At 72.0% G+C, this 114,585-nt stretch carries 105 protein-coding genes, 2 tRNA genes and 2 pseudogenes (2 of these 109 only partly in view); 63 read left to right on the top strand and 46 right to left on the bottom strand.

Annotation, left to right across the window (positions count from 1 at the left end; genetic code table 11):
* The 4 genes from V1L54_RS09235 to V1L54_RS09220 all read left to right on the top strand — a co-directional run.
* Nucleotides 1-66, top strand: partial view of a PadR family transcriptional regulator gene (locus V1L54_RS09235; RefSeq protein WP_100203027.1) — the end only. It extends 288 nt beyond the left edge of the window; the window shows 66 of its 354 coding nt (coding positions 289-354); its start codon lies beyond the left edge, outside the window; the stop codon is at nt 64-66.
* A gap of 39 nt (nt 67-105) precedes the next feature.
* Nucleotides 106-855 carry a hypothetical protein gene (locus tag V1L54_RS09230; protein ID WP_330117413.1) on the top strand — a complete coding sequence of 250 codons (750 nt, stop codon included), beginning with the start codon at nt 106-108 and terminating at the stop codon, nt 853-855.
* Nucleotides 856-940: 85 nt separating this feature from the next.
* Nucleotides 941-1,807, top strand: coding sequence for a M23 family metallopeptidase (locus V1L54_RS09225; RefSeq protein ID WP_330117412.1), 867 nt, complete (start codon nt 941-943; stop codon nt 1,805-1,807).
* 126 nt (nt 1,808-1,933) lie between these two features.
* On the top strand, nt 1,934-2,827 hold the full coding sequence (locus V1L54_RS09220) for an SCO4651 family lipoprotein (protein ID WP_330117411.1): 894 nt from the start codon (nt 1,934-1,936) through the stop codon (nt 2,825-2,827).
* Nucleotides 2,828-2,864: 37 nt separating this feature from the next.
* Here the strand turns inward: V1L54_RS09220 and V1L54_RS09215 are convergent, their stop codons facing one another.
* A complete protein-coding gene (locus V1L54_RS09215) occupies nt 2,865-4,274 on the bottom strand; it encodes a VWA domain-containing protein (protein ID WP_443076566.1) in 1,410 nt (469 codons plus the stop codon).
* Nucleotides 4,275-4,597: 323 nt separating this feature from the next.
* Between V1L54_RS09215 and V1L54_RS09210 the strand changes: the two genes are divergently transcribed.
* Entirely contained in the window at nt 4,598-5,041 is a 444-nt protein-coding gene (locus V1L54_RS09210; RefSeq protein WP_330117409.1) for a peptidoglycan-binding domain-containing protein, read from the top strand.
* Between the two features lie 169 nt (nt 5,042-5,210).
* Here the strand turns inward: V1L54_RS09210 and V1L54_RS09205 are convergent.
* Nucleotides 5,211-5,778, bottom strand: a pseudogene (locus V1L54_RS09205) (dihydrofolate reductase family protein).
* Between the two features lie 234 nt (nt 5,779-6,012).
* Between V1L54_RS09205 and V1L54_RS09200 the strand changes: the two are divergent.
* Together V1L54_RS09200 and V1L54_RS09195 are read left to right on the top strand one after the other, a co-directional pair.
* A complete protein-coding gene (locus tag V1L54_RS09200) occupies nt 6,013-7,290 on the top strand; it encodes a serine hydrolase domain-containing protein (RefSeq protein WP_330117408.1) in 1,278 nt (425 codons plus the stop codon).
* 87 nt (nt 7,291-7,377) lie between these two features.
* Nucleotides 7,378-7,887, top strand: a complete 510-nt coding sequence (locus tag V1L54_RS09195) for a tetratricopeptide repeat protein (RefSeq protein ID WP_330117407.1) — start codon at nt 7,378-7,380, stop codon at nt 7,885-7,887.
* A 72-nt stretch (nt 7,888-7,959) separates the two neighbouring features.
* Here V1L54_RS09195 and V1L54_RS09190 read toward each other — a convergent pair whose 3' ends face one another.
* Nucleotides 7,960-8,448: a hypothetical protein gene (locus V1L54_RS09190; RefSeq protein ID WP_330117406.1), complete on the bottom strand. Its 489-nt coding sequence runs from the start codon at nt 8,446-8,448 to the stop codon at nt 7,960-7,962.
* A gap of 8 nt (nt 8,449-8,456) precedes the next feature.
* Nucleotides 8,457-8,900 carry an ATP-binding protein gene (locus V1L54_RS09185; RefSeq protein ID WP_330117405.1) on the bottom strand — a complete coding sequence of 148 codons (444 nt, stop codon included), beginning with the start codon at nt 8,898-8,900 and terminating at the stop codon, nt 8,457-8,459.
* A 254-nt stretch (nt 8,901-9,154) separates the two neighbouring features.
* On the opposite strand from V1L54_RS09185, the gene V1L54_RS09180 reads away from it, so the two are divergent.
* Genes V1L54_RS09180 through V1L54_RS09170 form a run of 3 tightly spaced genes read left to right on the top strand, consistent with a single transcriptional unit; the run spans nt 9,155 to nt 10,430 of the window.
* Entirely contained in the window at nt 9,155-9,991 is an 837-nt protein-coding gene (locus tag V1L54_RS09180) for a helix-turn-helix domain-containing protein (RefSeq protein WP_330117404.1), read from the top strand.
* Nucleotides 9,988-10,200, top strand: a complete 213-nt coding sequence (locus V1L54_RS09175) for a DUF397 domain-containing protein (protein ID WP_330117403.1) — start codon at nt 9,988-9,990, stop codon at nt 10,198-10,200. The genes V1L54_RS09180 and V1L54_RS09175 overlap by 4 nt, the downstream gene beginning before the upstream one ends.
* A gap of 29 nt (nt 10,201-10,229) precedes the next feature.
* The gene (locus V1L54_RS09170) at nt 10,230-10,430 is read left to right on the top strand and encodes a DUF397 domain-containing protein (protein ID WP_330117402.1); all 201 of its coding nucleotides are present in this window, start codon (nt 10,230-10,232) and stop codon (nt 10,428-10,430) included.
* Between the two features lie 67 nt (nt 10,431-10,497).
* Here the strand turns inward: V1L54_RS09170 and V1L54_RS09165 are convergent, their stop codons facing one another.
* A complete protein-coding gene (locus V1L54_RS09165) occupies nt 10,498-12,204 on the bottom strand; it encodes a WD40 repeat domain-containing protein (protein ID WP_330117401.1) in 1,707 nt (568 codons plus the stop codon).
* A 1,016-nt stretch (nt 12,205-13,220) separates the two neighbouring features.
* Between V1L54_RS09165 and V1L54_RS09160 the strand changes: the two genes are divergently transcribed.
* The 6 genes from V1L54_RS09160 (at nt 13,221) to V1L54_RS09135 (ending at nt 20,131) form a co-directional block, all read left to right on the top strand.
* Nucleotides 13,221-13,904, top strand: coding sequence for a GTP cyclohydrolase II (locus V1L54_RS09160; RefSeq protein WP_330117533.1), 684 nt, complete (start codon nt 13,221-13,223; stop codon nt 13,902-13,904).
* A complete protein-coding gene (locus tag V1L54_RS09155; protein WP_330117400.1) occupies nt 13,901-15,295 on the top strand; it encodes an FAD-binding oxidoreductase in 1,395 nt (464 codons plus the stop codon). Before V1L54_RS09160 ends, V1L54_RS09155 begins: the two co-directional genes overlap by 4 nt.
* Before the next feature lie 48 nt (nt 15,296-15,343).
* A complete protein-coding gene (locus tag V1L54_RS09150; protein WP_330117399.1) occupies nt 15,344-16,696 on the top strand; it encodes a glycosyltransferase in 1,353 nt (450 codons plus the stop codon).
* Entirely contained in the window at nt 16,693-18,063 is a 1,371-nt protein-coding gene (locus V1L54_RS09145; protein WP_330117398.1) for an MFS transporter, read from the top strand. Before V1L54_RS09150 ends, V1L54_RS09145 begins: the two co-directional genes overlap by 4 nt.
* Entirely contained in the window at nt 18,060-19,448 is a 1,389-nt protein-coding gene (locus tag V1L54_RS09140) for a glycosyltransferase (RefSeq protein WP_330117397.1), read from the top strand. The genes V1L54_RS09145 and V1L54_RS09140 overlap by 4 nt, the downstream gene beginning before the upstream one ends.
* A 101-nt stretch (nt 19,449-19,549) precedes the next feature.
* A complete protein-coding gene (locus tag V1L54_RS09135) occupies nt 19,550-20,131 on the top strand; it encodes a mycothiol-dependent nitroreductase Rv2466c family protein (RefSeq protein ID WP_330117396.1) in 582 nt (193 codons plus the stop codon).
* A 58-nt stretch (nt 20,132-20,189) separates the two neighbouring features.
* Here the strand turns inward: V1L54_RS09135 and V1L54_RS09130 are convergent, their stop codons facing one another.
* The 3 genes from V1L54_RS09130 to V1L54_RS09120 form a co-directional block, all read right to left on the bottom strand.
* A complete protein-coding gene (locus V1L54_RS09130) occupies nt 20,190-20,699 on the bottom strand; it encodes a cytidine/deoxycytidylate deaminase family protein (protein WP_330117395.1) in 510 nt (169 codons plus the stop codon).
* A gap of 73 nt (nt 20,700-20,772) precedes the next feature.
* A complete protein-coding gene (locus tag V1L54_RS09125; RefSeq protein WP_330117394.1) occupies nt 20,773-21,468 on the bottom strand; it encodes a RibD family protein in 696 nt (231 codons plus the stop codon).
* Between the two features lie 128 nt (nt 21,469-21,596).
* Nucleotides 21,597-22,340: a hypothetical protein gene (locus V1L54_RS09120; protein WP_330117393.1), complete on the bottom strand. Its 744-nt coding sequence runs from the start codon at nt 22,338-22,340 to the stop codon at nt 21,597-21,599.
* A 170-nt stretch (nt 22,341-22,510) separates the two neighbouring features.
* Between V1L54_RS09120 and V1L54_RS09115 the strand changes: the two genes are divergently transcribed.
* Entirely contained in the window at nt 22,511-23,050 is a 540-nt protein-coding gene (locus V1L54_RS09115; RefSeq protein ID WP_443076565.1) for a TetR/AcrR family transcriptional regulator, read from the top strand.
* Nucleotides 23,051-23,117: 67 nt separating this feature from the next.
* Here V1L54_RS09115 and thiC read toward each other — a convergent pair whose 3' ends face one another.
* Nucleotides 23,118-24,929 carry a phosphomethylpyrimidine synthase ThiC gene (gene thiC / locus V1L54_RS09110; protein ID WP_330117391.1) on the bottom strand — a complete coding sequence of 604 codons (1,812 nt, stop codon included), beginning with the start codon at nt 24,927-24,929 and terminating at the stop codon, nt 23,118-23,120.
* A gap of 204 nt (nt 24,930-25,133) precedes the next feature.
* On the opposite strand from thiC, the gene V1L54_RS09105 reads away from it, so the two are divergent.
* Nucleotides 25,134-26,627, top strand: coding sequence for a YibE/F family protein (locus V1L54_RS09105; RefSeq protein ID WP_443076551.1), 1,494 nt, complete (start codon nt 25,134-25,136; stop codon nt 26,625-26,627).
* Nucleotides 26,628-26,678: 51 nt separating this feature from the next.
* On the opposite strand, the gene V1L54_RS09100 is transcribed toward V1L54_RS09105, so the two are convergent.
* Both V1L54_RS09100 and V1L54_RS09095 read right to left on the bottom strand, forming a co-directional pair.
* Complete coding sequence (locus tag V1L54_RS09100; protein WP_330117531.1) at nt 26,679-26,882, bottom strand: DUF5326 family protein; 204 nt, start codon at nt 26,880-26,882, stop codon at nt 26,679-26,681.
* A gap of 179 nt (nt 26,883-27,061) precedes the next feature.
* On the bottom strand, nt 27,062-27,379 hold the full coding sequence (locus tag V1L54_RS09095; RefSeq protein WP_100200878.1) for a cupin domain-containing protein: 318 nt from the start codon (nt 27,377-27,379) through the stop codon (nt 27,062-27,064).
* Between the two features lie 57 nt (nt 27,380-27,436).
* On the opposite strand from V1L54_RS09095, the gene V1L54_RS09090 reads away from it, so the two are divergent.
* From V1L54_RS09090 to V1L54_RS09065, 6 genes are all read left to right on the top strand, one after another.
* Complete coding sequence (locus tag V1L54_RS09090) at nt 27,437-27,814, top strand: phage holin family protein (RefSeq protein WP_330117390.1); 378 nt, start codon at nt 27,437-27,439, stop codon at nt 27,812-27,814.
* Nucleotides 27,815-27,870: 56 nt separating this feature from the next.
* A complete protein-coding gene (locus tag V1L54_RS09085; protein WP_330117389.1) occupies nt 27,871-28,455 on the top strand; it encodes a low molecular weight protein-tyrosine-phosphatase in 585 nt (194 codons plus the stop codon).
* A complete protein-coding gene (locus tag V1L54_RS09080; RefSeq protein ID WP_330117388.1) occupies nt 28,452-29,369 on the top strand; it encodes a fructosamine kinase family protein in 918 nt (305 codons plus the stop codon). Before V1L54_RS09085 ends, V1L54_RS09080 begins: the two co-directional genes overlap by 4 nt.
* A 52-nt stretch (nt 29,370-29,421) precedes the next feature.
* Entirely contained in the window at nt 29,422-30,627 is a 1,206-nt protein-coding gene (locus V1L54_RS09075) for a cystathionine gamma-lyase (protein ID WP_330117387.1), read from the top strand.
* 318 nt (nt 30,628-30,945) lie between these two features.
* On the top strand, nt 30,946-31,854 hold the full coding sequence (locus V1L54_RS09070; RefSeq protein WP_330117386.1) for a LysR family transcriptional regulator: 909 nt from the start codon (nt 30,946-30,948) through the stop codon (nt 31,852-31,854).
* Between the two features lie 62 nt (nt 31,855-31,916).
* Nucleotides 31,917-32,426, top strand: coding sequence for an NUDIX domain-containing protein (locus tag V1L54_RS09065; RefSeq protein ID WP_330117385.1), 510 nt, complete (start codon nt 31,917-31,919; stop codon nt 32,424-32,426).
* 22 nt (nt 32,427-32,448) lie between these two features.
* Here V1L54_RS09065 and V1L54_RS09060 read toward each other — a convergent pair whose 3' ends face one another.
* Entirely contained in the window at nt 32,449-33,501 is a 1,053-nt protein-coding gene (locus V1L54_RS09060) for a pyridoxamine 5'-phosphate oxidase family protein (protein ID WP_443076550.1), read from the bottom strand.
* Between the two features lie 43 nt (nt 33,502-33,544).
* Nucleotides 33,545-34,906: a globin domain-containing protein gene (locus V1L54_RS09055; protein WP_330117384.1), complete on the bottom strand. Its 1,362-nt coding sequence runs from the start codon at nt 34,904-34,906 to the stop codon at nt 33,545-33,547.
* A 744-nt stretch (nt 34,907-35,650) separates the two neighbouring features.
* Here V1L54_RS09055 and V1L54_RS09050 point away from each other — a divergent pair.
* A complete protein-coding gene (locus tag V1L54_RS09050) occupies nt 35,651-36,685 on the top strand; it encodes a GNAT family N-acetyltransferase (protein WP_443076549.1) in 1,035 nt (344 codons plus the stop codon).
* Here the strand turns inward: V1L54_RS09050 and V1L54_RS09045 are convergent.
* Nucleotides 36,674-38,167, bottom strand: coding sequence for a serine hydrolase domain-containing protein (locus V1L54_RS09045; RefSeq protein ID WP_330117383.1), 1,494 nt, complete (start codon nt 38,165-38,167; stop codon nt 36,674-36,676). The two genes, V1L54_RS09050 and V1L54_RS09045, sit on opposite strands and share 12 nt — an antisense overlap.
* Before the next feature lie 332 nt (nt 38,168-38,499).
* Here V1L54_RS09045 and V1L54_RS09040 point away from each other — a divergent pair, with 332 nt between their 5' ends.
* Nucleotides 38,500-39,516 carry a restriction endonuclease gene (locus tag V1L54_RS09040; RefSeq protein ID WP_330117382.1) on the top strand — a complete coding sequence of 339 codons (1,017 nt, stop codon included), beginning with the start codon at nt 38,500-38,502 and terminating at the stop codon, nt 39,514-39,516.
* Nucleotides 39,517-39,663: 147 nt separating this feature from the next.
* Here V1L54_RS09040 and V1L54_RS09035 read toward each other — a convergent pair whose 3' ends face one another.
* Nucleotides 39,664-40,122 (bottom strand): GNAT family N-acetyltransferase, encoded by a 459-nt coding sequence (locus V1L54_RS09035; protein WP_330117381.1) that lies wholly within the window; start codon nt 40,120-40,122, stop codon nt 39,664-39,666.
* A 37-nt stretch (nt 40,123-40,159) separates the two neighbouring features.
* The gene (locus tag V1L54_RS09030) at nt 40,160-40,438 is read right to left on the bottom strand and encodes a cupin domain-containing protein (protein ID WP_330117380.1); all 279 of its coding nucleotides are present in this window, start codon (nt 40,436-40,438) and stop codon (nt 40,160-40,162) included.
* Nucleotides 40,439-40,658: 220 nt separating this feature from the next.
* On the opposite strand from V1L54_RS09030, the gene V1L54_RS09025 reads away from it, so the two are divergent.
* On the top strand, nt 40,659-41,150 hold the full coding sequence (locus V1L54_RS09025; protein ID WP_330117379.1) for a MarR family winged helix-turn-helix transcriptional regulator: 492 nt from the start codon (nt 40,659-40,661) through the stop codon (nt 41,148-41,150).
* A gap of 62 nt (nt 41,151-41,212) precedes the next feature.
* Entirely contained in the window at nt 41,213-41,722 is a 510-nt protein-coding gene (locus V1L54_RS09020) for a VOC family protein (protein ID WP_330117378.1), read from the top strand.
* Here the strand turns inward: V1L54_RS09020 and V1L54_RS09015 are convergent.
* From V1L54_RS09015 to V1L54_RS08995, 4 genes and pseudogenes are all read right to left on the bottom strand, one after another.
* Entirely contained in the window at nt 41,695-42,384 is a 690-nt protein-coding gene (locus tag V1L54_RS09015; RefSeq protein WP_443076564.1) for a helix-turn-helix domain-containing protein, read from the bottom strand. The two genes, V1L54_RS09020 and V1L54_RS09015, sit on opposite strands and share 28 nt — an antisense overlap.
* A 40-nt stretch (nt 42,385-42,424) precedes the next feature.
* Complete coding sequence (locus V1L54_RS09010; protein ID WP_330117376.1) at nt 42,425-42,871, bottom strand: YunG family protein; 447 nt, start codon at nt 42,869-42,871, stop codon at nt 42,425-42,427.
* 277 nt (nt 42,872-43,148) lie between these two features.
* Nucleotides 43,149-43,633: pseudogene (locus V1L54_RS09000) on the bottom strand (DJ-1/PfpI family protein); the annotation flags it as partial.
* 234 nt (nt 43,634-43,867) lie between these two features.
* A complete protein-coding gene (locus tag V1L54_RS08995) occupies nt 43,868-44,263 on the bottom strand; it encodes a RidA family protein (RefSeq protein ID WP_330117374.1) in 396 nt (131 codons plus the stop codon).
* Between the two features lie 136 nt (nt 44,264-44,399).
* Between V1L54_RS08995 and V1L54_RS08990 the strand changes: the two genes are divergently transcribed.
* A complete protein-coding gene (locus tag V1L54_RS08990; protein WP_330117373.1) occupies nt 44,400-45,374 on the top strand; it encodes a helix-turn-helix transcriptional regulator in 975 nt (324 codons plus the stop codon).
* 636 nt (nt 45,375-46,010) lie between these two features.
* Here the strand turns inward: V1L54_RS08990 and V1L54_RS08985 are convergent.
* Entirely contained in the window at nt 46,011-46,586 is a 576-nt protein-coding gene (locus V1L54_RS08985) for a CGNR zinc finger domain-containing protein (protein WP_330117372.1), read from the bottom strand.
* Nucleotides 46,587-46,689: 103 nt separating this feature from the next.
* Here V1L54_RS08985 and V1L54_RS08980 point away from each other — a divergent pair, with 103 nt between their 5' ends.
* Nucleotides 46,690-47,862, top strand: a complete 1,173-nt coding sequence (locus V1L54_RS08980) for an epoxide hydrolase family protein (protein ID WP_330117371.1) — start codon at nt 46,690-46,692, stop codon at nt 47,860-47,862.
* A gap of 141 nt (nt 47,863-48,003) precedes the next feature.
* On the opposite strand, the gene dnaB is transcribed toward V1L54_RS08980, so the two are convergent.
* A complete protein-coding gene (gene dnaB, locus V1L54_RS08975) occupies nt 48,004-50,841 on the bottom strand; it encodes a replicative DNA helicase (RefSeq protein ID WP_330117370.1) in 2,838 nt (945 codons plus the stop codon).
* Between the two features lie 482 nt (nt 50,842-51,323).
* On the opposite strand from dnaB, the gene V1L54_RS08970 reads away from it, so the two are divergent.
* Complete coding sequence (locus V1L54_RS08970; protein ID WP_330117369.1) at nt 51,324-52,670, top strand: MATE family efflux transporter; 1,347 nt, start codon at nt 51,324-51,326, stop codon at nt 52,668-52,670.
* Between the two features lie 160 nt (nt 52,671-52,830).
* Here V1L54_RS08970 and rplI read toward each other — a convergent pair whose 3' ends face one another.
* From rplI to rpsF, 4 genes are all read right to left on the bottom strand, one after another.
* Complete coding sequence (gene rplI / locus V1L54_RS08965; protein WP_330117368.1) at nt 52,831-53,277, bottom strand: 50S ribosomal protein L9; 447 nt, start codon at nt 53,275-53,277, stop codon at nt 52,831-52,833.
* Between the two features lie 18 nt (nt 53,278-53,295).
* Complete coding sequence (gene rpsR / locus V1L54_RS08960) at nt 53,296-53,532, bottom strand: 30S ribosomal protein S18 (RefSeq protein WP_027765513.1); 237 nt, start codon at nt 53,530-53,532, stop codon at nt 53,296-53,298.
* Nucleotides 53,533-53,612: 80 nt separating this feature from the next.
* On the bottom strand, nt 53,613-54,185 hold the full coding sequence (locus V1L54_RS08955; RefSeq protein ID WP_330117367.1) for a single-stranded DNA-binding protein: 573 nt from the start codon (nt 54,183-54,185) through the stop codon (nt 53,613-53,615).
* Between the two features lie 128 nt (nt 54,186-54,313).
* On the bottom strand, nt 54,314-54,604 hold the full coding sequence (rpsF, locus tag V1L54_RS08950; protein WP_100200859.1) for a 30S ribosomal protein S6: 291 nt from the start codon (nt 54,602-54,604) through the stop codon (nt 54,314-54,316).
* 312 nt (nt 54,605-54,916) lie between these two features.
* Here rpsF and V1L54_RS08945 point away from each other — a divergent pair, with 312 nt between their 5' ends.
* The 3 genes from V1L54_RS08945 to V1L54_RS08935 all read left to right on the top strand — a co-directional run bounded on the left by V1L54_RS08945 (nt 54,917) and on the right by V1L54_RS08935 (nt 57,617).
* Nucleotides 54,917-55,234 carry a hypothetical protein gene (locus V1L54_RS08945; RefSeq protein WP_330117366.1) on the top strand — a complete coding sequence of 106 codons (318 nt, stop codon included), beginning with the start codon at nt 54,917-54,919 and terminating at the stop codon, nt 55,232-55,234.
* A gap of 155 nt (nt 55,235-55,389) precedes the next feature.
* The gene (locus V1L54_RS08940; RefSeq protein WP_330117365.1) at nt 55,390-56,508 is read left to right on the top strand and encodes a lipid II:glycine glycyltransferase FemX; all 1,119 of its coding nucleotides are present in this window, start codon (nt 55,390-55,392) and stop codon (nt 56,506-56,508) included.
* Nucleotides 56,509-56,585: 77 nt separating this feature from the next.
* Entirely contained in the window at nt 56,586-57,617 is a 1,032-nt protein-coding gene (locus V1L54_RS08935; protein ID WP_330117364.1) for an alanine racemase, read from the top strand.
* A gap of 158 nt (nt 57,618-57,775) precedes the next feature.
* Here the strand turns inward: V1L54_RS08935 and V1L54_RS08930 are convergent, their stop codons facing one another.
* Complete coding sequence (locus V1L54_RS08930) at nt 57,776-58,858, bottom strand: inositol-3-phosphate synthase (RefSeq protein ID WP_330117363.1); 1,083 nt, start codon at nt 58,856-58,858, stop codon at nt 57,776-57,778.
* A 62-nt stretch (nt 58,859-58,920) separates the two neighbouring features.
* A complete protein-coding gene (locus V1L54_RS08925) occupies nt 58,921-59,532 on the bottom strand; it encodes a PadR family transcriptional regulator (protein WP_100200854.1) in 612 nt (203 codons plus the stop codon).
* A gap of 464 nt (nt 59,533-59,996) precedes the next feature.
* Between V1L54_RS08925 and V1L54_RS08920 the strand changes: the two genes are divergently transcribed.
* The 3 genes from V1L54_RS08920 to V1L54_RS08910 all read left to right on the top strand — a co-directional run bounded on the left by V1L54_RS08920 (nt 59,997) and on the right by V1L54_RS08910 (nt 65,918).
* Nucleotides 59,997-62,648: a transglycosylase domain-containing protein gene (locus tag V1L54_RS08920; protein ID WP_330117362.1), complete on the top strand. Its 2,652-nt coding sequence runs from the start codon at nt 59,997-59,999 to the stop codon at nt 62,646-62,648.
* A 129-nt stretch (nt 62,649-62,777) separates the two neighbouring features.
* The gene (locus tag V1L54_RS08915; protein ID WP_330117361.1) at nt 62,778-64,334 is read left to right on the top strand and encodes a glycosyltransferase family 87 protein; all 1,557 of its coding nucleotides are present in this window, start codon (nt 62,778-62,780) and stop codon (nt 64,332-64,334) included.
* 219 nt (nt 64,335-64,553) lie between these two features.
* Nucleotides 64,554-65,918: an MFS transporter gene (locus V1L54_RS08910; protein WP_330117360.1), complete on the top strand. Its 1,365-nt coding sequence runs from the start codon at nt 64,554-64,556 to the stop codon at nt 65,916-65,918.
* Here V1L54_RS08910 and V1L54_RS08905 read toward each other — a convergent pair.
* On the bottom strand, nt 65,890-67,374 hold the full coding sequence (locus V1L54_RS08905) for a CCA tRNA nucleotidyltransferase (protein WP_443076548.1): 1,485 nt from the start codon (nt 67,372-67,374) through the stop codon (nt 65,890-65,892). The two genes, V1L54_RS08910 and V1L54_RS08905, sit on opposite strands and share 29 nt — an antisense overlap.
* A 233-nt stretch (nt 67,375-67,607) precedes the next feature.
* Here V1L54_RS08905 and V1L54_RS08900 point away from each other — a divergent pair, with 233 nt between their 5' ends.
* The 7 genes from V1L54_RS08900 to trxA all read left to right on the top strand — a co-directional run bounded on the left by V1L54_RS08900 (nt 67,608) and on the right by trxA (nt 77,794).
* Entirely contained in the window at nt 67,608-70,067 is a 2,460-nt protein-coding gene (locus V1L54_RS08900) for a DUF6049 family protein (protein WP_330117359.1), read from the top strand.
* Between the two features lie 55 nt (nt 70,068-70,122).
* A complete protein-coding gene (gene murJ / locus V1L54_RS08895; RefSeq protein ID WP_330117358.1) occupies nt 70,123-72,525 on the top strand; it encodes a murein biosynthesis integral membrane protein MurJ in 2,403 nt (800 codons plus the stop codon).
* Between the two features lie 142 nt (nt 72,526-72,667).
* The gene (locus V1L54_RS08890) at nt 72,668-74,488 is read left to right on the top strand and encodes a protein kinase family protein (protein WP_330117357.1); all 1,821 of its coding nucleotides are present in this window, start codon (nt 72,668-72,670) and stop codon (nt 74,486-74,488) included.
* A 46-nt stretch (nt 74,489-74,534) separates the two neighbouring features.
* A complete protein-coding gene (gene sigM, locus V1L54_RS08885) occupies nt 74,535-75,308 on the top strand; it encodes an RNA polymerase sigma factor SigM (RefSeq protein ID WP_330117356.1) in 774 nt (257 codons plus the stop codon).
* Complete coding sequence (locus V1L54_RS08880) at nt 75,305-76,273, top strand: RsmA family anti-sigma factor (RefSeq protein ID WP_330117355.1); 969 nt, start codon at nt 75,305-75,307, stop codon at nt 76,271-76,273. Before sigM ends, V1L54_RS08880 begins: the two co-directional genes overlap by 4 nt.
* Before the next feature lie 130 nt (nt 76,274-76,403).
* On the top strand, nt 76,404-77,405 hold the full coding sequence (trxB, locus tag V1L54_RS08875; protein WP_330117354.1) for a thioredoxin-disulfide reductase: 1,002 nt from the start codon (nt 76,404-76,406) through the stop codon (nt 77,403-77,405).
* 59 nt (nt 77,406-77,464) lie between these two features.
* The gene (gene trxA, locus V1L54_RS08870; protein ID WP_330117527.1) at nt 77,465-77,794 is read left to right on the top strand and encodes a thioredoxin; all 330 of its coding nucleotides are present in this window, start codon (nt 77,465-77,467) and stop codon (nt 77,792-77,794) included.
* Between the two features lie 116 nt (nt 77,795-77,910).
* Here the strand turns inward: trxA and V1L54_RS08865 are convergent, their stop codons facing one another.
* From V1L54_RS08865 to rpmH, 9 genes are all read right to left on the bottom strand, one after another.
* A complete protein-coding gene (locus V1L54_RS08865; protein WP_330117353.1) occupies nt 77,911-78,528 on the bottom strand; it encodes a GNAT family N-acetyltransferase in 618 nt (205 codons plus the stop codon).
* 45 nt (nt 78,529-78,573) lie between these two features.
* Complete coding sequence (locus V1L54_RS08860) at nt 78,574-79,674, bottom strand: ParB/RepB/Spo0J family partition protein (protein WP_330117352.1); 1,101 nt, start codon at nt 79,672-79,674, stop codon at nt 78,574-78,576.
* Nucleotides 79,671-80,744, bottom strand: a complete 1,074-nt coding sequence (locus V1L54_RS08855; RefSeq protein WP_330117526.1) for a ParA family protein — start codon at nt 80,742-80,744, stop codon at nt 79,671-79,673. The genes V1L54_RS08860 and V1L54_RS08855 overlap by 4 nt, the downstream gene beginning before the upstream one ends.
* A gap of 240 nt (nt 80,745-80,984) precedes the next feature.
* Nucleotides 80,985-81,716: a 16S rRNA (guanine(527)-N(7))-methyltransferase RsmG gene (rsmG, locus tag V1L54_RS08850; protein WP_330117351.1), complete on the bottom strand. Its 732-nt coding sequence runs from the start codon at nt 81,714-81,716 to the stop codon at nt 80,985-80,987.
* The gene (locus V1L54_RS08845; RefSeq protein ID WP_330117350.1) at nt 81,713-82,210 is read right to left on the bottom strand and encodes a Jag family protein; all 498 of its coding nucleotides are present in this window, start codon (nt 82,208-82,210) and stop codon (nt 81,713-81,715) included. Before V1L54_RS08845 ends, rsmG begins: the two co-directional genes overlap by 4 nt.
* 15 nt (nt 82,211-82,225) lie before the next feature.
* Nucleotides 82,226-83,347 carry a membrane protein insertase YidC gene (gene yidC, locus V1L54_RS08840; RefSeq protein WP_330117525.1) on the bottom strand — a complete coding sequence of 374 codons (1,122 nt, stop codon included), beginning with the start codon at nt 83,345-83,347 and terminating at the stop codon, nt 82,226-82,228.
* Nucleotides 83,348-83,359: 12 nt separating this feature from the next.
* Entirely contained in the window at nt 83,360-83,647 is a 288-nt protein-coding gene (gene yidD / locus V1L54_RS08835) for a membrane protein insertion efficiency factor YidD (protein WP_100200440.1), read from the bottom strand.
* Nucleotides 83,644-84,036 (bottom strand): ribonuclease P protein component, encoded by a 393-nt coding sequence (gene rnpA / locus V1L54_RS08830; protein WP_330117349.1) that lies wholly within the window; start codon nt 84,034-84,036, stop codon nt 83,644-83,646. Before rnpA ends, yidD begins: the two co-directional genes overlap by 4 nt.
* Nucleotides 84,037-84,061: 25 nt before the next feature.
* Nucleotides 84,062-84,199: a 50S ribosomal protein L34 gene (gene rpmH, locus V1L54_RS08825; protein WP_100200438.1), complete on the bottom strand. Its 138-nt coding sequence runs from the start codon at nt 84,197-84,199 to the stop codon at nt 84,062-84,064.
* 409 nt (nt 84,200-84,608) lie between these two features.
* Here rpmH and dnaA point away from each other — a divergent pair, with 409 nt between their 5' ends.
* The 11 genes from dnaA to V1L54_RS08770 all read left to right on the top strand — a co-directional run bounded on the left by dnaA (nt 84,609) and on the right by V1L54_RS08770 (nt 99,435).
* Nucleotides 84,609-86,405 carry a chromosomal replication initiator protein DnaA gene (dnaA, locus tag V1L54_RS08820; protein ID WP_330117348.1) on the top strand — a complete coding sequence of 599 codons (1,797 nt, stop codon included), beginning with the start codon at nt 84,609-84,611 and terminating at the stop codon, nt 86,403-86,405.
* A 910-nt stretch (nt 86,406-87,315) separates the two neighbouring features.
* Nucleotides 87,316-88,446 carry a DNA polymerase III subunit beta gene (gene dnaN / locus V1L54_RS08815; protein WP_330117347.1) on the top strand — a complete coding sequence of 377 codons (1,131 nt, stop codon included), beginning with the start codon at nt 87,316-87,318 and terminating at the stop codon, nt 88,444-88,446.
* A gap of 184 nt (nt 88,447-88,630) precedes the next feature.
* The gene (gene gnd, locus V1L54_RS08810) at nt 88,631-89,566 is read left to right on the top strand and encodes a phosphogluconate dehydrogenase (NAD(+)-dependent, decarboxylating) (RefSeq protein WP_330117346.1); all 936 of its coding nucleotides are present in this window, start codon (nt 88,631-88,633) and stop codon (nt 89,564-89,566) included.
* A gap of 23 nt (nt 89,567-89,589) precedes the next feature.
* Nucleotides 89,590-90,729, top strand: coding sequence for a DNA replication/repair protein RecF (recF, locus tag V1L54_RS08805; protein ID WP_330117345.1), 1,140 nt, complete (start codon nt 89,590-89,592; stop codon nt 90,727-90,729).
* Nucleotides 90,730-90,764: 35 nt separating this feature from the next.
* A complete protein-coding gene (locus V1L54_RS08800; protein ID WP_443076563.1) occupies nt 90,765-91,331 on the top strand; it encodes a DciA family protein in 567 nt (188 codons plus the stop codon).
* 397 nt (nt 91,332-91,728) lie between these two features.
* Complete coding sequence (gene gyrB / locus V1L54_RS08795) at nt 91,729-93,825, top strand: DNA topoisomerase (ATP-hydrolyzing) subunit B (RefSeq protein ID WP_330117344.1); 2,097 nt, start codon at nt 91,729-91,731, stop codon at nt 93,823-93,825.
* A gap of 49 nt (nt 93,826-93,874) precedes the next feature.
* Nucleotides 93,875-96,529 (top strand): DNA gyrase subunit A, encoded by a 2,655-nt coding sequence (gyrA, locus tag V1L54_RS08790; RefSeq protein WP_330117343.1) that lies wholly within the window; start codon nt 93,875-93,877, stop codon nt 96,527-96,529.
* A gap of 7 nt (nt 96,530-96,536) precedes the next feature.
* Entirely contained in the window at nt 96,537-97,268 is a 732-nt protein-coding gene (locus V1L54_RS08785; RefSeq protein ID WP_330117342.1) for a DUF3566 domain-containing protein, read from the top strand.
* 97 nt (nt 97,269-97,365) lie between these two features.
* A tRNA-Ile gene (locus tag V1L54_RS08780) sits at nt 97,366-97,439 on the top strand.
* Nucleotides 97,440-97,614: 175 nt separating this feature from the next.
* Nucleotides 97,615-97,749, top strand: a complete 135-nt coding sequence (locus V1L54_RS08775) for a DLW-39 family protein (RefSeq protein ID WP_233221147.1) — start codon at nt 97,615-97,617, stop codon at nt 97,747-97,749.
* Nucleotides 97,750-98,094: 345 nt separating this feature from the next.
* Nucleotides 98,095-99,435: a hypothetical protein gene (locus V1L54_RS08770; protein WP_330117341.1), complete on the top strand. Its 1,341-nt coding sequence runs from the start codon at nt 98,095-98,097 to the stop codon at nt 99,433-99,435.
* Between the two features lie 49 nt (nt 99,436-99,484).
* Here the strand turns inward: V1L54_RS08770 and V1L54_RS08765 are convergent, their stop codons facing one another.
* On the bottom strand, nt 99,485-100,894 hold the full coding sequence (locus V1L54_RS08765; RefSeq protein ID WP_330117340.1) for a serine/threonine-protein kinase: 1,410 nt from the start codon (nt 100,892-100,894) through the stop codon (nt 99,485-99,487).
* Between the two features lie 65 nt (nt 100,895-100,959).
* Entirely contained in the window at nt 100,960-101,511 is a 552-nt protein-coding gene (locus V1L54_RS08760; protein ID WP_330117339.1) for a helix-turn-helix domain-containing protein, read from the bottom strand.
* A gap of 128 nt (nt 101,512-101,639) precedes the next feature.
* Between V1L54_RS08760 and V1L54_RS08755 the strand changes: the two genes are divergently transcribed.
* Nucleotides 101,640-101,712, top strand: a tRNA-Ala gene (locus V1L54_RS08755).
* 155 nt (nt 101,713-101,867) lie between these two features.
* On the opposite strand, the gene V1L54_RS08750 is transcribed toward V1L54_RS08755, so the two are convergent.
* Complete coding sequence (locus V1L54_RS08750; protein WP_443076562.1) at nt 101,868-102,551, bottom strand: DUF5324 family protein; 684 nt, start codon at nt 102,549-102,551, stop codon at nt 101,868-101,870.
* 260 nt (nt 102,552-102,811) lie between these two features.
* On the opposite strand from V1L54_RS08750, the gene V1L54_RS08745 reads away from it, so the two are divergent.
* Both V1L54_RS08745 and V1L54_RS08740 read left to right on the top strand, forming a co-directional pair.
* A complete protein-coding gene (locus V1L54_RS08745; protein ID WP_330117337.1) occupies nt 102,812-103,339 on the top strand; it encodes a peptidylprolyl isomerase in 528 nt (175 codons plus the stop codon).
* Between the two features lie 179 nt (nt 103,340-103,518).
* A complete protein-coding gene (locus tag V1L54_RS08740; protein ID WP_330117336.1) occupies nt 103,519-104,409 on the top strand; it encodes a rhomboid family intramembrane serine protease in 891 nt (296 codons plus the stop codon).
* Between the two features lie 264 nt (nt 104,410-104,673).
* Here the strand turns inward: V1L54_RS08740 and crgA are convergent, their stop codons facing one another.
* Nucleotides 104,674-104,934, bottom strand: coding sequence for a cell division protein CrgA (crgA, locus tag V1L54_RS08735; RefSeq protein WP_330117335.1), 261 nt, complete (start codon nt 104,932-104,934; stop codon nt 104,674-104,676).
* A 148-nt stretch (nt 104,935-105,082) separates the two neighbouring features.
* Here crgA and V1L54_RS08730 point away from each other — a divergent pair, with 148 nt between their 5' ends.
* From V1L54_RS08730 to V1L54_RS08710, 5 genes are all read left to right on the top strand, one after another.
* On the top strand, nt 105,083-105,823 hold the full coding sequence (locus V1L54_RS08730) for a DUF881 domain-containing protein (RefSeq protein WP_330117334.1): 741 nt from the start codon (nt 105,083-105,085) through the stop codon (nt 105,821-105,823).
* Nucleotides 105,824-106,007: 184 nt separating this feature from the next.
* Nucleotides 106,008-106,205, top strand: a complete 198-nt coding sequence (locus V1L54_RS08725; protein ID WP_330117333.1) for a hypothetical protein — start codon at nt 106,008-106,010, stop codon at nt 106,203-106,205.
* Nucleotides 106,202-106,852, top strand: a complete 651-nt coding sequence (locus V1L54_RS08720; protein ID WP_330117332.1) for an aminodeoxychorismate/anthranilate synthase component II — start codon at nt 106,202-106,204, stop codon at nt 106,850-106,852. The genes V1L54_RS08725 and V1L54_RS08720 overlap by 4 nt, the downstream gene beginning before the upstream one ends.
* Entirely contained in the window at nt 106,849-108,150 is a 1,302-nt protein-coding gene (locus V1L54_RS08715; RefSeq protein ID WP_330117331.1) for a class E sortase, read from the top strand. The genes V1L54_RS08720 and V1L54_RS08715 overlap by 4 nt, the downstream gene beginning before the upstream one ends.
* A 43-nt stretch (nt 108,151-108,193) precedes the next feature.
* Nucleotides 108,194-108,961, top strand: coding sequence for a class E sortase (locus V1L54_RS08710; RefSeq protein ID WP_330117523.1), 768 nt, complete (start codon nt 108,194-108,196; stop codon nt 108,959-108,961).
* A 219-nt stretch (nt 108,962-109,180) separates the two neighbouring features.
* Here the strand turns inward: V1L54_RS08710 and pknB are convergent, their stop codons facing one another.
* The 4 genes from pknB to V1L54_RS08690 form a co-directional block, all read right to left on the bottom strand.
* A complete protein-coding gene (gene pknB / locus V1L54_RS08705) occupies nt 109,181-111,199 on the bottom strand; it encodes a Stk1 family PASTA domain-containing Ser/Thr kinase (RefSeq protein ID WP_330117330.1) in 2,019 nt (672 codons plus the stop codon).
* A 123-nt stretch (nt 111,200-111,322) separates the two neighbouring features.
* Nucleotides 111,323-112,786: a peptidoglycan D,D-transpeptidase FtsI family protein gene (locus tag V1L54_RS08700; RefSeq protein ID WP_330117329.1), complete on the bottom strand. Its 1,464-nt coding sequence runs from the start codon at nt 112,784-112,786 to the stop codon at nt 111,323-111,325.
* Complete coding sequence (locus V1L54_RS08695) at nt 112,783-114,186, bottom strand: FtsW/RodA/SpoVE family cell cycle protein (protein ID WP_330117328.1); 1,404 nt, start codon at nt 114,184-114,186, stop codon at nt 112,783-112,785. The genes V1L54_RS08700 and V1L54_RS08695 overlap by 4 nt, the downstream gene beginning before the upstream one ends.
* A 13-nt stretch (nt 114,187-114,199) precedes the next feature.
* Nucleotides 114,200-114,585, bottom strand: the final stretch of a protein-coding gene (locus tag V1L54_RS08690; RefSeq protein ID WP_330117327.1) for a Stp1/IreP family PP2C-type Ser/Thr phosphatase. It continues 1,300 nt past the right edge of the window; only the last 386 of its 1,686 coding nucleotides appear in the window; its start codon lies off the right edge, out of view; it ends in the stop codon at nt 114,200-114,202.

Here is a 114,585-nt window from a genome sequence, read left to right as displayed (position 1 = left end):
GCGTTCCACCGCACGGTGAGCACCGCGCTGACCGGCGGACCGGCCGCCGCGGCGGCACAGGGCTGAGCGTCCCGCGCACGAGGGCCCGCAAACGAGGGAGAGACCATGGACGCGTACTTCACGGATCTGGCGGAGCGGCTCCGCGCCCGGGGCGTCACCGAGGAGCGGGTGACCGTCACCCTCACCGAGCTGCACGACCACCTGCTGGACGCCGACAGCACGCCGGAGGCGGAGTTCGGCCCGGTGGCCGAGTTCGCCGAACAGCTCGCCCGCGGCGCCGGCGCGTCCGCCCCCGAGGCCGCCGGGGAGCCCGGTTCCCGCGCCCAGGAGTGGCGCTGGACCGCCGACATCTACACCGACCGGGAACTGCTGAACCGCTACGGCGACCAGGGCTGGGAGGTCGAGCGCGTGGACCGGCTGGGCCGGTTCGTCTGCCGCCGCGACCCCGGGAACGCCATGCGCTGGGAGTACCGGCGCGAGAGCGCGCTCCGCGGGGAGCACGACGAGCTGGCCGCCCGGCTCGCCCCGGACGGCTGGGAACCGTGCGGCCGGTGGACGTACCTGGCGTACTTCAAGCGCCCGCGTGCCGCCACCGCCGGTCCGGCCGCCCGACTGGCCGCCGCGCCGGAGGTCCCGGAGCGCCGGGTGTTCCTCAGCCGGAAGTACCGCGCCCTGCTGGTGGCCGTCCTGGCCCTGGTGGTGGCCGAGGCCGTCTTCCTCGGCAGCTCGGACACCTCCCTCGGCGACCCCGCCACCCTCGCGGGCATGGTGGTCGGCGCGCTGGCGGGAGGCGTCGGGGCCGCGTACGGCCTCCGCCGCCATCTGCGGAAGGAGCGGTCGGCCGTGCGGCCGTGACGGCCGGCGCCGGGTTACCGCCCGGGCCGGGCCGGGCAGAACGCCTGGAGGGCCACGGCACGAAGAGGCCCGGGAGGAGCAGCCGTTGACCACGACCCACCGCCCCGTCCGCCCCGCCCGCACCGTCCGCGCCGCCGCCCTGGTCGGGCGGCTGCGCCCCGCGCTGTACGCGCTGGTGGTGGTGCTCGTCCTGGCCGACCTCGGCGCCGAGGCGGCCGACCTCGGCGACGGAAGGGGCCTGTCCGGCTGGGCGCTGCTCACGGCGGCCGGACTCGCGCTGGCCGCCGAGGCGCTGCGCGCGTACCTCACCCGGGCCGTCCACCGGGGGCCCGAACCCGCCGCGGTGGAGGTCGCACCGCCGGTCACCGGCCGCTGGAGCGCGCTCAACAGCCCGGCCGACAAGGTGCCCAGCCATGGCGTCCGGGCCTACGGCCAGGCGTACGCGATCGACATCGTGCGGGAGCCGGAGCCGCCGGAGGAGCCCCGCCCGGCGTTCGGCTGGTGGCCGCCCGTCCGCCGCAACCGCGACTTCCCCGCCTTCGGCGAGCCGGTGCTGGCGGTGGCCGACGCCACGGTCGTACGGGCCCGGGACGGCCGCCGCGACCATCTCAGCCGCAGCTCCTACCCGGCCCTGCTCCCCTTCTTCGTCGAGGCGTCCATCCGCGACCTGGCCGGATTCGGCGCCCTCGTCGGCAACCACCTGGTGCTCGACCTCGGCGGCGGCACGTACGCCCTCTACGCCCATCTGAGGCGCGGCTCGGTCACGGTGCGGGAGGGCGAACGGGTGCGGACGGGCCAGGTGGTGGCCCGGGTCGGCAACACCGGCAACTCCACCGAGCCGCACCTGCACTTCCAGCTGATGGACGCCGCCGGCCCGTACACCGCGCGCGGCGTGCCGTTCCGCTGGCGCGGGGTGGGCGTACCGCGGAACGAGGAGACGTTCACCGTGTGATCGCGGACAGCGAATCCTCCGAGCGTTCACGCCAATTGGCCGATTTACGCCCCTTACCGGCGGTTCCACCGGAAACGCGGATCACGGTACGGGAAGTGCCTTCACCCGACACCGGAGGAGAGTGCGATGGCGCGCGTGTCACGCAGGAACAGGACCGCCGTGGTGACGGCTGCCGGGCTGCTGGCCGGTACGGCCGTACTGACCGGCTGCGGCGACGACGGGAACGGCGGTGCCTCCGAACCGGGCGGCGAGGAGACCCGGGACGCCGCCGAGGTCGTCCGGGCCGCCCACGAGGAGACCCTGGAGGCCGAGACGGCGAAGCTGGACCTGCGAGTACGCGCCGCCGCCGGCGGCGGGCAGCAGCAGTCGGTCACCGGGAACGGCGTCATCGACCTGGTCGACGGCACGAGCGAGCTGACGATCGAGGCGGGCGGCCAGGAGATCGAGCAGCGGGTGGTGGAGCAGGACCTCTACCAGCGGCTCCCCGAGTCCCTGCGCGGGCAGCTCGGCGAGGGCAAGCCGTGGATCAAGATCGATCTGGGCGAGATCGCCCTGGCCGCCGGCGGCACCGGTGAACTGCAGATCACCGACCCGGCCCAGGCCATGGACTACGCCGGCGCCCTGACGGACGGCGACGCCGAACGCGTCGGCACCGAGGAGATCGGCGGCGTGGAGACCACGAAGTACCGGGTGGAGGTGGACGTCGACGAACTCGCCCGGGGCGACAACCCCCATGCCCAGCAGCTCCGCGAGCAGCTCGGCGACACCCTCCCGATGCACCTGTGGCTCGACGACGAGGACCGCATCCGCCGCCAGCAGTTCGACATCGACCTGGGCGCGGCGAACTCCACCCAGGACCCGCAGGGCTCGAAGAACCCGCAGAGCACCGAGCTCCGGACCACGCTCGAGTTCAGCGACTTCGGCACCGAGGTCGACGTCTCCCCGCCGCCCGCCGAGGACACCACGGACGTGACCGACAAGATCACCCAGCGCGGCGAGCGGTCCGCCACGAACGGCTGACGGCGCACCGACCGCCCGGCAGGCGGCCCGCCCCCGCTCAGGCGCGGAGGACGCCCGCCTGCCGGGCGGCCCGGATCCACTGCGGGAACTCCGACAGCAGCCGGTCGTACAGCTCCGGGTCCGAGACCTTGTCGATGTCGTCCACGGCGAAGAAGCCGACGTTGTCGACCCGGCGGCCCGACAGGGTGTCGAACCGTTCCAGCACCCCGTAGTTCGCCCTGCCCAGCCCCACGAACTGCCAGAAGACCGGCTCCTCGACCGCCTCCCGCAGCTCCTTCTCGATCTGGTCGTTGCGGTAGACCCCGCCGTCGGAGAAGAACAGCACCAGGGTCGGGTCCGGGGCCGGGTGCTCGCGGACGTACGCGCGGACCTCGGCGATGACCTTCTGCTCCTCGTTCTGGATGCCGATCGTCCGCATGTCGACCTGCTCGGGCGCCAGCCCGCGCCTGCGCTTCCTCGGCCGCCCGAAGAGGCTCAGCTCCCCCACCCGTACGTGCAGCCCGATCCACTCGGGCAGCTCGCCCAGCCGCAGGTCCGGCAGCCGGGCCGGGAACGAGGCGAACGTCCACGCCTGCATCTCGCCGTCGTCGTCGAGCTGCGCGGCCACCGCCGCCACGCGCTCGACGACCCCGGCGACGACGCCCTTGCTGTAGAGGAACGACATCGAGCCGGAGGCGTCCAGGACGAGGATCACCCGCGCCCGCGCCCCCTCCGCGCCGTGCTTGCGGAGGCTGACGGCGACCTGCTCCTTGCGGAGGGAGAGGCGCTTGCGCATGTCGACGGGGAGGTGTTCCTCACCCTTGGTCAACCGCGGGGCCGCGGCGGGGGGAGCAGCCGGGGCGGCCGGGGGCTCCGGGGGCTGCGCGGGCTGCGGCCGTACGGGCTGCGGCTGCGGCTGCGGCTGCGGCTGCGGTTGGGACTGGGACTGCGGCTCGTCCACGCTGATGCCGTAGTCGGTGGCCAGCCCGGCCAGCCCCGAGGCGTACCCCTGCCCGACCGCCCGGAACTTCCACTGCCCGCCGCGCAGGTACAGCTCGCCGCCGACGAACGCCGTCTCGGCCGTCGCGTCCATCTCGAACCGCACCAGCCCGGCGCCGGTCACGGCGTCCTCCAGCGTCAGCCGCAGCCCGGTGAGCTGCCCGAACGTCCCGCCGTCGGCCGAGGCGCACAGCAGCACCCGCTCGACGCCCGCCTCCAGCCGGGCCGTGTCCACCTCGACGGTGTCCATGACCGCGCCGCCCTCGTGCCGTTTGCCGAGATGGCGCACGGCGCCGGAGGCGTGGCGGGGCTGGTTGTAGAAGACGAGGTCGGTGTCGTCCCGCACCCGCCCGGCGGCGGTCAGCAGCAGCGCCGACGCGTCGGCGTCCGGCGCGCCGGGTGCGTCCGCCCAGCTCAGTACGGCCCGGACCGCGGGTACGGACAGCGGCACGTTGGCGCCCTTGCGCAGGGATGCGGTACTCACGCCGCCAGTCTGCCCCGGCTCCCGCCCGGACGGACCCGGCGGGGGCGGCCGGTCCACGTGGGGCGCCGGGCGCGGAACGCGCTCTTCCCTGCGGGAGGCGGGTCCCGGATCCCCCGGTTCCCGCGCCGTTCCGGGAGATCCCCGTCCCGCCCCGCCGACCCGCTGGGCGGCGTCTCAGCAGGTCGGCGCGTGGGACGTCCCACGTGTACGTCAACTTCCCCGGGATTGCGGCGGCCACCGGCCACTGTCCCGCAGCCTTGTCGGCAAGCCGGCCGGTGCGGTCGGCTCCACCCGTTCGAAGGAAGTGCATGCGAGCCACGAAGAGAACGTTCGTCAGCGCCGTCGCCGTCGCCGGGATCGCCGCGACGACCCTGACCACCGCGGGCACCAGCTTCGCCGCGTCCGCCCCGGACACCAGGCCGGCGGCGGTCACCGCCGAGGCCGCCGCCCCGCTCGCGGTGGTCAACCTCGGGCTGACCACCACGCAGGCCAAGAACCTCCAGGCGTACCTGCGGACCTTCTACGGCTACACCGGCGCGATCGACGGACAGCTGGGCACCGGCAGCTGGAAGGCGATGCAGCGCAGCCTCAGGAACTTCGGCTACACCGGCGCGATCGACGGGGTCGTCGGCGGCGGAACGGTGAAGGCACTCCAGCGCCTGCTGCGGGGCTACGGCTACGACGGCCCTCTCGACGGGATCATCGGGCCGAAGACCAAGGCCGCGTTCAAGACGTACGCGATCTCTCGCTGAGCCCGCCGAGTAACTGATCACGGGTAGTCGCGGGTACCGGAGGACCGGCCTCAGCGCCGCCCCCGGTACCCGCGCCCGCGGCCCGGCCACCGGGGAGGCGGACACGGGCGAGCGGTGAGTCCAGACCGCTGACCGGCCCGTTCTTCCCGGGGACCGGCGGGCGGGCCGGCTAGCGCGCCACGCGGTGGCGGAGATGGACGACTTTCGAGTTGAAGGTGCGGGTCTCGACGAGTTCGAGGTCCACCCGGCGCTCGCACTGGGGAAAGAACGGGGTGCCGCCGCCGACCAGCACCGGGTGGACCATGGCCCGGTACTCGTCGATCAGGTCCAGCGCGGCCGCTTCGGCGGCGAGAGTCGCGCCGCCGATCGCGATTTCGCCGCCCTCCCCCGGCTCGGCCCGCAACCGCTCGATTTCCTCCGCAAGGCCGCCGGAGGCCAGCCGGGCCTGGCCCCGCACCGCCGACAGCGTGGTGGAGAACACCACCTTCGGGAGCGGCTTCCAGAGCGCGGCCCACTCCAGCTCGGCGTCGTCGAGGGACTGATCCTGGTCGGCGGTCTCCCAGTACAGCATCGTCTCGTACAGCCGTCGCCCCAGCAGATGGACGCCGACCTCCCGGATCTCGTCGATCCAGAAGCGGAAGACATCCTTGTCGGGCTCCGTCCAGTCGAATCCGCCGTCCGGCCCGACGATGTAACCCGTCGAGTGAGACGTTCATCGAATAGGTCACGCTGCGCATCAGGAGCCCTCCTCGGCGACGGTTCCGACAGTACGACCGCCGGACGCCGCAGAACTCATCGCGCTCGCGGGATCCCCTGGACGAAGTCACCCCACGGGATCACTTCACCGGGGCGAGGCGGTGCGGTGGGCGGTGGGGCGGTGTGCCGGAGGGCCAGGAGTAGCGCAGCCTGTACCCCCGTTTCACCGCTCAGCCGGTTATCCCGCGCAGCCGCCGGTCCGTAGCGTTTCCACCATGACGACGACACCGCGGAAGACGCGGAAGAACACCAGGTGGAGCCGGGCGGCGAGCGTGCGGGCGGGACTCGCCCTGGCGGGCGTCGGCGCGATCGGCGCCACGACGCTCACCGGTCTGAGCACCGACGCCATGGCAACCGGGGAGCGTACGGCGAAGGCGGGTGCCGCCGCACACCACGGTGAGCGGGCACAGCTGCGGAAGGACGCACGGGCCGTCCTGGACACCGGAGTCACCGGCCTGACCGTCCGGGTCCAGGACGAGCGGCGCCGCTCCACCGCCGTCCGGGCCGGGGTCGCCGACCTGCGCGGCGGCCGGCCGGTGCCGTACGACGCGCACTACCGCATCGGCAGCGACACCAAGACGTTCACCGCCGTCCTCGTCCTCCAGCTCGTCGCCGAGGGGAGGCTGGGGCTCGACGACACCGTCGAGCAGTGGCTGCCCGGCCTGGTGAAGGGCAACGGCAACGACGGCGGCCGCGTCACCGTCCGCAACCTCCTCCAGCACACCAGCGGACTGGCCAACTACACCAACCTCCAGTTCCAGAGCGTGGAGACCATGAAGCGGGACTTCCTCGCGAACCGCTACACCTCGCTCGCCCCCGCCGAGCGCGTGAAGCTCGCCATGACCGTCGCGCCCGAGTGGCTGCCGGACGCCGCCGGCCCCGGGTCGGAGACCCGGTGGAGCTACTCCAACACCAACTACATCCTGGCCGGGATGATCGTCGAGAAGGTCACCGGCAACTCCTGGGAGCGGGAAGTCCACGACCGCATCGTCAAGCCGCTGCGGCTCAAGGACACCTTCGCCCCCGGTACCTCCGCCCGCGTTCCGCGGCCGACCGCCACCGCCTACACGAGGTTCCCGGGCGAGAAGAGGCTCACCGAGACCACCGAGCAGGCGAACGCCTGGTCCGACGGCGCCGTCATCAGCACCACCGCCGACATGAACACCTTCCTGCGCGCCCTGCTGGGCGGCCGGCTCCTCCCGGCCGAGCAGCTCGCCGAGATGAAGCGGACCGTGCCCGCCGAGGGCTTCACCAGCACGCCGGGTACGGCCTACGGGCTCGGCATCGCCTGGCGCCCGGCCGAGGGTTGCGACGGGGGCGTGTGGTCCCACGGCGGGAAGTCGTTCGGCACGGTCTCCGAGACGGCCGTGACCGACGACGGCCGCCGCTCCGGCGCCTCGGCCGCCTTCACCATCGACTTCGCCGACACCGAGAACCACGTCGCCCAGGACGACACCACCCAGCGGATGCTCGTCCGCGCCCTGTGCGACTGACACCCGAGGCCGGACTCCCCCCCCGGGCCGTGCCCCGGCCGCCGACGCGGCCGGGGCCGGTACCCGTCCGGCTGGGACGCTGGGACCATGACGACATCCGAGCACGACTGGGAGCGGCGGATCGAGGCGCTGTGGGCCTCCTTCGACGAGCACGAGCCGGACGGCTTCCTCCGAAGGGCCGAGGTGCTGGCCGCCGAGCGTCCGGTGGGTGACGCGGCCGCCCTGTTCGAGCTGGCGTCGGCCCATGACGCCACCGACCACGAGGAGGAGGCCGCCGCCCTCTACCGCCGGGCGCTGGCCGCCGGTCTGCCCGCCGGACGGCGGCGCCGCGCCGTGGTCCAGCTCGCCAGCACGCTGCGCAACCTCGGCCGGGCCGGGGAGAGCGTCGCCCTGCTGACGGCCGATCGGGAGGCGGCGTCCGACGAACTGGACGACGCGGTCGTCGCGTTCCTCGCCCTGGCACTCGCCGACACCGGGCGGGAACGGGAGGGGCTGGCCCTGACGCTTGCCGCGCTCGCCCCTCACCTGCCGGAGTACGGCCGCTCACTGACCCACTACGCGCGCTCCCTCACCGAGGATCCCGCGGCACCGCGGTGACCGCGCCGGCGTCCGCCGCCCGCCGCGCGGCCTCGGCCGGGCCCGGTACGGCGGGGCGCCCTCCTGCCGGGCTTATCCGCCCGGCGGTGTCCGGGAGCCGGGTTTCCGGCCATCGCACGGTCGGCGTCGAGGAGCTGCGCGGACAGGCGGTACCGCAGCCCGTCCCCGTCGGGAACGGCCACGGTGTGGCGCCCGCAGGGCGGCGCGGTGGGCGGCGGTGTCGTGCCGCCACTCCCGCAGGACGGCGGCGGCGTCCGGGCGGCCGGTGCCGCTGTCCTGGTGGGGGCGGAGGGTGCCGGGCGCGGCCCAGGGGGCGTGCGGGGGCGGGTCGATGCGGTCGGCCAGGTACGGCGCCTGCGCCCGCAGCCAGCGCAGCGCCCGCTCCGGGTCACGGGCACGGTGGCCGCCGAGGAACCACTCGCGACAGGTGTGCTCCTCCACGACCGAGACCTCGCACCACACCCCGTGGGGTGGGCGGTTGGCGGCGGCCAGGGTGAAGCCGGTCAGGGCGGCGCTGACGGTCATGATCAGCGCGCCGAGGCAGACGGCGGTGAAGTCCATACGGCGCCTCACGTCCCGTCGCCACGCGGGGCGGCATGCAGTTCGAACCAGACCCGCTTCCCGGCCGGTTCCACCCCGCCGGTCCAGGTCACGCCCCAGGTGTGGCCGAGCGCTTCCACCAGGCGCAGCCCCCGTCCGCTCCCCTCGTCGTGCGCGCACCTCTCGCGCGGGCGCGGGATGCCGCGCTGGTCGCCGTCCCAGACGCGGACCCGCACACCCGCGTCCGTGATCTCGGCCTCCAGCGTCAGCCGGGGCGCGGCCGTGTGGACGGCCGTGTTCGTCACCACCTCGCTGACCAGCACCCGGGCGTCCTCCCGCAGCGCGTCGCCGTGCCCGGCGGCCCGCAGCCATGCCGTGACCGCCTCGCGGGCGACTCTCGGGGTGGTCACCATGGCGGGCGCGGTCAGCCGGTAGACGGCGGTCGCGGGTCTGTCCACTGCGGTCACGGTCATCTGCGTCTCCCAACGCGCTCCGGTTGCCGGGCACGCGCGCCCACCACCGTGGCTCGGCCGCCCGCTCCCAGCCCGCACCGATACGCGGGCAGGGGAGGGCAACTGCACTGCGGGTTCACTGGTGTTCACGTCACACCCGCCAGATCACTGGTGATCTGGTATCTATGTAGCTACCAGAACATGAGGAACAAGGTAGATACTCGTGGACCAACTTCACCCGTAAGGGGCAGACTTACGCCATGCCACCGAGGACTGTGACGACCGCTCGTCAGCGGCGACTTGGCGCGGAGCTGCGCAAGATGCGAGAGGCTGCCGGGTACAACGCCCGTGAGGCCGCCGCGGTCCTCGGCATAGACCACACGAAGATCAGCCACATGGAGACCGCGCGCTTCGGTGTCAGCGCGGAACGGGTGCGCACTCTCGCCGGCGCCTACAAGTGTGACGACCAGGCGTACGTCGAAGCACTCGCAGCCATGGCCACGGATCGAACGAAGGGCTGGTGGGAGGAGTACCGGGGCATCCTGCCTGCCGGTTTCCTCGACGTGACGGAGTTGGAGCATCACTCCACCTACCTGCGCACCTACCAGATCGCGCATATTCCGGGAATCGCCCAGACAGAAGACTACGCACGCGCCGTATTCGAGCTGACCTTTCCGCGTCCGCCCAAGCGAGATGCGGAAATCATGATCGAGCACCGGTCACGGCGTGCGAAAATTCTGGAGCGCGAGGAGGATTTCGAGTACATGGCCCTGATCCATGAAGCAGCCCTACGCGTGCGGTTCGGCGGCCCCGATGTAACTCGTACACAACTCCACCATTTGCTGGGCATGTTCGACCACCCGAGGTTCACAGCACGGATCATCCCTTTCGAAGCCGACGGCATCGCCGGTGCTGGCCAGGCTGTCCTGTATGCCGGAGGGCCTGTGCCGCAACTCGACACCGTCCAACTCGATTCAGCACACGGCGCGGTCTTCCTGGACGCCGAAGCCCAGCTCAACGCCTACCGGCAGCTTCTTTTCGCAATGGAGAAACGCGCACTTGGTGTCAAGAAGTCGCGAGATCTCATCAGAGACATCGCCAACCAGCTATGAAAGGACAGGAATTGTCGACAGCCGAGTGGCACACATCTTCTTTCTGCGGCGGAGGTGGAAACAACTGCATAGAGGTCCGCTCCGGTGCCGGAGCAGTGCAGCTACGGGAGAGCGAGCGGCCCGAGCAGATCGTCACCGCCGCCCCGGACGCGCTCCGGGCACTGATCCTGGGCGCCAAGGCGGGCGAGTTCGACCACCTCACGCGCTGACCACACCACCCACGAACCGGGAGGGCCACATGTCCGAGCCCATCGAGTGGCACAGGGCGTCCTGCGGCGGGAACGGCGGCAACAACTGCATCGAGATCGCCCGGGACGGCGACCGCATCCTCATGCGGGAGAGCAACAACCCCGACAAGGTCGTCGTCACCACTCCCGCCAAGCTCGAAGCGTTCCTCCTCGGCGTCAAGGCGGGCGAGTTCGACCACTTCGCCGGGTGAGCGGAGCGGGAAGAGCACGCCGGTGCGGGGCGCCGGGACACCGCCGGTCCCGGCGCCCCGCGCCGTGTCACTGCGGGACGACCGGGCCGTCCGGGCGGATCTCGTACACCGAGCCGTCGTAGGACGAGGCCAGGAACAGGCCGCGCCCGGGGTCGTGGGTCAGCGAGGAGATCCCGGAGGGCGTCGGCCGTACGTCGGTTGACCACCGCCCGGTCTCCCGGTCGTACACCGTGACCCGCCCGTTGTACGCGCCGACGGCGATGTGGCGCCCGGTGTCGTCGGCGCTGACGCACTTGAGCGAGTGGCGGTGCGGGGTGGCGATCTCCTCGGCGGAGAAGTCCGGGGACCACACGCGCAGCCGCAGATCGCGGGAGACGCTGGCGAACCAGCCGCCGCCCAGCCCGGCGCAGCTGTTGGCGATCTTGGTGTGGGCGTCGGGCAGGACATGGCGGGTCTCCAGGGTGCGGATGTCCTGCCAGGCCGCGCCGCCGTCCGCGGAGACCGAGAAGAGCAGGTCGCCGGAGACCGCCACGCTCTTGACGGCGTTGTCGTGCAGCCGCAGGTCCGTCAGGTGCTCCAGGGCGCCGCCCGCCCCCTCGCGCAGCACGATGCCCTCGCCGGTGTACGCGCCGATCACCACGTGCCGCCGGCCCTCCCGCTCGAAGGCGGCGCCGCAGTTGAGGGGCGAGCGGTGCTGGTGGACGGGCTTGCCCGTCAGCGCGTCGAAGACGGTGCCGAGCTGGCCGCCGGTGACGACGGTGTCGCCGACGGGGGTGAGGAAGTTGCACAGGCTGCCGGGCTCGGCGTGCACCGTGCCGTCGCGCCACAGGATGCCCGCGTCGCCGATGGTGAGGACGGAACCGCCGTGCACGGCCACGGCGTTGAGGCCGTAGGTGGGCGCTATGGGCTCCTCGGACCAGGCGCGGCGCTCGAAGTCGTAGCGGTGGTAGCTGTCCCCGAAGCTGCCGAAGACGATGCCCGACTCCCCGGCGAACGCGCAGGTGCGCGGCCAGACCACGGGGGGCAGGCCGACGCTGTCGCGCAGTTGCGGGGTGTCCCCCGACACGTCCCACAGCCGCATCGTCCGGTCGTAGCTCAGGGTGATCAGGAGCTGCCGGGCGGCGCCCAGCACCACGCGTTTGATGCCGGCGTCGTGGGCGGGCACCCGGCGGCGGTCCGCGCCGCGGACGATGATCAGCTCGCCCTCGTCGTTGCCCGCGTAGACGGTGCCGTCGGCGCCGATGGCGACGGTGTCGGTCTCCACGCCGCCCATGTCGAGGTCCTCGACCATGCCCCCGGTCTCCAGGGACCAGCGCTTGATGGTGCCGTCGTCACTGGAGCTGATCAGTTCCCGGCCGTCGTGGCTCCACTCCACCGAGATCACGTCGGCGCGGTGGCCCTCGAAGCGGTGGAGCAGCCGTCCGGAGAAGTCGAAGACCCGCACCCGGTGGTCGCGCGAGGCGGTGGCGATCTTCTCCTCGGCGGGGTGGAAGACCGACATCTCCACGTCGTCCTCGTGGTCGCCCAGGACGGCCAGCAGCCGCAGCCGGGGCACCGACCACAGCCGGGCGGTGTAGTCGCTGGAGGAGGTCACCAGGTAGCGGCCGTCGGGGCTGAAGGCGCACTGGTTGGCCAGGTGGTCGTGGAGCACCCGGGTCAGCGGGGTGCGGGTGCGCTGGTCCCACAGGACGACCCGGTTGTCGTATCCGGCGGTGGCCACGTACGAGTCGCCGTGCGCGGCGACTCCGCTGATGGGGCTGGAGTGACGGATCACGTGCCTTCCTCTCGTGTCGTGTGGTGCCGGTGATCCGGCGGGTCCCGTCCGGTGCGGTCCGGCGCCGGGCGGCGCGCGGACGGTACGGGTGGCACCGGGCGGGATCCGAGATGAGCGGGCAGGCGGGTCGGGCGGCCGGCGGACCGGTCGGCGGAAGAGCCGGGGACACGGCGATCCCCGGTGCGCGGCACGCCGGCGGGTCCGGCTCCCGGGCGGCGGGCCGGCCGGGAACCGGGAGCACCCAAGGGGAGAATGAATCACGGAGGATTTGGTTCCGCCATCTGTTTTCAGCCGTAGAGGGCTGGTTTTCGACGCTTATTTTTCGGCCCGGCTGTTTACGGGAGCGTTCCCGTGTGGACATGCCGCCATCCCCGGCAATCGCCCCGAAGTCCTCTTCGCGGACCATCGGAGCAAAACACGGAAACCCTTTGGATGTTCTGCGCATAAGGTACGGAAGGCTCATACGTGAAGTCGGTTGACGGGCCCGGAAGGGCATGCCATCTTCTTGGAAGCGCTCCCGCCCAGCGGTGGGAACGGCGACCATCACATGGCTGACGGCTATTCCGGGACGGCTGACCAACCGTCTCCGGACGCAAACGGGGGAAAGCACTGCCATGAATTCACTCGGGTTCTGTGAACCATGCCGCCTGCGCGGCGTCCCGGCTTTCGCCATGCTCCGGATAAGACCGTCTTCCGGGCGGTTCCGTGCCGCCTCGGCCGGACGGCCGCGGCACGGATCCTGAGCGCGGGGACCCACCCGTCCACCGGCCCGCGGGCCGGCTCCGGACCGGACGCCCGTTTCCGCTCCCGGTCCGGTGGCCCCGCCGCGGGCCGGGGCGGCATCCGGCCCCGCCACCCCCACCCCTCCCAACCGCATCCGCGCTCCGCCGTCATGCCCGGCGAGCGGGACGGCCCGGACGTGCCTGTGCCCGGAGCCGCTTCCGTCTGCCCGCGCCTCCGTGCGCCCACCGGGCGCGGATCCCCACACAGCAGAGGAGACACAGTTGACCCAGGAGATGCTGATCCCGGACACCGGCCGGGAGCGGCCGCGGCTGAGCGTCCGGACCTCGGTGAGCGTGCCCGTCAGACTCCGGGACGGACGCGAGGCCACCCCCTCCGTCGTCTCCTTCCACGGGCTGCCGGCCGGCTGGCCCGTGGACAAGGAGCCGCTGGCCCTGGTGTTCGGCAGCCCCGGCCCCGTGCCGCTGGTCCGCGTGCACTCCGAGTGCCTCACCGGCGACGTCTTCGGCTCGCTGCGCTGCGACTGCGGCCCGCAGCTCGCGGAGGCGATGGCCAGGTTCGCCGACGAGGGCGGGATCCTCCTCTACCTCCGTCAGGAGGGCCGGGGCATCGGCCTGTACAACAAGCTGGACGCCTACGCCCTCCAGGACACCGGCGCCGACACCTTCGAGGCCAACCGGATGCTCGACCTGCCCGACGACGCGCGGGACTACTGGGTCGCGGCGGCGGCCCTGCAGGCGCTGGGCCACACCGAGGTCGCCCTGGTGTCGAACAACCCCGACAAGCAGCGGCAGCTGACCGAGCACGGCATCACGGTGGTGGAGGCCGTGCCGACCGGTTGTCACCTCAACCCCTTCAACGACCGGTACCTTCGGGCGAAGGTCGACCAGGCCGGGCACCGGATCGCCGTCGAGGCAGCCGGAGCCGTCGAAGCAGTCGGGGAGGGAACGCTGTCGTGACCACCGCACTGCGGAAACGTCTGGAGTCCCTGGCTCCCGAACGGGTCGTCACCCCCGGCCATCCCCGCTACGACACGCTCCGGTCCCTGTTCAACGGCGCGCACGACCGCCGGCCGGCGGTGATCTTCATGCCGCTGGACGGCCGTGAGATCGCCGCCGCCGTCGACGCCGGCCGCGACGCGGGCTTACGCGTCACGGTCCGGGGCGGCGGGCACAACGTCGCGGGGTCGGCCTCGAACGACGACGGGCTGGTGATCGACCTGCGGCTGATGCGCCGGGTGACGGTCGACCCGGGCCTGCGCCTGGCCCGCGTCCAGGGCGGCGCCACCTGGAACGACGTCGACAACGCCACCGCCCGGTACGGTCTGGCCACCACCGGCGGCACCGTGGGCTCCACCGGGGTGGCCGGGCTCACCCTGGGCGGCGGGCTGGGCTACCTGTCCCGCTCCCTCGGTCTGACCTGCGACCTGGTGCGCTCCTACCGCCTGGTCACCGGCGACGGGCAGCGGCGCGAGGTCGACGCCGAACGCGATCCGGAGCTGAACCGGCTGCTGCGCGGCGCGGGCCACGGACTCGGCGCCGTCGAGGAGTTCACCTTCCGCCTCGCGCCCGTGACCCGGGTGCACGGTGGCCGGTTCGTCTACCCGCTGCGGTACGCCTCCCGGGTCACGGCCGCCTTCACCGAGCTGATGGCCGACGCCCCGCCGGAACTCACCTGCCTGCTCCTGCTCGAGCCCTGGGGCGACCCGCCCGTCCGGTCCGTCGTCGCCAACGTCTGCTACACGGGTGACGATCCGGCCGTCGTGGACCGCGTCCGGCGCGTCATGTCCTGCGCTCCCCCGACCGCGCGGGAGTTCGCGCCCCGCTCCTACCTGTCCATGCAGGCGTCGCTGGGCGAGACCGACTTCGGTCTGCGGCACTACTGGAGCACCTGCTCCGTCACCGCCTTCCCCGAGGAGCTGGCCGGGGAGCTCGCGGAGCGCTACGCGGCAGGCGGCTGCGGAGGTGCCGGGGAGGCCGGGGACGACGAGAACATCGTCATCGTCACCCCGCTCGGCGGGGCGGTGGCCACCCCGGAGGAGCCGGGCGCCATCGCCTTCCGCGACGCCGCGTACACCGTGCTGGCCATGGGCATCTGGCGCGATCCCGCCCGGGACGAGGCCGGCCGGGAGTGGGCGCGCGGTATCGTCCGGGCCGCCCGTCCCTGGTCGCTCGACGGGGACCAGCACGTCGACTACGTCAACTACGCCAGCGATCCGGCCGAACGCGGCCGTCCCGGCCGGGCGCCGGGGGAGACGCACCGGGCCCTCCAGGCCGTCAGACGGCGGCTGGACCCCGACGGGGTCTTCGGACCGGTGCTGCCCGACACCCCGGTCCCGGTACCGGCCTGATCCCCGGCCGATCCCCAGCCCCCCACCCGTCCGACACGGAGGAATCCGATGGCACACTCGTCCGACCCGCAGGTCTGTGTGGTGATACCCACCTACAACCGGGCGGAGTTGCTGCGGCGGCAACTGACGGAGCTGACCCGGCAGCGGCTCGCGCCGGAGCGGTTCGAGGTGGTCGTCGCCGACGACGGGTCGTCGGACCACACCGCCGAGGTGGTCAGGTCGTTCTCCGGCCGGCTGCGGATCGGCTACCACTTCCAGGAGGACCTGGGCTTCCGGGCCGCCGCCGCCCGCAACGGCGGCGCCCGGATGGCCACGGCCCCGCTGCTGGTCTTCCTGGACACCGGTGTCCTGATCGGCCCGGACTTCCTCGCCGAGCACCTGGCCGAGCACCGGCAGGACGGGCAGGAGCACGGGCCGGCCGCCGGCCGGGGCGGCCGGCTCGTGCTGGGCTACACCTACGGCTACAACCCGTACCAGCCGTTCCCGGGGCTCGCCGAGGCGCTGGCCGCCTCCGAGCCCGAGGACGTGGTCCGCGCCCACGGCCACGAGCCGGGCTTCCAGGACCTGCGCGCCCGGGAGCTGGCCGGCTTCGGCGAGGACCTCGACCTCGGCCGGCTCGCCGCCCCGTGGATGGCGGTGTGGGCGCTGAACATGTCCCTGCCGACGGACGCCTTCCACTCGGTCGGCGGCTTCGACGAGGACTACCGCTCCTGGGGCGGCGAGGACCTCGAGTTCGGCTACCGCGTGCACCGGCACGGCATGCCGATCACCCTGTCCCGGCGGGCCTGGGCCGTGGAGAGCCCCCACGAGCGCGACCTGGACGCCAACCGCGCCAGCAACTGCGCCAACGCCTGGCGGCTGTGGGAGCGGCACCCCGAGCCGGTCATGGAGCTCTACGGCGCGATGTACTCGCGCAACCACTACGACCCGCCGCTGGAGTACGAGTACCGGCGGCTGCTGGAGTGGACGGAGAAGGCGCGCGGCACCGACGTGCGCGAGGAGGTGGCCGCGCTGGTGGCCGAGCCGCTGCCGGACGGCCGGCGGCCCGCCCGGGTGGTGGTCGTGGGCGCGGGCGGCGCCCACCCCGGCCTGCCCGGGGGGCCGTCGTACACGCTGGTCGACTTCGACGAGCGGCTGCTGGCGGACGTACCCGCCGCGGACGGCACCGCCACCGTGCACGCGGTCGGCCTGCGCACCGTGCTGGAGTCCGGCTCCGCCGACCTGGTCGTGCTGACCTCCCGGCTGCGCGGGCTGTGGGAGCGCTGGTCCGGCGACCTGCTGGCGGAGGCCGGGCGGCTCGGCGGCACGGTGCGGGTGGCCTTCGACGGGGACGCCGAGAACACAGGGAACACCGGGAACACCGCCGGAGCGGCGGCGGCAGTGGACGGCGGGCGGCCGTGACCGGAACCGTGCCGCCCGTCCGGCGGGCCTCGCTGGTGGCCACCCCGCAGCGGAAGATCATGCTCGCGGTCCTGCTGGTCGACACGGTCGCCGCCGGGGCCTTCTACCCGCTCACCTTCCTCTACCTCAAGCTCAGCACCGAGCTGCCGGTCGGGCAGATCGGCCTCATCCTCACCGGGGGCGGCGTCGTCGCCCTGGCCCTGAATCCGCTGGCGGGCAGCGCGGCCGACCGCTGGGGCGCCCAGCGCACCATCGTGCTGGCCAACCTCCTGTGCGGGCTGGGCTATCTGGGGCTGGTCGACATCCACGGCTGGCCGCAACTGGTCCTGGCGGTCTCCCTCATCTCGCTGTCCCAGCGGCTGTACTGGGTCGGCTGGCCGGTGTTCGTCTCCGAGCAGGTCGCCGAGGGGGAGACCCTGGACCGCTGGTTCGCGGTCGTCAACGCCTTCAAGAGCGCCGCGCTCGGCATCGGCGCGGGGGCCGCGGCCGTCATCCTGGCGGTCGGCGACACCGGCACGATGCGGATGTTCCTGATCGCCGCCGTCCTCGCCTCCTTCCTGTCGGCCGCGGTGTTCTTCAAGCTGCGGATGAACCCGCGGAACGGTGCGGCGGGCGGCGGGACGGACGCCGCCGCGGCCGGACCCGTCGGCCCCGGCGGCACGGAGCACACCGGCGGCGGGGACCTCGAGAGCGGCACGGACGGCAAGGACGGCGGGGACCTCAGGAGCGGCGCGGACGGCGGGTGGCGCGCCGTGCTGCGGGACCGCCCGTACGTCGCGATGACCGCCGCTCACACCGCCCTGACCTTCGCCTGGCTGCTGCCCAGCGTCGTCCTGCCGGTGTACTTCGTCGAAACCCTCGACCTGCCGCCGTGGCTGCCCTCGGTGTCCTTCGCGCTGAACACCGCCATGATCGTGCTGCTGCAGACCGCGGTCACCCGCTCCCTCGGCACCCTGCGCCGCACCCGGGCGGTGCTCGCCGGGGCCTGCGCCTTCCTGCTGGCGTTCGCCGTCTTCGCGAGCGCCGACGCCGTGCCCCGGGCGGTCGCGGTGGTACTGGCGCTGGCCGGCATCGTGCTGTTCTCCCTCGGCGAGATGTCCGCCGGGCCGCCCGCGCAGTCCCTGTCGATCGAGGCCGCACCGGTGCCCCTGCGCGGCCGGTACTCATCGGTCTTCCAGACCTCGTGGACCGTCTCCAACGTCGGCGGCCCGGCCGTCGTCGGCGCGCTCCTGCAGTGGCACAGCCTGGGGCTGTGGCTGGTGCTGGGCGCGCTCGTCGGCCTGGGCGGACTGGGCTTCCTGGCCTGCGAGAGACGGTTCCCGGCACACGTCCTGCACTCCGAGGCCAAGAAAGGCGAACCACGATGAACCGGGACCCCGCCCCGGGCGGACCGCGCATCCTCCACATCAGCCCCACCACCAAGCTCGGCGGTGTCAGCGAGGTCATCCGCAGCGAACTGCCCCATCTGGCGGAGCTGGGCTGGCGGGCCCGCTGGATCGCGGCGAACGACCTGGACGAGGCGCACGACGCCGCCTTCGTCCTGCACAACGCCCTGTACGGGGTGCCGGTGGGCGACTTCCCGGCGGCGGCGGTGCGCCAGGGCGTCGAGCGGTTCCTGGCCGCCAACGCCGAACGGGCCGTGGCCGCCGCCCGGGAGGCCGACGTGGTCGTCCTGCACGACGCGATGATGCTCAACCTGGCGACCGCCGTCCGGAGCGCCCTCGGGCCCGCGGCCCCGGTGCTCGTCTGGCGCTGCCATGTCGGCTCCGAGCACCTGGAGACGATCGACCGCGCCGCGGTCGACTTCCTCCGGCCGCAGCTCGACGCCGTGGACCACCTGGTGTTCTCGCACCGCGACCTGGTCTGGTCGGGCTGGGAGGACGACCCGCGCATCACCGTCGTGCCGCCGGGCATCGACCCGGGGTCGTGGAAGAACCGCGAGCTGTCCGAGGAGGTGCGCGCCGCGGTCTGGCCGTATCTGCACGCGGCCCGCGGGGTGTCCGTGGCGGAGCTCACCGGCGAGGAGGACGCCGTCGTCGAGGTGCACGACTTCGGCACCGGCGGGCTGCGGGCGCCCGACTCCCCCTTCGTCCTCCAGGTGTCCCGCTGGGATCCCCTCAAGGGGCAGCTGGGGGTGGTCCGGGCCTTCGAGCACCTCGCCCACCGGGACGCGGACGTGGAACTCGTCCTCGTCGGCCCCCACATCGACGACCGGGAGAACTACCCGGCGAACCGCCGGGTGTGGCAGGGCCTGATGGACGCCCGCGCGGAACTCCCCACCCCGGTGCGCGAGCGGGTGCACATCTGGCGCTTCGGCCCCGTACGGCGCACCGGCGAGGACATAGCCCTCAACCTGCTGCGGCGCAGGGCCCGCACCGTGGTGCAGAACAGCAGCCGGGAGAGCTTCGGCCTGACCGTCACCGAGGCGATGTGGCAGGGCGCGGTGGTCGTCGGCGCGGACGTCGACGGCATCCGCGGGCAGATCCGGCACGAGGCCAACGGGCTCCTCACCCCCTTCACCGAGGGCCGCCCCGGAGGTTCCGCCGGGGACGCCGGGCCCTGGGCCGAGACGGTGCTGCGCTCGCTGACCGACGGCCCCGGACGCGCCCGCTGGGGCGCGGCCGCACGCGCCTCGGTGGAGGAGCACCACCTGTCCCGCGCCGGGGTCGAACGGCAGGTGGCCGCCTTCACCGGCGGTCCGGTGGGCACCCCGGCCGGGGCGGAGTCCCCCGTCCGGGCGGGTTTCCGGTAGAGGACGGCGAGCACCCCGGAACAGACGGGACCGACAGGTCCGTTACGACCCGCGGGACCCGTGAGACCCGTGAGAGAACGAAGGAACGAGAGAGGCCCGGCATGAGTGTGACGATGTGGTTCGACCCCGCCTGCCCCTTCACCTGGCGCACCTCGCGCTGGCTGCGGTCCCAGGCGGAGTCCCGCGGCGAGCAGGTGACCTGGCGGCTGATGAGCCTCGCCGTCCTCAACGAGGGCCGGGAGGTCCCCGAGCAGTTCCGCGAGGGCCACCGGCAGGGGGCCCGGGCGCTGCGCGTCCTGGCCGCCGCGCAGGAGCACGGCGGCAGCCGGGCGGTCGGCGACCTCTACACCGAACTGGGCACCCGCCGCCACGACGAGGGCGGCCAGTACGACGGGAAGACCATCGCCGAGGCGCTGGCCGCCGCCGGGCTGCCCGCCGAACTGGCCGCCGCGGCCGACGACGAGAGCCGCGACCAGGCCGTACGGGCCTCGCACGAGGAGGGGCAGGCCCGCGTCGGCCAGGAGTCGGGGACTCCGGTGGTGGCCTTCGGCGACCACCCCGGCTTCTTCGGACCGATCCTCAGCGCCGTCCCCACCGGGGAGGACGCGGCGCGTCTGTACGACGGGGTGGCGGCGCTGGCCGGCGTCACCGTCTTCAGCGAGCTCAAGCGGGCCAGGGCCTGACACCCGCCGCGGCCGTGCCCGGGCCGGTCCGCCGTCGGCGGACCGGCCCGGGCACGGCTCATTCCGTCCGCAGGATGTGGGCGTTGACCTCGGCCACCTCGCCGGCCAGCTCCGGCAGCTCCACCACCTCGACCCCGGCCGAGGACAGCAGTGCCGCCCCCTCGCACCGGGCCAGCAGCGGCGGCTCCCGGTAGGCGAACACCACCCGGCCGATCCCCGCGTCCAGGATCAGCTCGGTGCAGCTGCGCGGCCGTGACCTGCGGCTGGAGCAGGGCTCCAGACTGGAGTAGACGGTGGCGCCCCGCAGTTCCCGCGCCGTGCCGCCACCCGGCACATCACCGGGGGCACCGTCCGCCGCGGCCAGCCGGGCGAGCGCCGACTCCTCCGCGTGGACCGTGTCGTCCACGTCCCGCGAGTACCCCTCGGCCAGCACCCGGCCGTCCGCCGACACGACGACGGCGCCGACGCTGTACGCGGACGGCACCGCGGGGCAGCGGCGCGAGAGCTCGATCGCCCGGCGCAGCCACCTCGTGTCGTCCGCTCGGCCCGTTCCCGCCGTTTCCACCATCTCCGCCGTCTCCCCCGTCCGTTTCCGGTGTCTCCGCCGCCCGGGTACCCGCTGCCCGTCGCCGCTGCCGCGCCTACTCCCGCTCCCGGAACCTGTCGGTGAGGGCGTACCGCAGATACGCGCAGTCGCCGTACCGCGAGACCTCCGCCAGCCGCATCCGCCGCCCCGGGCCGAACGGGAAGTCCCCGTCCCCCACGAAGCGCGGCGCGGCGCCGTCCCCGACGAGGAACGGCGCGACGCACACCTGCGCCTCGTCCGCCAGCCCCCGTTCCAGGAACTGGGTGTGGACGCTGCCGCCGCCCTCGACCATCAGCCGCCGTACGCCCCGGGCGTGCAGGTCCGCCAGGACCGCGGGCAGCGCCACCGGATCACCGGCTCCGCACACCCGCGCCACCCCGGACAGCCGCTCGCGCGTCTTGTCCAGCGCCGAGTCGGCGGTGTAGACGAGCTTCTCCGTCTCCCCGGTGGTGAAGAACGGCACCGACGGGTCCAGGTCCCCGCTGCCGCTGATCGTCACCTTGGCGGGCGTCGGGGGCATCCCCCGGGCCACCCGCGCGGCCCGCGCCTCGGGGGAGCGCACCATCAGCCGCGGGTTGTCCCGCCGGACGGTGGTGGCGCCGACGAGGATCGCGTCCACGGTGGCGCGCTCGGCGTCGACCCGTGCGGCGTCCTGCGGACTGGACAGGATCAGCCGCTCGGCGCCGGCGTCGTCCAGATAGCCGTCCAGCGACATGGCCCAGGTCAGCAGAACGTACGGGCGCGCGGTCAACTCGGCCTCCCCTTGCGCGGGCACCCCCGTGTCGGCCCGCTCACGGCAACCACGCTACCGGCCCGGCGCCCCGTCCAGAAGATCGTTCCCAGCCACCTGGGCCACCTGAGTGACTCGGGTCACTCCGGTCACCCCGGCAGGCGGCGGTAGACGACGGGCTGGGCGGCCACCCCGTTCGCCCTGAAGTTGGCCAGCACGAAACGGCGGAAGTCCGGGCGCAGGACGAGGGCCGGCAGGAAGGAGCGGAGGGCGGGCCAGCTCGCGTGGTTGATCACACCGTAGTCGGCGGGCTCCCCGTCGAGGGGCCGCAGGAGGACGGAGTCGGACAGCCCGGTCGCGGCCTGGAACCAGCCCGCGGTGTACCTCCAGACCCGCAGCAGGGTGCCGGTGTCCTCGGCGTGGAAGTAGTTGAACAGGAAGCGGTGGTCGGGCCGGTGGTCGACGTCGTCGATACGGGCCGCCACCCGGGCGGCGACACGGTGGACGCGGCGGGCCGCGGCGGCCAGGGCCGCGCCGAGCTCCCCGTCGCCGGCCTCCTCCCGCAGCGCGGCGGCGGCACCGGGACCGGTGGTGCGGACCAGGACGGCGACGTCGTAGCGGGCGGGCCGGACGCCGCGCCGGCGGAGCAGTCCCGTGCCCTCCCCCGGCGGGCGCAGGACGGCGCGGAACACGGTCACCTCCTCGACGCCGCCCCGGGCGGCGAGCCGGCCGGCCGCGGCGGTGAGCCGGCCGAGCAGGCTCCGCCGGGTGCGGCTGGGCAGCGGGAGGGGACCGCACCACGTGCCGACCTCGGCGGCCAGCAGGAGGTATCCGCTGTCGCCGGGAGGCACCAGACGGGCCTCGACGGCGAGGTGGTCGTTGACGAGTTCCACGGTCGTCCACCTTCCTGTGCCGGGCCGGCGCGCGGCGCCCGGACGACGCCAACGCGCGTTGGCCAACGCTTGTTGGCATAACGGTAGCCAGTCCCGCCCGGCAGGTCAACGTGCGTTGGCCTACACTCGTTGACGTGCGGAGATCATCACAGGAGACGAAGTCGGCCATCATGGCCGCCGCCCGTGAGCGGTTCGCCGCCGACGGATACGACCGGACCACGATCCGGGCCGTCGCGGCCGACGCCGCCATCGACCCGTCCATGGTCATGCGGTACTTCGGCTCCAAGGAGAAGCTGTTCGCGGCCGCCGCCGAGTTCGACCTGGAGCTCCCCGACCTGTCCGGCGTCCCCCGCGAGCAGGCCGGGACCACGCTGGCCGCCCACTTCCTGGACCGCTGGGAGGACGACGAGGCACTCGCCGTCCTGCTGCGGGCCGGGGCCACCAACCGGGCCGCCGCCGAGCGCATGCGGGCGATCTTCACCGACCAGCTCGTTCCGGTCGTGGCCCGGCTGTCCGGCGACCCCTCGGCCGCGCCCGCCCGGGCCGGACTGGCCGCCGCCCAGGTACTCGGCATGGCCCTGTGCCGGTACGTACTGGCCTTCCCGCCCCTGGCCGCCATGAGCCGCCGGGAGGTCGTCGAGTGGATCGGCCCGGTCCTGCAGCGGTACCTCGCCGGGGACGGGCCGGGCCGCCCGGACGGGCCGGACTGACGGGAAACGGCGGTGCCCCCGCCCCGCCGTGCGGCGGGGCGGGGGCACCAGGGCGGGGCAGGGGGAGTCAGTCGGCGATCGGGAGGTAGACCCGGTTGCCCGCCGCCGCGAACTCCTCGGACTTGCGGCGCATGCCCTCCTCCGGGTCCAGGGACTCCGCCGACAGCTCGCCACCGTGCTCCCGGCGGATGTCCTGGGAGATCTTCATCGAACAGAATTTCGGACCGCACATCGAGCAGAAGTGCGCCGTCTTCGCCGGTTCGGCCGGAAGCGTCTCGTCGTGGAAGGCGCGGGCCGTGTCCGGGTCGAGGGCCAGGTTGAACTGGTCCTCCCAGCGGAACTCGAAACGGGCGTCGGACAGTGCGTCGTCCCACTCCTGGGCCCCGGGATGGCCCTTGGCCAGGTCGGCGGCGTGGGCGGCGATCTTGTACGTGATGACGCCGGTCTTGACGTCGTCCCGGTTCGGCAGGCCCAGATGCTCCTTGGGCGTGACGTAGCAGAGCATCGCCGTGCCCCACCAGGCGATCATCGCGGCGCCGATGCCGGAGGTGATGTGGTCGTACCCCGGGGCGACATCGGTGGTGAGCGGGCCCAGGGTGTAGAACGGCGCCTCCTCGCAGATCTCCTGCTGGAGGTCGATGTTCTCCTTGATCCTGTGCATCGGGACATGGCCCGGGCCCTCGATCATCGTCTGCACGTCGTGCGCCTTGGCGATCCGGTTCAGCTCGCCCAGCGTGCGCAGTTCGGCGAACTGCGCCTCGTCGTTGGCGTCCGCGATCGAGCCGGGCCGCAGTCCGTCACCGAGGGAGAAGGTGACGTCGTAGGTGCGCAGGATCTCGCAGAGCTCCTCGAAGTGGGTGTAGAGGAAGCTCTCCTTGTGGTGGGCCAGGCACCAGGCCGCCATGATCGAGCCGCCGCGCGAGACGATGCCCGTCTTGCGGCGCGCGGTCAGCGGGACGTAGCGCAGCAGGACGCCGGCGTGGACGGTCATGTAGTCCACGCCCTGCTCGCACTGCTCGATGACGGTGTCCTTGTAGATCTCCCAGGTCAGCTCCTCGGCCCGGCCGTCGACCTTCTCCAGCGCCTGGTAGAGGGGGACGGTGCCGATGGGCACGGGGGAGTTGCGCAGCACCCACTCGCGGGTGGTGTGGATGTTGCGGCCGGTGGAGAGGTCCATCACCGTGTCGGCGCCCCAGCGGGTCGCCCAGGTCATCTTCTCCACCTCCTCCTCGATGGAGGAGGTGACGGCTGAGTTGCCGATGTTGGCGTTGACCTTCACCAGGAAGTTCTTGCCGATGATCATCGGCTCGGACTCCGGGTGGTTGACGTTCGCCGGGAGCACGGCGCGGCCCGCGGCGATCTCGTCGCGGACGAACTCCGGCGCACGGCCCTCGCGGACGGCCACGTACTCCATCTCGGGCGTGATCTCCCCGCGCCGGGCGTACGCGAGCTGGGTGACGGACGTGGTGCCGCCCCGGCCGCGGCGCGGGGCGCGCGCGCCGCCGGGGAAGACGGCGTCCAGATTGCGCAGACCCCCCGCAGTGGGCTTGAGGCCGTCGTCCTCGGGCCGCACCGCGCGGCCCGCGTACTCCTCGGTGTCGCCCCTGGCGGTGATCCAGTCCGCGCGCAGCGGTGGCAGACCGCGGCGGACGTCGGTGTCGACGTTCGGATCGGTGTACGGGCCGGACGTGTCGTACAGCGTCACGTCGCGGCCGTTGGTGAGGTGCACCCGGCGGACGGGCACCCGGACATCGGGGCGCGAACCGCTCAGATAACCCTTGTGCCAGCCGATCTCGCGCCGGCCGGCCGTGTCTCCGGTGGTCCCGGTGGTCCCGGCGGCCCCGGTGGTTTCGGGCGTACGTGCATCCTGCGTGGTCATGAGACCCAACTCCCTACGCCGGCATTACCCGGTAACAGGTTCGGCGGTCGACGCAGCGTGCTTCCGTGGTCGGCCACGGAAGGTCAGCGCCCTCTCAGCCCCGTGCTCGGAGCTCCCGCGATGTGCAAAAGCGCCCCCACGCTAGTGGCTGACCGCATCCGCGCGCCAGAGCGCCCGGCGTGGCGGGGCTGGGATGATCGGAGAGTGGAACCCACTTCCCGGCCGCCGGTCCCCCGTCCGCCGCACGAACCGCCGCGCGTGCCGCCGCCCCCCGCGGCCCCGCCCGCCGGTCCCGATCCCGGTCGTGCGCACGCGCACGGCCACAGCCACGCGCACGGCCACGGTCCCGTCGCGCCCGTCTCGGCGCGGCTGCGCCGGGTCATCGCGGCGGTGCTGGTGCCGTTCGCCGTGGCGGTGCTCGCCGGGCTGGTCGCGCTGTGGCCCGGCGGTGCTCCCGAGGGGGAGAAGGGGGAGAGCGGCGTCGGCTTCGACCGGCAGACGTTCGGCGCCCGCGTCACCGCGGTGGAGGAGGTGAGCTGCGAGGACGTGAACGCCGCCGTACGGCCGCCCGGCGGCCAGGACGGGACGGGCGGCGGCCCCGGGGAGCCCGGCGCGGAGAGCGGGGGCGGGGCGGGCGGAGCGGACGGCGGCGCCTGTCTGCGGGCGACCGTCGAGATCACCGAGGGCAAGGACGCCGGCCACACCTTCACCGAGATCGTCACCCCGGACGCCACCCGCCGGCTGAGCACCGGTCAGGAGGTGGTGGCCGCGTACGCGCCGCAGGCCCCGCGGGAGTTGCAGTACAGCGTGGTGGACGTGCAGCGCGGCGTCCCCATGGTGGTGCTGGCCGCGCTCTTCGCGCTGGCGGTGGTGGTCGTCGGACGGCTGCGCGGGGTGCTGGCGCTGGTCGGACTGGCGGTCAGCTTCGGGGTGCTGACGCTGTTCATCCTGCCCGCGATCCTCCAGGGCTCCAACCCGCTGCTGGTGGCGGTGGTCGGCGGCAGCGCGATCATGCTGGCGACGCTGTACCTGTGCCACGGCGTCAACGCCCGCACCTCCGTGGCCGTGCTGGGCACCCTGGTGTCGCTGCTGCTGATCGGGCTGCTGGGCTCGGCCTTCATCGGCTGGGCGCATCTGACGGGCAACACCGACGACCAGACCGGTCTGGTGCACGGCCTCTACCCGGACATCGAGATCCAGGGCCTGCTGCTGGCCGGGGTGCTGATCGGTTCGCTGGGCGTCCTGGACGACGTGACGGTGACCCAGACCTCGGCGGTGTGGGAACTGCGGCAGGCCGATCCGGCGGCGGGCTGGCGGCGGCTGTACGGCGCGGCCATGCGCATCGGGCGCGACCACATCGCGTCGGTGGTCAACACCCTGGTGCTGGCGTACGCCGGTGCCGCGCTGCCGCTGCTGCTGCTGTTCTCGATAGCGGAGAGCGGGGTCGGCCAGGTGGCCACCAGCGAACTGGTGGCCCAGGAGATCGTGCGGACGCTGATCGGCTCGATCGGGCTGGTCGCCTCGGTGCCGGTGACGACGGCGCTCGCGGCGCTGGTGGCGGTCGCGGACCGGGCGGGTCCGGGGGCCCCCGCCGGGCGGGCGCTGGAACCGGACCGGGTGCCGGAGCAGGCTCCGGACCGGAAGCCCCCGGGCCGGATGCCGGGCCGGGGGCGGGGGCGGCGGCGGGCGCCGCGCTGAGCGGCGGGCCCGCCGTGCCCGCCGGGTGGCCGGATGCCGGCCGCCCGGCGCTCAGGTGCCCGACGAGGTGAACTTCCGCACCACGTAGACCAGGCCGCCGACCAGCGCGGCGAAGAGCAGCAGCTTGAACAGCAGTCCGACCAGGAAGCCCACCACGTTCATGATCAGGCCGCCGAAGACGAGGAGCGCGATGACCGGGATCGCGACCCACGTCACCCACCAGGGCAGTGCCGCGAAGGTCCCCTTGACGTCCATCCCGCTCACCCGTCTCCTTCTGCCCGGCGCGGCGCGCCGGGGCTCGCTTCCCACTGCCGGAATCCCGTACCGGAATTCCTACCGCACTCATGATGCTAGGCGCGCCCGCCCCGCGGCGGGAGGCCGTCCGGCCCCGGTCCTTCCCTGAACGGTCCCCTACGGAACCCCGAACCCGGCCCTCAGCCCTCCGGGGGAGCGAAGACCACCAGGACCCGCAGGTCCTCGGAGATGTGGTGGAACCGGTGCGGCACCCCGGCCGGCACGTAGACCACACTGCCCCGCGCCACCTGGGTGGTCTCGTCCCCGACGGTGATCAGCGCCCGGCCGCTGGCGACGAAGTACACCTCGTCCTGGCGGTGCGGCTGCTGCGGGTCGAGCTGGCCCCGGTCCAGGGCGTACAGGCCCACCGACATGTGCCGTTCGCGCAGGAACTGCAGATAGGCACCCTCGTTGGCGGCCCGCTCCGCCTCCAGTTCCTCCAGCCGGAACGCCTTCACACGCCCTCATCCCCTCACCGGTAGGCGGCCGCGCCCGTTTCTGGGACGATCACGGCCATGGTGACCTTTCTCGTCAAGACGATCGCCAATGCCGTGGCCCTGGCCGCCGCCGTCTGGCTGCTGGACGACATCACACTCACCGGGGACGACACCGGCGACAAGACTCTCACGCTGATTCTCGTCGCGCTGATCTTCGGGCTGGTGAACCTCGTGGTCAAGCCGATCGCGACGCTGCTCTCCTTCCCGGTGCTGATCCTCACGCTCGGCCTGTTCACCCTGGTGATCAACGCGCTGATGCTGATGCTGACCTCCTGGCTGGCCGACAAGTTCGACCTGGCCTTCCACGTGGACGGCTTCTGGACGGCGGTGCTCGGCGGCCTGATCATCGCAGTCGTGTCCTGGGCGGTGAACATGGCGCTGCCCGAAGGGGACTGACCCGGTACGGCGGCCGGCGGGGACGGCGGACCGGCCCGTCGCCGAAGATGGGACCCATGAGCAACGAACCGTCCGGCACCACCCGTACGCCCTACCGCGTCTGTTTCGTCTGCACCGGCAACATCTGCCGCTCCCCCATGGCCGAGGCCGTCCTCCGCGCCCGGGTCGCGGAGGAGGGGCTGGCGGACCGGGTGGAGGTGAGCAGCGCGGGGACCGGCGGCTGGCACGTCGGTGACGACGCCGACTCCCGCACCCTCGCCGTGCTCACCGCGGCCGGATATCCCCTGGAGCACGCCGCGCGGCAGTTCCGGCACGACTGGTTCGCGCGGCTGGACCTGGTGATCGCCCTGGACGAGGGGCATCTGCGGGAGCTGCGGGCGATGGCCCCCACCGCCGGGGACCGGGCGAAGATCCGGCTGCTGCGCTCGTACGCCCCCGGCGGGGGCACCGACGGCACCGACGGCGACTGCGACCTGGACGTGCCCGACCCGTACTACGGCGGCCCGGAGGGCTTCGAGGAGTGCCTGGCCCTGGTGGAGGAGGCCGTGCCGGGGCTGCTGGCCGAGGTGCGGGCGGCCCTGGCGTCCGGGGAGTCCGCGGACTCCCCGGACGGCGGCGGCGAGCGGGCGGCGCACCGGTGACCGGGACGGCACCGGAGAACCGGGTGGCGGCCCGGGTGGCCGCCCTGACCGGAGTGGCGGCCGACCGCGTGCGGCCGGTGGGCGGCGGTGACATCTGCGACGCCCACCGGATCGGGTCGGCGGACGGCCGCACCGTCTTCGCCAAGACCCTCCGGCCCGCGCCCGAGGGCTTCTTCGCCGCCGAGGCCGCCGGTCTGGAACTGCTGGCCGCCACCGGGGCGGTGGCCGTGCCCCGGGTGCTGGCCGCCGAGCCGGACGTCCTGGTGCTGGAGTGGATCGAGCCGGGCCCGGCGGGCCCGGCGCAGGCCGAGCGCCTCGGCCGCGAGCTGGCCGCCCTGCACTCGGTACGGGCCCCCGCCTGGGGCAACCCCGACCCCGGCCGTCCGGCCTACCTCGGTTCCCTGCCGCTGCCCAACCCCGCGGAACCGCCGGCGCGGGCCGCGGACTGGCCCGCCTTCCACGCCGAGTGGCGGCTGCTGCCCCTGCTGCGGCGGGCCGTGGACGGCGGCGGCATCGGCGGGGACGACGCCCGCGCGGTGGCCCGGCTGTGCGAGCGGCTGGCCGGCGGCGGTACGGACGCGGCGGAGCTCGCCGGACCGCCGCAACCGCCCGCCGTGATCCACGGCGACCTGTGGTCCGGCAACGTCCTGTGGTCGGCCGGCGGCCGCGCGCACCTGATCGACCCGGCCGTGCAGGGCGGGCACCCGGAGGCCGACCTGGCCATGCTGGAGCTGTTCGGCTGCCCGCACCTGGAGCGGCTGCTGGCCGCGTACGAGGAGGTGCGGCCCGTCCCAGGCCGCCGCGCCCGCGTCCCCCTGCACCAGCTCCTGCCGCTGCTGGTGCACGCCGTGCTGTTCGGTTCCGGCTACGGCGCCCGGTGCGGCGCGGCGGCCCGGGCGGCACTGGCGGCCTGACCGGGCCCGCGTACCCTCGTAAGCCGGTCACCTGCGAGAACGGGAGCGGCACATGACTGACGGGGGCACCGGCGGCATCGGGGACATCGGCGGCATCGGCGCAGGCGCCGGGAACGGCGACGGCAACGGTGACGGTGACGGCGACGGGACCCGGGTGGTGCGGGCCGGGCTGCCCGCGGAGGAGCCGTACGCGCCGCCGCTGCCGGGCCCGGTCCTGACCGCGCACTACCACCTGCCCGGCGACGTGGCCGGGGCACCCTACGCCTACGGCCGCGACGCCAACCCCACCTGGACCGCCCTGGAGCGGGCCGTCGCCGAGCTGGAGGCGCCCGGCGACCCGGCGGCGACCGCCACCGTCTTCGCCTCCGGCATGGCGGCGATCTCCGCGGTGCTGCTGTCCCGGGTCGGGCCCGGCGACGCGGTGGTGCTGCCCGCGGACGGCTACAACCTGCTGGCCTCGGTCGGCGAACGGCTGCGCGGCTGGGGGGTGGAGGTCCGTACCGCCCCCACCGCGGGCGACGCGCAGCTCGGCGTGCTGGACGGCGCGGCGCTGCTGTGGCTGGAGACGCCCTCCAACCCGGGCCTGGACGTGTGCGACATCCGGCGGCTGGCCGACGCCGCCCACGAGCGGGGCGCGCTGGTGGCCGTGGACAACACCCTGGCCACCCCGCTGGGCCAGCGCCCCCTGGAGCTGGGCGCCGACTACGCGGTGGCCAGCGGCACCAAGGCGCTCACCGGCCACGGCGACGTGCTGCTGGGCTACGTGGTCTGCCGGGACGAGGAGCTGGCGGAGCCGGTGCGGCTGTGGCGCAAGACCGTCGGGGCGATCCCCGGGCCGATGGAGGCCTGGCTGGCGCACCGCTCCCTGGCCACCCTGGAGCTGCGCACCGCCCGGCAGGCGGCGAACGCGCTGGCCGTCGCCGAGGCGCTGCGCGCGCACCCCGCGGTGCGCGACGTACGGCACCCGGGGTTGCCGGACGACCCGGCGCACGAGGCGGCGGCGCGGCAGATGCGGCGCTTCGGCTGCGTGGTCTCCTTCACCCTGCCGGACAAGGGGTTCGCCGAGCGCTTCCTGGCCGCGCTGCGGCTGGTGGGCGAGGCGACGAGCTTCGGCGGGGTGCGCTCCACGGCGGAGCGGCGCGGCCGGTGGGGCGGGGACGCGGTGCCGGAGGGCTTCGTACGGCTGTCGGTGGGGGTGGAGGACGCGGCGGACCTCGTCGCCGACCTCCGGGCGGCGCTGGAGCGGGCCGCGGGATGAGAAGGCCCGCCGGGTGGGAGGAGAGGGAGAGGAGGGGCGGCGCTCCGCACGGGAGGCTTGAAGCTCCCCCCTCCTGCCTCAAGCCGTCCCGCGCGGCGGCCTGCCGTCCGTGCGACGCGCGTGGACAGCTCACAGTCAAGGTTAGTTGACTGAGTGTCATTGTCCAATCACCATATCGACACCCTTCCATCGGGATGCTTATCGTTCCTTCACGGCCCGTGCCCGCCGCGTCACACGGCAGCGGGCGACGGGGCGGGGACGGCCGGGGAACAGACGGGGAAACGGGCGGGGAGCAGACGGGAGGAGACGGAGGACCTCATGGACCTGTCCCTGCTGCGCACGTTCCTCGCCGTGCACCGGGCCGGCTCCCTCACCGGTGCCGCCGCGCTGCTCGGTCTCTCCCAGCCCGCCGTCACCGGGCAGATCCGCGCCCTCGAACAGCAGGTGGGCCGCCCGCTGTTCCTGCGCGGTGCCCGCGGCGTCACCCCCACCGGCTTCGGCGACGAACTGGCCCACCGGATCGCCCCGCACCTGGACGCCCTCCAGGAGATCACCCGCGACGGGCCGGACGGCTCCGCGGCGGGCCGCGCCCTCCACCTCACCGGGCCACCGGAGTTCGTCTCCCGGCGGGTCATGCCCGCCCTCGTCCCGCTGGTCCGCCGGGGCCTGACCGTCCGCGTCTCCTTCGGCGACGGCGAGGAGAGCCTGCGCTCCCTGGCCGCCGGCCACCACGACCTGGCCGTCGTCGCCTCCCGTCCGCGCGGCTCCCCGCCGACCCCGCTGACCGCCACCCCGCTGTGCGACGAGGAGGACGTGCTGGTCGCCGCGCCGCGCTGGGCCGCCCGCACCGGCGGCCCGGCCGTGGTGCGGGCCAGGGGCGCGGCCGCGCTGGAGGGCGTGCCCGCGCTGTGCGTCCACGAGAGCCTGCCGCTGCTGACCCACTACTGGACCACCGTCTTCGGCGAGACCCCCGCGCGGCGCTCCGGCACCGTCGTCGTCCCCGACCCGCGGGCCGTGCTGGAGTGCGTCGTCGCGGGCGCCGGACTGGCCGTGCTGCCGCGCCAGTTGTGCCAGGACGCGCTGGAGAGCGGTCAGCTCACCACCCTGCTCGACCCGCCGGTGCCGCCGCTGCGCACCTACTTCCTCGCCGTACGGGCCGGCACGCTGACCCAGCCGCACATCGCACGGGCGCACGAGTGGCTGCTGCGGGCGGCCACCGGCTGGTGAACCGCCGGGCGGGAGGGGCGCCACGAGGTTTCGCGCTCCCGGTGCCGGGCCAGATCTTCCCCATGACCGCCGACGCGCGCCCCGTGGTCAAGCGCACCGCACGGGCCATCCTGTTCGATGACGACCGGCTGATCCTGATCAAGCGCACCAAGCCCGGCCGCGAACCGTACTGGATCACCCCTGGCGGCGGCGTCGAGCCGGGGGACGCGACCGTCGTCGACGCCCTCCACCGGGAGATGGACGAGGAGCTCGGGGCGAAGGTGACCGACGTGGTCCCGGCCTTCGTGGACACCGTCCCCTACGACCCGGCCGAGGACCCCGACGCCGCCGATCCGCACGGCGCGCCGGGCGTGAAGGTCCAGCACTTCTTCGTCTGCCGGCTGGCCTCGATGGACCTCGCGCGCCGCCACGGCCCGGAGGTGGACGAGCCGCGCGGCGAGTACGAGGTCGTCCGCGTCCCCTTCACCCGCGCGGGCATCGCCTCGGTGGGGGTGGTGCCGCCCTCGCTCCGCGCCTATCTGGACGCCAACATCGAGGGCGTACGGGCTCTGCTGGCACCCGATCTGGGGTAGCTCGCCGCCCCCGGGCGCCCGCTCAGCCGAACCAGCCGGTGAAGGGCGTCCTCTCCCCCCGCTGCTCCATGCGGCGGCTGCGGGCCCGGGCCAGCAGTTGTTCGGCGTGGGCGCGCCAGGCGGCCGGGTCGTCGATGGACGGCACCGGTTCGGGGGCCGGTTCCCGTGCCGGGACCAGGGGTGCCGGGGGCGCCGCGTCCGCCCGTACCGGCTCCGGGGCGTGCTCGCGCGGCGGACGCTCGGTGGGCCCGCGGTCGCGCGCCGCACGCGCCGCCCCGAAGAAGTCGCCGCCCTTGCGTCGCTGGTCGTCCGTGCCCCAGTCGCGCGGGGTGCCCTTGGGCGCCTTCTGCAGATGCGGGATGTGCTTGGCGCAGTGGATGTACGCCTCCTCCACCGTCACCCGCACCCACACCTGTGCCCGCCGCCCGGGCACCGGATCCGTCGGCAGCCCGGGAAGGGTCCGGCGGATCTCGGCGTCCTCGACGATCTCGGCGCGGCCGTTGATGTGCAGGCCGATCCGGGCGCGGAGGAAGTCGATCAGCAGGATGCCCAGATGCGGGTTCTCCTGGATGTTGCCCAGGCTGGCGTGCACCCCGTTGCCCCGGTACTCGGGGTAGACCAGGGTGCGCTCGTCCACCACGTGCAGGAAGCCGGGCGGCCCGGCCCGGAAGGTGTTGTCGCACTCGCCGTGCCGGTCGGCCGTGGCCAGGAAGAACATCTCCTGCTGTGCGACGAACTCCCGCATCCGCTCGTTGAGATGGTCCAGCAGCTGCTCGTCGTAGAAGCGGTCCGCGCGCTCGACCGTGCCCAGCCGCCGCTGCACCGCGTGCTCGCCGTCACTGCCCGGCCGTGCCGGCACCGCCGGGACCGCCCGCCGGTGCTCGGCCGCCGTGTCCGCACCGCTCATGCCGTTCATGCTGTTCATGCCGTTCGCGCCGTTCATGTCGTCCGTGCCGTCCGGCTGCCGGGGCAGTCTGATCATCATGGTCGTCTCGGCCGCCCCGACCGCCTCGCCCGGGCCCGCCGAATCGATTCGCCCCGCCGCGTCCACGCCCCGCTCCCCATGGTGGTTCACGTCCTGTTCCACTGTTCCGCCGCCGTCGTCCCCGCCACCGCGCTCAGTCCCGCGCGGCCCCCGCCGCACCGAGGGCGTCGAGGGAGTCGTGCCGTATGCGGTGGGCGGGGACCCCGGCCGCCACCAACGCCTCCACCCCGCTGCGGACCATCCCGGGCGGACCGGACAGATAACCGTCGTATCCCTGCCACGGTCCGTGCTCCCGGACCACGTCCGGCAGCCGCCCGGTGAGCCCGCCCCCGTCCGGCAGCCCCTCGGTGACCACCGGGCGGACCGTCAGCCACGAGTGGCGCCGGTCCAGTTCCCGCATGGCCTCCAGGTCGTACAGGTCGGGGCCGCTGCGGGCACCGTAGAAGACCTCCACCGGGCGGGCCCGGCCCCCTCTGGCGACCTCCTCGACCAGCGCCTTGACCGGCGCGATGCCGGTGCCGCCGCCCAGGCACAGCAGCCCGGTGTCCGAGGAGTGGTCCACCGCCATCGACCCGGCCGCGGCGCCCAGCCGCAGCACGTCGCCGGGCCGGGCGCGGTGGACGAGCGCGGTGGAGACCCAGCCCGCGGGCACCACCTTGACGTGGAGGACCAGCAGACCGTCCGGGCGCGGGGCACAGGCCAGTGAGTAGTGCCGCCACACCTTCGGCCACCAGGGCGTCTCCACGCTGGCGTACTGCCCGGCCCGGAAGGGGTAGGGCTGGTCGGGGCGCAGGGTGAGGACGGCGATGTCCGGGGTGCGCCGCTCGTGCGCGACCACCTCGGCCTGCCACCAGGCCGGGGCGCGCCGCTCGTCCTCGGCCGCCGCGTCGATCATGATCTGGGAGATGGCGGTGTAGGCGCGCACCCAGGCCGCCTCGGTCTCCGCGTCCCAGGTGCGGGTGGCATAACGGGTGAGCGCGGCGACCAGGCACTCGCCGACCGCCGGGTAGTGCTCGGGCCGGGTGCCGTACTTGCGGTGCCCGCGGCCCAGATGGGAGAGGAACTCCACCAGGACGCGCCGCTCGTCGACCAGCTTGGCGGCGGTGAGCAGCGCCTTGAACAGCCGGTCGCGCTGGCTGTCCATGGCGGCCGGGAAGAGCTCGCGCAGCCCGGGGTGCTGGAGGAAGAGCAGCGCGTAGAAGTACGAGGTGACGGCCTGGGCGATCGGTTCTATCTCCTCCAGGGTGCGGCGTATCAGCTCCGCGTCGCGGGACGGCTCGAACCTGCCGTAACCGGGATTCGCGGGGTACGCCGGCTCGGCGCTCTGGGCGTTCTCGGCGTCCGGGCCGGGCCGGGCCGACTGTTCCGCCGTCCGCTCACCGCCCGCCGGGGCGAACCAGCCCCGCTCCCCGCCGCCGTCACCGCCGCGGCCGGCGGCGGGGGGCCCGCCTGCCGCGCTCTGAGGGATTCCGTTGTCCGCCGACGTGGTGGCCATGGTATGTCTCGCCTCGAACATCTTCCGATCGGTCCGGTCGCTTACAAAGGCGGAATCACTCGTATTTGAGACCCCGAGTCAGCTGTCGCGGATTGTGGGCGCACTGCGGTCCCGACCATACCGGCGCACCGGCGATATACAAGCACCGTCATCGTTCCCGGCTAATTCCGCGGCTTCGCCGCCCACCGCGGACAGCCCGGCGGCCACACCCGGAAGATCCTCCTCCGCGCACCACCGGCCCTCTCGACCACCGCCTCCCAACAGGCCGGGCGGGCAAGGAACTCGGCCTACCACATCCGCCTTCCCGTGACTGCCGGACAGGCCGGGAGCCCCGGCCCGGTCACACTTCCCGTGCGTTATCTTCACCTTTCCACCACTCGGCGGGAAATCCGGAGTGAACGGTCTGTCCGCACTTTTCCATTACGGGCCACTCCCTTTTGCCGTCGCATACCGCCGCTTCACCGACCGCCTGCGACCGGCCACCCGGAATGCGGGCGAAGCACCGGGGACGCACTTCCCGGCGATATCCGGCGGCGCCCCTCCGGCACATCTTCGCCGCATTTCCGGCATACCAGGAAAACCAGTCGAAAGCGCTGGAAACTCGCCGTACCGGGCGACGGACCCGCGAAGGCACCCCGCCCTCGGGGCTTCGGCCGCACACGGCACCCGGAGGGGCGGACCGTACGGATGCGAGAACGTAAACCCCTGGCCATCCCGCCATCCGATCGGCCAGGCTGACCGTCCGTGACCTCCTCCTCACCACCCTCGCACCCTTCGTCCCCCTTCCGCTCCTCCCCCGGACCGGTCATCCGCCGCCTCACCCTCGGCGACCTGCCCGCCTGCCTCGACCTCGCCGCCGACCGCGGCTGGGTGCGCCGGGAGCACAAGTGGCGGCTGCTGCTCACCGCCGGACAGGGCTACGGCATCGACGCCCCGGCGGACGACAGCTCTCCTCCGGCGGCCCCGGGCGCCCCGGGCGCCCCGGAACCGCCGGGGCCGCCGGAGCCCTCCGAGCCCGCGGACCGCGTCCGCCGGAAGCTGATCGGCGTCTGCGTCCTGACTCCGTACGGCCCGCCGCCGCATGTCCCGCGGGGCCGCCCCAGCGCCTCCGTCAGCATGGTGCTCGTCGCCGGCCGCCACGCCCGCCGGGGCCTGGGACGCCTGCTGGTCCGGCACGCGCTGGCCGAGGCCGGGGACGCCACGGTCTTCCTGACCGCCAACGACAGCGGCAGACCGCTCTACGAGAAGCTCGGCTTCACCGCCGTCGGCACCGTCGTCCGGCTCACCGGCGAGTTCACCGGCGCCCACGCCGCCGACCACCGCGCCGGTCCCCGGCCGGACCTCCGCGTACGCGACGCCACCGCCGCCGACCTGCCCGCCGTACTCGCCCTGGACGCACCGGTCTTCGGCGCCGACCGCACCCACCTCATCGTCCGGCTGCCCTCCCTCGCCGACCGCTTCGCCGTCGCGGCCCCCGGCGCCCCCGGCGCGGAGCTCACCGGTTACGCCGCCCGCTGGCCGGGCGGGGACGCCGCCGTCATCGGCCCCGTCGTCGCCGAGGACGAGTCCACCGCCCGGGCCCTGATCACCGAGCTCGCCGCCCACGCCGGCGGCCCCGTCCGTATCGACGCCGATGCCCGGCACTCCGGGCTGCGGTCCTGGCTGCGCGACCGCGGCCTGACCGAACGCACCGCCCATACCCTGATGGTCCACGGCGCGCCCGACCTCCCCGGCGATCCCGGCCGCCGCTTCGCGCCGTACCTGGGATCACTGGGCTGACACCACCCCGGCGGCGCCCTCCCCTCTCCGCGCTCGCTCCGCTTCCGCGCGCCAGCCCTCGGGCGCCACCCCGCCCGGCACCGGGGCCGCCGGGTCGTACGGGCGGCGGGTGAAGACGAACGTGCCCAGGTCGAGATGGCTCACCGAGCCGTCCGTGCCGCGCACCACGCGCAGCGTCTCGCCCGCGTAGTAGCCGTCCAGGCCCGTCCAGGCGTCCTCGCCGTCACCGTCGCCGCCGGTCGCCGGGCGGAAGCGGGAGCCCCGGCCCGCGCCGCCGACCGGCGCCAACTCCAGCGCCCGCCCCTCGCACAACCGCAGCACGAACGCCGCCGGACCCCAGTACCAGGGGCCGGTCAGCGCCAGCAGTTCCGGATCGGCCGCCGAACGCGCCCGCCACGGTTCGGGGAGGGGCGGCTCGTGCTCGGCCACGATCCCCAGGAGCCCGGCGGCCGAGGCCGGCGGCAGGCCGGAGGTCGCGTTGGCCAGCACCACACCCGCCAGCCGCTCCCCGGGAGCCGTCCACAGGTCGGCGAGGAAGCCCGGCATGGAACCGCTGTGCCCGGCCAGCAGCCGTCCGCCGGAGCGCAGCAGCTGCGTCCCCAGCCCGTACGACCGCTCCCAGGAGGCCGCCTCCGGCGCCACCGCCGGGGCCCGCATCTCGACGAGGCTCTCCGTCCCGAGCACCCGCGTGTCACCCGCCGACAGGAACGCCGCGAAACGGCACAGGTCCCCGGCCGTGGACCACAACTGCCCGGCGGGCGCCATCCGTCCGGTGTCGGCGAGCGGCTCGGGCAGCACCGCGTCCGCCCAGGGGTGCACGGCCCAGCCGCGGGCGTACGGCTCCACCGGACGGAGCGTGGTGCGGCGCATGCCCAGCGGCTCGAGCACCTCGGCGCGCAGTACCGCGTCCCAGGGCGCGCCGCGCAGCCGCGCCACCAGAGCGCCCAGCAGGGCGTAGCCGAGATTGGAGTAGTGGTGCCGCCGCCCGGCGGGGTGCCGCAGCGGCCGCTCGCCGAAGAGGTCCGCCGGTTCGGGCCGCAGCTCGCCGGGGGTCCGCTCCCACCAGGGGCCGCGCGGCTCGGCGGCCAGGCCGGTGGAGTGGGACAGCAGTTGGGCGACAGTCAGGCTCCTGGCCTCGACGGGGATGTCGGCGGGGACGTCCAGATGGGCGCCGAGCGGGTCGGCGAGGTCCAGCAGCCCCTCGTCGCGCAGCCGCATCACCAGCACGGCGACGAACGTCTTGGTGATCGACCCGATGCGGTACTGGGTGTCGGCGGTGGGCGCACCGGCCGCCGCGCCGCCGCCGTCGCTGTCGCCGAGGGTGCCGCGCGCCCCGGTCCACACCGTCCGCCCGTCCCGCACCACCGCGCCGACCACCGAGGGCAGCCGTCCCCCGGACTGGACGGTGGCCAGCCGGTGCAGGAGCGCACGGCGGGTGGTGGGCAGCAGTTCTCCGTCCGGTTCTCCACTGGTTGTGACCATGCGGCCACTCCTACCCGGCCCCGGTGCCGGAGCACCACCGCTTTCCACGGGCCGCCCCGGACGGCGCGGCAGGCCGGTCACCGCCTGTGGACGGAACCGCGCGAGGACGCCCACTGCCCTCCCGCGAGGAGGGCTGTGGAGGCCTGTCGGTGGCCGGCCCACCACTGAGGCCCCGGAGGGACCGCTGTGGATTCCGCTCACCGGTGGTGCTCTCCACGGCGCTCCGCACGGGACGTCTTCACATCCTCCGATCGTGTCTTCACACTTTCTCCCTCGTTTTCCCGGCGAAGAGGCGGCGCCACCGGGGCGACGCCCGACCGGAGGAGAAGGCGATGCTGAACGAGAGCGTCCTGCTGGAGTCGAGGTCGCTGCGTGAGAGCGTGGTGGACCGCACGGAGGCGCTGGACAAGGTCAAGGTGCTCTCCGTCCTGCCGGACGGATTCCATGTCACCACCCAGATGGTGGCCGACTACTTCGAGGTGGGGCTCAAGGCCGTCACGTCCCTGGTGGTGGACAACAGGGAGGAACTGGAGAGCAACGGCTACCGGGTTTTGACAGGTACAGAACTGAACTCCTTCAAGGAGTTCTGTCAGGTCCAGTCGCGCACAAGGTCACAGGCGGTCTTCTCCCGGCGCACCGTCCTCAACGTCGCGATGCTGCTGCGCGACAGCATCGTCGCACGTCAGGTGCGTGCCTACCTGCTGGACGCGGAGCGGGGAAACAATCCACAGCCTGTGGACAACCTGGTTCGCGTCCACGCCGACATCGACCTCGCCGCTCTGGACGAGCGCATCACCCGCATCAGCGCGGAGACCACGGGCCGGATCATCGGCCGGACGGTCGTCCCCATGCTGAACCACCTCATCGACGCCTTCGGCGAGCAGCGCCGCGAACTGGCCGGGATCCGCGAGGACCTCGACGACGTCAGGCGCACCCTGCGCGGACGGCGGCCGGTGGCCGCGGCGGCGGCCCTGGACGCGATGGACCGGCGGGAGTTCACGGACCAGGTGGCCGGGCTGTGCCGCCGTGACGGCTGCACCGTGCTCGGTGCCGACGGCGACAGCGACAGCCGCCTGGGCGCGGACCTCGTCGGCCACACCGCCGGCGGGCGGCGGCTGGCGGTGCGGTACGAGCGCCCCGCTCCGCACCGGGCGGTGGGAGGCGAGGAGATGCGGAAGTTCGCCGAAGCGGCGAAGGCGCGGTACGGGGCGGAGGTCCGCCTGTCCGTCACGACCTCCGCCTTCACCCCCGCCGCACTGGAGCTGGCCGGCCGCCACGGGATCACCACCGTGCACCGCGAGCTGCTGGAGGCGTGGAGCGCCGGAGCGACGCTCCGGGTGCTGCGCTGACGGCCCGCCGGCCGCACCACCGCCGCAGCGCCGCACGAAAGCCCGAAGTCGCAAGTAGAGGTTGCGGCTTCGGGCTCGTGCAGCCTAGTGGCTGTCAAACGTCCGGCACACCCGGAACGCGCAGAACGCCCAGGACGCTCAGGACGCTCAGAACACAAGCTTGAACCCGACGTGCGAGGCGGTGAACCCCAGTCGCTCGTAGAAGCGGTGGGCGTCGGCGCGGGTGGCGTCGGAGGTGAGCTGGACCATGGCACAGCCCTGCCGGCGAGCCTCCTCGACGGCCCACCCGACCAGCCGGGTGCCCAGTCCTGAACCGCGCTCGCCGGCGTGGACACGGACGGCCTCGACGAGGGCGCGGCTCGCCCCGCACCGCGACAGTCCGGGGATGACGGTGAGCTGGAGCGTACCGACGACCCGGCCGTCACCGGCACGCTCCGCGACGACCAGGTGCTGCTGCGGGTCGGCGGCGATGCGCTTCCAGGCGGCGCGGTACGGGGCCAGGTCGCCGGGCGACTCCCGCCGGGCACCCAGTGGGTCGTCGGCGAGCATGTCCACGATGGCGCGCAGATCGTCCGCCGCGGCGGGCCGTATGCCGATGTCGCTCATGACCGGCACCCTACGTCCAACCCTCCCGCGGCAAACGTCATTCGGCCCAGGGCAGCCGGACGCGCTCCCCGCTCCCCGCCACTTCGACGGTGGCCCCGCAGGCCATGGCCACCAGGGCCTCGGCCTCCGTACCGGCGTCCCCGGCCCCGGCCGCGCCTCCGGCCGCGCGGATCCGCCGTACGGCACCGGCCGGTACGGTCACCGCCTGCCCGGCGGCGGCGGTCCCGGTGCGCTCGCCGACGGTGAACTCCAGGACCCCGGAGGTCACCGTCCACACCTGCTCGCGGTCGACGGTGAACTCCAGGACCCCGGGCACCGGGCGTCATCCGCACCCGCCGGACGCTCAGCTCGCCGCTGCCCGGGCTGGGGGCGGCGAGTCTCGTCATGGTGGCGTTGGGGGTGGTGACGTCCAGCCCGGGGGAGGGAGTGGTGATGTGCACGGCTGCTCCTCGGTTCCTGTGTTCGGCGACATGTGAGTCAAGCTGCTTTACTCGGACTGCAAGGAGAGTAAAGCAACTTGACTCACATGTGTCACCATGTCTCCCGTGGACAACAGCGACGACCCCCTCGCCCGAGCGGAACTGCTCTACCTGTTCGGCATGGCCTTCCAGCTCCTGCTGGCCGAGTTCAACCAGCAGCTGGCCGAGGCGGGGTACGCCGACCTCCGCCCCGTTCACGGCCTCGCCTTCCAGGCGCTGGGCCGGCGCGGCGCCACCAGCAGCGAGCTGGCCGAACGGCTGGGAGTGTCCAAACAGGCCGCGGGCCAGCTCGTCGACGACCTGGAACGGCGCGGTTATCTGCGCCGCGAACCCCACCCGGCGGGCGGGCGGCGGAAGCTGGTGACGCTGACCGACCGGGCCCAGGAACACCTGGCCGTCGCCGGACGCGTCCTCCACCGGCTGGAAGCCGAACTGGCCGGCCGGATGGGCGCGCGGGACGGTGAGCTGACCGCCGTGCGCGGGTACCTGGCCCGGCTGATCCGCGAGATGGCCCCGGAGGGGCCGCCGCCACTGCGCCCGGTGTGGTGACCCCGGCCCGAGCCCGCCGAACCGACCGAGCCCACCCGGTCCGCCGAACCCGATTCCGCCGGATGTCCGATTCCTTCAAGACCCCAGGCCGCCCCGGCGTCCACCATGGCGGCATGGCACCTCGATTCGATCTCATCGGCCTGGTCACCGCCGACCTGGCCGCCTCGCTGGCGTTCTACCGCCGCCTCGGCCTGGACATCCCCGCCGACGCCGACGACCTGCCCCATGTGGAGGTCGCACTGCCCGGCGGACCGCGCATCGCCTGGGACACCGAGGAGACCGTCCGCTCCTTCGACCCCGGCTGGACCCCGCCCCGCGGCGGCGGCCGCGTCGAACTGGCCTTCCGCTGCGACGACCCGGCCGACGTCGACGAGCAGTACGCCGAACTGGTCCGGGCCGGGCACCCCGGACACCTGGCGCCCTGGGACGCCGTGTGGGGGCAGCGCTACGCCGTCGTCCTCGATCCCGACGGCAACGCCGTCTCCCTCTTCGCGCCCCTGCCCGAGGACCGGTCCGGCACCCGGCCCGACGCTCAGTCCGGTACTCAGTCCGCCAGCAGCGCCGAGAGCTGAACCCCGGCCAGCGCCCTGACCTCGCGTGACAGATGCGCCTGGTCGGCGTACCCGGCCCGGGCCGCGACCGACGCCGCCGGCACCCCGGCGCGGGCCAGGCGCAGCGCACCGTCCAGCCGCAGCACCCGGGCCAGCGTCTTGGGCCCGTACCCGAAGGCCGCCAGCGAGCGGCGGTACAGCTGCCGCTCGCTCAGGCCGACCGCGTCCGCCACCGCCGCGACGCCCGCCCCGGTGCGCAGCCGCTCCACCACCGCCCGCACCGGCGGGTCGTCCGGCGTCCGGCGCAGCCGTCCCACGGCCACCTCCTCCAGCACCCGGGCCGGATCCGGCGCCCCGGCCACCCGTTCGGCCAGCTCCCGCACCTCGCGCTCCGGCCAGAGGGCGTCCAGCGGCACCCGCGCGTCACGCAGCTCGTTCGCCGGTACGCCCAGCACCCGCGGCCCGGTGCCGGGCGCGAAGCGCAGGCCCACATAGCCGGTGCCGGGGGACTCGCCTGTCAGCTGGGCCCGGGTGTCGGGGCCGGCCACCAGCAGCCCGCCGACGGTCCAGATCAGATCCGTGCACCCGTCCGGCAGCACCCGCACCCGGCGGGCGTCCGGCAGCGCCTCCCGGCGCCACACCACCGCGCCGGCCACCCGCCGCGAGCACCACTCCTCGTACACCCCGCCGGCAACTCCCTTCACGCCCCGTACGGCGGCCCGCTCACCCGGCCGACGGCACCGACGGTATCTCCGGCACCCCCGGCAGCGGGCCGAGCCGCTCCGCGACCCGGCCGCGCAGCAGCAGGTACTCCGCCCGGCGGCGGTGCGACGACCCCACGGGCCGCTCGACGCCCCGCGCCCCGGTCACCGTCTCGCCCCGGCGGAACTGCTCACGGGTCAGATCGAGCTCCACACCGCTCGGCAGCCGGTTCCACCAGTGGTGGCCCTCCTGCCGGCCCTCGTGGAACACCTCCCCGACCACCAGCTCACCGCCGAACAGGTCGTGGACGACCAGGGCGGTGATGTCGCAGTGGCCCCAGGCCGGGTTGTCCGGACTCCACTCGATACGGGTGACGTCCGAGGAGCAGCAGGTGTCGGCGGCCCAGCTGCCGCGCAGGGCACGGTCGAGATCGGCGAGAGTCCACGGAGCCCCCGGGTGCGATGTCATGCCGGCAGCATGACACCGGCCACTGACACTCCCCCGCCCACCGGCCTCAAGGCCGCGCCCCCGTGCCGCCGGGGCCGGTGGGGTACAGCACCTGCGGGGCGCCCCACTCCGTGAAGGCCGCCACCGCACCGGCCGGTGCCGCGGCGCCCGGCACCGGGCCGGACTACCGGAGAACGAGCCGGCTCTCGGCCCGGAGCCTGCCGACGAGCGCGGCGGGGGCCTTCTGCGGCGAGCCCGCGTCGTACGGCGGCCGGGGGTCGTACTCGGTCATCAGCTGGACGGCCTGCGCGTGCTCGTCGCCGGCGATCCTGCCGACCAGGGCGAGGCCCATGTCGATCCCGGCGGAGACCCCGGCCGCGGTGATGAACCCGCCGTCCACGACGACGCGTTCGCCGGTCGGCTCGGCGCCGAACGCGGCGAGTTCGCCGAGGGTCAGCCAGTGCGAGGTGGCGCGGCGGCCCTTGAGCAGCCCGGCGGCCGCGAGCAGTCGACCAGCCGGGGGTCGGGGCGGCGGGTGCCGCTGCCGCCCGGGACGAGCAGGGTGTGCGGCGCCCCGGCCCCGGAAGCCCCGGACAGCGCGCCGTCCGGGACGAGGGTGAGACCGCTCGAGGTACGGACGGGGGCGCCGTCGGGCGAGGCGGTGCGGAGCTCGTAGGGATCCCCGCTGTGGCGCCCGGCACCCGTGAACACCTCCACGGGGCCGGTCACATCGAGACTCTGCACGCCGTCGAAGAGGACGACCAGCACGGATTTCCGCGTCATGGCAGCCATCCTTCGCCCCGGCCGCGGTGGCCGCAATGACGAGCACCCCACCCTTCCTGCCATCCCGGGCCCGCCTGCCCGGGCCGCGGCCGGCCCCGCTCGGGACCGCCGCGGCCGGGGCGTACTCGGGTCCACGGACACCGCGGCGCTGACGTACGCCGAGCAGCAGGCGGGCCTCTGCCCACTGCTCGTGCAGGTCCGGCCGGCACCGGCAGCAGAGGCGGCGAGGTCACCTCACGCGACGGCGGTCCCCTCGAACTCGACCAGCTGGCCGGGGATCGCCAGCCGCGTCACCCCGAGCAGCGTGCTGGTCGGCGCCACCCCGGCGGCGCCCAACCGCGCCGCCAGTGCGCCGTAGTGCCGCAGGAGCAGATCGACGTCGGTCGTGTAGACGTTGAGCCGGACGAGGTTCGCGAGAGACATGCCGGCCTTGCCGAGCACGGCCTCCAGGTTGTCGGTGCTCAGCGCCAACTGCGCCGCCATGTCACCGTCGTGCCGGGGTCTGCCGTCCTCGCTCATCGCGGTCTGTCCCGAGATGTACAGGGACCGGGTGTGCCCGGAGACGACCTCGCCCTGGTTGAGTCCCCTCTCCACCGACCACGTCACCGGGTTGACCGCGGTTCGCTCCATTGCCGCATCAGCTCCATTCGGTTCACTGGGAGTACGTACGTCCACCGGCTCGGCAGCCGCCGGCCTCGGCGTCGTGTCGACGAGCCTCCCAACAAACCAGGACATCCCTGGTCACGTATTCCGATAAAGTCCTCGCATGCGCGCCGACCGGTTGGTCTCGCTGGTGCTGCTGCGTCAGCGCGGCCGGCTGACGGCGGACACGCTGGCCCGCGAGCTGGAGGTGTCCACCCGCACCGTGCTGCGCGACATCGACGCGCTGTCCACGGCCGGCGTCCCGGTCTACGCCGAACGCGGCCGGCACGGCGGTTTCGCGTTGTCGCCCGGTTTCCGGACCGAGCTCACCGGTCTGAACCACGACGAGGTCCTTGCCCTGCTGGCCGCCGGACCAGGACGCGGCGAGCGGGTGTTCGGCCTCGGCTCGGCGTTCGCCTCGGCCATGCGGAAGGTCGTCGACGCGCTGCCCGAAAGCCACCGGACCACCGCGAGCGACGCGGTCCAGCGTTTTCTCGTCGACCCGGAGACCGACCTGCTCTCGCGTCGGCTGGTCACCGAGGAGGTGCCCGGCACCACGATGACCGAGGTCCGGCGCGCGGTGCTCGCCGGACACAAGCTGCGCATCCACTACGCGGCCGCAGGCCGGACACCGCAGTGGCGCACGGTGGACCCGATCGGCCTGGTCACCGTACGCGGCCGGGGCTACCTGCTGGCCACGAGATCCGGTGAGGACCGCACCCATCGGCTGTCGCGGGTGCTGGCCGCCGAGGAGCTCCCCGAAACGGCACAGCGGCCGGACCGGGTCGATCTGGACCGGATCTGGCGGGAACGCTCCGCACGGTTTCTCTCCGGCGACCGCATCACCGTGCTGGTACGGGTGGACCCGGTGCGGCGGGAGGACCTGCTGGACACCGCGCTGGCCGTCCGCACGGAGGAGCCCGACCCCGACGCGGACGGCCGGCTGCGGCTGGAGGTGACCTTCCAGGACCCACGGCACGCCGAATGGGCGCTGTGGCAGCTCGGCACGGACGCGGAGGCCCTGGCCCCGCAGTCGTTGCGCACCTCCCTGCGCAATCGCGCCGCCGCGGTCGCCGCCCGCTACAAGGACTCCCCCTGAGAGCGAGATGCCGTCCCGCTCCGGACGACCGGGCGGTAGTTCGTCTCACCCCCCTCGTCCCCTGGGCCGGAAGAAGGCCACCGCAGACGGGAGGGACACCGGAGACGCGAGCCTGCAAAGGGTTGTGGGTTCTCGGCTTCGCTGTCAGGTGGAATCTCTGTGACCTGCGGTTCTTCTCGCTGTCTCAGGCCATGTCGCCGAGTTGCTGTCTCAGGAACGCGTCACTTCCTCAGCCCCGAGTTCGAGGAACATGAGGACCTCGTCGCGGCCGTCACCCGGTCCGAGTCGAAGCGCTCCCGGCCGGCGCCGGATCTCCTTCCAGCCGAGCCGTCCGTGGAAGGTCTCCAGTCCAACCACGGCGTGTGCTGCCAGGGGCAGCCGTTCAAGCCCCATCTCGTCACGAGCGACAGCGTGGGCTTCCTTCGTCAGGGCGATGCCGATGCCCTGCCCACGCCTGCCGGTGCGAGTTCGGACGTGGTGGAGGGTTCCCCAGTGGGTGATGAGGGCGAAGGTGTCACGACGTACGTATCCAGCCCACCGGGTCGTCTCCGTCCAGGACCATCAGGAGGCGGCAGGTTCGAGGGGCGGGGTTTTCGCCGCAGGCGTGGGGACCACTCGGATGTACCGAGGTAACGGTCACTCCGCTGATCTGGAGTTTTTGCGCCGGTTGGCATTGAAGCGCGCCTTCTTCTGACGATTCCCGCATGTGTTCATGTCGCACCATTTGCGGGTGCGGCTCTGACTGGTGTCGAAGAAGGCAGCTCGGCAGGTTGGCGATGCGCACAAGGCCAGTCTTCCGTCTCGTTCGCCTGCGATGATGCTGATCGCGTCGGCGGCGATCACACTGAGGGCGTCTTCCACACGGGAAGCCGAGCTGAGCCGCCATCGCCGCTTGCCCTCGGGCGTCAGGATCGCCGCCGCCCGACCCTGAGCGCTGCAGTCATTGATGACCTGGACAGCGGACGCAGGGAGAGCGTCCTGGGTCGCGGCCGCTGTCGCGGCGGCGTGGATCGACTCCCTCAGCTCTCGAGCCAGTTCGAGCTGGGCGGTAGTGCAGGAGTCCACGGCGAGGCCGTACACCGCCAGCCAGTCGACGAGTCGGTGCGGCGTGGGAATGCGCTCCACAGCGTCGCCATGACGCTCCGACAGAGTCCCCGTGAAGCTGGTCGCCAGCACGGTACCGAGGCGAAAGTCAGGGAAGTCAGCACGCATGGAACCACCTTAGCCGGTTGCGCTCAGACGTGAAGGCATAGTAGAACCGTCATAGCCGGTTCACTGCAGGCCGTAGCCGGTTCCGCGATGGCCAGGAGGTCTCATGCCCCGTCCAACCAGCGACGTGCAAGCATTTGAAGCCCACGCAACTGACGCCGACCTCGACGACCTGCGCGCGCGACTGGCCGCGGCGCGGCTGCCGGAGGCCGAGACGGTCCATCGCGCCGCGCCCGGCCCCCGCCGATGGGAACAGGGCGTTCCGCTCGCCGACCTCGTTGATGTCGTGAACTACTGGCGCACCGGGTACGACTGGCGGTCGTTCGAGGAGCGCATCAACCGAATCGGCCAGTTCCGCACGACCATTGACGACCTGGGAATCCACTTCCTGCACCGCCGATCCGCGCGTGCGGACGCCACTCCTCTGATCATGACTCACGGCTGGCCAGGCAGCATTGCCGAGTTCATCGATGTGGTGGACGAGCTGGCAGATCCGGAGGATGCGGACGCGCCGGCGTTCCACGTCGTTGCCCCGTCGCTGCCAGGCTTTGGTTACAGCGACAAGCCGGCCACCACCGGATGGGGGACCGAAAAGATCGCGGCCGCATGGGTGGACCTGATGGGAAGGCTCGGCTACAGCAAGTTCGTAGCCCACGGCGGCGACTGGGGAGGGAATATCACCACGGTTCTCGGCGGCAGGTTCCCCGCGCACGTTCTCGGCATCCACACATTGTTCGCGGAGGCGCCTCCCGGATTGACAACGGACGGGCTGACGGCAGTCGAGCGCAGGTGGACCGAGGAAACCCGCGATTTCTGGCGTCACCGCGCGGCGTACGCGAAGCAGCAGGCGACCCGACCGCAGACCATCGGCTACTCGCTCGTCGACTCACCGGTCGGGCTTCTTGCCTGGATCCTCGACAAGTTCGCCGAGTGGTCGGACACCGAGGACAGCCCGTTCGAGACGATTTCCAGAGACCGCGTTCTCGACGACGTCACCCTGTACTGGCTGACGCGGACCGGCGCATCGGCGGCCCGCATTTACTACGAAAGCCACAACTCGCTGGACCCCGAACTACGGGTCGACGTCCCGTCAGCAATCACAATGTACCCCCGCGACATCGAGAAGTGTCCGCGCTCCTGGGCACAGGAGCGGTACCGACAGATCGTCCGATGGAGGTCACCCGAAAACGGGGGACACTTCCCGTCGCTGGAAGTTCCCGAGTTTTTCGTCAAGGACCTGCAAGAAGGCCTCGCGGCAGTGCTGGCCGCTAATCGGTGAACGCGACGGGGTTCCGGCACTCGAGCACCGCCTGATCCGGCTCAAGGCGTTGCCCAACGGCTTCCAGACCGAGCTCACCGAGACGGCAGAACGTGGTCAGACAGGACGCGGCGAAGATTCTGAGGCCCTACGGGACGCCGGTCAGGTCTGGGCCATGTCCACGAAGCGCGAGTAGTGCCCCTGGAACGCCACCGTGATCGTCGCTGTCGGACCGTTGCGGTGCTTGGCCACGATCAGGTCCGCCTCGCCCGCCCGCGGGGACTCCTTCTCGTAGGCGTCCTCACGGTGCAAGAGAATGACCATATCGGCATCTTGCTCGATCGAACCGGATTCACGAAGATCCGAGACCATCGGCTTCTTGTCCGTGCGCTGCTCCGGGCCGCGGTTGAGCTGGGAGAGCGCGATCACCGGCACCTCCAGCTCCTTGGCCAGCAGCTTGAGATTCCGGGACATCTCCGAGACCTCCTGCTGCCGGCTCTCGGGACGGCGCGAGCCGCCCGACTGCATCAGCTGGAGGTAGTCGATGACGACCAGCCGCAGGTCGTTCCGCTGCTTCAGCCGGCGGCACTTGGCGCGGATCTCCATCATCGTCAGGTTGGGCGAGTCGTCGATGTACAGCGGCGCGCCCGTGACCTCCGGCATCTGGCGCGCCAGCCGGTTCCAGTCCTCGTCCGTCATGCTGCCCGACCGCATGTGGTGCAGCGCCACCCGCGCCTCGGCCGACAGCAGACGCATCGCGATCTCGTTGCGCCCCATCTCCAGCGAGAAGATCACACTGGGCAGGTTGTTCCTGATGGAACAGGCCCGGGCGAAGTCCAGGGCGAGGGTGGAGTTGTGGACGACGATGCCGTCCGCGACGAAGTTGTGTGTGCCGTCGACCGTCAGGTCGTAGACCTCGGCCTCGCCGTCCGGCACCACGGACACCACTTCGTCCCACCAGACGTCCGAATCGGCGATGTCGAGCAGCACCCGGGACTCCAGGGCCTTGCCGAGCTCCGTCAGCCGGGAGCGGCTGACCCGCTGCCCCACACGCCAGTTGTGGTTGCGCGGACGCCCCGCACGGGTGCTGACCTCGGCCCAGCTCATCCCGCCCTTCTCCGCCTTGATCACGTCCCAGACCTCGCCCGGGACCAGATCGAGGTTCGGCCGGGAGGCGCGCTCCCCGGAACTCTCCAGGACCTCGGCGAGCTGCCGCTCCTTGGAGAAGATGCCGACCCGGGCGGCGAAGGCCCGGATCTGGTCCAGGTCGTGGATGAGTACCTGGAAGACCGGCCGCCGCTCACCCCGGTACCCGACGGTCCGGCGAACCACCTGTGCCACGACGCCCAGCCGCAGCAGAAGCTGCGCCACATCGTGCGCCAGCCGCTCGCTGACGGTGCCGTAGCCGATCTGGGGCTGGTTCCCGGGCTTCGAGACGCATGCCCAGCCGTCCGTGGCGTAGAGACGGGAGAGGAAGAGCGCGATCTGCCGTTCGGGAAGCCGGAAGAACACCTCGGGGACGAACTTGTCGTGGCTTCCCCGACCCGTCAGCCCCCACTCGTCCAGCCGGGCGGTGAGCTGGTTGCCGCCCAAAGCGGCGGCGGCGAAGGTCAGCCGTGAGGGGTGCTCGTGAGCTCCTGTCCCACGGTCGGCGCAGTCACGGTCACCGCATGCCCGGGGAACACCGTGGGCCACCCGCAGCAGCAACTGCCGGGCCCAGACACCGGCGTCCGCGCGCACGGCCGCCGAACAGGCGGTGAGCCGGGGCGTGGGGCCCTCGAGGCTGCCGTCGCCCAGCAGGTAGGCCGTCAACGCCACCAGCGCGCTCGGCAGTTCGGCGGACGGCCCGGCGGGAAGCTCGCGGGCGACGGCGATCCGGTCCCCCGGCCGCAGCTCCTCCAGTGGGACCCAGCCGCGCAGCGTGCGGAACGGGTGGTTGGGGGTGGCGGAGATCGCACGGCCCAGTCGGGTGGTCAGCCGCAGGACCGCGCGGCGGCCGTTGGGGATGAAATCCGAGGGCCGGACGCCGCGCAGCTTCCAGTCGTCCCCGAGTGTGTGGACCTCCAGTTGCTCACCGGCTCGGCCGCGGCGGACGAACTCCGCCACGGTGATGCGCTCACCCGTACGCGCCTCGACCAGTTTCGTCCGGCTCGTAACGCACTTTCCCATCGCGGGCCGTGCCGCGATGACGATCATCTGGCCCGGGTGGAGCCCGTTGGTGAGGGAGTCCAGATCGGTGAAGCCCGTCGGGACGCCCGACATCTGTCCGCTGCGCGAGCCGATCGCCTCGATCTCGTCGAGCGCGCCCTCCATGATGTCGGCCAGCGGGAGGTAGTCCTCCGCGGTGCGCTGCTCGGTGACGGCGTAGATCTCCGCCTGGGCGGAGTTGACGATCTCGTCGACGTCGCCGTCGGCCGCGTACCCCATCTGGGTGATGCGGGTGCCCGCCTCGACCAGCCGGCGCAGGACGGCGCGCTCGTGGACGATCTCCGCGTAGTACTGGGCGTTGGCGGCGGTGGGGACCGTCTGCACCAGGGAGTGAAGGTAGCCGGGGCCGCCGACTCTGGAGATCTCGCCGCGTCTGGTCAGCTCGGCGGCGACCGTGATGGGGTCGGCGGGCTCGCCCTTGGCGTACAGGTCGAGGACGGCCTGGTAGATCGTCTCGTGGGCCGGTTTGTAGAAGTCCTGGCCCTGGAGGGTCTCCACCACGTCCGCGATGGCGTCCTTGGACAGCAGCATGCCGCCGAGGACGGACTGCTCGGCGTCGAGGTCCTGCGGGGGCAGGCGCTCGAAGGAGCCCATCGGGCCCGCCGCGCCGGACGGGCCCGTCGGCCAGGCTTCGGGGCCGTGGTCGTGGCGGTCGGGCCGGTCGTGGCGGTCGCCGTCCGGTGCCGGGCCGCGGTGCCGGCGGGAGGCGGGCAGGTGGTCTCCCGGTCCGGCGCCCGCCGTGCCGGGCGCGTAGCCGGGTGCCGGGCTCTCGACGTGCTCGGGCTGCGTCATCCCGCCACCTCCTCCCGTTCCTCTCGCCGTGCCCCTCATTCCTACGGCACGGCTCTGACAGTCGGCCCCCGGACCGGCCCCTCCCGGCTGCCGGCCGGTCACGGCGAGCCGGGCACGCCGGACACACCGAACACACGGCGAAGCGGAGGGGAACGCGGGGCGGGCGCCGGACCACGGTAGGGCTGTGGAAGGCCGGAGCCAACTCGGTTATCCACAAGCTGTGTGGATGACTCGGCGGAGCCTGTGGAGAAGTCGGCGATTCCTGTGCACGAGGCGGGGGACGGAGCTGTGGAGAAGTCGGTCCCCTGTCTTGTACACAGCCTCTGAGCTGCTGTTTCGCCGTCCACCGGCTGTGCAGGAGAAAAACTTTCCCCGCGGGGGTGAGGTGGCGACAAACGGCGCAGAGGATCTCACCCCGGGTAAGCACGTGTAAGAGTCCGGCGCGGCTTGCAACTGTTACTTGTGGATGTTTGGATCGGACCATGACACAAGCGCCGCCCGCCGCCGACCGCGCCTCGGCACGCCGCCACGACCGCGAGATCGTCTCGCTGGCGCTCCCCGCCCTCGGCGCGCTCGTCGCGGAGCCCCTGTTCGTCATGGCCGACAGCGCGATCGTCGGCCATCTCGGCACCCCGCAGCTCGCCGGGCTCGGGGTCGCCGCCACCCTGCTGACGACGGGCGTGAACGTCTTCGTCTTCCTCGCCTACGGCACCACCGCCGCCGTCGCCCGCCGGCTCGGGGCCGGGGACCTGTCCGCCGCGATCCGTCAGGGCATGGACGGCATCTGGCTGGCGCTGCTGCTCGGCGCGGTGGTGGTGGCCGCCGTGCTGCCGGCCGCTCCCGCGCTGGTCGACGCCTTCGGGACGTCGGACACCGCCTCGCCGTACGCCGTCACCTATCTGCGGATCAGTGCGCTGGGCATTCCGGCGATGCTCGTCGTGCTCGCGGCCACCGGGGTGCTGCGCGGGCTCCAGGACACCCGGACCCCGCTGTACGTGGCCGTCGGCGGCTTCTCCGCCAACGCCGTGCTCAACGTGGTGCTGGTCTACGGCGCCGGGCTGGGCATCGCCGGCTCGGCCTGGGGCACGGTGCTCGCCCAGTGCGCGATGGCGGCCGTCTACCTGACCGTGGTGGTCCGGGGCGCCCGGCGGTACGGGGCCTCGCTGCGGCCGGACGCCGCCGGGATCCGGGCCAGTGGCCGGGCCGGGGTGCCGCTGCTGGTCCGCACGCTGTCGCTGCGCGCCGTGCTGGTGATCGCGACGGCCGTGGCGGCGCGGCTGGGGGACGCCGAGGTGGCCGCCCACCAGATCGTGCTGACCCTGTGGACGCTGCTCGCCCTCGCCCTCGACGCGATCGCCATCGCCGGGCAGGCGATCATCGGCCGGTATCTGGGCGCGGGGGACGCGGCCGGGGCGCGGGCGGCCTGCCGCCGGATGGTGCGCTGGGGCGTGGTGTCCGGGGTGGTGCTGGGGGTGGTGCTGGTCGCCGTACGGCCGCTGCTGCTGCCGCTGTTCACCCCGGACACCTCGGTGCACGACCGGCTGACGCCCGCGCTGCTGGTGGTGGCGGTGACCGCGCCGGTGGCGGGGGTGGTGTTCGTGCTGGACGGGGTGCTGCTGGGCGCGGGCGACGGGCCGTATCTGGCCTGGGCGATGCTGCTGACACTGGTGCTGTTCGCGCCGGTGGCGCTGGCCGTGCCGGCGCTGGGCGGCGGGCTGACCGCGCTGTGGTGGGCGGTGGGCGGACTGGCGATGGCGGTCCGGCTGGTCACCCTGTGGCTGCGGGCCCGCTCGGGGCGCTGGATCGTCACCGGGGCGGTACGGGCCTGACCTGGCGGCCGGCGGTGGAGCGTTCCGGGAAACGCCGTGGGGAGCACGACGGGGAACGCCGCAGGGCCGCGACCCCCGCCGTGCGGGGATCGCGGCCCTGCTTACGTACCGCTCGGTACCGCCTGCCGGTCCGCGGGTGCCGCGGATCCGGAGCCGGCCGTCAGGCGGCGCCGACCTCGACGCCGACCTTGGCGCTGACCTCCGGGTGGAGGCGGACCGTCACCTGGTGCGAGCCCAGGGTCTTGATCGGCGAGCCGAGCTCGATGCGGCGCTTGTCGACGTCCGGGCCGCCCGCGTTCTTCACCGCCGAGGCGATGTCGGCCGGGGTGACGGAGCCGAACAGCCGGCCCTGCTCCCCGGCACGGACCTTCAGGCGCACCGTGAGGCCCTCGATCCGGCCCTTGATCTCGTTGGCCTGCTCGATCGTGGCGATCTCGTGGATCTTGCGGGCGCGGCGGATCTGCTCGACGTCCTTCTCCCCGCCCTTGGTCCAGCGGATCGCGAATCCGCGGGGGAGCAGGTAGTTGCGGGCGTACCCGTCCTTCACCTCGACGACGTCGCCGGCGTTGCCGAGACCGGAGACCTCGTTGGTCAGGATGATCTTCATGATTCGGTCATCCCTTCCTTAGCGAGCGGTCGAGGTGTAGGGCAGCAGCGCCATCTCACGGCTGTTCTTCACGGCCGTGGCGACGTCGCGCTGGTGCTGGGTGCAGTTGCCGGTGACCCGGCGGGCACGGATCTTGCCGCGGTCGGAGATGAACTTCCGCAGCAGGTTCGTGTCCTTGTAGTCGACGTACTTGATCTTTTCCTTGCAGAACACGCAAACCTTCTTCTTCGGCTTGCGAGCAGGCGGCTTCGCCATTGTCTCTCTCCGTTTGATTCAAGAAGTTCTGTGCCGGTGGACACCGGTGAGCACAGCCCTCCCCGGTCCTCGCGGACCGGTCAGAAGGGCGGCTCGTCCGAGTAGCCACCACCGGAGCCACCGGAGCCGCCGCCCCAGCCGCCGCCACCGCCCTGGCCGCCGCCGGCCGGGGCACCCGTGGCCCACGGGTCGCCCGCGGGGGCGCCGCCCTGCTGGCCGCCGCCGCCCTGCTGACCGCCGGGGCCGGCGGGACCGCCGCCCCAGCCGCCGCCACCCTGGCCACCGCGGCCGGTGGTCTTGGTGACCTTGGCCGTGGCGTTGCGCAGGCTGGCGCCGACCTCGTCGACGTCCAGCTCGTAGACCGTGCGCTTGATGCCCTCGCGGTCCTCGTACGAGCGCTGCTTGAGACGGCCCTGCACGATGACGCGGGTGCCCCGGGTGAGGGACTCGGCGACGTTCTCGGCCGCCTGCCGCCAGACCGAGCAGGTCAGGAAGAGGCTCTCGCCGTCCTTCCACTCGTTGGTCTGGCGGTCGAAGGTGCGGGGGGTGGACGCGACGCGGAACTTCGCGACCGCCGCACCGGAGGGGGTGAAGCGCAGCTCGGGGTCGTCGACGAGATTGCCGACGACCGTGATGACGGTCTCGCCTGCCATGGGTGAACCTCTCGGCGGGTGCTGCTGGCTGCTGGTGGTGCTGTGAGGGCGCCACAGGGGTCGGACGCCCTCGACTCCGGTGGGCTACCGGTTCCCGTTCGGATCCGCTGAGCCCGCCGGGCGGGTGCTCAGTGGGTCTCGGGGCGGAGGACCTTGGTCCGCAGAACCGACTCGTTCAGGTTCATCTGACGGTCGAGCTCCTTGACGACCGCGGGCTCGGCCCGCAGGTCGATGACCGAGTAGATGCCCTCGGGCTTCTTGTTGATCTCGTACGAGAGACGACGACGGCCCCAGGTGTCGACCTTCTCGACCTTCCCGTTGCCCTCGCGGACGACGGAAAGGAAGTTCTCGATCAGCGGGGAGACAGCGCGCTCCTCGAGATCGGGGTCGAGGATGACCATCACCTCGTAGTGACGCATGTGGAACCCACCTCCTCTGGACTCGGCGGCCACGGTCGTTCCGTGGCAGGAGGGTCTTGATGCGTGAAACCGTTCGACACGGTACCGGCCGGCACCGACATTCCCGGGGGCTTTCCCGGAGACGGCACGAGCCGGGCGGACACCGCGCGGACAGTACACAGTACCCGCCGCGGGACTCCGGTTGAAATCCGGTGGACATCAGCCGCAATCTGGACAGAGGGGATGTGGACGGCGCCGCCCGGCGCCGCGCCCCGTACACGCATGATCCGGGCTCTCCGGGCGACCCGGGGACACGTCGGCAGGAGGTGCCCCATGGCGCAGACGGTACGGCGGAGGAAAGCGCTCTCCACGCTCTCCTCGGTCCTCAACAGCGACGGCCGGGCCCATCCGGTCGAGAACCGCCTCGTCGCGGCGACGGCGGTGCTCGCCCTGGTGGCGGTCGTCACGGCCTTCTTCCCGGGGCTGCACGTCATCACGTCCTGGGCCGGACTGCTGGGCGTGGTCGCCGGCGGCTGGGGCCAGATGATCTCGGCGACCACCGAGGAGCGGTTCGTGCTGGTCGTCGGCATGGTGGCGGCAGCACTCGGGTTCTTCGTCGGGATGTGGAACGGCGGTCTGGTCGGCGGCTGACAGCCGGCCCGCGGGCGCCCGGCGGGCAGCGGACGGGCGGACGGAACGCGTCCTTCCGGCCCCCGGCCCGCGCCCGCCGGATCGCAGCGGGGCTCCTTCCGGCCGCAGTAGGCTTCGCGCCAGACCCTGCGAAGTACGCCGGAGGAGCGCCCCGTATGAGCTTGACCCTGAGGACGATCAGTCGCGAGCAGCACCTGGCGTATATCCGGAGCCTGCCCTCGGCCAGCCACATGCAGGTCCCGGCGTGGGCGGACGTGAAGGCCGAGTGGGGCTCGGAGAACCTCGGCTGGTTCGACGCGAACGGTGAGCTGGTCGGGGCCGGCCTGGTGCTGTACCGGCAGTTGCCCAAGGTCAAACGCTATCTGGCCTATCTGCCCGAGGGGCCGGTGATCAACTGGTTCGCGCCGAACCTGGAGGAGTGGCTGCGCCCGATGCTGGCGCATCTGAAGGCCAAGGGCGCGTTCTCGGTGAAGATGGGCCCGCCGGTGGTGATCCGGCGCTGGGACGCCGCCGCGGTCAAGTCGGGCATCCAGAACCCGGACGTCAAACGGCTGCGGGACGTGGAGGCCACCCACATCGAGCCGCGCGCCTTCGAGGTCGCCGACCGGCTGCGCCGCATGGGCTGGCAGCAGGGCGAGGACGGCGGCGCCGGCTTCGGCGACGTGCAGCCGCGCTACGTCTTCCAGGTGCCGCTGGAGGGCCGGACGCTCGACGAGGTGCACAAGGGCTTCAACCAGCTGTGGCGGCGCAACATCAAGAAGGCCGAGAAGGCGGGCGTCGAGGTCGTCCAGGGCGGCTACGACGATCTGCCCGCCTGGCAGCGGCTGTACGAGGTCACCGCCGAGCGCGACCGGTTCCGGCCCCGTCCGCTGGCGTACTTCGAGCGGATGTGGAAGGCGCTGAACGCCGAGGACCCCAACCGGATGCGCCTGTACTTCGCCATGCACGAGGGCGAGGCGGTGGCCGCGGCCACCATGCTGATCGTGGGCGGACACGTGTGGTACTCCTACGGCGCGTCGGCGAACCACAAGCGGGAGGTCCGCCCGTCGAACGCCATGCAGTGGCGGATGCTCCAGGACGCCTACGCGCTCGGGGCGAGCGTGTACGACCTGCGCGGCATCAGCGACTCGCTGGACGACGGCGACCACCTCTTCGGTCTGATCCAGTTCAAGGTGGGCACCGGCGGGCAGGCCGCGGAGTATCTCGGCGAGTGGGACTTTCCGCTCAATAAGCTGCTGCACAAGGCGCTCGACATCTACATGTCGCGCCGCTGACGCCCGACTCCCCCGTGCGTTCGGCGGATCTCCTCCGGGAGGACCTGCCGGACCGACGAGAAAGGTTCCCTACGTCCATGGCGCTCTCCCTCTACGTCGACACCGAACGCTGGCGGGCGCACCAGCGGACGGTGCTGCAGCAGTTCCCGGGCCTGGTGCCGGTCTGCAAGGGCAACGGGTACGGCTTCGGCCACGAGCGGCTGGCCGAGGAGGTCACCCGGTTCGACTCGGACGTCATCGCGGTGGGCACCACCTACGAGGCCGCCCGCATGAAGGACTTCTTCAGCGGTGACCTGCTGGTGCTCACCCCCTTCCGGCGCGGTGAGGAGCCCGTGCCGCTGCCGAGCCGGGCGATCCGCACGGTCTCCTCGGTGGACGGGGTGAACGCGCTGGTGGGGGCGCGGGTCGTCATCGAGGTGATGAGCTCGATGAAGCGGCACGGGGTGCTGGCGGAGGACCTCGGCAAGCTGCGCGCCGCGATCGACGACGTCCGGTTGGAGGGCTTCGCGATCCATCTGCCGCTGGACCGCACCGACGGCACCGACGCGGTGGACGAGGTCATCGGCTGGATGGACCGGCTGCGGGCCGCCCGGCTGCCGCTGGAGACGATGTACGTCAGCCATCTGAAGCCGGAGGAGTTCGAGCGGCTGCGGCTGCAGTTCCCCCAGACCCGGTTCCGGGCCCGGATCGGGACGCGGCTGTGGCTGGGGGACCACGGGGCGACCCAGTACCGGGGCTCGGTGCTGGACGTGACGCGGGTCGCCCGGGGCGACCGGTTCGGCTACCGCCAGCAGAAGACGCCGGGGGACGGCTGGCTGGTGGTCGTCGCGGGCGGCACCTCGCACGGGGTGGGCCTGGAGGCCCCGAGGAACGTGCACGGGGTGACGCCGCGGGCCAAGGGCGTGGCGCGGGCCGGGCTGGCGACGGTCAACCGCCATCTGTCGCCGTTCCTGTGGGACGGCAAGCAGCGCTGGTTCGCGGAGCCGCCGCACATGCAGGTGTCGATCCTGTTCGTGCCGGAGGAGGCGGCGGAGCCGCAGGTCGGCGACGAGCTGCCGGCGACCCTGCGGCACACCACGACGCTGTACGACCGGCTGGTCGAGCACTGAGCCGCCCGTACCGCGCACGGACACGGCGAGGGGCCCGGACACATCGTGTCCGGGCCCCTCGCCGTTCACCGGCGGTCACCCACGGCCGCGGTGCGACCGCGCCGGCCGTACGGCACGCGGCCGCCGTGTTCCCGCCGGCGCCCGTCGGCCGTGTTCCGTCAGTGGTCCACCTCGCCGCGGATGAACTTCTCCACGTTCTCCCGGGCCTCGTCGTCGAAGTACTGGACCGGCGGGGACTTCATGAAGTACGAGGAGGCGGAGAGCACCGGGCCGCCCACGCCGCGGTCCTTGGCGATCTTCGCGGCGCGCAGGGCGTCGATGATGACACCGGCGGAGTTGGGGGAGTCCCAGACCTCCAGCTTGTACTCCAGGCTCAGCGGGACGTCGCCGAAGGCGCGGCCCTCCAGCCGGACGTAGGCCCACTTGCGGTCGTCCAGCCAGGCCACGTAGTCCGACGGGCCGATGTGGACGTTGTTCTCGCCCAGGTCGCGGTCGGGGATCTGGGAGGTGACGGCCTGGGTCTTGGAGATCTTCTTGGACTCCAGGCGGTCGCGCTCCAGCATGTTCTTGAAGTCCATGTTGCCGCCGACGTTGAGCTGCATCGTGCGGTCCAGGACGACACCGCGGTCCTCGAAGAGCTTGGCCAGCACGCGGTGCGTGATGGTGGCGCCCACCTGGGACTTGATGTCGTCGCCGACGATCGGGACACCGGCCTCGGTGAACTTGTCCGCCCACTCCTTGGTGCCGGCGATGAAGACGGGCAGGGCGTTGACGAAGGCCACCTTGGCGTCGATGGCGCACTGCGCGTAGAACTTCGCGGCGTCCTCGGACCCCACCGGCAGGTAGCAGACCAGGACGTCGACCTGGCGGTCCTTGAGGACCTGGACGACGTCGGCCGGCTCCTCGGCGGACTCCTCGATCGTCTCGCGGTAGTACTTGCCCAGCCCGTCCAGGGTGTGACCGCGCTGGACGGTGATCCCGGTCCTGGGCACGTCGCAGATCTTGATGGTGTTGTTCTCGCTGGCACCGATGGCGTCGGCCAGGTCCAGGCCGACCTTCTTGGCGTCCACGTCGAACGCGGCCACGAACTCGACGTCCGAGACGTGGTAGTCACCGAACTGCACGTGCATCAGACCCGGCACGCGGCTCTTCGGGTCGGCGTCCTTGTAGTACTCGACGCCCTGCACCAGCGAGGCGGCGCAGTTGCCCACGCCGACGATGGCTACGCGAACCGAACCCATTGGCGGTTGCTCCCTGTGTTTTCTCAGTGATTCTCGACGAGGACCCGCGGCGCTGCGGACCCTCACTTGGTGGTGTCGTCGGACGGATCGGGCGGGGTGTCCCCCCGGTGCTGATCGCGCCCTACCCGCTCGCTCTCGATGAGCTCGTTGAGCCAGCGGACCTCGCGCTCCACGGACTCCATGCCGTGCCGCTGGAGTTCGAGGGTGTAGTCGTCCAGGCGCTCGCCCGTACGGGCCAGGGAGGCGCGCATCCTGGCCAGGCGCTCCTCCAGACGGCTGCGGCGGCCTTCCAGCACCCGCATCCGTACGTCCCGCGAGGTCTGGCCGAAGAAGGCGAAGCGGACGCCGAAGTGCTCGTCCTCCCAGGTGTCCGGTCCGGTCTGGGCGAGGAGCTCCTCGAAGTGCTCCTTGCCCTCGGCCGTCAGCCGGTAGACGATCTTTGCTCTGCGGCCGGCGAGTGCCGCGAGGGACTCCTCGGACGCCTCACCGGGCTCCTCGGCCAACCATCCCCGCTGGACCAGCGTCTTCAGACAGGGATAGAGGGAGCCGTAGCTGAAGGCGCGGAAGACACCCAGCGAGGTGTTGAGCCGCTTGCGCAGCTCGTAACCGTGCATCGGGGACTCGCGGAGCAGCCCGAGGACGGCGAACTCCAGGATGCCCGAACGTCTCCCCATCGCCGTCACCCCCTTGTCGCGTCTTGGTCGCGTCTTGTCTCGTCGTCTCGCGCGTCGTTCCGCGCACCGGCGGCCGGGCCGGTGCGCGGATCCTCCGTCGTCTCTCAGCTTATCTCTCGCCGATGTATCGAGTCGATACATCGTAGCGATAGCGCAGACGATAGAACGCCGGGATGTTCGCGACAAGAGGGGGGCGGACGGGGAGGGAGTGAGCGGTCTCACATCGCCGTTCCGGGGCAGCTCGCCCGTCCCCTTTCCGCCGAATACCGGCATTGGGACGTTTTGGAGCTGCGTAGTCTGTCCGCTGTGCAGAACGCCACCGGGAACCAACCAGTGCTTGAACGCGTCCTCGTCCCGGGTGCAGTGCGGCCAGTTCTGGGAACGTGGGCGGGCCGCACGCCGGGGGACCGGAAGTACACTGCCGCCTTCAGGCGCGAGCGCCTGCCCGAGGAGTAGTTGTTCCAATGAGTGAGCACCGTCGCAAACCATCCCAGTCACGTGGCCGGCGCGCCGCGCAGCCGCCGTCCGGCGGCCGGCGCGCCGCGTCGCCGCACGGCGGCGCCGCCCCCAGCTCCCACGGCATGCCCTCGGACCGCCCCCAGGGCGGCCGGGCCGAGGCCCGCCGGACGGCACAGCGCGCCGCCGGGGGCAGACGCCGGACCGCGCACGGCTCCACCGCGGCCGACACCGGCCGGGGCCGGGCACGGTCCGCCCCGCCGGGCCGGAAACGCGTCATCGACTATCCACGGGCGGGCAAACACGGCTGGCGGCGCTGGACGCCCTCCTGGAAACTGGTCAGCGGGCTCTCCGTGGCCTTCCTGGGCATGCTCGTCGGCCTGGTGGGGCTGGCGCTGTACATGGTGGAGGTCCCCAGCGAGGCGAACGCCGCGGCGCTCCAGCAGAACAACGTCTACTACTGGTCCGACGGCACGGTGATGGCCCGGGTCGGTGACACCAACCGGCAGAACGTCGAGATCGCGGACATCCCGCAGTCGATGCAGAACGCGGTCATCGCCGCGGAGAACGCCACCTTCTGGGAGGACCCCGGCTTCGACGTGGTGGGCATCGGCCGCGCGGTGGTCAACATGGCCACGGGCGGCAGCACCCAGAGCGGTTCGACCATCACCCAGCAGTTCGTGAAGAACACCTACCTGTCCCAGGACCAGACCATCACCCGCAAGGCGAAGGAACTGTTCATCTCCATCAAGGTCAACACCGACATGGAGAAGGAGGACATCCTCCAGGGCTACCTCAACACCAGCTACTACGGGCGGAACGCCTACGGCATCCAGGCCGCCGCCCAGGCGTACTTCGAGAAGGACGCCGCCGAGCTCGACCCGGCGGAGAGCGCCCTGCTCGCCACGGTGCTCAAGGGCGCCGACCTGTACGACCCGGCCGGCGGGGTGGGGCCGAACTCCAGCCCCAAGGAGAACCGCGAGCGGGCGATGGAGCGCTGGGAGTGGATCCTCGACCGCCAGGTCGAGGTGGGCCTGATGAGCCAGACCGAACGGGACAAGTACACCGAGTTCCCGGAACCCGCGCCCCGCAAGGCACAGGCCGGGCTGACCGGCCAGACCGGCTATCTGGTGGACATCGCCGCGGCCGAGGTGAAGAAGACCCTGGGCATCGACAAGCCGACGTTCGACAAGGGCGGCTACCAGATCCACACGACCTTCGACAAGAAGAAGACCGCCGCGATGGTCAAGTCGGTCAGCGTGGTCGAGAAGGAGTACATCGACGCCGAGAAGCGCCCGGACACGGACAAGTTCGTCCAGTTCGGCGCCGCCTCGGTGGAGCCGGGTACCGGGAAGATCGTCGCGCTCTACGGCGGCCCGGGCTTCGACAAGGGCCACTTCACCAACAACGCGAACACCCTCGGTGTCCCGGTCGGCTCCGTCTGGAAGCCGTTCGTGCTGGCCGCGGCCATGGAGCACGGCACGTACAAGAGCGAGGGCGTGGGCGTCTCGCCGAGCAGCGAGTACAACGGCGACAACAAGCTCAAGATCAAGAAGCAGGACGGCACCGACTACCTGGACAAGGAGGGCAATCCCTTCTACCAGGTCAACAACGCCGACAAGGACCACGGTTACATCACGCTGCGCCGGGCCATGGAGGTTTCGGCCAACACCCCGTTCGTCCAGCTCGGCATGGACGTCGGCATGGACAAGGTGAAGGCCACGGCGGCGGCCGCGGGTATCGAGGAGGACAGCTTCGACCCCAACCTCAACCCGTCCTTCGCCCTGGGCACCTCCACTCCCGGTGCCATCGAGATGGCCAACTCCTATGCCACTTTCTCCGCCTCCGGGACCAAGGTCGACACCTACTCGGTGACGAAGGTGGAGCACAACGGCGAGGAGCAGCCGGGCTTCGAGAAGCCCGCGAAGGAAACCTCGATCGACGCCAACATCGCCAACAACATCACCGACGTGCTGCGCGGCGTCATCGAGAAGGGCCACGGCACCGGCGAGGACGCCAAGGCCCTGGGCCGCCCCGCGGCGGGCAAGACCGGTACCACCGACGAGAACAAGTCCGCCTGGTGGGTGGGGTACACCCCGCAGCTCTCCACCGCGGTCACGATGTTCCGCACGGACCCGGACCAGGGCACGCTGCTCTCGATGAAGGGCGTCGGTGGCTTCGAATCCATCCACGGTGGCGAGCTGCCCACCGAGGTGTGGACGGCGTACATGAAGGACGCCCTCAAGGGCGAGCCCAAGGAGAACTTCCCCAAGGCCAAGCCCATCGGGAAGAAGATCGACCAGTCCGGCGCCCCGTCCTCGACACCGTCCCAGAGCGAGGAGCCCGAGTCCACTCCGTCCGAGACCGAGTCGGAGGAGGAGAAGGAGGAGGAGCCCAGCAGGCAGCCGGAGACCTCCCGGCCTCCGACGACGACGCCACCCACCGGTCCGGAGAACACCTGCCGGCCCGGCGACTGGCTCTGTGAGGACAACGGCGGCACCGAAGGCGGCAGCGAGGGCTCCGGCGAGACCGAGGGCGGCAGCGAGGGCACCGGCGAGACCGAAGGCGGCACCGAAGGCACCGGCGACACCAACGGGAACGCCAACAGCGGCAACGGCGGCTTCCCAGGAGGAAACTGGGGCGGCGACGACGGCGGCTGACCGTCGCGGGACGGAGGACCGGTCGCGTCTCCCGTCTCCGGGAGCCGGGCCCGTGGCCCCGCGGAAGGCGGAAACCCGCCGCTCCGCGGGGCCACGGGCCCGTCCCCGTCATACGGCAGGATGGCCCCTATGACCATCGCGCGCCATGACCCCCCACCGGCACCGGTACGGCCCACCGAGCAGGACGAGGTCGCCGCCGCGGGCAGTGAGCTGATCGGCGGACCGGTCGGCAGGCGGGCGCTGACCGGCCGGTCCCGGTGGACACCGGTGCGGGTGGTCCTGCTGGTGGCGGTGGGGATGTTCGCGCTCGGCATGGTGCAGAAGCTGCCCTGCTACGACGGCGGCTGGTTCCACGGCGCCACCAGCCAGTATGTGCACGCCTGCTACTCCGACATCCCGCATCTCTACACCGGGCGCGGTTTCGCCGCCGACCTCACCCCGTACTTTGACCGCATCCCGCAGGACATCTCCGGCGGCATGGAGTATCTGGAGTACCCGGTGCTGACCGGGGTGTTCATGGAGGCCGCCTCCTGGCTCACCCCGCACGGCGGCGAGATGATGTACCGGCAGCAGATCTACTGGATGGTCAACGCCGGGATGCTGATGGTCTGTGCCGCCGTCCTGGCCGTGTGTGTGGCCCGTACCCACCGGCGCCGTCCCTGGGACGCGCTGCTGGTGGCACTGGCCCCGGCTCTGGCGCTGACCGCGACCATCAACTGGGACCTGCTGGCCGTGGCCCTGACCGCAGCGTCGATGCTGATGTGGTCGCGGAGCCGTCCGCTGGCCTCCGGGGTGCTGCTCGGGCTCGCGACCGCCGCCAAGTTCTACCCGTTCCTGCTGCTGGGGCCGCTGTTGGTGCTGTGCTGGCGCGCGGGCCGGTGGCGGGCCTTCGGAGTGGCGCTGGGCGGGACGGTGGCCGCCTGGCTGGCGGTGAACCTGCCCGTCATGCTGCCGGCGTCGGAGGGCTGGGGGAAGTTCTACACCTTCAGCCAGGAGCGGGGGGTCGACTTCGGTTCGTTCTGGCTGATCATCTCGCAGCGCACCGGTGACCCGCTGGACGGCGCCAACACCTACGCCGTCGTTCTGATGCTGCTGGGGTGCGCGGCGCTGTGCGTGCTCACCCTGAGCGCGCCCCGGCGTCCGCGGTACGCCCAGCTCGCCTTTCTGGTCGTCGCGCTGTTCATCGTGACCAACAAGGTCTACTCGCCGCAGTACGTGCTGTGGCTCATTCCGCTGGCGGCGCTGGCCCGGCCGCGCTGGCGCGACTTCCTGATCTGGCAGGCCTGCGAGGTCATGTACTACCTCGGCATCTGGTACTACCTCGCCTACACCGGCAGTGACGACAACCAGCACGGTCTGCCCACCGAGGGCTACCAGCTCGCCATCGTGATCCACCTGCTGGGCACGCTGTACCTGTGTGCCGTGGTCGTACGGGACATCCTCACGCCCGGACGCGACGTGGTCCGGCGGGACGGCTCCGACGACCCCTCGGGGGGTGTGCTCGACCACGCGCCCGACGTCTTCGTCCTCGGCCCCGGCCGACGCGGTCCGGGGGCACTCCGCGGTCAAACGCAGGACGGCGCTCACGGAGATCCCTGGCGCGACCCCTACCAGGGAAGCCCGGTGGGCCAGAAGCCCTCACCGGGGCCCTCAGCAGGATGGGAGTCACACCCCCGCCCGAACTGACCTGTTTCACGTGAAACGCCGTTTCACGTGAAACACCGGCTTCCATGAAGCGTCGAGCTCCGCCGAACGCCGCTGCCTCGTCTACTGTCCGGGCCCGTTGCCCAGACCCGTGTCCAGGCCCGTTGTCCAGGCCCTGTCCGGCCGCTTCCCCGGCCGTGCTCCGGCCTTCGGGGAGGGGTGTTCCGCGTACGGCATCCCCGGATGTGTGAGGCTGAGCGCATGGCTGTTGTGCGTGATCTGCGCGTGCTGCTGCGCTTCCCCGGTTTCCGCCGGCTGCTGGCCGTACGTCTGCTGTCCCAGTCGGCCGACGGCGTCTTCCAGGTCGCGCTCGCCTCCTATGTGGTTTTCTCCCCCGAGCAGCAGACCTCCCCCGCCGCCATCGCCTCCGCGATGGCGGTCCTGTTGCTGCCGTACTCGCTGCTCGGCCCGTTCGCCGGTGTACTGCTCGACCGCTGGCAGCGGCGGCAGGTACTGCTCCACGGAAACCTGCTGCGCGCCGTGCTGGCGCTGACCACCGCCACCCTGGTGCTGCTCTCGGTGCCGCTGTGGCTGTTCTATCTGGCCGCGCTGTCGGTCACGGCCGTCAACCGCTTCGTCCTCGCCGGGCTCTCGGCCGCGCTGCCGCGAGTGGTGGACGGTGAGCGGCTGGTGATGGCGAACTCCCTGTCGCCCACCGCCGGAACCCTGGCCGCCACCGCGGGCGGAGGTCTCGCCTTCGCCGTGCGGATCCCCGCTCCGGCGGGAGCGGCCTCGGACGCGGTGGTGGTGGCCCTGGGCGCCGGGATCTATCTGCTGGCGGCGCTGGCCACCCTGCGGATGAGCCGCGGGCTGCTCGGTCCCGATCCCTCCGGGGACCGGCCCCGGCTGGTCGAGGCCGTCACCGACACGGCACGCGGGCTGGCCGCCGGACTACGCCATCTGGTCCGGCGCCGCCGGGCCGCGCAGGCCCTCGCCTCGATGGCGGTGCTGCGCTTCTGCTACGGCGCGCTGACGGTGATGGTGCTGATGCTGTCCCGATACGCCTGGGACGGTGGAAGCGGTACGACCGGCGGCGGCACGTCCGGCGGCGGAAGCGGCGCCCTGGGCGGCATGACGCTGCTCGGTCTGGCCGTGGTCGTCTCCGGTGCGGGTTTCTTCGCGGCGGCCGTCATCACCCCCTGGGCCGTGAGACGGACCGGGCGGTTCGGCTGGATCACGGTGTGCGCGGCAGGGGCGGTGCTGCTGGTCCCCTCGCTCATCCCGCCCTTCGACCCCCTGCCGGTCCTGGCGGCCGCCTTCTCCGTGGGACTGGCCACCCAGGGCTCCAAGATCGCCACGGACACGATCGTGCAGTCCTCGGTGGACGACGCCTATCGGGGACGGGTGTTCTCGCTGTACGACATGCTCTTCAACACCGCTTTCGTCGGCGCGGCGGGAGTGGCCGCCCTGATGCTTCCTCCGGATGGCCGGTCGATCGCCCTGGTGGCGGTGGTGACGGCGCTGTACGCGTTGGTGGCCGCCGCCATGTTTCACGTGAAACGGAGCGACGACCACCGGGACGGCCCCAGCGGCACCATCACGTCCGCGCGGCCCACCACTCCCTGAGGGCGTCGGCCGCCGCGTCCCGTCCCAGCGGGCCGTGCTCCAGTCGCAGCTCCAGCAGATGGCGGTACGCCTCGCCCACCTCGGGGCCGGGGCGCAGCCCCAGGATCTCCATGATCTCGTTGCCGTCCAGGTCCGGCCGGATGGCGTCGAGTTCCTCCTGCTCCTTCAGCCGCGCGATCCGCTTCTCCAGGCTGTCGTACGCGCGTGCCAGGGCGTTCGCCTTGCGTTTGTTGCGAGTGGTGCAGTCCGAACGGGTGAGTTTGTGCAGCCGCTCCAGCAGGGGTCCCGCGTCGCGGACGTAGCGCCGCACCGCCGAGTCGGTCCACTCACCGGTGCCATAACCGTGGAAGCGCAGATGAAGCTCGACCAGCCGGGAGACACCCTTGATCATCTCCCCTGGGTACTTGAGCTTGGTCATCCGCGCTCTGGTCATCTTGGCACCGACCACCTCGTGGTGGTGGAAGGAGACCCGTCCGTCCTTCTCGAAGCGCCGCGTCCTCGGCTTGCCGATGTCATGGAGCAGGGCGGCCAGCCGCAGGGTCAGGTCCGGGCCGTCGTCCTCCAGGTCGATGGCCTGCTCCAGCACGGTCAGGGTGTGCTGGTAGACGTCCTTGTGCCGGTGGTGCTCGTCGCGCTCCAGCCGCAGGGCGGGCAGCTCGGGCAGCACCCGGTCGGCGAGGCCGGTGTCCACCAACAACTCCAGCCCCCGGCGGGGGTGGTCGGCCAGCACCAGCTTGTTCAGTTCGTCACGCACCCGCTCCGCCGAGACGATCCCGATCCGGTCGGCCATGGCCGTCATCGCGGCGACCACCTCGTCCGCCGGCTCGAAACCGAGCTGGGCGGCGAAGCGGGCGGCGCGCATCATCCGCAGCGGATCGTCGGAGAAGGACTCCTCGGGAGTACCCGGGGTGCGCAGCACCCGGCGCGCCAGGTCCCCCAGACCGTCGTGCGGATCGACGAAGGTCTTCCCGGGCAGCACGACCGCCATGGCGTTGACGGTGAAGTCACGGCGCACGAGGTCCTCCTCGATGGAGTCGCCGTAGGAGACCTCGGGTTTGCGCGAGGTGCGGTCGTACGCCTCCGACCGGTACGTCGTCACCTCGATCTGGTAGTCGTCCTTGCGGCAGCCCACCGTGCCGAAGGCGATACCCACCTCCCACACCGCGTCCGCCCACGGCCTGACCAGGGCGAGGATGTCCTGCGGCCGGGCGTCGGTGGTGAAGTCCAGGTCGTTGCCGAGCCTGCCCAGCAGCGCGTCGCGTACGGACCCGCCGACCAGGGCCAGGGTGAACCCGGCATCCTGGAAACGGCGGGCGAGGTCGTCGGCGACGGGGGAGACCCGCAGCAGCTCGCTCACGGCTCTGCGCTGCACCTCCCCCAGCTCCGCCGAGGGGGCTCCCCGGGAGAGACCGGGAGCGGGCTGCTGGGGGTGGCTGTCAGTGTTGGCGTTCGGCACAGCAGAACAGGGTACGTTGCCCTCCTCCCTCCGCTCCTCCCCGATCACCGCCCGGCCGTCAGCCGTCGCCCTTCCCACCGCCCGTCCACCGCCCGTCCGCGTCCGTGTGCCGGGCCGGTCCGGCACACGGACGGCTCCGCGGCACTCGCGGCGGCCGGGGATCGTTAGCATCTGGGGGCGTCAGACCAGCGGCCGCAAGCGGCGGGTCCGGCACCCGAACGACCGCAGACAGGATGGACGAGTACGTGGCCGAGGCGGCTAAGACCCCAGGGACGACACCCACCGCTCCTGCCCGGCGCCGCCGAACGGGACGCTGGGTGGCCGTCCTGACCGCCGTACCGGTACTGACCGGGGTCGTCCACACCCTCCCGGCCACCGCCGCGGACACCACCGTGCGCACCGCCCCGGGCACCACCACCGTGCGGCCCGCCGCGCAGACCGTACGGCCCGCCGCTCCCACGGCCGACGAGGCGGAGGAGACCTCGGTCTCCATCCACCGGCTCACCCCCTCGGTCCCGGAGAAGGACGGCTCGGTGACCGTCTCCGGCCGGGTCAGCAACAGGAGCCGGACGGCCGTCACCGACGCCCGGGTAGCGCTGCGCCCCGGTGCCCGGCTGACCGCACGCAGCGCGATCAGCGAAGCCGCCTCGCGCACCGGCTCCGTTCCCGGTGTGGACGGAGCCGAGCTCGACGGCGAGGGCAGCGCGGAGATCGGTGACATCCCGGCGGGCACCGGACGTTCCTTCACCCTCAGCGTGCCGGTCGAGGAGCTGTCGCTCGACGAGGCCGGGGTGTACCAGCTCGGGGTGTCGCTGTCGGGCCGGACGCGCGACGAACCGTACGACCATGTGCTGGGCATCGACCGCACCTTCCTGCCCTGGCAGCCCTCCGCACCCGACACCGCGACACAGCTGACCTTCCTGTGGCCGCTGATCTCCTCTTCCCATGTCACCGCTCTCACCGAGTCCGGCCGCCGGGAGCAGATCCCGATCCTGCGGGACGACGACCTCGCCGCCGAGATAGCGCCCGGCGGACGGCTCCAGCAACTGGTCGCCCTCGGCGCGGACCTGCCGGTCACCTGGGTGGTCGACCCGGATCTGCTGGCCTCGGTCGAGGCGATGGCCACCAAGCCGTACAAGGTGCTGGACGAGAACGGCGAGACGGTCCCGGGCAGGGGACGGAACCACGCCCGCCAGTGGCTCGCCGATCTCACCCGGGCGGTGGAGGGCGAGGAGGTCGTCGCCCTGCCCTTCGGCGACCCCGATCTGGCTTCCATCGCCCACCGCGGCAAGAACGTCGCCGGCGTCCTCGGCCATCTCGGGCCGGCCACCGAGCTGGGCAGGCTCACCGTGGAGACGGTGCTGTCCGTCGAACCCAGCACCGACTTCGCCTGGCCGGTGGAGGGCGCCATCGATCCCTCGGTCGTCTCCGTGGCCACCTCGGCCGGTGCCCGCAACGTCATCACCCGCAGCGACAGCCTGCGCGAGCCCGGCAGTCTGAACCACACCCCCACCGCCGCCCGGCCCATCGGCGGCGGCACCACGGCGATCGTCGCGGACTCCCGGCTGTCGAAACTGTTCCGGGGCGACCTGACCCGGGCGGAGAACACGGTGGACGCCGTACAGCAGTTCCTGGCCCACACCCAGGCGATCACCGCCCAGCTGCCGGACCGGCAGCGCAGCATCGTGGTGGCCCCGCAGCGGACGCCCACCACCAGTCAGGCCCAGGCGATGGCCAAGGCCGTCCGGGCACTCCGGCCCGACGGCCGCTGGGTGGAGTTCACCGGTCTGACCGAGGCCGCGAGTGCCAAGCCGGACCCGGCGGCCAGGCGCAAGGTGCCGGGCGAGCGCGCCTACCCCGCCGGACTGCGCAAACGCGAGATCCCCACCCAGGCCTTCCAGGAGATCCGCGCCATCCGGAACGACCTCGACGACTTCCAGAGCATCCTGTCCCAGCCCGAGCGGGTGCGGACCCCCTTCAGCAACGCGCTGCACCGCTCGATGTCCACCTCCTGGCGCGGCGCTCCCGGTGCCGCGGCACGCTACCGCGCTTCGGCACACGGCTATCTGCGGGGGTTGATGGGAGAGGTCCGGCTGGTCGAGAAGTCGGACATGAAGCTGTCCGGCCGCAGCGCCACCATCCCGGTGACCGTGCAGAACAACCTTCTCCAGGAGGTGGAGGGGCTGGAACTCCGGCTGGTCTCCGGCCGTCGGATCGGTCTGGACGTCGGTGAGGCACAGCCGGTGACGGTGGCGGGCGGGCACAGCCAGTCCGTGAAGTTCCCCACCACCGCCAAGGCCAACGGACGCACCTGGGTGGAGGCCCAGCTCTACACCGCGGACGGCGAGCGCTGGGGCGACCCGATGAGGTTCCAGGTGGAGGTCACCGAGATCACCTCCGCGGTGATGCTGGTGATCTCCGGCGGCGTCCTCCTGGTCGTCCTGGCCGGGGTGCGGATGTACACCCAGCGCAAACGCGCCGGCGACCGGCCGGACCCGGACGCCCCACTGGCGCCGCCGGCCGCCTCCGGAGAGCCCGGAGAGGACGAGGCGGACCCCGACGGGGGTACCGGTGACGGGCCCGCGGACGGCACCGGGAAGGATGCCGGACAGGAGCAGGCGGGTGACCGGGCCGCGGACGCCGGGCCCGGACGGCGCGGCCCGAGCGGTGTGGGTGAGAAGGTGGACCGTTGAGCGAGCTGTCGGGGCGGCCGGGAGCGGCCGCGAACGATGAGGTGGGGTTGCAGCGATGAACGCGCCGTACGACCGTGACCACGGCGAAACGCCGGGCGACGGGGATCCGGCCGTCCCGGACGGACAGGATCCGTACGGCCGGGACCCGTACGGCCGGGCACAGCACGGCCAGGAGTCCCCCGGCGCCCAGCACCTCTACCGGCAGCCTCCGCCGACCCGCCACACCCCCGATCCGCAGCACTGGGCCCCGACGCCCCCGCCCGAGCCGGAAGGCCTCTCCCGGCGGCTGCCCTACGGCGACGATCCGACGACCGTGCGCTTCACCGGCGTGGACGACCTCCTCAGCCGGGCACCGGACGAGGACGGCGGGCGGGCGCGCGACGACGCCTTCGCCCACCTCTACCGCGACCAGCAGCGGCCCGCGCCGCCCCCGCGGCAGCCGGACCACCGTGGCACGTACGAGCAGCCGCACGGGGCACCGGACCCGTACGCCGCCCGGCAGGCACCACCCCCCCGGCCCGCCCCGTACCCGCAGCAGGGCCCACAGGAGCCACGGGAGGCGTACGGGTCCCCGAACCCCCAGGGGAACCCCGGGAGCGCGCCATACGGCGCGCAGGACCCCCTGAGACCGCCGTACGGGCCCACCGCGCCGCCCGGTGGCGGGCCCGACGGGGCAGGTGGGCCCGCGGGGCGGCTCGCGGAACCGGGACAGCAGCCCCCGTTCCCCGGCTCCGTCCCCCAGCCCCCGCCCCAGCCGCAGGCGACCCCGGAGCCGGAGGGCGCCACGGCCCCGGCTCCCGCACCCGCCGGCGGTTCCGCCCGCCGCGGCGGCGGCATCCTCAAGTCCAGCGCCATCATGGCCGCGGGCACCATGGTCTCCCGGCTCACGGGCTTCCTGCGCACCCTGGTGATCACCGCCGCGCTCGGCGCCGCCGTCCTCGGCGACGCCTACACCGTGGCCTACACGCTGCCGACCATGATCTACATCCTCTCCATCGGCGGCGGTCTGAACTCCGTCTTCGTGCCGCAGCTCGTGCGTGCCATGAAGAACGACGCCGACGGCGGCGAGGCCTACGCCAACCGCCTCCTCACTCTGGTCACGGTGGTCCTCGGCGCACTGGTCGCGCTCACCGTGGTCGGCGCACCGCTGCTGGTACGGCTGATGTCGGTGTCCATCGCCGGGGATCCGCAGGCCAACAACGTGGCGGTCACCTTCGCCCGCTACTGCCTGCCGACCATCTTCTTCATGGGCGTCCATGTCGTGATGGGCCAGATCCTCAACGCCCGCGGCCGCTTCGGCGCGATGATGTGGACCCCCGTCCTGAACAACATCGTCATCATCACCACCTTCGGCCTGTTCATCTGGGTGTACGGGACGGCCCGCACCTCCGGGATGAGCGTGGGGACGATCCCGCCGGAGGGCATCCGGCTGCTCGGCGTAGGCACCCTGCTGGGGCTGGTCGTCCAGTCACTGGCGATGATCCCGTATCTGCGCGCCTCCGGGTTCCGCGTCCGGCTGCGCTTCGACTGGCGCGGCCACGGGCTGGGCAAGGCCGCCCGCCTCGCCAAGTGGACGTTCCTGTTCGTGCTGGCCAACCAGGCGGGCGTGCTGGTCGTCACCCAGCTCGCCACCTGGGCCGGCGAGGCCGCCGCCGGCGACGGCCACCCCGGCTCCGGCATCCTGGCCTACAGCAACGCCCAGCTGATCTGGCAGATGCCGCAGGCCATCATCACCGTCTCGGTGATGGCCGCGCTGCTGCCGAGGATCTCCCGCGCCGCCCATGACGGTGACCCGGGTGCCGTCCGCGACGACATCTCGCACGGACTGCGCACCTCGGCCGTCGCCATCGTCCCCGTCGCCTTCGCCTTCGTGGCGCTCGGTGTGCCGATGTGCCTGCTGATGTACTCCTCGGCGGGCGTCGACGCGGCCACCTCGATGGGCTACACCCTGATGGCCTTCGGTCTGGGCCTGATCCCGTACTCCGTGCAGTACGTCGTCCTCCGTGGTTTCTACGCCTACGAGGACACCCGCACCCCCTTCTACAACACGGTAATCGTCGCCGTCTGCAACGCCGCAGGCTCGGTGCTGTGCTTCCTGGTGCTGCCCAGCCGCTGGGCCGTCGTCGGCATGGCCGCCGCGTACGGCCTCGCCTACATGGTCGGTGTCGGCGTCGCCTGGAAGCGGCTGAGCCGCCGGCTCGGCGGTGACCTGGACGGCCCCCGGGTCGTCCGCACCTACGCCAGGCTCTGCGGTGCCGGCATCCCGGCCGCCCTCGCCGGCGGCGGGGTCGCCTACGCCCTCCTGCGGACACTCGGTGCCGGGTTCATCGGCGGTGCCGTGGCCCTGGTCGCCGGTGGCCTGGTGCTGGCCGTGGTGTTCGTACTGGCCGCCAAACGCATGCGGGTGGCGGAGCTGAACGCCATGGTGGGTATGGTGCGCGCCAGGCTGGGCCGCTGACGGCCGGTATGAACGACCGCCCGGCACCCGCCGCACAACCATTGGCCATCCCCGTGTGTCGTGCATAGCGGCGGACTGTGGGCACAATTATCTCTGGCTGTGTTGACAACAGGCTGCAACGGATGGGGAGGCAGGAGCGACGGTGGCGGAACGGAGCACGGCTGCCGTCGACGTGGCCGACAAGAGCGGCGGATCAGGTGGCGAGCAGAAGCCGCCCGCCGACGAGGCGGAGAAGGCCACGGCCGACGGTACAACGGCCCAGGACAGCGATGACTGCGACGCGGCGGACGGTGTCCGGACCGCGGATACCGAGGGCTCCGGAACGCAGCCCGCCGAAGAACCCACCGAAGAATCCACCGAGGAGTCCCCCGAACCGGCGCCGACGGCGCCCCCGCCCTCCAGAGCAGCCCAGCCACCCCAGCCGCCCGAACTGCACAGCGGTCACAAGCTCGCCCGGCGCTACCGTCTGGAGGAGTGCGTCACCCGTCTGGACGGCTTCAGCAGTTGGCGTGCCGTCGACGAGAAACTGCGCCGCGCCGTCGGTGTGCACCTGCTGGCAGCCGACCATCCACGTGCCCGCCCCGTCCTCGCCGCGGCCCGCTCCGCGGCCCTCCTCGGCGACCCCCGTTTCGTACAGGTCCTGGACGCGGTCGAGGAGGACAACCTCGTCTACGTCGTCCACGAGTGGCTTCCGGACGCCACCTCCCTCGCCACCCTCCTCGCCTCCGGCCCGCTGCCCACCCACGAGGCATACCAGCTCGTCAGCCAGATCGCCCAGGCCATGGCCGCCGCCCACCGCGAAGGGCTGTCCCATCTGCGGCTGACCCCCGGCTGCGTCCTGCGCACCGCCGCCGGCCAGTACCGCATCCGCGGTCTCGCCGTGAACGCCGCACTGCGCGGCATCACCTCCGACCATCCCCAGCGCACCGACACCGAGGCGATCGGCGCACTGCTCTACGCCTCCCTCACCCGGCGCTGGCCGTACCGTGAGGACGCCTACGGGCTCAGTGGCATGGCCGAGCTGACCGGTGACTCCCTGGTCCCTCCGGACCAGGTCCGCGCCGGGGTGCACCGCGGACTCTCCGAGCTGGCCATGCGTGCGCTGGTCAACGACGGCGCCACCGCCTCCCGTCAGGAGCAGCCCTGCACCACACCGGAGGAGCTGACCAAGGCCGTCGCCGCGCTGCCGCGCATCCGCCCGCCGGAGCCCGACTTCGCCGTGCCACCGCCTTACCAGCGCCCCGTCCGCCCCCAGGGGGGCTACGGCACTCCCGCCGCACGGCCTCCTCTCGCCGCGGGCGGACCGCCCGCGGCGGTCGTACCGCCCGCGCCTCCCGCGCTCCCCGGCCGTACCGGCAAGGCCCTGAAGTGGAGCGTCTCCGCGCTTCTCATCGCCGCGCTGGGGCTGGGGAGCTGGCAGCTCGCCGACGCCCTGATGAAGGGAGATGCCTCGGCGCCGGATCCCGGACGGAGTCCGATCGCACAGCAGAAGGCGCCGCAGAGCGATCCCACGGGCAAGCCCGTCGAGATCTCCCTCGCCAAGGACTTCGATCCGTTCGGCAGTGACGGCACGGAGAACGGTGACCGCGTTCCCGCCGCCGTCGACGGCGACCCGGACACCTACTGGCAGACCTCGCGCTACGCCAACGCGAAGTTCGGCAATCTCAAGAACGGGGTCGGACTCATCATCGACCTCGGCGAGCAGCAGCAGGTCAGCAGCGTCAGGATCGACTTCGTGGGAGACACCTCCGTCGACTTCCTGGCCGCTTCGAAGAACACCGCGGACATGCCCGCCTCCCTGGGTGATTTCAGCAAGGTCAGCAGCGACTCCGGCAGCAAGGTGGAGCTGAAGGCCGAGAAGCCCATCAGGACGCAGTACATCCTGCTGTGGCTCACCGAGCTCCCCCTGACCCCGGAGGGCAACTACCGTGGCCGCATCGCGGAGGTGGAGGTCCTCAGCTGACCGGCCCCCGGTGAACGACAGCGGCTTCTCTGGAACGGGGCGGAGGGTGGACGACGAGATGACGGACGGCACCGCCGCCGAGGACACGGCCGGGGAACCAACAGGAGAGACGGCCGGGAGTACAGCCGGCCCCGGTGCGGGCCCCGTCCCCACCGACCACCAGCTCCTGGCCCGTCATGTCGCCGGTGATCCGGATGCCTTCGGCGAGATAGCGCGCAGGCACCGCGACCGGCTGTGGGCGGTCGCCCTACGTGTCCTGGGAGACCGCGAAGAAGCCGCCGACGCGGTCCAGGACGCCTTCGTCTCCGCCTATCGGGCCGCCCACACTTTCCAGGGCCGGTCCGCCGTCACCACCTGGCTGCATCGCATCACCGTCAACGCCTGTCTGGACCGCGCCCGGCGGGCCGCCAGCCGGCGCACCTCGCCCGTCGCCGAGCCCGAGCGGCTGGAGCAGCTCCTGGAGCCGCACGAGTCGGCGGCGATGCCCGCCGAACGCAGTGACCTTCACCGTCAGCTCGTCGCCGCGCTCTCCCAGCTGCCGCCCGAGCAACGGGCCGCACTCGTCCTCGTCGACATGCAGGGCTATCCGGTCGCCGAGGCCGCCCGCATCCTCGATGTCGCCGTCGGCACCATCAAGAGCCGCTGCGCACGCGGCCGCGCCCGGCTGCTGCCGCTGGTCACCCATCTGCGCTCCGACGCATCGCCGGGGGATAGCCCGGCAGGCAGCGGGGGAAGGAACCGGACGCAAGGGGCGCCCGTCCCACCGGCACGAGGAAAACCGGGCACCGGGGCCGTGAAGGGCGGAGGTGAACACGCATGACGACCGCGTCTTCCGCGTCGTTCGACACGGACGGGCACCCCGAGATCAACGAGATCTCCGCTCTCACCGAAGGGCTGCTTCCCCCGGAGCGCTCAGCCGATGTGCGCGCACATCTGTCCGGCTGTGAACTGTGCGCGGATGTGCGGACTTCCCTGGAGGAGATCCGGGACGCGCTGGGCACCCTGCCGGGGCCCACCCGGATGCCGTCCGATGTCGCGGGCCGTATCGACGCCGCGCTCGCCGCTGAGGCCCTGCTGGACGCCACCACTCCCGGGAGCCGGGAGGCGACCACCTTCTCGCAGGTCCTCCCCACCGAAGCTTCGGCGGGTGTTTCACGTGAAACCGACCCTCTGCCCCGCCCAGCCGGGCACGCCCGCGGAGCGACCGGCCCAGGAAGGACGGCTCACCCCCCGCGCCGCCGACGCGTGAGGGTACTGCTCGCCACTGCGGGCACGGTGGCCGTCCTCGGTTTCGCCGCCCTGTTCCTTCCCGGGCTGGACGAGAGTTCCTCGACCACCGCCGGCGAGCAGTCCGCGGCGGACGCCGGGGACACCGGGGACACCGGGGACGCTGCCGCCCGCTCCGAGAACGCCCCGGCGGACGACGAGCTGGAGGCGCGGGTGCGAACCCTGCTGGAGGGCGCCGGAGAACCTGGGAAGTCGGAGGCGCGGAGGGGGGACGAGAAGGAGGGCACCTCCGAGTTCAGTGCCGAGACCGGTCCCAGCACACCACTGCGCGGCGATGTGGTCACGGTGCCGATGTGCGTCAGAGAAGGTATCGGCCGTACTGAGGCGCCGCTGGCCGCCGACAGGTATGTCCACAAGGAACGGCAGACGTATCTCGTGGTCCTGCCGGACGAGACAGACGGTGCGCGGGTGGACGCCTATGTGGTCGACGCGGACTGCGTCGGGAGTTCACCGCCCTCCCCGGGCACGGTGCTCACTGTCCGCACATACGAGCGCTGAGGGAGCACTCCGCGGCGCTGCCACCGAGTGGGAATGCCTGCCTCATAGGATTCGTTGGGTGGGGTGAGCCTGTTTCGAGGCCACGCCCAGACATCCAACGGCAGACCCATCGGCAGACAAGGAAGACTCCGTGAGCGACGTCCGCAACGTGATCATCATTGGCTCCGGGCCGGCGGGCTATACCGCGGCGCTCTACACCGCACGTGCCTCGTTGGAGCCCTTGGTCTTCGAGGGCTCGGTGACCGCGGGCGGTGCGCTGATGAACACCACCGAGGTGGAGAACTTCCCCGGTTTCCGCGACGGCATCATGGGCCCGGACCTGATGGACAACATGCGTGCCCAGGCCGAGCGCTTCGGAGCCGAACTGGTCGCCGACGACATCACCGCAGTCGATCTGGAGGGTGAGGTCAAGTCGGTCACCGACTCCGCCGGCACCGTGCACCGCGCCCGGACGGTCATCGTGGCCACCGGCTCCCAGCACCGCCGGCTTGGCCTGCCGAAGGAGGACGAGCTGTCCGGCCGCGGAGTGTCCTACTGCGCCACCTGTGACGGCTTCTTCTTCAAGGGCCAGCACATCGCCGTGGTCGGCGGCGGTGACACCGCCATGGAGGAGGCCACCTTCCTCTCCCGGTTCGCCGAGAAGGTGACCATCATCCACCGCCGTGACACGCTGCGGGCCTCCAAGGCGATGCAGGAGCGGGCCTTCGCCGACGAGAAGATCACCTTCGCCTGGAACAGCGAGGTCGCCGAGCTCCACGAGGATGGCGGCAAGCTGTCGGGGCTGACCCTGCGCGACACCGTCACCGGCGACACCTCCCACCTGCCGGCCACCGGCCTGTTCGTCGCCATCGGTCACGACCCGCGCACCGAACTGTTCAAGGGCGTGCTCACCCTGGACGAGGAGGGCTATCTGAAGGTGGACGCGCCCTCCACCCGTACCAACATCCCCGGAGTCTTCGCTGCCGGTGATGTCGTCGACCACACCTACCGTCAGGCCATCACCGCCGCCGGCACCGGCTGCTCCGCCGCCCTGGACGCCGAACGCTATCTGGCAGCCCTGGTCGACGCCCCCGAGAAGCACGTCGCCGAGCCGGAGAAGACCGACGAGGCAGCAGCCGCCGCCGCACTCTGAACCGTCTCCACCGATCGCCCTCCGTTCCCGTTCACCACAGAGACCCGAGAAGCAAGGAGATCACCATGGCCACCGTGACCGCCACTGACGCCGACTTCGAGGATGTCGTCCTCAAGAGCGACAAGCCCGTCCTGGTCGACTTCTGGGCGGCCTGGTGCGGTCCGTGCCGGCAGATCGCCCCCTCGCTGGAGGCGATCTCGGAAGAGCAGGCCGACAAGATCACTGTCGTCAAGCTCAACATCGACGAGAACCCGGCCACCGCCGCCAAGTACGGGATCATGTCCATCCCGACCATGAACGTCTACAAGGGTGGCGAGGTCGTCAAGACCATCGTCGGCGCCAAGCCCAAGGCCGCCATCGAGCGCGACCTGGCCGACTTCATCGGCTGACGTTTCACGTGAAACAGGCCCGCCCTCATCCGGGGGTGGGCCTGTTGTCATGTCGTCGTGCGTCGTCTCGTCATGGCTGACCACATGTCCCACGGAGACATGCTCCACGGAGGCCGCTACAGCGGCCTGAGCGCGGGCTCCTTGTGCACCGCTCCCAGCAAACGGTCGATCGCCAGCTCGACATCCTGCTTCCAGGACAGGGTCGTCCGCAGCTCCAGCCTCAGCCGGGGATGGGCGTGGTGCGGTCGCACCGTCTTGAACCCGACCGCGAGAAGATGATCCGCAGGGAGCACACACGCGGGTTCCTTCCAGCGCGCATCTCCGAACGCCTCGATCGCCTTGAACCCTCGCCGCAGCACATCCTTCGCCACCGCCTGCACCATCACACGGCCCAGCCCCTGCCCCTGGTAGCCGGGCATCAGCCAGGCGGTGATCAGTTGCACCGCGTCCGAGGACACAGGACTGGTGGGGAACGCCGCCGAGCGCGGCACATAGGCGGGTGGGGCGTACAGCACAAAGCCCACCGGCACACTGTCGACGTAGACCACCCGTCCGCAGGAGCCCCACTCCAGCAGTACCGCCGATATCCAGGCTTCCTTCTCCAGCTCCGGCCGTCCCGCCTTCACCGCGGCATCACCGCTGACAGGATCGAGCTCCCAGAAGACACACCTGCGGCAGCGCTTGGGAAGATCCGGCAGGTTGTCCAGTGTGAGAGGAACGAGTCGGCGCCCCATGGAGACATCGTATCCATGGGGCGCCGCTTGTCCTCGCTCTTGGATCTACTCGCCGCTGTCGTCGTCTCCCCGGGAAAGCTGCTGTTCCAGCAGCTGGTCCTCGCCGGGTGCGAACTGGCTCAGAATCCTCTCCAGATCCTCCATCGAGGCGAACTCGACGACGATCTTTCCTTTCCGCTGTCCCAGATCCACCTTCACCCTGGTCTCGAAACGGTCCGAGAGGCGGGTCGCCAGATGATCCAGAGCGGGGGAGACCCGTTTACCGGCCCGCGCCCTGGGCCTGCTCCGGCTCTTGGGCTTCGTGTCCATCAAGGTCACGATCTCCTCGACCGCCCGCACCGACAGCCCTTCGGCCACGATGCGGTGCGCGAGCCGGTCCTGCTCCTCGGAGTCCTCCACCGACAGCAGCGCGCGCGCATGACCCGCCGACAGCACACCGGCCGCCACCCGCCGCTGCACCGACGGCGAGAGCTTCAGCAGACGCAGTGTGTTCGACACCTGCGGCCGTGAGCGGCCGATACGGTCGGCCAACTGGTCGTGCGTACAGTTGAAGTCCTTCAGCAGTTGGTCGTACGCCGCCGCCTCCTCCAGCGGGTTCAGCTGTGCCCGATGAAGGTTCTCCAGCAGGGCGTCCAGCAGAAGCTTCTCGTCCTCCGTGGCCCGGATGATCGCCGGGATTCTCTCCAGTCCCGCCTCCCGGCAGGCCCGCCAGCGCCGCTCCCCCATGACGAGCTCATAGCGCTCCGGTCCCAGTCGGCGCACGACGACCGGCTGGAGCAGACCGACCTCCTGAATGGAGGTGACCAGTTCCGCCAGGGCGTCCTCGTCGAACACCTCCCGCGGCTGCCGAGGGTTGGGAGTGATGGCGTCGATCGGTACTTCGGCGAAGTGGGCTCCCGCCGGTTCGGTGTCCACAGCGGACTCGGTTTCACGTGAAACGGCACTCCCGTACCGTTCCTCGTCCTCTGCCGGCGAGGTCGCCCTGGAAGCTGCCAGCCCGCGTCCGGGTGTCAGCACCGGAACCGCGGTCGGCGACAGCGCACCGTTCTCTCCCACCACCGGGCTGACATGGTCGTCCGCTCCCGTGGGCGCCGCGGGAATCAGCGCACCGAGCCCTCGACCCAGTCCTCTACGTCGTTCCGTCACTGAGTCCCCTCCACCGTGTGCTGTCCCTGCTGCTTGCCCGCGCCTCGCAGCGCGATCTCCCGGGCCGCCTCCAGATAGGAGAGCGAACCGCTGGAACCCGGGTCGTAAGTAAGAACCGTCTGCCCGTAACTGGGGGCCTCGGAGATGCGCACCGATCGCGGAATATTGGTCCGCAGGACCTCCTTGCCGAAGTGCCCGCGCACCTCCTCCGCCACCTGGGAGGCGAGCCGGGTCCGGCCGTCGTACATCGTCAGCAGGATCGTCGAGACATGGAGCTCGGGGTTGAGATGTCCCTTCACCAGCTCGACGTTCCGCAGCAGCTGTCCCAGCCCTTCCAGGGCGTAGTACTCGCACTGGATCGGAATGACCACCTCGGCACCGGCGACCAGCGCGTTGACGGTCAGCAGGCCGAGCGAGGGCGGACAGTCGATGAAGATGTAGTCCAGCGGCTGCTCATAGGCGACGATCGCCTTCTGCAGCCGGCTCTCCCGGGCCACCAGGGACACCAGCTCGATCTCGGCACCGGCGAGATCGATCGTGGCTGGCGCGCAGAAAAGGCCCTCCACATCCCGTACGGGTTGCACCACGTCCGAGAGCGGCTTTCCGTCCACCAGGACGTTGTAGATCGAGGGCACCTCGGCATGGTGGTCTATTCCCAGGGCTGTGGACGCGTTCCCCTGCGGGTCGAGGTCGATCACCAGCACCCGAGCCCCGTGCAGGGCCAGCGAAGCGGCCAGATTGACCGTGGTCGTGGTCTTCCCGACCCCGCCCTTCTGATTGGCGACCACCATCACCCGGGTCTCCTCGGGCCTGGGAAGACCCTCACCGGTACGGTTCATCGCCTCGACCGCCTGCTGGGCAGCGCGGCCGACCGGCGTGGAGACATCCCCGTCGTACCTGGGGGAGGCGTCCATCGGGGGCGGAGTCTCACTCATCGTTTCACGTGAAACATCCGCCGTTTCAGAACGGGGACCCGGGACCGGGTCGGTCATCGGTCCCGCAATATGGCCGTCGGACCGCAACGGTTCACTCTCCTCGACGTCAGGCTCGCGATGAGGAGAGCCTGCCATGTCACCGGGGTCGGGAACCAGCGAACCCCGCTCACCTGTGGATGAATCCACCTCCGAGCGGGGCTCCGATGAACGCGGTGTAGTCGAACGCCCACGATGGATGAAACCGGACAGCAGAAAGCGACGTTTCACGTGAAGCACGATGCATCCATACGTACCGTCGGACACGGCGACACTCCGCAGGCGGCCTCTATGGCGGCTTTACGGAGTAACCGGCACCCCACTCGAGGAGCAGCACCGTCAGCGCCTGCGCCGCGCTCCCCGGGGACGCCCACTCCGTGCGGCCTTCGCTTTCTTCGCGGCGAAACGAACCCCACCAGGGCTCTCCCCGACCTCGGCCCGCACCACGGTGGCCGACGGCTCCACCAGGCCCTGGCCGACCCGGAGTACCGAGGACTCCACCACTCCGAGCTTCTGGAGCGCGGCACGCGCACCCCTCAGCTCCTCCTCGGCCGTGTCGCCCTTGAGTGCGAGCATCTCGCCGTACGGCCGCAGCAGCGGAATGCCCCATCCGGCCAGCCGGTCCAGCGGGGCCACCGCCCGGGCCGTCACCACATGCACCGGCGACAGTGAGCCGAGCACCTCCTCGGCCCGTCCCCGCACCACGGACACATGCTCCAGCCCGAGTGTCTCGACGACTTCCTGGAGGAAGTTCGTCCGCCGCAGCAGCGGCTCCAGCAGGGTGATCCGCAGATCGGGACGCACCAGCGCCAGCGGAACCCCCGGTAGCCCGGCTCCCGACCCCACATCGCAGACCGTTACGGCCTCGGGGACGACCTCCGAGAGCACCGCGCAGTTCAGCAGATGGCGCTCCCACAGCCGCGGCACCTCACGCGGTCCGATCAGCCCGCGTTTGACACCCACCTCCGCCAGCAGCTCCGCGTAGCGGACCGCGTCGGCGAAACGAGCACCGAAAACCTCCCGCGCCACCTCGGGCGCGGGAGGGAGGACGGACGACGCGGGCTCCGTCACGGCAGTACGACCACGCAGCGCTGTGGTTCCTCGCCCTCGGACTCGCTGCGCAGACCGGCCGCGGCCACCGCGTCATGCACGACCTTGCGCTCGAAGGGCGTCATCGGCCTGAGCTTCACCGGCTCGCCGGTGCGCTTCACCTCTTCGGCCGTCCGGTTCCCCAGCTCCGTCAGCTCATCACGCTTGCGGGCCCGGTAACCGGCGATGTCCAGCATCAGCCGGCTGCGGTCGCCGGTCTCCCGGTGCACCGCGAGCCGGGTCAGCTCCTGCAGCGCCTCCAGCACCTCGCCGTCCCGGCCGACCAGTTTCTGCAGATCGCGGCTCTCGACATCGCTGACGATCGACACGGCTGCGCGGTCGGCTTCGACGTCCATGTCGATGTCACCGTCGAGATCGGCGATGTCGAGGAGCCCCTCGAGATAGTCGGCCGCGATCTCACCCTCCTGCTCAAGGCGGGTCAGGGTGTCGGCGCCCTCTGCGGTCGTGTCCGTCACGAGTGGACTCCTTCTTTACTTCTTGGACGGGTGCTTGGGGCGCTGCGAGCCCTTGCGCTGTCCGGGCTTCTTCTTCGACTGCTGCCCGGTGCGCGCCGGCCGACCGCCCTGGGGGGTCTCCTTGGTCATCGACGGCTTCTGGCCGGCCGTCTTCTCCGCCTCGGCCTCGGCCCGCGCCTCGTTCTCCTTGGCCTCGGCCTGGGCCGCGGCGGCCTGGCGCTGGGCCTTGGTCATACGCCGGGGCTGCTGCCGGTTGGCGCGAGCGGTCTCGACCGCCTTCTTCGTCTCGATCTCCGCCGGGTCCTCCTTGAGCTTGCCCTTGGCCCGCAGCTTCTCCTGACGCTGCTTGTAGGCCAGCGAGCCCGGCGTCGGGTTGCGCTTGATGATGTACATCTGCTGGCCCAGGGTCCACACGTTGGTGGTCAGCCAGTAGACGAGGACACCGACGGGGAAGTTGATGCCGAAGACGGCGAAGATGACCGGGAAGACGTACATCAGCATCTTCTGCTGCTGCATGAACGGCGTCTTCACCGTCAGGTCGACGTTCTTCGTCATCAGCTGGCGCTGCGTGTAGAACTGCGAGGCGGACATCAGCAGGATCATGATGACCGTGACCACACGGACGTTGACCAGCGTGGCGCCCAGCGCCTCCACCTTGTCCGCGCTGTCCATGAACCGGGCGGCGATCGGAGCGCCGAAGATGTGCGCGTTACGGGCGCTGTCCACCAGCCCCTGGTCGAGGACACCGACCTCACGGCCAATGGCGATCTTGTTCAGCACCTGGTAGAGCGCCAGGAAGAACGGCGACTGCGCCAGAATCGGAAGACAGCTGGAGAGCGGGTTGGTGCCCGTCTCCTTGTACAGCTTCATCATCTCTTCCGACTGGCGCTGCCGGTCGTTCTTGTAGCGCTCCTGGATCTTCTTCATCCTCGGCTGGAGCGCCTGCATGTTCCGCGTCGCCTTGATCTGCTTCACGAAGAGCGGGATCAGGGCGATACGGAGGACGATCACCAGCGAGACGATGGACAGACCCCAAGCCCAGCCGCTGTCCTCGTCGAACACGAGGCTGTACAGCTTGTGGAACTGGACGATGATCCAGGAAACAGCGGTATAGAGAGGACCGAAGATCGTGTCGATCGTGTCCACGAGTCAGGCTCCTTGGGCATTGGACTGAGTCCGGTGCTGCCAGCGACTGCGCAGTCGCTGATGCCAGACCGGGTGCTTCCGGGCAGGAACGTGATCCACCCCACCGGGCGACCATGGGTTGCAGCGCAGAATGCGCCAGGCGGTCAGTGCCGTCCCTTTCACCGCGCCGTGCCGGTTGACGGCCTCGTAGCCGTAGTGCGAACACGACGGGTAGTACCTGCACACCGGACCGAGCATCGGGCTGATGGTCCACTGGTACAGCTTGATCAACCACAGCAGCGGGTACTTCACGACGGCCCTCCAAGCAGCCGCTGCAGTGCGGTGTCCAGATCTCGGGCCAACCTCTCGCGGTCCGCCTCACCCGCACCGGGCAGCGCCCGTATGACCATCAGGCTACCGGGCGGCAGTTCGGTAATCCTCTCCCGGACCAGATGGCGAAGCCGCCGCTTCACACGGTTACGGACCACCGCGTTGCCCACGGCCTTGCTCACGACGAAACCCGCACGCGCCGGGGGAGCGCCTCCCTCGGCGGCGTGCGGGTCCGAATGTCCCCCGGCACCGGAGTGGGGGGACCCCCTGCGCAGATGGACGACGAGAAGCGGACGCCCGGCCCGGCGTCCTCGTCGTACCGCGGCCGCGAAGTCCTCGCGCCGCCTCAGCCGGTTCTCGGTGGGCAGCACGACACGGACCCGCGGGCTGAACTGGTCAGGCCGACAGACGGGCGCGGCCCTTGCCGCGGCGGGCCGCGACGATCGCACGGCCGGCGCGGGTCCGCATGCGCAGCCGGAAACCGTGGGTCTTCGCGCGACGGCGGTTGTTCGGCTGGAAGGTGCGCTTGCTCACTCGGGGGCTCCAGGAATGTTCGTGTCTCGAAGAGACGTGTGGGGCGCCGACTGGCTGTCACCGTGCGCCCACGAGTAGCTCGCAACGCCCGAGTGCACCGCTTCTCTGATCGCCAGGATCTTGCCCATCGGAGGCAGGCGGCAGCAGCCATCGACAACTCGACCTGGTTACGGTACGCGCGCCCGAGCCGTCCGGTCAAACCAGGGCCGGCCGGGGGGTTCTGTACACAGCCTGTGGACAACGACTTGAACCGCGCACACCGCGCTGACTACCGTGGCCGAACTTCCGTTTCCTCCCAGCCGTCCCGAGAACCACACCCGGGTGGGACCGGACCACCGGCGCGGACCGCCCGCCCGACCGATCCCACACCCCCCGAAAACGCCCCCCAGCGAGTGAGAGAGCGTGTCCCGTGGCTGACCTGCCTGCCGATCTTGCCGCAGTGTGGCCACGCGTGCTGGAGCAGCTCCTCGCCGACGGCCAGGGCGTCGAGGCCAAGGACCAGCGGTGGCTCAGAGACTGCCAGCCCCTGGTGCTGGTGTCCGGCACCGCGCTGCTCGGCGTGCCCAACGAGTACGCCAAGGGCGTACTGGAGGGACGGCTCTCCCCGCTGATCACCGACACGCTCAGCCGCGAGTGCCAGCAGCCCATCCGCCTGGCGATCACCGTCACCGACCCGGTGCCCGATCCCTCCCCGCCGGCTCCGGTGCCCCCCGCACCCGCGGCCCCGGAGCCTCCGCAGCACCACCAGTCCCCCCCGCACCAGCAGTCTCTCCGTTTCGACGAGCCGCGCTACGACACCCACCACCAGCAGCACGGCGACCGGCACGGTTCCCAGCACGGTGCGCGCCATGACGAACGGCCCGAGCTGCCGAACGCACGTCCCGCGTACCCGGACTACCCGCACACCCAGCGGCACCAGCCGGGCTCCTGGCCCAGGCCTCAGGAGCCCGAGGCCTGGCAGCCGCCACGCGATCCGTACCCGCCCCAGGGCCCGACGTACGAGCCCCCCTCCTACGACCGGCACCGGGCCTCGCCCTACGACCAGCCCCCGAGGCCGCGCTACGACGGCCCCGGAGCCATGGGACGGGGCGACTCCCCGCAGCTGCCGGCGCCCAGCGGCGCGCCCGGCCCGCTCGCCGCACAGCCGGCGCCCGCGACCGGCCCCGGCGAGCCGACGGCCCGGCTGAACCCGAAGTACCTCTTCGACACCTTCGTCATCGGCGCCTCCAACCGCTTCGCGCACGCCGCCGCGGTCGCCGTCGCCGAAGCACCGGCCAAGGCGTACAACCCGCTGTTCATCTACGGCGAGTCCGGGCTGGGCAAGACGCATCTGCTGCACGCCATCGGCCACTACGCCCGCAGCCTCTACCCGGGCACCCGGGTGCGGTACGTGAGCTCGGAGGAGTTCACCAACGAGTTCATCAACTCCATCCGCGACGGCAAGGCGGACGCGTTCCGCAAGCGCTACCGCGACATGGACATCCTGCTGGTCGACGACATCCAGTTCCTGGCGAGCAAGGAGTCGACGCAGGAGGAGTTCTTCCACACCTTCAACACCCTCCACAACGCCAACAAGCAGATCGTGCTCTCCTCCGACCGGCCGCCCAAGCAGCTGGTCACCCTGGAGGACCGGCTGCGCAACCGCTTCGAGTGGGGGCTGATCACCGATGTCCAGCCGCCCGAACTGGAGACGCGCATCGCGATCCTGCGGAAGAAGGCGGTCCAGGAGCAGCTGAACGCGCCGCCGGAGGTGCTGGAGTTCATCGCCTCGCGGATCTCGCGCAACATCCGCGAGCTGGAGGGGGCGCTGATCCGGGTCACCGCCTTCGCCAGCCTGAACCGGCAGCCCGTCGACCTGGGCCTGACGGAGATCGTCCTGAAGGACCTCATCCCCGGCGGCGAGGACGCCGCCCCGGAGATCACCGCGGCCAACATCATGGCCTCCACGGCCGACTACTTCGGGCTGACGGTGGACGACCTGTGCGGCTCCTCGCGCAGCCGGGTCCTGGTCACCGCGCGGCAGATCGCCATGTACCTGTGCCGGGAGCTGACCGATCTGTCGCTGCCGAAGATCGGCGCCCAGTTCGGCGGCCGGGACCACACCACCGTGATGCACGCCGACCGCAAGATCCGCGCGCTGATGGCCGAGCGCCGGTCCATCTACAACCAGGTCACCGAGCTGACCAACCGCATCAAGAACGCCTGACGGGCGGCCGGCGGCAGGGCGGGGCGGGCACCCGTCCACCGCTCCGGAGCCGTCCCCGTCCCCGCTGCACATCCCGCCGTGTATCCCCGTGGCGTCATCCCCGCCGCGCGTCCGCGCACACCCGCACGCATCCGCGCCGAGCCCCCGGACCCTCCGGGGGGCTTCTCGCTGTTCGATTCCACGGGCCGGAACGGCACCCGGTCCACAGCTACACCGCTCAACCGCCGTCCACACGCTGGGGACCGCCGAGTTTTCCCGACCGTGTCCACAGGAGGGCCCGGCTGTGGTCGGATGGAGCAGGTCAGGACCCTGGGGATCTGTTGTCAACAGTTGTCCACAGGGTGTGGACGGACATCGGGCCCACGACGGGAGAGCCGAGTTGTCCACCGCCCGCCCACAGGCGGAGCGGTGTTGTGCACAGCTTCTCCACAGCGCTGTCCACTGTTCGGCAACGTGACGCGCCATGTCACCGATCCGTGTGAAAGGCGTCACACCGAGAGGCCCGGTTGGCCTGTTGAGAAGTCGGGTAAAACTGTGGGCGACCCTGGGGAGAAGCCCGGGATCCCTGTGCATCGAATGTGCAGAACTTTCCGGTGTCCACAGCCACCCCCTCCCCGTCCACCGCCCCGCCCACAGGGCCGGTGGACAAAATATCCGTCGTGACCTGCGTGAACGGGGTTATCCACGGTTTCCACAGGCCCTACTACTACGACCACGGATATAAAGCGGGAACTTCGCTCGGAAACGGGCCCTGTGCACAACTCGGCCCGGACGCCCCGCACGCCGCTCCGCCCGACTTGACCCCGACCCGCCCCGGCTGTCAGCCGGGTGCGTCAGACTGGTCTCCGGCAACAAGCCGACGACGAAGATCAGCAGGGCGAGCAGCCAGCAACAGCAGGAGGCGGCTGAAGTGAAGATCCGGGTGGAGCGCGACGTCCTCGCGGAGGCGGTGGCCTGGGCGGCCCGCAGCCTCCCGGCCCGGCCCCCGGTGCCGGTCCTCGCGGGGCTGCTGCTGAAGGCCGAGGAGGGCTCGCTGAGCCTGTCCGGCTTCGACTACGAGGTCTCGGCACGGGTCTCGGTGGAGGCCGATGTGGAGGAGGGCGGGACGGTCCTCGTCTCCGGCCGCCTCCTGGCCGACATCTCCCGCGCGCTCCCCAACCGCCCCGTGGAGATCTCCACAGACGGTGTACGGGTGACCGTCGTCTGCGGCTCCTCGCGGTTCACACTCCACACACTGCCTGTGGAGGAGTACCCGGCGCTGCCCCAGATGCCGAGCGCGACCGGCACGGTCCCGGGCGAGGTCTTCGCCGCGGCCGCCGCCCAGGTCGCCATCGCCGCCGGCCGCGACGACACACTGCCGGTGCTCACCGGTGTGCGCATCGAGATCGAGGGCGACACGGTCACCCTGGCGTCCACCGACCGCTACCGCTTCGCGGTCCGGGAGTTCCTGTGGAAGCCGGAGACGCCGGACGCCTCCGCGGTGGCCCTGGTGCCCGCCAAGACACTGCTGGACACCGCCAAGTCGCTCAACGGCGGGGACGACGTGACGCTGGCGCTGTCGGGCTCGGGCTCGGGCGAGGGCCTGATCGGCTTCGAGGGCAACGGCCGGCGGACCACGACGCGTCTGCTGGAGGGCGACCTGCCGAAGTACCGGACGCTCTTCCCCACGGAGTTCAACTCGGTGGCCGTGATCGAGACGGCGCCCTTCGTGGAGGCGGTCAAGCGCGTGTCGCTGGTGGCCGAGCGGAACACCCCGGTACGGCTCACCTTCGAGCAGGGCGTGCTGATCCTGGAGGCGGGCTCCAGCGACGACGCACAGGCCGTGGAGCGGGTGGACGCGCAGCTGGAGGGCGACGACATCTCGATCGCCTTCAACCCCGGCTTCCTGCTGGAGGGGCTGAGCGCCATCGACTCCCCGGTGGCCCAGCTGTCCTTCACCACCTCCACCAAGCCGGCGCTGCTGAGCGGCAGGCCCGCGGTGGACGCGGAGGCGGACGAGTCCTACAAGTACCTGATCATGCCGGTGCGGCTGTCGGGCTGAACCGGGGCGCGGGTCCTGCCGGGCCCTCGGCCCGGTGGGGCCGGCAGGACGGCCCCACCGGGCCCGCCCGGCTCGCCGGGTCGGCCGCGCATCCGAGCGGGGTGTGCCCACAGCTGTGCGTCACCTCTCCGGCGTAGGCTCGTCACCGGGTACGAACGCTGGAAAACCGAAGGAAAGGCCTCTGATGGAGCTCGGTCTCGTCGGTCTCGGCAAGATGGGCGGCAACATGCGCGAGCGCATCCGCCGCGCCGGCCACACCGTCGTCGGGTACGACCGCAACCCGGACCTCGCCGACGTCCACAGCCTGGAGGAGCTCGTGGACTCGCTGAAGGCCCCGCGGGTGGTGTGGGTCATGGTCCCGGCCGGCGGCCCGACGCAGTCGACCGTCGACGCGCTGGCCGAACTGCTCTCCCCCGGCGACGTGGTCGTGGACGGCGGCAACTCCCGCTGGACCGACGACGAGAAGCACGCCGAGCAGCTGGCCGCCAAGGGCATCGGCTTCGTGGACTGCGGCGTCTCCGGCGGCGTGTGGGGCCTGGAGAACGGCTACGCGCTGATGTACGGCGGCGAGGCCGAGCACGTCGCGAAGGTGCAGCCGGTCTTCGACGCGCTCAAGCCGGAGGGCGAGTTCGGCTCCGTGCACGCCGGCAGGGTGGGCGCGGGCCACTTCGCGAAGATGGTCCACAACGGCATCGAGTACGCGATGATGCAGGCCTTCGCCGAGGGCTGGGAACTGCTGGAGGCGGCCGAGGCGGTCACCGACGTCCGCGAGATCTTCCGCTCCTGGCGCGAGGGCACGGTCATCCGCTCCTGGCTGCTGGACCTGGCCGTCCGCGCGCTGGACGACGACGAGCACCTGGGGGCGCTGCGCGGCTACGCGGCCGACTCCGGCGAGGGCCGCTGGACGGTGGAGGCGGCGATCGACCACGCGGTGCCGCTGCCCGCGATCACCGCGTCGCTTTTCGCCCGGTTCTCCTCCCGGCAGGACGACTCCCCGCAGATGAAGATGATCGCCGCGCTGCGCAACCAGTTCGGCGGCCACGCGGTCACCGCCGCGGCCGGCGGTGAGAAGGGCGCCGACGCGCCGGGCGCGGACGTCACCCCGCCGGCCGGCGGCTGACCGGTCGCGGCGGGTCGGTTCCGATGCACGTCACGCATCTGTCGCTCGCCGACTTCCGGTCGTATGCCCGGGTCGAGGTCCCGCTCGATCCGGGCGTCACGGCCTTCGTCGGACCGAACGGCCAGGGCAAGACGAACCTGGTGGAGGCCGTCGGCTATCTGGCGACGCTGGGCAGTCACCGGGTGGCCTCCGACGCCCCGCTGGTGCGCTCGGGCGCCGACCGCGCGGTGATACGCGCGGCGGTGCGGCAGGGGGACCGGCAGCAGCTGGTGGAGCTCGAGCTGAATCCGGGCCGGGCCAACCGCGCCCGGATCAACCGCTCCTCACAGGCCAGGCCGAGGGACGTGCTGGGCATCGTGCGCACGGTGCTGTTCGCGCCGGAGGACCTGGCGCTGGTGAAGGGGGACCCGGGGGAGCGGCGGCGCTTCCTGGACGAGCTGGTCACCGCGCGCGCGCCGCGGATGGCGGGGGTGCGGGCGGACTACGAGCGGGTGCTCAAGCAGCGCAACACCCTGCTGAAGACGGCGGCGATGGCCCGCCGCCACGGCGGCGGCTCCGGTTCCGGCGGTTCCGGCGGGGGCGGGGCGCTGTCCACCCTGGACGTGTGGGACCAGCATCTGGCCCGGGTCGGCGCGGAACTGCTGGCCCAGCGGATGGCGCTGGTGGCCGCGCTGGGCCCGCTGACGGACAAGGCGTACGAGCGGCTGGCGCCCGGCGGGGGCCCGGTGGTGCTGGAGTACCGCTCCCCGGTGGCGGGCGGCAGCCGGGAGGAGCTGCACCAGCGGCTGCTGGCGGAGCTGGCCGCCGCGCGCCGCCAGGAGATCGAGCGGGGTGTGACGCTGGTGGGTCCGCACCGGGACGATCTGGTGCTGCGGCTGGGGGAGCTGCCCGCGAAGGGGTACGCGAGCCACGGCGAGTCCTGGTCGTACGCCCTGGCCCTGCGGCTGGCCTCGTACGACCTGCTGCGGAGCGAGGGCAACGAGCCGGTGCTGGTGCTCGACGACGTCTTCGCCGAGCTGGACGTGCGGCGGCGGGAGCGGCTGGCCGAGCTGGTGGCGCCCGGTGAGCAGGTGCTGGTGACGGCGGCGGTCGCGGAGGACGTGCCGGAGGCGCTGGCGGGGGCGCGGTACACGGTCGGCGGCGGGGAGGTGACCCGGTTGTGAGCGGGCGGCGGAACGCGAGGCCGGACACCGGCCCGGTGCCCGGCCCGGGCTCGGGAGAGGACGCGGCGGAGGGCGCCGAGGTGCGGATTCCGGCTCCCTCGGCGGAGCCGGCGGGGGTGGATCTGGCGCGGGTGGCGCTGCGGGCGGCCCGGGAACAGGCGCGGGCCCGCGGCGCGCTGACGCGGCAGAAGCGCCGTTCCCGTACCGCGGGGACGCTCTCGGGCGCGCGGCGGGACGGCCGTGATCCGCTGCCACTGGGGGCGGCGATCGAGCGGCTGAAGACCGAGCGCGGCTGGGAGATGCCGATGGCGGTGGGCGGTGTGATGGGCCGCTGGCCGGAGTTGGTGGGCCCGGATCTGGCGCGGCACTGCGTACCCCAGTCGTACGACGAGCAGGAGCGGGTGCTGTCGGTGCGGTGCGACTCCACCGCGTGGGCGACGCAGGTACGGCTGCTGGCGCCGCAGTTGGTGGCGCGGCTGAACGCGGACCTGGGGCAGGGGACGGTGAAGGTGATCAGGGTGCGCGGGCCGGAGGCGCCGGACACCCGGCACGGCCGGCTGCGCGCCCCGGGGAGCCGGGGGCCGGGGGACACCTACGGGTGACGGCCGGGCCCGCGACCCCCGGCGCGCGGTACCGCCCGTGCCCCGCGGAGGGACCCCGGGAAGGGCCGTGGGAGGAGCCGTGCGGAGGGCCGGGAAGAGGGCCGGGGGAGCGATGTGGAACTTCTCATTCCGTATGAGCGCTCACAGTGATGAAGCCTTGACATCCCGAAGCGCTGAGTGCCCTTGTGAGCGTCCTGGGGGGCCGGGCCGCATATAGGGATTCGGATGATGCTGGTTCAGGGCGGCACATGCGGTCTCAGGTACCGGCAAACCCCCATCGTTGTCAGTGATACCGGTAGACTGGAGCCACATCCGCCTCACTGCGGAAAAAGTCGAACGACGCAGCCGCTCCTGCTCGCCCGGACGGGGTTCTCCATCCGATCGCAGGGGGAGGCTTGTGCTGTGCCAGAAAGGGCGCTTCGTGGCCGATTCCGGCAACTCCAACGAAACCTTCCCTGCTACCGGCGGGGAGTCCCCCGACCCGTCCGCGACCCCGCCCGCTCCGGGTGCCGGTGCCGGCGAGCCGTCGTACGACGCCAGTGCGATCACGGTCCTGGAGGGACTGGACGCGGTCCGCAAACGGCCCGGCATGTACATCGGCTCCACCGGTGAGCGCGGCCTGCACCACCTCGTGCAGGAGGTAGTGGACAACTCCGTCGACGAGGCGCTGGCCGGTCACGCGGACACCATCGACGTGACGCTGCTGGCCGACGGCGGCGTCCGGGTCGTGGACAACGGCCGCGGCATCCCGGTGGACATCGTGCCCTCGGAGGGCAAGCCGGCGGTCGAGGTCGTGCTGACGGTGCTGCACGCGGGCGGCAAGTTCGGCGGGGGCGGCTACGCCGTCTCCGGCGGTCTGCACGGGGTGGGCGTCTCGGTGGTCAACGCGCTGTCGACCAAGGTCTCGGTCGAGGTCAAGCGGGACGGCTACCGCTGGACGCAGGAGTACAAGATGGGCGCGCCCACCGCGCCCCTCCAGCGCAACGAGGCCACCGACGAGACCGGTACGACGGTCACCTTCTGGGCCGACGGCGACATCTTCGACACGACCGACTACTCCTTCGAGACGCTCTCGCGGCGCTTCCAGGAGATGGCGTTCCTCAACCGCGGTCTGACGATCACTCTGACCGACGAGCGGGAGGCGGCCAAGCAGACGGCGGGCGCCGACACCACGGACACGGCGGAGGACGACAAGCCGCGTTTCGTGCGCTACCACTACGAGGGCGGCATCTCGGACTTCGTCCGCCACCTCAACTCCCGCAAGGGCGAGCCGGTCCACCCCTCGGTGATCGACATCGAGGCGGAGGACAAGGAGCGGAAGATCTCGGTGGAGATCGCGATGCAGTGGAACACCCAGTACACCGAGGGTGTCTACAGCTTCGCGAACACCATCCACACCCATGAGGGCGGCACCCACGAGGAGGGTTTCCGGGCGGCGCTGACCGGCCTGGTCAACCGCTACGCCCGGGACAAGAAGCTGCTGCGCGAGAAGGACGACAACCTCACGGGCGAGGACATCCGCGAGGGGCTGACGGCGATCATCTCGGTGAAGCTGGGCGAGCCGCAGTTCGAGGGCCAGACCAAGACGAAGCTGGGCAACACCGAGGCGAAGACCTTCGTCCAGAAGATCGTCCACGAGCACCTCGGCGACTGGCTGGACCGCAACCCCAACGAGGCCGCCGACATCATCCGCAAGGGCATCCAGGCGGCCACCGCGCGCGTGGCGGCCCGCAAGGCGCGGGACCTGACCCGGCGCAAGGGCCTGCTGGAGACGGCCTCGCTGCCGGGCAAGCTGAGCGACTGCCAGTCCAACGACCCGGCCAAGTGCGAGATCTTCATCGTCGAGGGCGACTCCGCGGGCGGCAGCGCCAAGTCCGGCCGCAACCCGCAGTACCAGGCCATCCTGCCGATCCGCGGCAAGATCCTGAACGTGGAGAAGGCGCGGATCGACAAGGTCCTGCAGAACCAGGAGGTCCAGGCGCTGATCTCGGCCTTCGGCACCGGGATCCACGAGGACTTCGACATCGCCAGGCTCCGCTATCACAAGATCATTCTGATGGCGGACGCCGACGTCGACGGCCAGCACATCAACACCCTGCTGCTGACACTGCTGTTCCGCTTCATGCGGCCGCTGGTGGAGGCCGGCCACGTCTTCCTGTCCCAGCCGCCGCTCTACAAGATCAAGTGGTCGCGGGACGAGTTCGAGTACGCGTACTCCGACCGGGAGCGCGACAGCCTGATCCGGCTCGGCCGCGAGCAGGGCAAGCGGATCAGGGACGACTCGGTGCAGCGCTTCAAGGGTCTGGGCGAGATGAACGCCGAGGAGCTGCGCATCACCACCATGGACCCGGCTCACCGGGTGCTGCGCCAGGTGACGCTGGACGACGCGGCCGCCGCCGACGACCTGTTCTCGGTTCTGATGGGCGAGGACGTCGAGGCACGGCGCTCCTTCATCCAGCGCAACGCCAAGGACGTCCGCTTCCTCGACATCTGACCGGAGTCGGCCGTACGCCGCACGACGACGACAAGGACTGACCACACCCATGGCCGACGAGATTTCCCCCACCCCCATCGAGGGGGGCGCCCCCGGGCCCCTCTCCCCCGCCCCGGGTGTCCCCGTGGTGGACGAGAGCGCCGGGAACCGCGTGGAACCGGTGAGCCTCGAGACCGAGATGCAGCGCTCGTACCTCGACTACGCGATGAGCGTGATCGTCTCGCGCGCGCTGCCCGACGTCCGCGACGGGCTCAAGCCGGTGCACCGCCGGGTGCTGTACGCGATGTACGACGGCGGCTACCGGCCCGAGAAGGGCTTCTACAAGTGCGCCCGCGTCGTCGGCGACGTGATGGGCACCTACCACCCGCACGGCGACACCTCCATCTACGACGCCCTGGTCCGCCTCGCCCAGCCGTGGTCGATGCGGATGCCGCTGGTGGACTCCAACGGCAACTTCGGCTCGCCGGGCAACGACCCGGCGGCGGCCATGCGGTACACCGAGTGCAAGATGGCGCCGCTGGCCATGGAGATGCTCCGGGACATCGACGAGGAGACCGTCGACTTCCAGGACAACTACGACGGCCGCAACCAGGAGCCGACGGTCCTGCCGTCGCGCATCCCCAACCTGCTGGTCAACGGCTCGGCGGGCATCGCGGTCGGCATGGCCACCAACATCCCGCCGCACAACCTGCGCGAGGTGGCCGCCGGCGCCCGCTGGTACCTGGAGCACCCGGAGGCGTCCAACGAGGAGCTGCTGGACGCGCTGCTGGAGCGGATCAAGGGTCCCGACTTCCCCTCCGGCGCGCTGGTGGTGGGCCGCAAGGGCATCGAGGAGGCGTACCGCACCGGCCGCGGCTCGATCACCATGCGCGCGGTGGTGGCGGTGGAGGAGATCCAGGGCCGGCAGTGCCTGGTCGTCACCGAACTGCCGTACCAGGTGAACCCGGACAACCTGGCGCTGAAGATCGCCGAGCTGGTCAAGGACGGCCGGGTCGCCGGCATCGCGGACGTCCGCGACGAGAGCTCCTCGCGCACCGGGCGGCGGCTGGTGATCGTCCTCAAGCGGGACGCGGTCGCCAAGGTCGTGCTCAACAACCTCTACAAGCACACCGACCTGCAGACCAACTTCGGGGCCAACATGCTGGCCCTGGTGGACGGGGTGCCCCGGACGCTGTCGCTGGACGCGTTCATCCGCAACTGGGTCACCCACCAGGTCGACGTCATCGTCCGCCGCACCCGCTACCGGCTGCGCAAGGCCGAGGAGCGCGCCCACATCCTGCGCGGTCTGCTCAAGGCGCTGGACGCGATCGACGAGGTCATCGCGCTGATCCGGCGCAGCAACACCGTGGAGGTGGCGCGCGGCGGCCTGATGGAGCTGCTCGCCATCGACGAGATCCAGGCGAACGCGATCCTGGAGATGCAGCTGCGGCGGCTGGCGGCCCTGGAGCGGCAGAAGATCACCGCCGAGCGTGACGAACTCCAGACGAAGATCGACGAGTACAACGCGATCCTGGCCTCGCCCGAGCGGCAGCGGCAGATCATCGACGAGGAACTGGCCACGATCGTCGACAAGTACGGCGACGACCGGCGCAGCAAACTGGTGCCCTTCGACGGCGACATGTCCATCGAGGACCTGATCGCCGAGGAGGACATCGTCGTCACCATCACGCGCGGCGGCTACGTCAAGCGCACGAAGACCGACGACTACCGCTCCCAGAAGCGCGGCGGCAAGGGCGTGCGCGGCACGAAGCTCAAGGAAGACGACATCGTCGACCACTTCTTCGTCACCACCACGCACAACTGGCTGCTGTTCTTCACCAACAAGGGCCGGGTGTACCGGGCCAAGGCGTACGAGCTGCCGGACGCCGGCCGGGACGCGCGCGGCCAGCACGTGGCGAACCTGCTGGCCTTCCAGCCGGACGAGAAGATCGCCCGGATCCTGGCCGTCCGGGACTACGCGGCCGCCCCGTACCTGGTGCTGGCCACCAAGTCGGGCCTGGTGAAGAAGACCCCGCTGAAGGACTACGACTCGCCGCGCTCCGGCGGTGTCATCGCCATCAACCTCCGCGAGCTGGAGGGCGGCGGCGAGGACGAGCTGATCGGCGCCGAGCTGGTCTCGCCGGACGACGACCTGCTGCTGATCAGCCGCAAGGCGCAGTCGATCCGGTTCACCGCCACCGACGAGTCGCTGCGTCCGATGGGCCGCGCCACCTCGGGCGTGAAGGGCATGAGTTTCCGGGAAGGGGACGAACTGCTCTCGATGAACGTCGTACGGGCCGGTACGTTCGTTTTCACCGCCACCGATGGTGGGTACGCGAAGCGCACGGCCGTGGACGAGTACCGTGTGCAGGGCCGTGGCGGTCTGGGCATCAAGGCGGCCAAGATCGTGGAGGACCGCGGTTCGCTGGTGGGGGCCCTGGTGGTGGAGGAGAGCGACGAGATCCTCGCCATCACCCTCGGCGGCGGCGTCATCCGCACCCGGGTCGACGAGGTCAGGGAGACGGGCCGTGACACGATGGGCGTCCAACTGATCAACCTCGGCAAGCGCGACGCCGTGGTCGGCATCGCGCGCAACGCCGAGGCCGGCCGGGAGGCCGAGGAGGTCGATGCCGAGGGCGGCGGCACCGCGGCGGCCCCGGACGCGTCTTTCCCGGAGACGGCCGCCTCCGCGGCCGCCGAGACGGCTTCGGACGACGAGGAGTAGACAGATCGTGAGTGGAACCGCGGGCGCCGCCAGAGGCGACAAAGACGATGGCGGCGCCCGTGGGCCTGCCGCTGACGACACTCGCCGCAAGGGCGAGTCCCACCGTGGGGGAACAACCGTGACCAGTGCCCAGCCGCAGCCGCCGGCCCAGCCCCAGGCCGGTGCGCCGCAGCCGCAGCCGCAGCCGCAGCCGCAGCCGCACCAGCCGCCGCAGGCGTACCCGTCCCCGCCGGGCGGCACCCCGCCGCCGCGCTCCGGCCGGCCGCACCAGCCGGGAGCGGACCAGCAGGCGGCCCCGCAGCCCGGCCAGCAGCAGTCGGACATGGACGTCGTACGCCGGCCGCGTACGGGCGCCCGTACGGTGCCCAGGACCCGCAAGGCGCGGCTGCGGGTGGCCAAGGCCGACCCATGGTCGGTGATGAAGGTCAGCTTCCTGCTGTCGATCGCGCTGGGCATCTGCACGGTCGCCGCGGTGGCGGTGCTGTGGATGGTGATGGACGCCATGGGCGTGTTCGCCGCGATCGGCGGGACGGTCAGCGAGGCGACGGCCACGGACGACGGCGGCGGCTTCGACCTGGAGGGCTTCCTGTCCCTGTCGCGGGTGCTGGCGTTCACCTCGATAGTCGCGGTGATCGACGTGGTGCTGGTGACGGCCCTGGCCACCCTGGGGGCGTTCATCTACAACCTCTCGGCCGGATTCGTCGGCGGTGTCGAGGTGACGCTCGCGGAGGACGAGTGACCGTCCGGTGTTCCCGGCGGGCTTTCCGGCGCGGGCGGCATGCCGGGATACGGATTTGGGACGGCGGCTGAAGTGCGCTAATCTTTCCGTGCGGCACGGGGCTATAGCTCAGACGGTTAGAGCGCTTCCCTGATAAGGAAGAGGCCACAGGTTCAAGTCCTGTTAGCCCCACGGCGCGGAGCACGGAACCGCAGACCGGAAGCCCGGAATCTCACGCAGATTCCGGGCTTCCGGCGTCTCCGGGCCGGTGGAGCGGCCGCCCCGGGTCGATCACCGGGGGGCCGGGACCGCCCGGGTATCATCGGCGCCAGTAGGTCCCAACGTCTATGAAGGACGAGGTAGCGCGGTGAAGAAGCTTCTCCTGATCGCACTGGCCGCCGTGGGCGGGCTCCTCGTGTACCGCCAGATCCAGGCGGACCGCGCCGAGCAGGATCTGTGGACGGAGGCGACCGACTCCGTGTCCGCGGGTTCCGGCGTCTGAGAGCGGAATTCCAGTACTTCGGTGCGAAGCCCCGGCCGACGGCCGGGGCTTCGCCGTTGCCACCGGTGAACGCCGGCCCGGAGGACCCGCCGCGCCTTCCCCTGCCGCGCCCCCTCTTGAGGTGTGCGTCGGCGCGTCCATACGGTACGTGTCCGGAGAGCCCCCGGAGCCGTGCGCCGGGCGCTGAGGGGCGCCCGTGGTGCCCCGCGGCGCCGTACCGCGGCGGGGGTGCGGCGGTGCAGGATGGGTCACGGCGTACGGCCGCCGCCGACGCGGGGGTCGGGCCGCCGGGCATCCGGGGCGGGGCAGCGGCACGACCGAGACGACGAGGAGTGGCGCGTGGGGATGGGGCGCACAGGGCGCACGGCGCTGAGGGGGCTGACCACCGCGGCGGCGCTGTGCGCGGTCGCCGCACTGCCGGGAGCGGTGGCGGCGGGTCCGGCCGAGCCGCCCGGCTACGAGACGGCCCCGGACGCCGAGCCCGTCCGGGGCGCGACGAGCGGCGCGGAGGCCCCGGAACTCGCACCGGGCGTCTACACCGACAGCATCGGCCCGGGCGAGGAGAGGCTCTACGCGGTCGAGCTGGACGCCGCCTCGACCGCCTACCTCTCCGCGATGGCCGCCCCCGCACCCGGCACCGCCGTGGCCGTCCGCGGCGACGGCCTGGCGCTGCGGCTGACCACCGCCGAGGGCAAGGAGTGCGACACCGCCAGGGTGACCTTCGCCGGGAACGGCACGGCGTACCCCATCGGCGACCACACGGCCCGCCGTACGGGCGGGCGGGTGGACGCCAGGTGCCGGAAGGCCGGACGGTACCTGTTCTCGGTCGGCCGCGTGGGCGGGGAGGCCGGCGGCGAGTGGCCGCTGGAGATCCGCCACATGTCCGAGCCCGGCCTGGCGGGCGAGACCCCGCAGCCGCCCGCCGAGGGCGCCGGGAGCACCGAGCCGCCCGAGCCGTCCGGGCCGCCCGGCGGCGAGGTGCGGCCCGCCGACGGCGGGAGCGGTCCCAACGACGCCGCCGCGCTCCGCTCCGGGGCGTGGCGGGACCGGCTGCGACCGGGCGAGACCCGTTTCTACCGGGTGCCGCTGGAGTGGGGTCAGCGGCTGTTCGCCGCGGCCGAACTGCCCGCGGTGCGGGGGAGGTACGCGTTCGTCCCGGGCGCGCTCGGCCTGCAGCTGTACAACCCGGCGCGGGGCGCCGTCGTCGGCGGGAACTTCAAGCCCTACGACGGCAAAATGACCACGGCCTCGCTGGGCACTCCCCCGGTGGACTACGGCAACCGCTACGGCACCGGTGCCGACGAGGTGAGTGTGCCGGGCTGGTACTACCTGGAACTGACCCTCCACCGGGACCTTGAGCGGTTCTTCCCCGACGGCGCCGGGGTCACCCTGCGGGTGAACGTCGACGGCGAGGCCGCCGAGGGACCCGAGTACGCCGGTGATCTGCGGGCCGCGGGCTTCGGCACCGACGACGACGGGCAGGCGCCGCTGGGGCGGGGGAGAGCGGAGCAGGGGCGGCCCGCGGCCGACGCGCGGCGGGACGGGCACATGCTGCTCCTGGCCTGGGCCGGGATCGGGACCGGCGGCGCGCTGCTCCTCGGCCTCGGGCTGTGGACGGTCGCCGCCCGCCGCGGCGGCGGCACGGGAACGACCGGTGGCGGGAGGCACGCGGCTCCCTCCCGGTGAGGTCGCTCCCGGCGAGGCACGCTCCCGGTGGGCTCCGCCCGGCCGCGCGTCAGGTCTGGGACAGCGCCCAGAGACCGACGGCGATGCAGAGCAGGGCGAGCACCAGGACCGGGACCGCCACCGCGGGCGGCGGGCCGGGGCGCCTTGCGCGGGCGGGTGGGACCGGCGGTGCCGTCCGCCCCGCCGCCTGTGGTGCCTGTGGTGCCGACGGTGTCTGGCGGGCCCCGGAGGCCGGAGCGGGCCGGTAGCCCTCGGTGTAGGGCCCTGTCGGGGGTGTTCCGGTGTGCGGCCGCGCTCCGGTGTGCGGGTGCGCCGGATACGGGTACCCGTACGCCGGTGGCTGTGGCTGTGGCTGTGGCTGTGGCTGCGGCTGTGGCTGCGGAGGAGAGTACGGTTGCGGCGGCCGGGCGGGGGCCGACGGGGTGGCCGGCCACTGCGGGTCCGGCGGCCGTACGGGCTGCCCGGTGGACGGATCCGGCCGCCGGGTCAGCGGAACCTCCCCGGTCGGGGGCGCCAGATGGAAGCTTCCGGTGTCCGAGGGCGAGAGCGGTGCGTGCCCGTCGGACCCCGTGGCTCCGTCCACCGGCCCGTCCGGCCCGAATCCCGGCGGCAGCGGCCCGATGTGGTCGAAGACCTCCACCGCCTCGTGCTCCGCCCCGGCCTCCTCCGGAAGCAGTTCCACGGCGGACGCCAGCGCCCTGCGCGCCCCCGTCGCCGTCCGGAAGCGGTTGTCCGGATCGGGGTGCAGCAGGGTGCCGAGCACCTCCCACAGCGGCTCCGGGACGCCCTCGGGCGCCGGCGGCATCCCGTCCAGGTACGCCTCCACCAGCCCCTCGGAGTCCGGTTTCCGGCCGGTGAGCAGATACACCCCCACCAGGCCGGCCGCGTACAGGTCGGCCGGGAAGTCCGGTTCGGCGCCCAGCAGTTGTTCGGGCGCGAAGTAGCCCGGTGTGCCGACGACGTAGTCCGCCTCGGTCAGCCGTGGTTCGCCCTTGCGCATCGCGACCCCGAAGTCCGACAGCCGCAGATGGGGCCGGCGGGTGCCGGTCGCCTCCAGCAGGATGTTGGCGGGTTTGACGTCGCGGTGCACCACGTCCTCGGCGTGCACCGCCGCCAGCCCGGACAGCAGCTGGTCGAGCAGGACGCACACGTAGCCGGGCGGCAGCGGGCCGTAGTCGCCGATGAGGTGGGCGAGCGAGCCGCCGCGTACCAGGTCCATGGTGAACAGGACCTTGTCGTCGTCGGCGGCCCAGCTCGTCGGGGCCAGGACGTGGGGGTGGTCGATGCGCAGCGCCTGTTCGCGGACGAACCGCAGCAGGGTGTGCGCGTCGCGCTGCTGGAGGACCTTCGCGGCCACGTACCGCCTGCGCCGGTGGTCCCAGGTGCGCCAGACCGCGCCCACCCCGCCGCGTCCGATCGGGTCGACCAGCTCGTACCGGCCACCGAAGATCTCACCCATCGCGCCGCGCCCGCTCCCGTCCCCGCGTCCCCGTGCCGGCCGTGTCCCTCACGAGCCCGTTCCGGTCAGGCCTGGTGCGCCTCGTAGTGCCGGACCGCGTCGGAGGTCTTCCCGGCTCCGTACACCCGCAGGAACTCGGCCAGTTCCGGGTGACTGGGCGCCAGGGTGCCCGCCGCGTCGATGATGTCGGCCGCGTCCGCGACCGAGCGCAGCAGCGCCTGGATCTCGCGCACCACCCGCTTGACGGTGGTCGCCTGGCCGCTGGAGGAGGTGCCGTGGTTGGTGGTGTTCAGTACGTTCCCCCCGGCGGTGCGGCGGATCTCCTCCATCCGCTGGGTGGCCTCGGCGGCGGTGACGGTGCCCCTGCTGACCTCGCCGGCCAGCTCCTGCAGGGCCTGGACCCGCTGGACGACGGCGGGGTTGCCGATCTTCGCGCGCTGACCGCTCATCAGCTGGGAGAGCATGGGCGCCGACAGACCGAGGACGGTCGCCAGTCTCGCCTGGTTGAGGCCCAGATCGTCGATGAGCCGCCGGAACAGGGTGCCCAGGGGCTCGCCGTACCACTGACTCTGCAGTTCCCTTGCCCTCGCGGTCGCCTCCTGCTGTGTTGCGTCCATTGCTCTCTCCATGTCTCCCCGTGTTCGCTTCGCTGGAGCGAACTTGCGGAGCATCCTACGGAGGCGGCGGACGGGGAGCGATACCCGGTCGGAAGCAACCCGGGACATTGGGTACTCTGGTCGTCGGCGGGGCTTTAGCTCAGTTGGTAGAGCGCTGTCTTTGCATGGCAGATGTCAGGGGTTCGACTCCCCTAAGCTCCACGCCGCGCAGGCCCGGTGCCGGCGGACCTCCTGGGTCCGCGGCACCGGGCCTGTTCCTGTCCTCTCCCCCGCGTGCCGCGCCGACATGTGCCGATGCACGCGGGCGGGAAGGGTCGCGGGGCCGCGAGGGCGCGGAGGACGGGCGCCGGGCGCCGTCAGCGTTCCTCGTCCGAACGGGACTCCGACCGCGGAGCGGCCTCGGACGAGACGCCCTGGGTGTCGGTCTCCCCGGTCTCCCCGGTCTCCGTCCCGGCCTTCGCGGAGGCCGGGGAGGAACCGTTCGTGGCGGTCTCGGAGACGGTGGCGCCGTTGCCGACCTCGGTGGCGTCCGGGGGCTCGACCAGCCAGTCGGGGTTGGACTGCCGCTCCCACCACTTCCAGACGGCCGTCGCGCCGCCGGCCAGCAGGCCGAACACCAGCATGCCCTTGACGGCCCGGCCGGTACGGGCCCGGCGGGCCTTGCGCCGTGCGAGGCGGCGGATGTCGTCCGCGGTCAGTTCGCCGCGCAGGGCGGCGACGGCGGCGGCGGACCGGGCCAGCGCGGCCTCCCGGACCGGACCGGCCGCGGCGCGGGCCGCCTCGACCCGGGGACCGGCGAACTCGTTCGCCGTCCGGGCCGCCTCACGGGTGCGCTGGGCCGCCCGGACGGCGGCCGTGTCGACCGCCGGGGGGATCGTCTCGCGCACCTGCCCCAGACGCGGCGCGACGTGCGAGACGTACTGCCCCCGCACGGTGGACCGGGCCTGGTCGGCCGCGAGGGCCACCTTCGGCGCCACCACCTCCGCGGCGTGGCGCACGCTGTCCCTCGCGTTGTCTGTGGCGCTGCGCACGCTTTTCATGCGGGTCACGGGATCTCCTCCTCATCGGTGGCGTGTTTATTCCGCCTTCCACCCATGGTCGAGATCATGCCTGTCCGGCGGTGTCGGGGCATGCTCCCGCGGGCATCCGGGCTACGGGGGAGCGCGTCGGCGCGGGGCGGCGTGCTCCGGCGGAAGGCGGCGGGGCACGCTCCGCGCCCCGGCGGCGCCGCGGACCGGGTGCCGGACACCGCGGCTGTGCGAGGATCGGGGGGTCCGAACAGACAGATGGAAGGTAGATCGTGGCCGAGCAGCTCCACGCCACCCTGAGGACCAACCACGGCGACATCGTCATCCGGCTCTTCCCGGACCACGCGCCGAAGACGGTCAAGAACTTCGTCGAGCTCGCCGAGGGCAAGCGGGAGTGGACCCACCCCGCCACCGGCAAGAAGTCGACCGACAGGCTGTACGACGGCACGGTCTTCCACCGGGTGATCAGCGGCTTCATGATCCAGGGCGGCGACCCCCTGGGCAACGGCACCGGTGGCCCGGGCTACGAGTTCGCCGACGAGTTCCACCCGGACCTGGCGTTCAACCGGCCGTACCTGCTGGCGATGGCCAACGCCGGTCCGGGCACCAACGGGTCGCAGTTCTTCATCACCGTCTCCCCGACCGCCTGGCTGACCGGCAAGCACACCATCTTCGGCGAGGTCGCCGACCCGGCGAGCCAGAAGGTCGTGGACGCCATCGCGGCCGTCCGGACCAACCAGCGCACCGACCGTCCGCTGGAGGACGTCGTGATCGAGTCGGTCGCCGTCGAGCACCGCTGATCCGCCGGTCCCGCGGTGCCCGGAGTGCCGGGCCGCCGGAGCACGGGACCGGGAACCCACCGTCCCGCCTGGCCGTAGGACAGGTGGGACGGTGTCCGTCACGCGCGGACCGCACCGGCGGTCCGCGCGGTACGCCGGGTCGTCCGGCACCAGGACCCGAGGGGCGTTGAGGGGTGGCGATGGAGGACGAGCAGGGGCAGCGGCCCGCGCCGGCGCGCTGCTACCGGCATCCGGACCGGGAGACGGGCATCTCCTGCGTCCGCTGCGACCGGCCGATCTGCCCCGACTGCATGATCCCGGCGTCCGTGGGCTTCCAGTGCCCCGAGTGCGTCCGCGGCGGCCCCGGCGGCTCCGGCGGGGGCGGCGCACCGGGTGCCGTACGGCCGCGCACCCTGGCGGGCGGCGCCGTCGTCGCCGACACCCGGCTGGTCACCAAGGTGCTCCTGGGACTCAACCTGGTGATGTTCCTCGCGGTGCTCACGTCCGGTGACCGGCTGGTCGAGGCGCTGTCGATGGTGGGCTACGCCTACGACCCGGAGCTCTCCCGGTGGGTCGGGGTCGCGGCCGGCGAGTGGTACCGGCTGCTGAGCTCCGCCTTCCTCCACCGGGAGGTCTGGCACATCGGCTTCAACATGCTGGCGCTGTGGTGGCTCGGCCCGCAGCTGGAGGCCGCGCTGGGCCGCTGGCGGTATCTGGCCCTGTACCTGCTGTCCGCGCTGGGCGGCAGCGCGCTGACGTATCTGGCCGCCGCGCAGAACCAGGGGTCGCTGGGCGCCTCGGGGGCGATCTACGGGCTGTTCGGGGCGACGGCCGTGCTGGCGCGGCGCATGAACTACGACCTGCGCCCGATCCTGGTGCTGCTGGCGATCAACCTGTTCATCACCTTCGGGGTCCCCAACATCTCCTGGCAGGCCCACGTCGGCGGACTGGTCACGGGCGTGGTCATCGCCTACGCGCTGGTCCACGCCCCCCGCGCGCGGCGGTCGGCGGTGCAGTACGGCACCCTCGCGGCCGTGCTGCTGGTCATCCTCGTCGTCTGCGCGGTCCGTACCGCCGGGCTCCTCGGCTGATCCGGTGGCCGCGAAGGCGGCGGCAGAGGCAGCCGCAGAGCTGTGGCCATAGGTTATCCACAGCAGGTGACGGATCTTGTGCATGGCGTCGACGGGGAGGCGCACAGCTGTGCGGAAGTCGCGTTTTCCCTGCCAGAAGGGGGTGGAGAGGTCCGCCTACCGGGGGTCACCAGTCATAACGACAGATGGACCGATGAAGTTATCCACAGACCTTCTGAGGTTTTCCCAGGGCTGTGGAAGACCTGTGGATAACTCGGCCGCCGGTTACTTCCACTGGGTGGAGACGACGAACCCCGCCGCGATGAAGCCGAAGCCCACCACGATGTTCCAGTTGCCCAGGGACTCGATCGGCAGGTCGCCCGTCGTCACGTAGAAGACGACGATCCAGGCGAGACCGACCAGGAACAGCGCCAGCATCAGCGGGGCGACCCAGTTCCGCCCCGAGCCGAACTTGATGTCCGTGGTCTGCTTCTTCGCCGGCGGCGGCGTGAACTGGTCCTTCTTGCGGATCCGTGACTTCGGCACGAGGGACTCTCCTGTCGATGCGCTGCGTGACCGCGCTGGCCCGCCTGTGGGGTCCTCCCCGGCGGCTCCGGGCGGAGGCCCGGGGAGGAGACGCTGCTTGGTTCCGTTAGCGTAGTACCTCGATGCGCCGGAGGGAGACGTGGGTAAGGTGAGAATTTCCCGTTTCCGGCCCGTGCGGCTCGCCACCGGCGGCGTCTTCGCCCTGGCCGGGTTCCTCTTCTGGGTGAGCTTCAACACCGCCCAGGGCACCGATCTGCGCAGCGACGACTCGATGCTGCGGCTGTCCGACCTCATCCAGGAGCGCAGCCACGGCAACCAGGAGCTGGAGTCCTCCGTGACCCGGCTCCGCGGCGAGGTCGAGGACCTCGCCCGGCGCGACAGCGGCGACACCGAGGCCGAGAAGCGCGCCTTCGAGGAACTGGCGAGGACGGCGGGCACCCGGCCGCTGACCGGCTCCGCCCTCACCGTCACCCTCGACGACGCCCCGCCGGACGCCACCGCCAGGATGCCCGGCCTGCCCGAGCCGCAGCCCAACGACCTGGTCGTCCACCAGCAGGACCTCCAGGCCGTCGTCAACGCCCTGTGGGCGGGCGGCGCCCGGGGGATAAAGGTCATGGACCAGCGGCTGATCTCCACCAGCGCGGTGCGCTGCGTCGGCAACACCCTGATCCTCCAGGGCCGGCTGTACTCCCCGCCCTACACGATCACCGCCGTCGGCGACACCGGGGAACTGCGCGAGGCGCTGGACGCGGCGCCCGCCGTGCGGAACTACCGCGAGTACGTCGACGCCTACGGTCTGGGCTGGTCGGTGGACGAGCACGACAGGGTGACCCTGCCCGGCTACACCGGCTCGGTGGACCTGCGCCACTCCGGCCCGGTGGAGGACTGAGCGGAACGGCCCGGCGCCCAGGCCCGGTCCCCGGCCCGCCGCCCGCCCGCTCCCCGAACGGTCTCCGAGCGGTCTCCGCCCGGTCTCCGAGTGGTCTCGGACGCATTGGGCCGCTTGGGGCCCCCGGCGGGCCCGCGTACCCGTACCCTGGGGTCCGCAGGAAGAGAAGGGACGGCAACACGGCATGTACGGCTGGATCTGGCGGCACCTGCCGGGCAACACGCTGGTACGCGCGCTGCTCTCGCTCATGCTGGTGCTCGCGGTTGTCTACACGCTCTTCGAGTACGTCTTCCCCTGGGCCGAGCCGCTCCTGCCGTTCAGCGACGTGACGGTCGACGAGGGGCGGGCGGGACAACCGGAGCAGACGGGACAGGACCGATGAGCGCGCGCATTCTTGTCGTCGACAACTACGACAGCTTCGTCTTCAACCTCGTCCAGTACCTCTACCAGCTCGGCGCCGAGTGCGAGGTGGTCCGCAACGACGAGGTCCGCCCCGAGCACGTGCCGGGGGCCCCGGCGGCGGCGCGCGGAGGGTTCGACGGGGTGCTGCTCTCCCCCGGGCCCGGCACGCCCGAGGAGGCCGGGGTCTGCGTCGACATGGTGCGGCACTGCGCCGCGACCGGACTGCCCGTCTTCGGGGTCTGCCTGGGGATGCAGTCGATGGCCGTCGCCTACGGCGGGGTGGTGGGCCGGGCACCGGAACTGCTGCACGGCAAGACCTCGGCCGTCCACCACGAGGGCACCGGCGTCTTCGCCGGGCTGCCCTCCCCCTTCACCGCGACCCGCTACCACTCGCTCGCCGTCGAGCCCGGCACCGTGCCCGCGGAGCTGGAGGTCACCGCATGGACGGAGACGGACGTCGTGATGGGGCTGCGGCACCGTGAACTGCCGGTGGAGGGTGTGCAGTTCCACCCCGAGTCGGTACTCACCGAGTGGGGCCACCGGATGCTCGCCAACTGGCTCGTCCGGTGCGGTGACGCCGGAGCCGTGGGGCGCTCCAGTGGGTTGGCCCCGGTGGTCGGGGCGTGACGGCGCTGCGTCCGGAGGGCACCCGCGGGGAGCGCCCGCCCACCGGGCGCCACCGTGCCGCCGCGGACCCGTACGCCGGGCAGGACGCGTTCGAGGCCGCGGTGGGGCGGCTCGCCGACCCGCTGAGCGACCCCCTGCCGGGCTCCCCGGCCGCCTCCCCGGGCGCCCTCCCGAGCGACCCGCCGGCCGGTCTGACGACCGGCCTGACCGCCGGGCCCGTGCCGGGCCCGGGGCCGGGAGGACGGCGGACGGCGAGCACGCCGCGGCCCTCCCCTGCGCCGCACGGCCGGCACGGACGGCCGCGTACGGCCCCCGCCGCACCGGCCGCCGAGGGCGGTGTCCCCGGCGACCCCGGCGCTCCCGGCGTCCCCGGTGGTGCGCTGGACGACGAGACGGTGGCCCTGCGCCAGGTGACGCTGCCGGCCGGCCCGCCGTCGCCCGGCCCGCCGGCCGACGAGACGATGACGCTGCGGCAGGTGCGGGACGTGCCCCCGGCGCGCACCGGCCCGGCCGCCGACGCGCCGTCGTCCGGCGACGTGTCCGCCGCCGAGCCGGCCGCCGCGCCGCCGGACGGCGGCCGGGCCGCGCGGCGCCGGGCCCAGCGGGCGCGGCAGGAGAGCCCGATGGTGGTCGCCAGCCGGGTCCTCGGCGAACTGTTCATCACCCTCGGCGTGGTGATGCTGCTGTTCGTGTCGTACCAGCTCTGGTGGACGAACGTGATAGCCGACCGCCAGGCGGGCAGCGAGACGAAGAAGCTCGAACAGCAGTGGCAGGAAGGGGAGAAGAGCGACGAACGCGATCCCGGCGCCTTCTCCGCGGGCCAGGGCTTCGCGATCATGCACATCCCCAAGCTGGACGTGAAGGTGCCCATCGCCGAGGGCACCGAGGAGGACGGCGTCCTGGACCGCGGCATGGTCGGCCACTACTCCGAGGAACCGCTGAAGACCGCGATGCCCTGGGACGAGCAGGGCAACTTCGCGGTGGCCGGACACCGCAACACCCACGGTGAGCCGTTCCGCTACATCAACAAGCTCGACAAGGGCGACCCGATCGTGGTGGAGACCCAGGACACCTACTACATCTACGAGATGACCAGCCGGCTCGACTCGACCCTGCCGTCGAACGTCGGTGTCATCGGCCCGGTCCCGCCCGAGTCGGGTTTCACCGAGCCGGGCCGGTACATCACCCTGACCACCTGCACCCCCGAGTTCACCTCGAAGTACCGGATGATCGTCTGGGGCAGAATGGTCGAGGAACGTCCCCGGAGCGAGGGAAAGCCGGACGCGCTCGTCCGATAGCCTGCGCTTCGTGGCCAGTTGAGGAGAGCGGGCGGTGCGTCGGATGTCGGTGGTCGGCCAGGAGGATGACGCGCGGACGGCTTCGGCCCCCGGGCCCGGGCCCGGACACCGGCGCGGCCGCCGCGGCCGCCGCGGCCGGATCGCCGCGGTCGTCAGCGTGCTGGGCGAGCTGCTGATCACCACCGGTGTGCTGCTGGGCCTCTTCGTCGCCTACTCGCTGTGGTGGACCAACGTGCTCGCCAACCGCGAGGCCGAGCGCGACAGCGCCGAGGTGCGGGAGAACTGGGCCCAGGACGGTCCGGGCGGCTCGGCGCAGGACCGGACGTACGACGCCGGGGAGGGTGTCGGCTTCCTGCACGTCCCGGCGATGGGCGGGGAGGTGCTGATCAAGAAGGGCACCGACACCGGTGAACTGAACAAGGGCGTCGCGGGCTACTACACCGAGCCGGTGAAGGCCGTACCGCCCTGGAAGGGCGAGGGCAACTTCTCGCTGGCCGCCCACCGCGACGGGCACGGCGCCAAGTTCCACGACATCCACAAGATCGAGAAGGGCGATCCGGTCGTCGTGGAGACCGAGGACACCTGGTACGTCTACAAGGTCTACGAGATCCTGCCGAAGACCTCGAAGTACAACGTCGAGGTGCTGGCCGGCGTCCCGGAGGTCTCGGGCCGGGACGAGCCGGGCCGGTACATCACGCTGACCACCTGCACCCCCATCCTCACCTCCGACTACCGCTACATCGTCTGGGGCGAGCTGGTGCGCACCGAGAAGGTGGACGCCGAGCGCACCCCGCCCGAGGAGATCCGCTAGCGGCCGCACCGGGCGGCCGGGGGCCGCCCCGGCCCCCCTGGCCTTCGGCCGGGAGCCCCGGCACCGGGCGAACCGCGACCGGCCCCGGCCCGCCGCGTCCGGCCGCCCAGCCCCGTACACGGCCCCGTACACGCCGAGAGGGCCCGACCGGCACCGGCCGGTCGGGCCCTCTCGGCGTGAGCTCTCCGCGGACGGGGAACGCACCGGGCCGGGCGCGGGTCAGTCGAAGCCGAAGAAGCCGCCCGGACCGCCGTTCCCGTCGTCGCCGCCCGGACCGCCGTTGCCGCCGTTGCCGCCCGGACCGCCGGTGGAGAAGGTGCGTACGGTGACCGTGTCGCCCTTCCTGGCCTCGGTGCCCGCTCCCGGGTCGGTGCTGAGGACCCTGGCGTTCTCGCCCTGGGGTCCGTCCACCCGGACCTGGAAGCCGGCGTTCTGCAGCGCCTGCTGGGCCTCCGCGAGCCGCTGCCCCTGGACGTTCGGCACGGTGGCCGGCTCCTCCTCGGGCTGCTCGGGCGCCTTGGCGACGGTCAGGGTGATCGTCGAGTTGGGCGCGGCCTTGGTGTTGGGCGTGATGCTCTGCGAGATGACCGTGTTCGGCTCCCTGGAGGTGTCCTCCTGGTCGGTCCGGACGACGGTGAAGCCCAGCTCCTCCAGCTGGTTCTTGGCCGCCTCGAAGTCCTGGTCGACCACGTTCGGCACGGTCGGCCGCTCGTCCTCCTCGGCGACGGTCAGGGTGATCTCGGTGCCGGGCTTGGCCTTGCCGCCGCCCGCCGGGTCCTGTTCGATGACCGTGCCGGGCGGCTGCTCGGAGACCTCCGTCTCGCGCTTGACCTCGAAGTTCGCGTTCTCCAGCTCCTGCCGGGCCTCGTCGAACTCCTCACCGACCACGTCGGGGATCTCGACCTCGGCGGGCCCCTTGGACATGATCAGCGTGATCGTGCTGCCCTCCGGGACCTGCTCGCCCTCCGCCGGGTCGGTCTTGCAGACCGTGCCCTCCTCCTCCGCGCAGAACTCCTCCGGTCCCTTGCTGACCTTGAGTCTGGCGTTGGTGGCCCGCTGCTCGGCCTGGCTGAGGGTGAGTCCGGTCAGGTCGGGTACGGACGGGTCGCTGTCGCTGGGACTGAAGATCACCTTGCCGATGAAGACGGCGCCGACCAGCACCAGGATGCCGCCGAGCACCAGCAGGACGGTGGACAGGTGGTTCTTCTGGTTCTGGCGCCGCCGGTCGGGCCGTTCGTCGTAGCCGTAGCCGCCGTCGTCCTCGCGCATCGGCGGCAGCATGGACGTCCGGTCGGTCGGCGGGGCCGCCGCGCGCAGGGCGGTGGTGGGCTGGTCGTCGGGGTGGTAGCCGTTGTACGCCGCCGCGCCCATGCCCATCGCCGCCGCGGCGCCCACCGGCTGGCCGTCGAGGGCCGCCTCGATGTCGGCGCGCATCTCGTCGGCGGACTGGTAGCGGTAGTCCGGGTCCTTCTCCAGCGCCTTGAGGACGATGGCGTCCATCTCGGGCGTGATCTCGGGATCGTAGATGCTCGGCGGCTGCGGCTCCTCCCGTACGTGCTGGTAGGCGACCGCGACGGGGGAGTCGCCCACGAAGGGCGGCCGCACGGTCAGCAGCTCGTACAGCAGGCAGCCGGTGGAGTACAGGTCGGAGCGGGCGTCCACCGTCTCGCCCTTGGCCTGCTCCGGGGAGAGGTACTGGGCGGTGCCGATGACGGCCGCTGTCTGGGTCATGGTCATGCCGGAGTCACCCATGGCGCGGGCGATGCCGAAGTCCATCACCTTGACCTGGCCGGTGCGCGTCAGCATGACGTTCGCCGGCTTGATGTCGCGGTGGACGATGCCGTTGCGGTGCGAGTACTCCAGGGCCTGGAGGATGCCCACACACATCTCCAGGGAGCGCTCGGGCAGCAGCTTGCGGCCGGAGTGCAGCAGCTCGCGCAGGGTCGAGCCGTCGACGTACTCCATGACGATGTACGGGATGGAGACCCCGTCGACGTAGTCCTCGCCGGTGTCGTAGACGGCGACGATCGCCGGGTGGTTGAGCGAGGCGGCGGACTGGGCCTCGCGGCGGAAGCGGGCCTGGAACGTGGGGTCCCGGGCGAGGTCCACCCGGAGCGTCTTCACCGCGACGGTGCGTCCCAGCCGGGTGTCATGGGCGAGGTAGACCTCGGCCATACCACCCCGGCCGAGCACCGAGCCCAGCTCGTACCGGCCGCCGAGGCGACGCGGCTCTTCCATAGTCCAGCCCTCTCCGTTCGTCCCGACCGTCTCCCTCGCGGCCCGGCGGTGCTGCTCGCCATACGGTACCCGGACCGCGCGGGAGGCCGGGACGTGACTGCGGATGCGACCGGCGTCCGCCGGTCACCTCCCGCCTTCGAGCGCGGCCTCCATCATGGCCTTCGCCACCGGGGCGGCCAGCCTGCTGCCCGCGATGTCGTCACGGAGGACGTCGGCGCTCTCGACGACGACCGCGACCGCGACCGGCGAGGAGCCGTCGTCGGTCTTGGCGTAGGAGATGAACCAGGCGTACGGGTTCTCCTCGTTGTTCTCGCCGTGCTGCGCGGTGCCGGTCTTGCCGCCGACTGTGACGCCGTCGATCTGCGCGGTGGTTCCGGTGCCCTTCTCGACGACCGTCTCCATCATCTCCTGGAGCTTCTGGGCGTTCTCCGCCGAGACCGCCTCGCCCAGTTCCTTGGGCTTGTGCTCCTCGACGACGTTGAGGCTCGGCGCGACGAGCCGGTCCATCATGTACGGCTCCATCAGCTTGCCGTCGTTGGCGACGGCGGCGGCGACCATGGCCATCTGGAGCGGGGTGGCGCGGTTGGACGCCTGGCCGATGCCGGCCATGGCGTTCTGCGGCCGGTTGTCCTCGGGGTAGACCGACTCCACGGCGCGGACCGGGACGAAGTGCTCCTGGTTGAAGCCGAACTTCTCGGAGTACTCGATCATCTCCTCGTTGCCGATCTCGTCGCTGATCTTGGCGAAGACGGTGTTGCAGGACCACTGCAGGGCCACCCGCAGGGAGGCGTCCTCACAGGGGTGGTTGCCGTCGTTGGGCAGGTCGGTGGTGGACTGCGGCAGCCGGTACGGGTCCGGGCTGTCGGTCCTCTCGTCGATGTCGTACAGGCCGCTCTCCAGTGCCGCGGCGGCCGTGACGACCTTGAACGTCGAGCCGGGCGGGTAGGTCTGCCGCAGCGCCCGGTTGAGCATCGGCTCGTCCTCGTTGTTCTCCTTCTGCAGGGCCCCCCAGGCCTTCTCGTCCTTGGCGGAGTTCCCGGCGAAGGTGGACGGGTCGTAGGACGGCTTGCTGATCAGGCCGAGGATGGCGCCGGTCTCCGGGTCGAGGGCGACGGCCGCGCCCTTCTTGTCGCCCATGGCCTCGAAGCCGGCCTTCTGGACCTCGGCGTTCAGCGTCGTGACGACGTTGCCGCCCTTCTGGTCCTTGCCGGTGAGCATGTCGATGGTGCGGTTGAAGAACAGCCGGTCGTCGTCGCCGGTGAGGATGCCGTCGTAGATGGACTCCAGCTGGGTGGCGCCGTACGCCTGGGAGGCGTAGCCGGTGACCGGCGCCCACATCTCGCCGTTCTTGTAGGTCCGCTTGTACTTGAAGTCGGTGCCCTCGGTCTCGGCGGAGCCGGTGATGGCCTTGCCGTCGACGATGATGTTGCCGCGCGGCTGGCCGTAGCGCTCGATGGCCACCCGGCGGTTCTTCGGGTCGTTCTTCAGCTCCTCGCCCTGGGCGAACTGGACCCAGTTGCCCCGGATCATCAGGGCGACCATGAGCAGTCCGCAGAAGATGGCGATACGGCGCAGGGGCTTGTTCATGATCGGACCACCTGGGTCATCTCGGCATCGGGGGAGGGCGCGGGAGCGGGCGCGGGCCGCCGGGCGGTGTCGCTGATCTTCAGCAGGATCGCGACGAGTGCCCAGTTGGCGATGACCGACGAACCGCCCTGCGCCATGAAGGGCATGGTCATACCGGTCAGCGGGATGAGGGCCATGACACCGCCCGCCACCACGAAGACCTGGATGGCGAAGGCCGCGGACAGGCCGACGGCCAGCAGCTTGCCGAACGGGTCGCGGGCGGCCAGCGCGGTGCGGATGCCCCGCTCGACGAGCAGGCCGTACAGCAGGATGATCGCCATGACCCCGGTCAGGCCCAGCTCCTCGCCGACGGTGGCGAAGATGTAGTCGCTCTTGGCGGCGAAGCCGATCAGGTCGGAGTGGCCCTGGCCCAGTCCGGCCCCGAGCATGCCGCCGGAGCCGAAGGCCCACAGGGCGGCGGCGGGCTGGTTGACGTTGCCGGTCTCGCGGACGACGTGGAAGGGGTCCAGCCAGTCCTGGACGCGGCTCTGCACATGCGGCTCGAAGCTGGCCACGGCCACCGCGCCCACGGCGGCCAGGGTGAGGCCGAACAGGATCCAGCTGGTCCGCTCGGTGGCCACGTACAGCATGACGACGAAGAGGCCGAAGAACAGCAGCGAGGTGCCCAGGTCGGTCTCGAAGACGAGGATGAGGACGCTCAGGCCCCAGATCGCCAGGATCGGGCCGAGGTCGCGGCCGCGCGGCAGGTAGATCCCCATGAAGCGGCGGCTGGCCAGAGCCAGGGCGTCTCTCTTGACCATCAGGTAGCCGGCGAAGAACACCGCGATGATGATCTTCGCGAACTCGCCGGGCTGGAGGGACATGCCGCCGATGCTGATCCAGATCTTGGCGCCGTTCCTGGCCGGGAAGAACATCGGCAGGATCAGCAGGACCAGCGCGACGACCATGGAGATGTAGGTGTAGCGCTGCAGGATGCGGTGGTCCTTGAGGAACACCAGCACACCCAGGAAGAGCGCTATCCCCAGCGCGGACCACATCAGCTGGTTGGGCGCGGCGGCCCCCTCGCCGCGCAGGGCGAGTCTCTCGGACTGGTCGAGCCGCCAGATGAGGACCAGGCCCAGCCCGTTGAGGAGGGTCGCTACGGGCAGCATCAGCGGGTCGGCGTACGGCGCGAACCTGCGCACCACCAGGTGGGCGACGCCCGCGAGCAGGCCGATGCCGAGGCCGTAGCCGAGCATCCCGGCGGGCATCTCGCCGTCGATGGCCAGGCCCACGTTGGCGTAGGCGAACACCGGGATGAGCACGGCGAAGACGAGCATCACCAGCTCGGTGTTGCGGCGGCTGGGCAGCCCTCCCGGAGAGATGGTCGTGTTGCTGCCGGTGGTGTGACTGGTGCTCATGGAGTGCGGCCCCCTATGGCGTGGTGCACTGCTTGGCGAGCTTCTGCTGTTCCTCCGGAAGGGTGGGGCCGGGGGTCGGAGCGGTGGAGCTCTGGGTGCTGTCGCTGGCGTGGATGACATGACCGGTACGGGCGGTGCCGTCGGCCGGGGTGCCCGAGGACCGGACGGCGGAGGACTGAACGGCGGCGGAGGACGGGGAGTTCCCGGCCTCCTCGCCCGCTCCGGCGCCGCCCTCCCGGACGGAGCCGTCCCGCCCGGCGTCTCCCGGTGCGGCGTCCTGGGCCTCCTGGGACTCCTCGGCGCGTTCCCGTTCCTGCCGCTGCTGGGCGACGAGCCTGCAGACCTCGGCCTGCTCCGCCAGCCTCGCCAGCCGGGCCTCGGCCTGTTCGAGGCTGTCCA

Source organism: Streptomyces rubellus, assembly GCF_036323805.1.
Lineage (GTDB): Bacteria > Actinomycetota > Actinomycetes > Streptomycetales > Streptomycetaceae > Streptomyces.
This window is presented reverse-complemented; position numbering and strand designations above follow the sequence as displayed.

Coding starts and splice junctions, on each gene's coding strand:
- V1L54_RS09135 (WP_330117396.1), top strand. CDS start 19,550: ATGAGTGTGACGATGTGGTTCGACCCCGCCTGCCCCTTCACCTGGCGC.
- V1L54_RS09130 (WP_330117395.1), bottom strand. CDS start 20,699: ATGGTGGAAACGGCGGGAACGGGCCGAGCGGACGACACGAGGTGGCTG.
- V1L54_RS09090 (WP_330117390.1), top strand. CDS start 27,437: ATGGTGACCTTTCTCGTCAAGACGATCGCCAATGCCGTGGCCCTGGCC.
- murJ (WP_330117358.1), top strand. CDS start 70,123: ATGAACGCGCCGTACGACCGTGACCACGGCGAAACGCCGGGCGACGGG.
- V1L54_RS09210 (WP_330117409.1), top strand. CDS start 4,598: ATGCGAGCCACGAAGAGAACGTTCGTCAGCGCCGTCGCCGTCGCCGGG.
- V1L54_RS08880 (WP_330117355.1), top strand. CDS start 75,305: ATGACGACCGCGTCTTCCGCGTCGTTCGACACGGACGGGCACCCCGAG.
- V1L54_RS08970 (WP_330117369.1), top strand. CDS start 51,324: ATGACACAAGCGCCGCCCGCCGCCGACCGCGCCTCGGCACGCCGCCAC.
- V1L54_RS08995 (WP_330117374.1), bottom strand. CDS start 44,263: ATGGAGCGAACCGCGGTCAACCCGGTGACGTGGTCGGTGGAGAGGGGA.
- V1L54_RS09185 (WP_330117405.1), bottom strand. CDS start 8,900: ATGACCGTGACCGCAGTGGACAGACCCGCGACCGCCGTCTACCGGCTG.
- V1L54_RS09220 (WP_330117411.1), top strand. CDS start 1,934: ATGGCGCGCGTGTCACGCAGGAACAGGACCGCCGTGGTGACGGCTGCC.
- V1L54_RS09190 (WP_330117406.1), bottom strand. CDS start 8,448: ATGGACTTCACCGCCGTCTGCCTCGGCGCGCTGATCATGACCGTCAGC.
- rpsR (WP_027765513.1), bottom strand. CDS start 53,532: ATGGCGAAGCCGCCTGCTCGCAAGCCGAAGAAGAAGGTTTGCGTGTTC.
- V1L54_RS08935 (WP_330117364.1), top strand. CDS start 56,586: ATGGCGCTCTCCCTCTACGTCGACACCGAACGCTGGCGGGCGCACCAG.
- gnd (WP_330117346.1), top strand. CDS start 88,631: ATGGAGCTCGGTCTCGTCGGTCTCGGCAAGATGGGCGGCAACATGCGC.
- gyrA (WP_330117343.1), top strand. CDS start 93,875: ATGGCCGACGAGATTTCCCCCACCCCCATCGAGGGGGGCGCCCCCGGG.
- V1L54_RS08900 (WP_330117359.1), top strand. CDS start 67,608: ATGGACGAGTACGTGGCCGAGGCGGCTAAGACCCCAGGGACGACACCC.
- V1L54_RS09115 (WP_443076565.1), top strand. CDS start 22,511: ATGGCCGCCGCCCGTGAGCGGTTCGCCGCCGACGGATACGACCGGACC.
- V1L54_RS09040 (WP_330117382.1), top strand. CDS start 38,500: ATGCTGAACGAGAGCGTCCTGCTGGAGTCGAGGTCGCTGCGTGAGAGC.
- V1L54_RS08925 (WP_100200854.1), bottom strand. CDS start 59,532: ATGGGGAGACGTTCGGGCATCCTGGAGTTCGCCGTCCTCGGGCTGCTC.
- pknB (WP_330117330.1), bottom strand. CDS start 111,199: ATGGAAGAGCCGCGTCGCCTCGGCGGCCGGTACGAGCTGGGCTCGGTG.
- V1L54_RS08725 (WP_330117333.1), top strand. CDS start 106,008: ATGTACGGCTGGATCTGGCGGCACCTGCCGGGCAACACGCTGGTACGC.
- V1L54_RS08770 (WP_330117341.1), top strand. CDS start 98,095: ATGGGGCGCACAGGGCGCACGGCGCTGAGGGGGCTGACCACCGCGGCG.
- thiC (WP_330117391.1), bottom strand. CDS start 24,929: ATGACCACGCAGGATGCACGTACGCCCGAAACCACCGGGGCCGCCGGG.
- V1L54_RS08765 (WP_330117340.1), bottom strand. CDS start 100,894: ATGGGTGAGATCTTCGGTGGCCGGTACGAGCTGGTCGACCCGATCGGA.
- V1L54_RS09160 (WP_330117533.1), top strand. CDS start 13,221: ATGCTGATCCCGGACACCGGCCGGGAGCGGCCGCGGCTGAGCGTCCGG.
- rplI (WP_330117368.1), bottom strand. CDS start 53,277: ATGAAGATCATCCTGACCAACGAGGTCTCCGGTCTCGGCAACGCCGGC.
- V1L54_RS08930 (WP_330117363.1), bottom strand. CDS start 58,858: ATGGGTTCGGTTCGCGTAGCCATCGTCGGCGTGGGCAACTGCGCCGCC.
- V1L54_RS08695 (WP_330117328.1), bottom strand. CDS start 114,186: ATGAGCACCAGTCACACCACCGGCAGCAACACGACCATCTCTCCGGGA.
- V1L54_RS08915 (WP_330117361.1), top strand. CDS start 62,778: ATGACCATCGCGCGCCATGACCCCCCACCGGCACCGGTACGGCCCACC.
- V1L54_RS08740 (WP_330117336.1), top strand. CDS start 103,519: ATGGAGGACGAGCAGGGGCAGCGGCCCGCGCCGGCGCGCTGCTACCGG.
- V1L54_RS09035 (WP_330117381.1), bottom strand. CDS start 40,122: ATGAGCGACATCGGCATACGGCCCGCCGCGGCGGACGATCTGCGCGCC.
- V1L54_RS09075 (WP_330117387.1), top strand. CDS start 29,422: ATGACTGACGGGGGCACCGGCGGCATCGGGGACATCGGCGGCATCGGC.
- V1L54_RS09170 (WP_330117402.1), top strand. CDS start 10,230: ATGTCCGAGCCCATCGAGTGGCACAGGGCGTCCTGCGGCGGGAACGGC.
- V1L54_RS09140 (WP_330117397.1), top strand. CDS start 18,060: ATGAACCGGGACCCCGCCCCGGGCGGACCGCGCATCCTCCACATCAGC.
- V1L54_RS09085 (WP_330117389.1), top strand. CDS start 27,871: ATGAGCAACGAACCGTCCGGCACCACCCGTACGCCCTACCGCGTCTGT.
- V1L54_RS09100 (WP_330117531.1), bottom strand. CDS start 26,882: ATGGACGTCAAGGGGACCTTCGCGGCACTGCCCTGGTGGGTGACGTGG.
- V1L54_RS09065 (WP_330117385.1), top strand. CDS start 31,917: ATGACCGCCGACGCGCGCCCCGTGGTCAAGCGCACCGCACGGGCCATC.
- recF (WP_330117345.1), top strand. CDS start 89,590: ATGCACGTCACGCATCTGTCGCTCGCCGACTTCCGGTCGTATGCCCGG.
- V1L54_RS08955 (WP_330117367.1), bottom strand. CDS start 54,185: ATGGCAGGCGAGACCGTCATCACGGTCGTCGGCAATCTCGTCGACGAC.
- V1L54_RS08720 (WP_330117332.1), top strand. CDS start 106,202: ATGAGCGCGCGCATTCTTGTCGTCGACAACTACGACAGCTTCGTCTTC.
- V1L54_RS09230 (WP_330117413.1), top strand. CDS start 106: ATGGACGCGTACTTCACGGATCTGGCGGAGCGGCTCCGCGCCCGGGGC.
- V1L54_RS09045 (WP_330117383.1), bottom strand. CDS start 38,167: ATGGTCACAACCAGTGGAGAACCGGACGGAGAACTGCTGCCCACCACC.
- V1L54_RS08985 (WP_330117372.1), bottom strand. CDS start 46,586: ATGCGTGCTGACTTCCCTGACTTTCGCCTCGGTACCGTGCTGGCGACC.
- V1L54_RS08920 (WP_330117362.1), top strand. CDS start 59,997: ATGAGTGAGCACCGTCGCAAACCATCCCAGTCACGTGGCCGGCGCGCC.
- V1L54_RS08855 (WP_330117526.1), bottom strand. CDS start 80,744: ATGGCAGGCTCTCCTCATCGCGAGCCTGACGTCGAGGAGAGTGAACCG.
- V1L54_RS08980 (WP_330117371.1), top strand. CDS start 46,690: ATGCCCCGTCCAACCAGCGACGTGCAAGCATTTGAAGCCCACGCAACT.
- V1L54_RS08750 (WP_443076562.1), bottom strand. CDS start 102,551: ATGAAAAGCGTGCGCAGCGCCACAGACAACGCGAGGGACAGCGTGCGC.
- V1L54_RS08940 (WP_330117365.1), top strand. CDS start 55,390: ATGAGCTTGACCCTGAGGACGATCAGTCGCGAGCAGCACCTGGCGTAT.
- V1L54_RS09175 (WP_330117403.1), top strand. CDS start 9,988: ATGAAAGGACAGGAATTGTCGACAGCCGAGTGGCACACATCTTCTTTC.
- V1L54_RS09200 (WP_330117408.1), top strand. CDS start 6,013: ATGACGACGACACCGCGGAAGACGCGGAAGAACACCAGGTGGAGCCGG.
- V1L54_RS08910 (WP_330117360.1), top strand. CDS start 64,554: ATGGCTGTTGTGCGTGATCTGCGCGTGCTGCTGCGCTTCCCCGGTTTC.
- V1L54_RS08710 (WP_330117523.1), top strand. CDS start 108,194: ATGTCGGTGGTCGGCCAGGAGGATGACGCGCGGACGGCTTCGGCCCCC.
- V1L54_RS08945 (WP_330117366.1), top strand. CDS start 54,917: ATGGCGCAGACGGTACGGCGGAGGAAAGCGCTCTCCACGCTCTCCTCG.
- dnaB (WP_330117370.1), bottom strand. CDS start 50,841: ATGACGCAGCCCGAGCACGTCGAGAGCCCGGCACCCGGCTACGCGCCC.
- V1L54_RS09025 (WP_330117379.1), top strand. CDS start 40,659: ATGTCTCCCGTGGACAACAGCGACGACCCCCTCGCCCGAGCGGAACTG.
- V1L54_RS09195 (WP_330117407.1), top strand. CDS start 7,378: ATGACGACATCCGAGCACGACTGGGAGCGGCGGATCGAGGCGCTGTGG.
- V1L54_RS09010 (WP_330117376.1), bottom strand. CDS start 42,871: ATGACATCGCACCCGGGGGCTCCGTGGACTCTCGCCGATCTCGACCGT.
- V1L54_RS09055 (WP_330117384.1), bottom strand. CDS start 34,906: ATGGCCACCACGTCGGCGGACAACGGAATCCCTCAGAGCGCGGCAGGC.
- V1L54_RS08990 (WP_330117373.1), top strand. CDS start 44,400: ATGCGCGCCGACCGGTTGGTCTCGCTGGTGCTGCTGCGTCAGCGCGGC.
- rpsF (WP_100200859.1), bottom strand. CDS start 54,604: ATGCGTCACTACGAGGTGATGGTCATCCTCGACCCCGATCTCGAGGAG.
- V1L54_RS08760 (WP_330117339.1), bottom strand. CDS start 101,511: ATGGACGCAACACAGCAGGAGGCGACCGCGAGGGCAAGGGAACTGCAG.
- V1L54_RS08700 (WP_330117329.1), bottom strand. CDS start 112,786: ATGAACAAGCCCCTGCGCCGTATCGCCATCTTCTGCGGACTGCTCATG.
- V1L54_RS09020 (WP_330117378.1), top strand. CDS start 41,213: ATGTCCGATTCCTTCAAGACCCCAGGCCGCCCCGGCGTCCACCATGGC.
- V1L54_RS09070 (WP_330117386.1), top strand. CDS start 30,946: ATGGACCTGTCCCTGCTGCGCACGTTCCTCGCCGTGCACCGGGCCGGC.
- V1L54_RS08865 (WP_330117353.1), bottom strand. CDS start 78,528: ATGGGGCGCCGACTCGTTCCTCTCACACTGGACAACCTGCCGGATCTT.
- V1L54_RS09150 (WP_330117399.1), top strand. CDS start 15,344: ATGGCACACTCGTCCGACCCGCAGGTCTGTGTGGTGATACCCACCTAC.